At 69.4% G+C, this 112271-nt stretch carries 112 protein-coding genes (2 of these 112 running past the window's edge); 54 read left to right on the top strand and 58 right to left on the bottom strand.

Translation table 11 applies throughout. The annotated features are described in order from the left end of the window. Nucleotides 1–276, top strand: the final stretch of a protein-coding gene (locus HDA45_RS39680; RefSeq protein WP_184904331.1) for an AAA family ATPase. It extends 1629 nt beyond the left edge of the window; 276 of the gene's 1905 nt are visible here — the last part of the coding sequence; the start codon falls outside the window, past its left edge; its stop codon occupies nt 274–276. Next, complete coding sequence (locus tag HDA45_RS39675) at nt 276–4415, top strand: hypothetical protein (RefSeq protein ID WP_184904329.1); 4140 nt, start codon at nt 276–278, stop codon at nt 4413–4415. Before HDA45_RS39680 ends, HDA45_RS39675 begins: the two co-directional genes overlap by 1 nt. On the opposite strand, the gene HDA45_RS39670 is transcribed toward HDA45_RS39675, so the two are convergent. Together HDA45_RS39670 and HDA45_RS39665 are read right to left on the bottom strand one after the other, a co-directional pair. Then, the gene (locus HDA45_RS39670) at nt 4404–5420 is read right to left on the bottom strand and encodes a MerR family transcriptional regulator (protein WP_184904326.1); all 1017 of its coding nucleotides are present in this window, start codon (nt 5418–5420) and stop codon (nt 4404–4406) included. The two genes, HDA45_RS39675 and HDA45_RS39670, sit on opposite strands and share 12 nt — an antisense overlap. Then, nucleotides 5421–6092, bottom strand: coding sequence for a HEAT repeat domain-containing protein (locus HDA45_RS39665; protein WP_184904324.1), 672 nt, complete (start codon nt 6090–6092; stop codon nt 5421–5423). 120 nt (nt 6093–6212) lie between these two features. Between HDA45_RS39665 and HDA45_RS39660 the strand changes: the two genes are divergently transcribed. Next, nucleotides 6213–7427 carry a tetratricopeptide repeat protein gene (locus HDA45_RS39660; RefSeq protein WP_184904321.1) on the top strand — a complete coding sequence of 405 codons (1215 nt, stop codon included), beginning with the start codon at nt 6213–6215 and terminating at the stop codon, nt 7425–7427. A gap of 4 nt (nt 7428–7431) precedes the next feature. On the opposite strand, the gene HDA45_RS39655 is transcribed toward HDA45_RS39660, so the two are convergent. The 6 genes from HDA45_RS39655 to HDA45_RS39630 all read right to left on the bottom strand — a co-directional run bounded on the left by HDA45_RS39655 (nt 7432) and on the right by HDA45_RS39630 (nt 13769). Next, a complete protein-coding gene (locus tag HDA45_RS39655; protein WP_184904319.1) occupies nt 7432–8031 on the bottom strand; it encodes a TetR/AcrR family transcriptional regulator in 600 nt (199 codons plus the stop codon). A 28-nt stretch (nt 8032–8059) separates the two neighbouring features. Then, nucleotides 8060–9130 carry a hypothetical protein gene (locus tag HDA45_RS39650; RefSeq protein WP_184904317.1) on the bottom strand — a complete coding sequence of 357 codons (1071 nt, stop codon included), beginning with the start codon at nt 9128–9130 and terminating at the stop codon, nt 8060–8062. After that, complete coding sequence (locus HDA45_RS39645; RefSeq protein ID WP_184904315.1) at nt 9127–10584, bottom strand: FAD-dependent oxidoreductase; 1458 nt, start codon at nt 10582–10584, stop codon at nt 9127–9129. Before HDA45_RS39645 ends, HDA45_RS39650 begins: the two co-directional genes overlap by 4 nt. Nucleotides 10585–10669: 85 nt before the next feature. Beyond that, a complete protein-coding gene (locus HDA45_RS39640) occupies nt 10670–11785 on the bottom strand; it encodes a serine hydrolase domain-containing protein (protein ID WP_184904313.1) in 1116 nt (371 codons plus the stop codon). Between the two features lie 11 nt (nt 11786–11796). After that, the gene (gene menC / locus HDA45_RS39635) at nt 11797–12906 is read right to left on the bottom strand and encodes an o-succinylbenzoate synthase (protein ID WP_184904311.1); all 1110 of its coding nucleotides are present in this window, start codon (nt 12904–12906) and stop codon (nt 11797–11799) included. Continuing rightward, nucleotides 12903–13769, bottom strand: a complete 867-nt coding sequence (locus HDA45_RS39630; protein WP_184904309.1) for a hypothetical protein — start codon at nt 13767–13769, stop codon at nt 12903–12905. Before HDA45_RS39630 ends, menC begins: the two co-directional genes overlap by 4 nt. Before the next feature lie 93 nt (nt 13770–13862). Between HDA45_RS39630 and HDA45_RS39625 the strand changes: the two genes are divergently transcribed. Further along, a complete protein-coding gene (locus tag HDA45_RS39625) occupies nt 13863–15473 on the top strand; it encodes a PucR family transcriptional regulator (RefSeq protein WP_184904307.1) in 1611 nt (536 codons plus the stop codon). Nucleotides 15474–15476: 3 nt separating this feature from the next. Here the strand turns inward: HDA45_RS39625 and HDA45_RS39620 are convergent, their stop codons facing one another. The 8 genes from HDA45_RS39620 to HDA45_RS39585 form a co-directional block, all read right to left on the bottom strand. Continuing rightward, nucleotides 15477–17060: an N-acyl-D-amino-acid deacylase family protein gene (locus HDA45_RS39620; RefSeq protein ID WP_184904305.1), complete on the bottom strand. Its 1584-nt coding sequence runs from the start codon at nt 17058–17060 to the stop codon at nt 15477–15479. Between the two features lie 313 nt (nt 17061–17373). Further along, on the bottom strand, nt 17374–18192 hold the full coding sequence (locus HDA45_RS39615; protein ID WP_184906514.1) for an ATP-binding cassette domain-containing protein: 819 nt from the start codon (nt 18190–18192) through the stop codon (nt 17374–17376). Then, the gene (locus HDA45_RS39610) at nt 18189–19157 is read right to left on the bottom strand and encodes an ABC transporter ATP-binding protein (RefSeq protein ID WP_184904303.1); all 969 of its coding nucleotides are present in this window, start codon (nt 19155–19157) and stop codon (nt 18189–18191) included. Before HDA45_RS39610 ends, HDA45_RS39615 begins: the two co-directional genes overlap by 4 nt. Further along, complete coding sequence (locus tag HDA45_RS39605; RefSeq protein WP_184904300.1) at nt 19154–20089, bottom strand: ABC transporter permease; 936 nt, start codon at nt 20087–20089, stop codon at nt 19154–19156. Before HDA45_RS39605 ends, HDA45_RS39610 begins: the two co-directional genes overlap by 4 nt. Further along, nucleotides 20086–21051: an ABC transporter permease subunit gene (locus tag HDA45_RS39600; protein ID WP_184904298.1), complete on the bottom strand. Its 966-nt coding sequence runs from the start codon at nt 21049–21051 to the stop codon at nt 20086–20088. The genes HDA45_RS39605 and HDA45_RS39600 overlap by 4 nt, the downstream gene beginning before the upstream one ends. Before the next feature lie 3 nt (nt 21052–21054). Next, nucleotides 21055–22695 (bottom strand): ABC transporter substrate-binding protein, encoded by a 1641-nt coding sequence (locus tag HDA45_RS39595; RefSeq protein ID WP_184904296.1) that lies wholly within the window; start codon nt 22693–22695, stop codon nt 21055–21057. Between the two features lie 9 nt (nt 22696–22704). Further along, complete coding sequence (locus tag HDA45_RS39590) at nt 22705–24030, bottom strand: serine hydrolase domain-containing protein (RefSeq protein WP_184904294.1); 1326 nt, start codon at nt 24028–24030, stop codon at nt 22705–22707. A 205-nt stretch (nt 24031–24235) separates the two neighbouring features. Beyond that, nucleotides 24236–24436, bottom strand: a complete 201-nt coding sequence (locus HDA45_RS39585; RefSeq protein WP_184904292.1) for a hypothetical protein — start codon at nt 24434–24436, stop codon at nt 24236–24238. A 232-nt stretch (nt 24437–24668) separates the two neighbouring features. On the opposite strand from HDA45_RS39585, the gene HDA45_RS39580 reads away from it, so the two are divergent. The 3 genes from HDA45_RS39580 (at nt 24669) to HDA45_RS39570 (ending at nt 26412) form a co-directional block, all read left to right on the top strand. Beyond that, complete coding sequence (locus HDA45_RS39580) at nt 24669–25082, top strand: MYXO-CTERM sorting domain-containing protein (RefSeq protein ID WP_184904290.1); 414 nt, start codon at nt 24669–24671, stop codon at nt 25080–25082. A 98-nt stretch (nt 25083–25180) separates the two neighbouring features. Further along, on the top strand, nt 25181–25858 hold the full coding sequence (locus HDA45_RS39575; RefSeq protein WP_184904288.1) for a DsbA family protein: 678 nt from the start codon (nt 25181–25183) through the stop codon (nt 25856–25858). Beyond that, nucleotides 25855–26412: a vitamin K epoxide reductase family protein gene (locus HDA45_RS39570; protein ID WP_184904286.1), complete on the top strand. Its 558-nt coding sequence runs from the start codon at nt 25855–25857 to the stop codon at nt 26410–26412. The genes HDA45_RS39575 and HDA45_RS39570 overlap by 4 nt, the downstream gene beginning before the upstream one ends. 45 nt (nt 26413–26457) lie before the next feature. Here the strand turns inward: HDA45_RS39570 and HDA45_RS39565 are convergent, their stop codons facing one another. The 3 genes from HDA45_RS39565 to HDA45_RS39555 are packed head-to-tail and all read right to left on the bottom strand — an operon-like array spanning nt 26458 to nt 29135. After that, entirely contained in the window at nt 26458–27684 is a 1227-nt protein-coding gene (locus HDA45_RS39565; protein ID WP_343072317.1) for an MDR family MFS transporter, read from the bottom strand. Further along, entirely contained in the window at nt 27681–28769 is a 1089-nt protein-coding gene (locus tag HDA45_RS39560) for a PLP-dependent cysteine synthase family protein (protein WP_184904282.1), read from the bottom strand. Before HDA45_RS39560 ends, HDA45_RS39565 begins: the two co-directional genes overlap by 4 nt. A gap of 54 nt (nt 28770–28823) precedes the next feature. Next, entirely contained in the window at nt 28824–29135 is a 312-nt protein-coding gene (locus HDA45_RS39555; RefSeq protein ID WP_343072262.1) for a hypothetical protein, read from the bottom strand. Nucleotides 29136–29311: 176 nt separating this feature from the next. Between HDA45_RS39555 and HDA45_RS39550 the strand changes: the two genes are divergently transcribed. From HDA45_RS39550 to HDA45_RS39535, 4 genes are all read left to right on the top strand, one after another. Further along, complete coding sequence (locus HDA45_RS39550) at nt 29312–30364, top strand: NlpC/P60 family protein (RefSeq protein WP_184904280.1); 1053 nt, start codon at nt 29312–29314, stop codon at nt 30362–30364. 37 nt (nt 30365–30401) lie between these two features. Continuing rightward, the gene (locus HDA45_RS39545; protein ID WP_184904278.1) at nt 30402–30761 is read left to right on the top strand and encodes a BlaI/MecI/CopY family transcriptional regulator; all 360 of its coding nucleotides are present in this window, start codon (nt 30402–30404) and stop codon (nt 30759–30761) included. Next, nucleotides 30758–31675, top strand: a complete 918-nt coding sequence (locus tag HDA45_RS39540) for a M56 family metallopeptidase (RefSeq protein ID WP_184904276.1) — start codon at nt 30758–30760, stop codon at nt 31673–31675. The genes HDA45_RS39545 and HDA45_RS39540 overlap by 4 nt, the downstream gene beginning before the upstream one ends. Before the next feature lie 343 nt (nt 31676–32018). Then, nucleotides 32019–33113 carry an alpha-lytic protease prodomain-containing protein gene (locus HDA45_RS39535; RefSeq protein WP_184904274.1) on the top strand — a complete coding sequence of 365 codons (1095 nt, stop codon included), beginning with the start codon at nt 32019–32021 and terminating at the stop codon, nt 33111–33113. On the opposite strand, the gene HDA45_RS39530 is transcribed toward HDA45_RS39535, so the two are convergent. The 5 genes from HDA45_RS39530 to HDA45_RS39510 all read right to left on the bottom strand — a co-directional run bounded on the left by HDA45_RS39530 (nt 33086) and on the right by HDA45_RS39510 (nt 36358). Next, entirely contained in the window at nt 33086–33496 is a 411-nt protein-coding gene (locus HDA45_RS39530; protein ID WP_221471361.1) for a hypothetical protein, read from the bottom strand. The genes HDA45_RS39535 and HDA45_RS39530 overlap by 28 nt on opposite strands. 170 nt (nt 33497–33666) lie before the next feature. Continuing rightward, nucleotides 33667–34803 (bottom strand): VanZ family protein, encoded by a 1137-nt coding sequence (locus HDA45_RS39525; protein WP_343072261.1) that lies wholly within the window; start codon nt 34801–34803, stop codon nt 33667–33669. Further along, entirely contained in the window at nt 34796–35101 is a 306-nt protein-coding gene (locus HDA45_RS39520) for a hypothetical protein (protein WP_184904270.1), read from the bottom strand. The genes HDA45_RS39525 and HDA45_RS39520 overlap by 8 nt, the downstream gene beginning before the upstream one ends. 85 nt (nt 35102–35186) lie before the next feature. After that, nucleotides 35187–35351 carry a hypothetical protein gene (locus tag HDA45_RS39515; RefSeq protein ID WP_184904268.1) on the bottom strand — a complete coding sequence of 55 codons (165 nt, stop codon included), beginning with the start codon at nt 35349–35351 and terminating at the stop codon, nt 35187–35189. Nucleotides 35352–35431: 80 nt separating this feature from the next. Beyond that, nucleotides 35432–36358: an SIS domain-containing protein gene (locus HDA45_RS39510; protein ID WP_184904266.1), complete on the bottom strand. Its 927-nt coding sequence runs from the start codon at nt 36356–36358 to the stop codon at nt 35432–35434. A gap of 135 nt (nt 36359–36493) precedes the next feature. On the opposite strand from HDA45_RS39510, the gene HDA45_RS39505 reads away from it, so the two are divergent. Genes HDA45_RS39505 through HDA45_RS39495 form a run of 3 tightly spaced genes read left to right on the top strand, consistent with a single transcriptional unit; the run spans nt 36494 to nt 39533 of the window. Beyond that, entirely contained in the window at nt 36494–37885 is a 1392-nt protein-coding gene (locus HDA45_RS39505) for an MFS transporter (protein ID WP_184904264.1), read from the top strand. Next, on the top strand, nt 37882–38322 hold the full coding sequence (locus HDA45_RS39500) for a GAF domain-containing protein (RefSeq protein ID WP_184904262.1): 441 nt from the start codon (nt 37882–37884) through the stop codon (nt 38320–38322). Before HDA45_RS39505 ends, HDA45_RS39500 begins: the two co-directional genes overlap by 4 nt. Then, nucleotides 38319–39533, top strand: coding sequence for a metal-dependent hydrolase family protein (locus HDA45_RS39495; protein ID WP_184904260.1), 1215 nt, complete (start codon nt 38319–38321; stop codon nt 39531–39533). The genes HDA45_RS39500 and HDA45_RS39495 overlap by 4 nt, the downstream gene beginning before the upstream one ends. An 87-nt stretch (nt 39534–39620) precedes the next feature. On the opposite strand, the gene HDA45_RS39490 is transcribed toward HDA45_RS39495, so the two are convergent. From HDA45_RS39490 to HDA45_RS39465, 6 genes are all read right to left on the bottom strand, one after another. Continuing rightward, nucleotides 39621–40622 (bottom strand): proline racemase family protein, encoded by a 1002-nt coding sequence (locus HDA45_RS39490; protein ID WP_184904258.1) that lies wholly within the window; start codon nt 40620–40622, stop codon nt 39621–39623. Then, nucleotides 40623–41534: a dihydrodipicolinate synthase family protein gene (locus HDA45_RS39485; RefSeq protein ID WP_184904256.1), complete on the bottom strand. Its 912-nt coding sequence runs from the start codon at nt 41532–41534 to the stop codon at nt 40623–40625. After that, nucleotides 41531–42880, bottom strand: a complete 1350-nt coding sequence (locus tag HDA45_RS39480) for an FAD-dependent oxidoreductase (protein WP_184904254.1) — start codon at nt 42878–42880, stop codon at nt 41531–41533. The genes HDA45_RS39485 and HDA45_RS39480 overlap by 4 nt, the downstream gene beginning before the upstream one ends. Next, complete coding sequence (locus tag HDA45_RS39475; RefSeq protein WP_184904252.1) at nt 42877–43143, bottom strand: 2Fe-2S iron-sulfur cluster-binding protein; 267 nt, start codon at nt 43141–43143, stop codon at nt 42877–42879. The genes HDA45_RS39480 and HDA45_RS39475 overlap by 4 nt, the downstream gene beginning before the upstream one ends. Beyond that, nucleotides 43140–44312 (bottom strand): NAD(P)/FAD-dependent oxidoreductase, encoded by a 1173-nt coding sequence (locus tag HDA45_RS39470; RefSeq protein ID WP_184904250.1) that lies wholly within the window; start codon nt 44310–44312, stop codon nt 43140–43142. The genes HDA45_RS39475 and HDA45_RS39470 overlap by 4 nt, the downstream gene beginning before the upstream one ends. A 78-nt stretch (nt 44313–44390) precedes the next feature. Continuing rightward, nucleotides 44391–44990 carry a helix-turn-helix domain-containing protein gene (locus HDA45_RS39465; RefSeq protein ID WP_184904248.1) on the bottom strand — a complete coding sequence of 200 codons (600 nt, stop codon included), beginning with the start codon at nt 44988–44990 and terminating at the stop codon, nt 44391–44393. A 243-nt stretch (nt 44991–45233) separates the two neighbouring features. Between HDA45_RS39465 and HDA45_RS39460 the strand changes: the two genes are divergently transcribed. After that, a complete protein-coding gene (locus tag HDA45_RS39460) occupies nt 45234–46373 on the top strand; it encodes a metalloprotease (protein WP_184904246.1) in 1140 nt (379 codons plus the stop codon). Nucleotides 46374–46447: 74 nt separating this feature from the next. Here the strand turns inward: HDA45_RS39460 and HDA45_RS39455 are convergent, their stop codons facing one another. Beyond that, nucleotides 46448–47863, bottom strand: coding sequence for an aminopeptidase P family protein (locus tag HDA45_RS39455; protein WP_184904243.1), 1416 nt, complete (start codon nt 47861–47863; stop codon nt 46448–46450). Between the two features lie 102 nt (nt 47864–47965). Between HDA45_RS39455 and HDA45_RS39450 the strand changes: the two genes are divergently transcribed. Together HDA45_RS39450 and HDA45_RS39445 are read left to right on the top strand one after the other, a co-directional pair. Continuing rightward, complete coding sequence (locus tag HDA45_RS39450; protein ID WP_184904241.1) at nt 47966–48952, top strand: LysR family transcriptional regulator; 987 nt, start codon at nt 47966–47968, stop codon at nt 48950–48952. 115 nt (nt 48953–49067) lie between these two features. Beyond that, nucleotides 49068–49280 (top strand): hypothetical protein, encoded by a 213-nt coding sequence (locus tag HDA45_RS39445; RefSeq protein ID WP_184904239.1) that lies wholly within the window; start codon nt 49068–49070, stop codon nt 49278–49280. Here HDA45_RS39445 and HDA45_RS39440 read toward each other — a convergent pair. After that, nucleotides 49277–49834: a carboxymuconolactone decarboxylase family protein gene (locus tag HDA45_RS39440; RefSeq protein ID WP_184904237.1), complete on the bottom strand. Its 558-nt coding sequence runs from the start codon at nt 49832–49834 to the stop codon at nt 49277–49279. The two genes, HDA45_RS39445 and HDA45_RS39440, sit on opposite strands and share 4 nt — an antisense overlap. A gap of 68 nt (nt 49835–49902) precedes the next feature. Between HDA45_RS39440 and HDA45_RS39435 the strand changes: the two genes are divergently transcribed. Beyond that, a complete protein-coding gene (locus HDA45_RS39435; protein WP_184904235.1) occupies nt 49903–50241 on the top strand; it encodes a winged helix-turn-helix transcriptional regulator in 339 nt (112 codons plus the stop codon). Nucleotides 50242–50472: 231 nt separating this feature from the next. Beyond that, nucleotides 50473–50931, top strand: coding sequence for an STAS domain-containing protein (locus HDA45_RS39430; protein ID WP_184904233.1), 459 nt, complete (start codon nt 50473–50475; stop codon nt 50929–50931). Between the two features lie 13 nt (nt 50932–50944). Here the strand turns inward: HDA45_RS39430 and HDA45_RS39425 are convergent, their stop codons facing one another. After that, a complete protein-coding gene (locus HDA45_RS39425) occupies nt 50945–51289 on the bottom strand; it encodes an STAS domain-containing protein (RefSeq protein WP_343072260.1) in 345 nt (114 codons plus the stop codon). A 157-nt stretch (nt 51290–51446) separates the two neighbouring features. On the opposite strand from HDA45_RS39425, the gene HDA45_RS39420 reads away from it, so the two are divergent. Beyond that, nucleotides 51447–51860: an ATP-binding protein gene (locus HDA45_RS39420; protein ID WP_184904229.1), complete on the top strand. Its 414-nt coding sequence runs from the start codon at nt 51447–51449 to the stop codon at nt 51858–51860. A 5-nt stretch (nt 51861–51865) separates the two neighbouring features. On the opposite strand, the gene HDA45_RS39415 is transcribed toward HDA45_RS39420, so the two are convergent. The 5 genes from HDA45_RS39415 to HDA45_RS39395 all read right to left on the bottom strand — a co-directional run bounded on the left by HDA45_RS39415 (nt 51866) and on the right by HDA45_RS39395 (nt 55767). Next, nucleotides 51866–52417, bottom strand: a complete 552-nt coding sequence (locus tag HDA45_RS39415) for a DUF4232 domain-containing protein (protein ID WP_184904227.1) — start codon at nt 52415–52417, stop codon at nt 51866–51868. A 25-nt stretch (nt 52418–52442) separates the two neighbouring features. Then, complete coding sequence (locus HDA45_RS39410; protein ID WP_184904225.1) at nt 52443–52958, bottom strand: DUF4232 domain-containing protein; 516 nt, start codon at nt 52956–52958, stop codon at nt 52443–52445. 292 nt (nt 52959–53250) lie between these two features. Next, the gene (locus HDA45_RS39405) at nt 53251–53826 is read right to left on the bottom strand and encodes a dihydrofolate reductase family protein (RefSeq protein ID WP_184904222.1); all 576 of its coding nucleotides are present in this window, start codon (nt 53824–53826) and stop codon (nt 53251–53253) included. Between the two features lie 84 nt (nt 53827–53910). Continuing rightward, on the bottom strand, nt 53911–54582 hold the full coding sequence (locus tag HDA45_RS39400; protein WP_184904220.1) for a response regulator: 672 nt from the start codon (nt 54580–54582) through the stop codon (nt 53911–53913). Next, nucleotides 54583–55767, bottom strand: a complete 1185-nt coding sequence (locus HDA45_RS39395) for a histidine kinase (protein WP_184904218.1) — start codon at nt 55765–55767, stop codon at nt 54583–54585. It lies immediately after the preceding gene. 180 nt (nt 55768–55947) lie between these two features. On the opposite strand from HDA45_RS39395, the gene HDA45_RS39390 reads away from it, so the two are divergent. Both HDA45_RS39390 and HDA45_RS39385 read left to right on the top strand, forming a co-directional pair. Then, nucleotides 55948–56181, top strand: a complete 234-nt coding sequence (locus HDA45_RS39390; protein WP_184904216.1) for a hypothetical protein — start codon at nt 55948–55950, stop codon at nt 56179–56181. Nucleotides 56182–56270: 89 nt separating this feature from the next. Further along, nucleotides 56271–58583: a LuxR C-terminal-related transcriptional regulator gene (locus tag HDA45_RS39385; RefSeq protein WP_184904214.1), complete on the top strand. Its 2313-nt coding sequence runs from the start codon at nt 56271–56273 to the stop codon at nt 58581–58583. A gap of 3 nt (nt 58584–58586) precedes the next feature. Here HDA45_RS39385 and HDA45_RS39380 read toward each other — a convergent pair whose 3' ends face one another. The 5 genes from HDA45_RS39380 to HDA45_RS39360 all read right to left on the bottom strand — a co-directional run bounded on the left by HDA45_RS39380 (nt 58587) and on the right by HDA45_RS39360 (nt 64071). Beyond that, entirely contained in the window at nt 58587–59720 is a 1134-nt protein-coding gene (locus tag HDA45_RS39380) for a helix-turn-helix domain-containing protein (RefSeq protein ID WP_184904212.1), read from the bottom strand. A 106-nt stretch (nt 59721–59826) separates the two neighbouring features. Beyond that, entirely contained in the window at nt 59827–60066 is a 240-nt protein-coding gene (locus HDA45_RS39375; RefSeq protein ID WP_246480942.1) for a helix-turn-helix domain-containing protein, read from the bottom strand. A 177-nt stretch (nt 60067–60243) separates the two neighbouring features. Then, a complete protein-coding gene (locus HDA45_RS39370; RefSeq protein ID WP_184904208.1) occupies nt 60244–60996 on the bottom strand; it encodes an NPP1 family protein in 753 nt (250 codons plus the stop codon). A gap of 51 nt (nt 60997–61047) precedes the next feature. Next, nucleotides 61048–62727, bottom strand: coding sequence for a dihydroxy-acid dehydratase (gene ilvD / locus HDA45_RS39365; protein WP_184904205.1), 1680 nt, complete (start codon nt 62725–62727; stop codon nt 61048–61050). A 63-nt stretch (nt 62728–62790) separates the two neighbouring features. Further along, nucleotides 62791–64071: a CNNM domain-containing protein gene (locus HDA45_RS39360; protein WP_184904204.1), complete on the bottom strand. Its 1281-nt coding sequence runs from the start codon at nt 64069–64071 to the stop codon at nt 62791–62793. Between the two features lie 129 nt (nt 64072–64200). On the opposite strand from HDA45_RS39360, the gene HDA45_RS39355 reads away from it, so the two are divergent. From HDA45_RS39355 to HDA45_RS39310, 10 genes are all read left to right on the top strand, one after another. Then, a complete protein-coding gene (locus HDA45_RS39355; RefSeq protein ID WP_184904203.1) occupies nt 64201–65535 on the top strand; it encodes a cytochrome P450 in 1335 nt (444 codons plus the stop codon). Between the two features lie 177 nt (nt 65536–65712). Next, the gene (locus tag HDA45_RS39350; protein WP_184904202.1) at nt 65713–66687 is read left to right on the top strand and encodes an LLM class flavin-dependent oxidoreductase; all 975 of its coding nucleotides are present in this window, start codon (nt 65713–65715) and stop codon (nt 66685–66687) included. A 91-nt stretch (nt 66688–66778) separates the two neighbouring features. Further along, nucleotides 66779–67261 carry a hypothetical protein gene (locus HDA45_RS39345; protein ID WP_184904201.1) on the top strand — a complete coding sequence of 161 codons (483 nt, stop codon included), beginning with the start codon at nt 66779–66781 and terminating at the stop codon, nt 67259–67261. Nucleotides 67262–67323: 62 nt separating this feature from the next. After that, complete coding sequence (locus HDA45_RS39340; RefSeq protein WP_184904200.1) at nt 67324–68322, top strand: AraC-like ligand-binding domain-containing protein; 999 nt, start codon at nt 67324–67326, stop codon at nt 68320–68322. Between the two features lie 40 nt (nt 68323–68362). Then, nucleotides 68363–69130: a MoaF C-terminal domain-containing protein gene (locus HDA45_RS39335; RefSeq protein WP_184904199.1), complete on the top strand. Its 768-nt coding sequence runs from the start codon at nt 68363–68365 to the stop codon at nt 69128–69130. Nucleotides 69131–69139: 9 nt separating this feature from the next. Continuing rightward, entirely contained in the window at nt 69140–69532 is a 393-nt protein-coding gene (locus tag HDA45_RS39330; RefSeq protein WP_184904198.1) for a nuclear transport factor 2 family protein, read from the top strand. Beyond that, entirely contained in the window at nt 69529–70707 is a 1179-nt protein-coding gene (locus tag HDA45_RS39325) for an ABC transporter substrate-binding protein (protein WP_184904196.1), read from the top strand. Before HDA45_RS39330 ends, HDA45_RS39325 begins: the two co-directional genes overlap by 4 nt. A gap of 12 nt (nt 70708–70719) precedes the next feature. Then, nucleotides 70720–71580, top strand: coding sequence for a branched-chain amino acid ABC transporter permease (locus tag HDA45_RS39320; RefSeq protein WP_184904193.1), 861 nt, complete (start codon nt 70720–70722; stop codon nt 71578–71580). Next, the gene (locus tag HDA45_RS39315; RefSeq protein WP_184904191.1) at nt 71567–73270 is read left to right on the top strand and encodes a branched-chain amino acid ABC transporter ATP-binding protein/permease; all 1704 of its coding nucleotides are present in this window, start codon (nt 71567–71569) and stop codon (nt 73268–73270) included. Before HDA45_RS39320 ends, HDA45_RS39315 begins: the two co-directional genes overlap by 14 nt. Then, nucleotides 73267–73962, top strand: coding sequence for an ATP-binding cassette domain-containing protein (locus tag HDA45_RS39310; RefSeq protein ID WP_184904189.1), 696 nt, complete (start codon nt 73267–73269; stop codon nt 73960–73962). Before HDA45_RS39315 ends, HDA45_RS39310 begins: the two co-directional genes overlap by 4 nt. A 178-nt stretch (nt 73963–74140) precedes the next feature. Here the strand turns inward: HDA45_RS39310 and HDA45_RS39305 are convergent, their stop codons facing one another. Then, on the bottom strand, nt 74141–74938 hold the full coding sequence (locus tag HDA45_RS39305; protein WP_184904188.1) for an SDR family oxidoreductase: 798 nt from the start codon (nt 74936–74938) through the stop codon (nt 74141–74143). A 15-nt stretch (nt 74939–74953) separates the two neighbouring features. Further along, a complete protein-coding gene (locus HDA45_RS39300; RefSeq protein ID WP_184904187.1) occupies nt 74954–75673 on the bottom strand; it encodes an SDR family NAD(P)-dependent oxidoreductase in 720 nt (239 codons plus the stop codon). 114 nt (nt 75674–75787) lie between these two features. Between HDA45_RS39300 and HDA45_RS39295 the strand changes: the two genes are divergently transcribed. From HDA45_RS39295 to HDA45_RS39280, 4 genes are read left to right on the top strand one after another with little or no spacing between them, the layout of a single operon-like run. Beyond that, nucleotides 75788–77653, top strand: a complete 1866-nt coding sequence (locus tag HDA45_RS39295) for a primary-amine oxidase (protein ID WP_184904186.1) — start codon at nt 75788–75790, stop codon at nt 77651–77653. A gap of 10 nt (nt 77654–77663) precedes the next feature. Beyond that, nucleotides 77664–78455, top strand: coding sequence for a molybdenum cofactor biosynthesis F family protein (locus HDA45_RS39290; RefSeq protein WP_184904185.1), 792 nt, complete (start codon nt 77664–77666; stop codon nt 78453–78455). 3 nt (nt 78456–78458) lie between these two features. Further along, nucleotides 78459–80093 carry an amidohydrolase gene (locus HDA45_RS39285; RefSeq protein ID WP_184904184.1) on the top strand — a complete coding sequence of 545 codons (1635 nt, stop codon included), beginning with the start codon at nt 78459–78461 and terminating at the stop codon, nt 80091–80093. A 41-nt stretch (nt 80094–80134) separates the two neighbouring features. After that, complete coding sequence (locus HDA45_RS39280; protein ID WP_184904183.1) at nt 80135–80722, top strand: TetR/AcrR family transcriptional regulator; 588 nt, start codon at nt 80135–80137, stop codon at nt 80720–80722. Between the two features lie 194 nt (nt 80723–80916). Here the strand turns inward: HDA45_RS39280 and HDA45_RS39275 are convergent, their stop codons facing one another. Next, nucleotides 80917–81852 carry an alpha/beta hydrolase fold domain-containing protein gene (locus HDA45_RS39275; RefSeq protein ID WP_184904182.1) on the bottom strand — a complete coding sequence of 312 codons (936 nt, stop codon included), beginning with the start codon at nt 81850–81852 and terminating at the stop codon, nt 80917–80919. Beyond that, the gene (locus HDA45_RS39270) at nt 81849–82835 is read right to left on the bottom strand and encodes a methyltransferase (RefSeq protein ID WP_184904181.1); all 987 of its coding nucleotides are present in this window, start codon (nt 82833–82835) and stop codon (nt 81849–81851) included. Before HDA45_RS39270 ends, HDA45_RS39275 begins: the two co-directional genes overlap by 4 nt. Before the next feature lie 234 nt (nt 82836–83069). Here HDA45_RS39270 and HDA45_RS39265 point away from each other — a divergent pair, with 234 nt between their 5' ends. The 5 genes from HDA45_RS39265 to HDA45_RS39245 are packed head-to-tail and all read left to right on the top strand — an operon-like array spanning nt 83070 to nt 88975. Next, the gene (locus HDA45_RS39265) at nt 83070–84812 is read left to right on the top strand and encodes a dipeptide ABC transporter ATP-binding protein (protein WP_184904179.1); all 1743 of its coding nucleotides are present in this window, start codon (nt 83070–83072) and stop codon (nt 84810–84812) included. Further along, nucleotides 84809–86389: an ABC transporter substrate-binding protein gene (locus HDA45_RS39260; RefSeq protein WP_184904176.1), complete on the top strand. Its 1581-nt coding sequence runs from the start codon at nt 84809–84811 to the stop codon at nt 86387–86389. The genes HDA45_RS39265 and HDA45_RS39260 overlap by 4 nt, the downstream gene beginning before the upstream one ends. After that, on the top strand, nt 86386–87330 hold the full coding sequence (locus HDA45_RS39255) for an ABC transporter permease (protein WP_020636398.1): 945 nt from the start codon (nt 86386–86388) through the stop codon (nt 87328–87330). Before HDA45_RS39260 ends, HDA45_RS39255 begins: the two co-directional genes overlap by 4 nt. Beyond that, the gene (locus HDA45_RS39250) at nt 87327–88247 is read left to right on the top strand and encodes an ABC transporter permease subunit (protein ID WP_184904174.1); all 921 of its coding nucleotides are present in this window, start codon (nt 87327–87329) and stop codon (nt 88245–88247) included. The genes HDA45_RS39255 and HDA45_RS39250 overlap by 4 nt, the downstream gene beginning before the upstream one ends. A 29-nt stretch (nt 88248–88276) precedes the next feature. Beyond that, a complete protein-coding gene (locus HDA45_RS39245; RefSeq protein WP_184906510.1) occupies nt 88277–88975 on the top strand; it encodes an alpha/beta fold hydrolase in 699 nt (232 codons plus the stop codon). A gap of 307 nt (nt 88976–89282) precedes the next feature. Here HDA45_RS39245 and HDA45_RS39240 read toward each other — a convergent pair whose 3' ends face one another. Next, entirely contained in the window at nt 89283–90224 is a 942-nt protein-coding gene (locus HDA45_RS39240; protein ID WP_184904172.1) for an aldo/keto reductase, read from the bottom strand. 69 nt (nt 90225–90293) lie between these two features. Here HDA45_RS39240 and HDA45_RS39235 point away from each other — a divergent pair, with 69 nt between their 5' ends. Next, nucleotides 90294–91010, top strand: a complete 717-nt coding sequence (locus HDA45_RS39235) for an SDR family oxidoreductase (RefSeq protein ID WP_184906508.1) — start codon at nt 90294–90296, stop codon at nt 91008–91010. Here the strand turns inward: HDA45_RS39235 and HDA45_RS39230 are convergent. Beyond that, nucleotides 90927–92255 carry an amidohydrolase gene (locus tag HDA45_RS39230; protein WP_343072259.1) on the bottom strand — a complete coding sequence of 443 codons (1329 nt, stop codon included), beginning with the start codon at nt 92253–92255 and terminating at the stop codon, nt 90927–90929. The genes HDA45_RS39235 and HDA45_RS39230 overlap by 84 nt on opposite strands. Before the next feature lie 101 nt (nt 92256–92356). On the opposite strand from HDA45_RS39230, the gene HDA45_RS39225 reads away from it, so the two are divergent. The 3 genes from HDA45_RS39225 to HDA45_RS39215 are packed head-to-tail and all read left to right on the top strand — an operon-like array spanning nt 92357 to nt 95348. Next, nucleotides 92357–93460: a zinc-binding dehydrogenase gene (locus tag HDA45_RS39225; RefSeq protein WP_184904168.1), complete on the top strand. Its 1104-nt coding sequence runs from the start codon at nt 92357–92359 to the stop codon at nt 93458–93460. Nucleotides 93461–93468: 8 nt separating this feature from the next. Continuing rightward, nucleotides 93469–94428 (top strand): aldo/keto reductase, encoded by a 960-nt coding sequence (locus HDA45_RS39220; protein ID WP_184904166.1) that lies wholly within the window; start codon nt 93469–93471, stop codon nt 94426–94428. Continuing rightward, on the top strand, nt 94425–95348 hold the full coding sequence (locus HDA45_RS39215) for an alpha/beta hydrolase fold domain-containing protein (RefSeq protein WP_184904164.1): 924 nt from the start codon (nt 94425–94427) through the stop codon (nt 95346–95348). Before HDA45_RS39220 ends, HDA45_RS39215 begins: the two co-directional genes overlap by 4 nt. Here HDA45_RS39215 and HDA45_RS39210 read toward each other — a convergent pair. Beyond that, the gene (locus tag HDA45_RS39210) at nt 95332–96777 is read right to left on the bottom strand and encodes a GMC family oxidoreductase (RefSeq protein ID WP_184904162.1); all 1446 of its coding nucleotides are present in this window, start codon (nt 96775–96777) and stop codon (nt 95332–95334) included. The genes HDA45_RS39215 and HDA45_RS39210 overlap by 17 nt on opposite strands. Before the next feature lie 137 nt (nt 96778–96914). Between HDA45_RS39210 and HDA45_RS39205 the strand changes: the two genes are divergently transcribed. After that, nucleotides 96915–98348 (top strand): aldehyde dehydrogenase family protein, encoded by a 1434-nt coding sequence (locus HDA45_RS39205; RefSeq protein ID WP_184904160.1) that lies wholly within the window; start codon nt 96915–96917, stop codon nt 98346–98348. Then, a complete protein-coding gene (locus HDA45_RS39200) occupies nt 98345–99016 on the top strand; it encodes an FCD domain-containing protein (RefSeq protein ID WP_184904158.1) in 672 nt (223 codons plus the stop codon). Before HDA45_RS39205 ends, HDA45_RS39200 begins: the two co-directional genes overlap by 4 nt. Here HDA45_RS39200 and HDA45_RS39195 read toward each other — a convergent pair. Next, on the bottom strand, nt 99013–99912 hold the full coding sequence (locus tag HDA45_RS39195) for a helix-turn-helix domain-containing protein (protein ID WP_184904156.1): 900 nt from the start codon (nt 99910–99912) through the stop codon (nt 99013–99015). The genes HDA45_RS39200 and HDA45_RS39195 overlap by 4 nt on opposite strands. Before the next feature lie 132 nt (nt 99913–100044). Here HDA45_RS39195 and HDA45_RS39190 point away from each other — a divergent pair, with 132 nt between their 5' ends. Beyond that, nucleotides 100045–101430, top strand: a complete 1386-nt coding sequence (locus HDA45_RS39190; protein ID WP_184904154.1) for an alpha/beta fold hydrolase — start codon at nt 100045–100047, stop codon at nt 101428–101430. Between the two features lie 9 nt (nt 101431–101439). On the opposite strand, the gene HDA45_RS39185 is transcribed toward HDA45_RS39190, so the two are convergent. Both HDA45_RS39185 and HDA45_RS39180 read right to left on the bottom strand, forming a co-directional pair. Next, on the bottom strand, nt 101440–102336 hold the full coding sequence (locus tag HDA45_RS39185; RefSeq protein ID WP_184904152.1) for an SDR family NAD(P)-dependent oxidoreductase: 897 nt from the start codon (nt 102334–102336) through the stop codon (nt 101440–101442). Between the two features lie 31 nt (nt 102337–102367). Then, the gene (locus HDA45_RS39180; protein WP_184904150.1) at nt 102368–103093 is read right to left on the bottom strand and encodes an SDR family oxidoreductase; all 726 of its coding nucleotides are present in this window, start codon (nt 103091–103093) and stop codon (nt 102368–102370) included. A 92-nt stretch (nt 103094–103185) separates the two neighbouring features. Here HDA45_RS39180 and HDA45_RS39175 point away from each other — a divergent pair, with 92 nt between their 5' ends. Continuing rightward, on the top strand, nt 103186–103860 hold the full coding sequence (locus HDA45_RS39175) for a TetR/AcrR family transcriptional regulator (protein ID WP_184904148.1): 675 nt from the start codon (nt 103186–103188) through the stop codon (nt 103858–103860). 1 nt (nt 103861) lies between these two features. On the opposite strand, the gene HDA45_RS39170 is transcribed toward HDA45_RS39175, so the two are convergent. Then, nucleotides 103862–104719, bottom strand: a complete 858-nt coding sequence (locus tag HDA45_RS39170; protein WP_184904146.1) for a fructosamine kinase family protein — start codon at nt 104717–104719, stop codon at nt 103862–103864. A 98-nt stretch (nt 104720–104817) separates the two neighbouring features. Between HDA45_RS39170 and HDA45_RS39165 the strand changes: the two genes are divergently transcribed. Further along, nucleotides 104818–105507, top strand: coding sequence for a hypothetical protein (locus tag HDA45_RS39165; protein ID WP_184904144.1), 690 nt, complete (start codon nt 104818–104820; stop codon nt 105505–105507). Here HDA45_RS39165 and HDA45_RS39160 read toward each other — a convergent pair. Further along, nucleotides 105478–106299, bottom strand: a complete 822-nt coding sequence (locus tag HDA45_RS39160; protein ID WP_184904142.1) for a helix-turn-helix domain-containing protein — start codon at nt 106297–106299, stop codon at nt 105478–105480. The two genes, HDA45_RS39165 and HDA45_RS39160, sit on opposite strands and share 30 nt — an antisense overlap. A 57-nt stretch (nt 106300–106356) precedes the next feature. Between HDA45_RS39160 and HDA45_RS39155 the strand changes: the two genes are divergently transcribed. Further along, a complete protein-coding gene (locus HDA45_RS39155) occupies nt 106357–107220 on the top strand; it encodes an alpha/beta fold hydrolase (RefSeq protein ID WP_184904140.1) in 864 nt (287 codons plus the stop codon). On the opposite strand, the gene HDA45_RS39150 is transcribed toward HDA45_RS39155, so the two are convergent. Continuing rightward, complete coding sequence (locus HDA45_RS39150; protein ID WP_184904138.1) at nt 107217–107594, bottom strand: hypothetical protein; 378 nt, start codon at nt 107592–107594, stop codon at nt 107217–107219. The genes HDA45_RS39155 and HDA45_RS39150 overlap by 4 nt on opposite strands. Before the next feature lie 163 nt (nt 107595–107757). Here HDA45_RS39150 and HDA45_RS39145 point away from each other — a divergent pair, with 163 nt between their 5' ends. Both HDA45_RS39145 and HDA45_RS39140 read left to right on the top strand, forming a co-directional pair. Continuing rightward, nucleotides 107758–108513, top strand: coding sequence for a thioesterase II family protein (locus HDA45_RS39145; protein ID WP_184904136.1), 756 nt, complete (start codon nt 107758–107760; stop codon nt 108511–108513). A 100-nt stretch (nt 108514–108613) separates the two neighbouring features. Next, the gene (locus HDA45_RS39140) at nt 108614–109630 is read left to right on the top strand and encodes an alpha/beta fold hydrolase (RefSeq protein WP_184904134.1); all 1017 of its coding nucleotides are present in this window, start codon (nt 108614–108616) and stop codon (nt 109628–109630) included. Here HDA45_RS39140 and xylA read toward each other — a convergent pair. After that, nucleotides 109627–110796: a xylose isomerase gene (gene xylA / locus HDA45_RS39135; RefSeq protein WP_184904132.1), complete on the bottom strand. Its 1170-nt coding sequence runs from the start codon at nt 110794–110796 to the stop codon at nt 109627–109629. The genes HDA45_RS39140 and xylA overlap by 4 nt on opposite strands. A gap of 93 nt (nt 110797–110889) precedes the next feature. Here xylA and HDA45_RS39130 point away from each other — a divergent pair, with 93 nt between their 5' ends. Further along, nucleotides 110890–112065, top strand: a complete 1176-nt coding sequence (locus tag HDA45_RS39130; RefSeq protein ID WP_184904130.1) for an ROK family transcriptional regulator — start codon at nt 110890–110892, stop codon at nt 112063–112065. On the opposite strand, the gene HDA45_RS39125 is transcribed toward HDA45_RS39130, so the two are convergent. Next, nucleotides 112022–112271: the 3' portion of a hypothetical protein gene (locus tag HDA45_RS39125; protein WP_184904128.1), read on the bottom strand. 212 nt of this gene lie beyond the right edge of the window; 250 of the gene's 462 nt are visible here — the last part of the coding sequence; the start codon falls outside the window, past its right edge — the gene reads right to left on this strand; it ends in the stop codon at nt 112022–112024. The genes HDA45_RS39130 and HDA45_RS39125 overlap by 44 nt on opposite strands.

Genomic DNA, 112271 nt, shown 5'->3' with positions numbered 1-112271 from the left:
CCGGTTTCGGTGGGGGTGCTGGCCACGGTCGTGCGGAAGGTGGAGCCGGACGCCGATGCCATCGCCGTGCAGCAGGTCCTCCAGGAGTGGGGGCAGTTCCTGCACCGGGACGAGACGCCCGGCGGGCTGAGGTACAGCCTCTACCACTCCAGCTTCCAGGACTTCCTGCACCGCAACGACACCGTCACCAGCGCGAGGCTGGTGCTTCCCGATGTCGACGAGGTCATCGCCGACGTGTTGTGGGATCACGAGTACGGCAACGGAAAGACGGAGTGATGCGGGAAGACCCGGCGATCCTCGCGGAACTGTCCACAATGGCTCAGGGCCTGGCCCGGCGCCTGGACAAGGCGGGCCGGATCGACCGCCTGCTCGGTCTCTTCGGTGACGACCGGCGGGCGGCCCGGCGCTTCGATCGGGAGACGGGCGCGTGGGACGGCTACCAGGATGACCTCGAGGTGGCCTGGGACGCACTCGATCGCAGGCTGGCGGCGCCCGAGGAGGATGCCGCCGATCTGGTTCCGGACCTGCTCCGGATCGCGCTCGTGCGCGCGACCCTCTCCTCGGCCGACGAGGTGCCGCCCGCGCTGGTGGCCGCGGCCGTCCGCACCGGCTGCTGGACGGTCCGGCGTGCGGCGGCCACGATCGACAGGCACCCCACCTCCGGGCACCGCGGCCAGATGCTGAGCGGACTGCTGCGCGCCATGAGCACCGACGACGACCTGTGGGGCCCCCTGGTGGCCCAGCTCGCCGAACTGGCTTTCCTGCCATCACCGGACCTCCCCGCCGAGGCCCTGCTCTCGGGTCTCGACCTGCTGGAACCGCCCGAGCGTCTCGCCGTGGTGGACCGGATCGCCACGGACGTCGCGGTACTCCCGACCGGAGCGCCGTTCGCCCCGGTCGCCGGGCCGCGGGTACTGGCGGAAACCGCCGTCCTTGCCATCGAGACAGTTCCCGAAGCCGGGCGCCCGGTGTTTCTGGCGAAGGTCGCGGACTCGCTGCTCGACAACTTCACCCCCTCCGCCCCGACGCGGCCCGAGCAAGCTTCCGACCGGCAGAAGTCACTGTGGGAGCTGTCGCTACAGCACGTCGGCGAAACGACCTTCGACCCACGGCCGGCGTTCGCGCAGGCGGCGGAACTGCTGGCGCGGTTGGCCGGATTCCTCCCCGCACTTCCCACGGGACAGCGGCTGGCCGAGCGACTCGCCGCCGTGGTGGCGCGCGTGCCGGACCAGGAACGCCGCGACAGTCTCGTCAGGGCGTTCGAGACCGCCTTTCCCGATGGCGGCCTCGTCTGGCCGGCTGACGAGCCGGAGGACAGCGCGGCCGAAGACGTGGCACTGCCCGACGACGAGCGGCGGCCGGTCGAGACGGACGACGATGAGGGACCACCGGCCTGGTTCGTCGCCGAAATGCGGCGCAGTGTCGGACCTGTGCTGGCAGGCTTCGCCGCCGAGGCGCAGGGGCTGCCCGACGAGGTCCTCTACCGGTTCGTGCGGGAGGCGGCCGCCCCACAGGATCTCGTCACTCAGCTTTTCGCGCTGCCGGCCGCGCCCGTGTCGCGCAAGATCAGGGCGGGTCTGCTGATCGCGGCGCTCGACCACCATTTCCGCAGGGGTACGCTGCGGGCCGCCTGGCACGGGGTCGCGCCCCAGTGTCTCGTCGATGTCGAGTGGAACGCCGTTCTGACCTTCGTCCTGACACTCCCCGCCGAGGAAGAGCGCACCGCACTCCACCTCGCCTACGGTGAACAACGCGAGGCGCGGCATCTGGTCGACGGCTCGAACCACGCCGCCGACGCGGAGCGGATCCCCCGGCTGGCGGCCCTGCGCCTCACCCTTCCGTACCTCACCGAGGAACAGGTCGGGATCGCCTTCACCAACCTGATTTCGTTGACCGACCCGTGGACGCTGCGCCTCGCCCTCGAGATGCTCGCCCCGCGCCTCGACACGGCACAAGTCGCCCAGGGCCTGCGCGAACTCCGGGCGGGAGGCGACGCCCGCGAGCAAGTGTGGTTCCTGCTCGAGTTGGTCCGCGGGCTGGATCCCGCCGACCCTCGCCGACAGCGGATCATGCGATGGAGCCTCGACGCGATCGCCGCGATGCGGACGGGCGCGGACCTCGGTCTCTTCACCGCGACAGAGGATCTGCCGGTGGAGCAGATTCTGGACGCGTTGCGGGCCGTGGACGACAACAACCGCACTGACGCGTTCCTCGCGATCGCCCGGGCGACCTCCGGGCCGCTACCCGCCGAGATCGTGGAGGAATCGCTGCTTCTTCCCGTGCTCAACGCGACCGGACACTACAGCCCGCGCTGCGAAGTGATCGCTTCGATCGCCGACCGCTTTCCGGACGAGACGGTGGAAGCCGCGTTCCATGCGGCCATGGAGTTACCGAGACGGCTCGACATCGGCGACTCCCAGCTCTGGGGATGGAACTGGGGCTACGAGTATCCGCTCGGCTCCGCATTGCGAGAGCTTGCTCCGCGGCTTCGCGGGGAGTCGGCGGAGGCGGCCTTCACCGCCTGCCGCGACTTGCCGTGGATAGCCAGGGAGGACGTGCTGGAACAGTTGGCCGCGCAGGCGGACGGCCCGCTGGCCGCCGCGCTGTTCGACTACTCGATCGCGATCCACGACCAGTACCTGAACCTGCCGGACTCGGCGCCCGCCGGGCACCCCTTGGAAGGCACCGTCGTCACGGAACCGATCAGCCACTTCAAGCTGAACCACGAAGTACACCTCGCCGAGATGATCGCGGCCACCGCCTCGAAGCTCGACCCCTCGCGGCTGCGGCAAGCCGTCGCCCAGGCGCAGGCCCTCCGGGCCGGCGGGCCGAACGCCTGGCTGCCTGCGCGTCTGCTCCCCTTTCTCGACGAAGACCAGCGCGAACCTCTCCTCTCGGGTGCCGTGATCGCCGCGCTGGAGTTCGTCGGCCACGACCCGAGCCGCCTCGACCTGGTGACCGACCTCCTGCCCGGCATGCACGCGGAGATCAGCCGACGGCGAGAGCCCCTGGACCGGTTCCTGGGGCAACGCTTCGACGGTCGCCACGATCTGCTCACCGAGGAGGAGTTCCACGTCCTGTCCGAAAAGGACGGTCAGGAGTACCTCCATCTCACCGGCGCCGACTTGCTCGCCGAAATGCGCACGCTGATCGAGGCAGGAGATGGTGCGGGCGTGCGCGCGATGCTCATCAAGGTGATGCTGAGCCCGCTCTACGCCGAGAACCTGCAGCAAGCCCTCACCGGAATGCTCACCGGAGCCCCGCTCCGGACAAGGATCGACGCGCTCGAGAACATGAAGGAGATTCTCCAGCCCGGCGCGCACGCGAGCGTGGTCAGGATGGCCCTCCAGCAGGTGGTGGACGGCGAACTGGAGCCGATGGATCGCGTCAGGCACCTCGCCGCGCTCCTGCCGCATCTCGACCAGGACACCCGGGACGGCCTGGTCGCCGTCGCCTCCCGCTTGCCGGGCCCACAGATCGAGGACGAACGAGAACGCCGCAGCGCCTTTCTCCTGCTGACGCTGAAGGAATTCGAGAAACCCTTGATGCGAGACCGCAGATTCGACGAATTCCGGCACAGCTCGACGATGCAGCTCATCCGACGCGGGATCTCCGATCACGACAGCAGCCCTCTCCAGCAGCACCGGACCGCAAGAGTCCCGCTGCTCGACGCGCTCGGGCCGACCCTGTCCGAAGCGGGTGTGGCGCTCGCCGTCGAACTCGTACGCGGCATGTCCGACGAGATGGAACGAGCCGGTGGCGTCGCCGCTCTCCTGCCCGTCGCCACGGGGGAATCTCGCGGCATCCTGCGCTCCGTCCTCACTGGACTGACCTCACCTTTCGCTCGCTGGCTGGTGCTGTTCACCAGCATGGAGACCTTGCGAGCGGACGAGGATCCGACACTGACGGAGTTCGCGCGATCGACCGCCGAGGACTTCCTCGAGCCGAAGGAGGTGGCCGTCTTTCTGCTCCTGCTCATCGATTACGCACACGACGAGCGGCGAGAGTGGATCGGCCGGGCTCTGGCGCTGGCCGGGACCCTGCCGGTCGACGACCGGCTCAAGATCATGGCGATCGCGGCACAGCACGGGAAAACCGATCCCGGCCTGGCCCGGATGGTCGCCGACCACGTCTGTGCCTTGCCGACCCCGGCGTCCGTGCACGACGGGTGGACGATGGCGACCCGGATGGGCATCGGCGGGGCCTCCCTCACCGACGCTCAGCTAAGCCAGGTGCGGCTCGCCGAATCCGCCCACCTGAGAGCCGCCGCCCGGCGAGGACGCGCCGAACTGCTGCGAACCCTCGCCGAGACGAGCGGCGCCATCGCCGAACTGACCACTTCCGAGGGTGTCCTCGACATCGCACAGGCGGTACGTGACATCTGCGTCGAATGGCATTGGCCGTCAGCCGTCTGACTCACGGCGTTCGAGCACTCCCGCGAGGGCGGACGCCAGCCGGGCGACGGTGGGATCGTGGTCGTCGGCCAGATGTCGCAGGACGCCCTGGGCAAGGACCGGTGGCATCTCGGCGAGGGCCTGGGTCAGGCGGATCCGCGTCGCGGGATCCGCGGTGGGTGAGGCGAGTTCGCCGGTCAGCGCGCTCATGATCCGGTCCGCGCGGTCGGCGTCGCGCGCCAGGGTTCCGAGGACCTCGGCAGCCTCGACGTCGGTCGTACCCTCGACCACCATGCGGACGAGTGACGGTACGGCCGCGGTCCGGCCGCGCGAACCCAAGGCCAGCGCGGCACGGCCGCGGACCGTCGTGTCCGGGTCGTCGAGCGCCTCCGTCAGCACCGCGGCCGCCTCGTCACCGGGCATCCCGGCGATCGCGTGGACCGCGCGTCGCCGGACGTCGACATCCTCTGAACGCGCGCCGGTCGCCAGGCTCGCCACGCCGTCGCCACCCGCCCTGGCGAGTGCCCACCTCAGGGCTCCGGCGACGTTCGGATCGGCCTCGGCGAGGACCGCCCCGGCCAGCAGCTCGGTGGGCACCGGCACGTCCTCGGCCGGGGCGAGGACGGTCTGCTGCCGTCGCGCGGAGTGAGGCGAGTTGAGCCCGTGCAGGAGCTCGACGATGCGGAGCACGCCCTCCCAGCCGGTCGGCGACGAGGCATCGACGGTACGAAGCCGATCGAGCAACTCCTGCTCCCGCTTCAGCCGCTCCTCGGTCCGCCGGATGAGGTCGCCGACCAGATCGGACGGCTCGAAGGCGGGATCCTCCAGAGCGCGCCCGATCTGGCGCAGCGACAAGCCGAGGGACCGCAGGCTCTCCACATGGAAGATCCGGCGGATGTCCTCCTCGGAGTACTCGCGGTAGCCGCCGAAAGTGCGGCCCGTCGGCCGCACCAGCCCGAGGGAGTCGTAATGCCGGAGCATCCGGCTGCTCACCCCCGAGCGGCGCGCCACCTCACCGATCAGCATTCACGCTCCTCCTGCTCGTTCCGGGCCGAGCGCGAAGATCCGCTTCGCCTCGTCTACGGCCGGGTCGAAAGCGGCGTCCGGGTCACGCAGGAGCCGCTCCGTGGCACGGGCATGCGCGTGCACCTCCGGGTCGGCGCTCGCCAGCCCGGTCCTCAGGGCGGGCTCGATCTCGTCTCCGAGCGCGACGAGCGCCCTGCTGAGACTCAGCCGCACCTTCCGGTCGCCGCGGCCGAGTTGTGCCGCCAGGTCCCCGGCCAGCTCCTTCCGCTCCCCGTCGGGGACGAGGACGACAGCGGCACGCCAAGCGCTTCGCGCGACCTCGTCGTCGGCGTCGTGCAGCAGCGACCGGGTGATCGCGGGCCACGCGGCGCGGTCCCCGATCTTGGACAGCGTGTGCAACGCCTGGCTCCGGGCCTGAGCGACCTCGGATCCGAGCTCCGCCAGGAGCGCCGGCACCGTGGTCTCCCCTGGCAAGCGGGTCAACGCCCAGGTCAGCATGTCTCGCACGAAGAAGTCCGGCTCGATCGCGCACCGCGTCACAAGCGTGTCGACGAACCCGGCGTCCGGGTGCGTCCCGGCCGCCAGGGCCGCCTGGAGCCGCGTCGACGAGCTCTCGGAGCTCAAAGCGTCGAGCAGCCGCCTGTCCGGCGAAGTCCTCTGTGTCGTGTTCATGGGGATCACCTCCTGCCCACAGTGAAGACCTTGTCACACTGTCAAGGTCAAGGCCGGAATCCGAAAGCCGGTCAGCTGCTCGTCCCGGCCATACACTGGATGGCGAGGGGGCAGAACCTGATGACTGCCGATCTTCCGTCGTGGGCCCGGCGCCTTCGCGCCATGCGCGAGGCACACGGCTGGACGCTGACCGACGTCGCCCAGCGAATGCGCGAGCACATCGACGAGCCTTTGCCGGAAATCGGCGATCTCTGTCACCGATGGAAGGCGTGGGAGCGAGGCGAGGACAAGCCCGACACCTTCTTCCAGCCGATGGTCGCGACGACGCTCGGCACCGTGACCGCGGCCCTGTTCCCGCCACACGCCCGCCCAAGCGCGCTCAACCCGACAGGCATGGACGATCTGGAGATCGTCAGCCGGCTTCAGGCCTCCGACGTCAACGAAGCCACGCTCGAAGCCGTCCGGATCACGGTCGACAGGCTGTGTTCCGAGTACGCGCGACGCCCTCCGGCCGAGCTGATCCCCGAAGGTCGACGATGGCTCCGTCTCCTGCTCAAATTGCCGAGACTGACCCTTCGGCAGCAACGAGACGTGCACGAACTGGCGGGCTGGCTCGCTCTGCTGGTCGGATGCCTGGAGTACGACCTCGGCGATCGCACGTCGGCGGAAGCGAGCCGCAGGTCAGCCCTCAGCCTCGGACGAGAATCCGGCAGCGGTGGAATCCTGGGCTGGGCTCACGAGATGCGTGCCTGGTTCTCGTTGACACGAGGCGACTACCGCGACGTCACGCTCGCGGCGAAGGCGGGTCAAGCCGTCGCGGGCAACCACAGCGTTTCGGTCCAGCTCGCCGCGCAAGAAGCGAAAGCGTGGGCCCGCATGGGCCGCCGAAAGGAGATGCGAGCCGCTCTGGAGAAGGGGCGCAAGCTTCTCGATGCGATGCCGTACCCGGACAACATCGACAACCACTTCGTCGTGGACCCGAACAAGTTCGACTTCTACTCGATGGACTGCTACCGCCACGTCGGCGAGAACGACCTCGCGCGTGAGCTGTCGGAAGAAGTCATCAGGGCGAGTACCGGTTTCGACCGAAGCGAACGCTGGCCGATGCGGATCGCCGAAGCTCAGATCACCCTCGGCGTCGTCGCGGCTCGCGAAGGAGACCTCGACGAGGCGATCGGTCTCGGCCGACGCGCACTCGACGGGGAGCGCAAGTCACTCCCCTCCCTCGTGCTCGTCGCGCAGGACCTCTCCGACGTCCTGCGCGAGCGGTTCGGCGGCGAACCGGAGGCCGCGTCCTACCTCGACCGGCTTCGCGTCGTCGCAAGGCGGGTTTGACGGCTCAGCCGTCCAGCGCGGGTCCGATCCAGCGGCGAACGAGGGCGCGCAATTCGTCGTCGGTGTGCGCGGGCTCCGAGGGGTACTGCAGGAACGAGAGGAACAGGCGCATCAACATCTCCGCGAGCCCTTCGAAGTCCTCATCGGACTCGACGCCCGCCGCGGCCCACTCGACCGAGACGTTCCGCAGGATCCGCGCGCCGAGGGAGAAGGACTGCGACGACGTGACAGCCACGGTGAAGACGTCGGCTTCGCCCGCTTTCAGCAGCAGTCCCAGATACGGCTCGTCGGGGACCGCCCGGACGCCGAACACCACGGATTCCACGGCGACCTCGGCGGCGCTGCCGAACGAGGCCAGATGCCGCCCCATCCGCCCGGCGAACTCCTCGACCCGGTCCAGTGCGACCGCGCCGAGGATGTCGGCCAGGCTCGGGAAGTAGCGATAGACGGTCTGCCGGGTGATGCCTGCTTCCGCGGCGACGTCGGAGAGGCTGGTCTTGGCGAGGCCGACGCGGTCGATGCACGCCGTCGCCGCCTCGACGATCCGGCGGCGTGCCTCGCGCTCGGTTCCGGGCGGGTTGCCCTGCCATCCGTGGTGCCCCATGACTCCCATCTTCCCCGAACGGAGAAGCTCAGACGGTGGCAGGTGCCTCGCGCCGCACGCGGTACAGCGTGGCGAGCATCAGTCCGGCGCCGAGGAAGCAGGCGAGCGCGTAGGGTCCGCTGCCGATCGGGGTGCCGTCTTCGGTGAGGCCGCCCTCGGCGGAGAAGTACGCGGGCAGGGCACCGAGCCAGAACATGGCCATGGCACCCAGGTAGACGGCGGGATAGAACCTGGCGAAGGCGGTCAAGGGCTCGCCGGGGCCCCGGTGCCGGACGAAGATCCAAGTACCGGCCAGCCACAGCAGAGCCAGTTCGACGCCGAGCACCCAGGCTTGCGCGGTGGTGTTCCCGCCGAAGACGCTCGACGGGATCCCGGCGATGGCCATGGTCGGCGAGGTGAGCACACCGGCCACCAGGATGCGCGCCGCGAGCGACCATCCGCGCCGCGATCCGGTCAGGCGCACGACGAGATAGGTCATCGCCCCCATCGAGACGGAGGCGAAGAGCAGCATGCTGTTCATGGGCACCGAGTCCAGCGCGGGCTGGTTGACGATCCGGTTGTCACCGTTCCAGGCCCACCATTTCAGCTGGGGCCCGAGGTGATCGAAGACCTCGTAGAACACCTGACAGGCGAAGGCGACAGCCACCGATCCGATCAGCGCGCCGCGGGCGCGGAAGATCCCGAGTGACCGCACGAGTTCGTAGGCGAGCTGACTGATCATCGGATAGAACGCCACGATGTAGAGCGGCAGCCGATCCGCCATGAACTGCACGCTGAACCGGTTGTGGGCGAAGATGAACCCGTACTGCCGCTCGAGACCGAACCACTCCGGGAAGTACAGCGGAGGCTCGATGACGAAGAGGTAGACGAGCGAAGCGCACCACAGCGCCAGGTTGACCGAATCGCCCTCGCGGTGACGCCGGATCGCGTGCACCAGAGCGAAAACCGCGCCGCCGATGACGAGCAGTTCCAGCAGTGGCATCGTCCACTGTGGTGCGTCCCAAGGGGCGCGGAGGGAAAACCAGGGGGAAACGTCGTGACAGTCGAACCCGAGCCCCCGGGTGACGGCTTCCGCGTCCGGCCCGCACACGGTGCTCACCGGGAGACCGCCGGCGAGTAGTCCATGACCGGCGGCTCGGCCCGGGGGTCGAAGTCGAACGGAACCCGGTGCCGCCCGAGCGCGGCGCGGATCCGGTAGCGCAGGAGCCCCACGAGCACCCGCGGGTTCGTCATCATGTCGCGCAGGGATTCGTCGAGGTTGAACACCTTCGCGAAGTGTTCGTCGACCACGTCGTCCTCGCGGGCCGCGCCGACGATGAGCCGGAACGCCGGACCGGACACCGCCGCGAGGAGACGTCGCTTCCACTCCCCCGCTTTCTCGGTACCGACAGCGCAGGCGTACCCCTGATCCCTCGCCATCGCCAGGCTCCACGGGACGGCGAGCAGTTTCCGTTGCGCGGCGAGGAAGCGGGCGGAGAATCGCGTGTCGAGACGGTCCGCGCAGGAGAGGTGCTGTCGCAGCAGCAGTGCCGAGCCCGCGGCGGAACTGATCCCCTGCGCGTAGAACGGGTTGAACGCGCAGATCGAGTCACCGATGAACGCCAGGCGTTCCGGCGGGGTGCGCAGACGGTCGTAGCGGCGCCATTTGTTGCCTGTCGACCGGGTCAGATGTACCTCCGACGTCGGGGTCGACCGGTCCATCGCGGCCGAGAACAGCGGCGTCCGAACGCGGCGGGCCGACTCGACGAACGCCTCGGTGGTGCGGGGCATCTCGAGCCCCCACGAACCCATGCAGGCGATGACGCGGTTCCCCTCGATGGGGAAGAAGTTGACCAGGAACTCGTGCTCGGCGGGATGCTCGCCCCTGTCGGGGGTCGGCATGATCACCAGATGCCGCCACCACCAGGACGCGGGCCTCTCGTCGCGGGACGGCAGGTCGTACCAGCGCGAGGTGTAGGTGACCTTGGCGTCGAGGGTCCGGACCTCGGGCTCAGGCCACCCCGCGGCCGCCAGCCAGGCACCGGCGGAGGAGCCGCGGCCCATCGCGTCCACCACGAAATCGGCGTCGACGTGCTCGTCGCCGTCGCGGGTGGAGAACCCGACCCCGGTGACCTCGCCGGCCCGGGTGGTCAGCCCGCACACCGTCACGCCTTCGCGGATCACGACCCCGGACAGGGCACGGACCTTGTCGCGCAGTACGCGCTCGATGAGGATCCGCGAGCCGTAGATCATCGTCATCGCGCTGCGTTTCCGCGCCGACCAGCCCGCTCCGTCGAGATAGGCGGCGTCCATGGACGGCATGAGATGCAGTCCCCCGGCGGCGATGAGATCGTCCTCGAACCCGGGGAACAGCTCGCCGATCGCGCGGCGGCCCGAGTTCAGCAGGAAGTGCGGGTGTTTGCTCTGCGGAACTCCGCGCCGGTGTTCGGCCTCGGCCGGGAGCTTGTCGCGTTCGAGCACCAGGACCTGGTCGAAGTACGGGGCGAGGGCGCCCGCGGTGCAGAGACCGGCGGCACTGCCACCGAGGACGACGGCGGTTTCACCGAGTCGCATACGGATCAGCTCCCAGCGTCATTCATACAAATTGACAACGCCTGTATGAATGTATGAATGACGCCGGGAGCTGTCAAGGAGGCGATCAGCGGATGTCGCGGATGAGGTCGCCGATGGCGACGTCGACGTCCTGCCACTTGTACTCGTCCGTGTTGATCAGGAAGGTCACGGACCGCTCGCCGTCTTCGGTGACGGCGTTGCGGAACTCGTGACCGCCGGGCATACCGCCACTGTGGCCCCAGGTGACGAGGCCAGGAGTGAGCTCGTAGCGCTCGACGCCCAGGCCGTAGCCCTCACCCGAACCGTCATCGACGGTCTTCTTCATCTCGGCGAGCTGGGCGGGCGCCAGCAGTTTCCCGGTCAGCAACGCGTTCCAGAAGACTGTCGCGTCGGCGCCCGTCGAGATCAGCGCTCCCGACGCGTCGGCGTCGGACGTGTTCCATTCCGTCCTGTCGGCCAGAACCCCGTCCCTGTTCACATAGCTCCGCAGCTCCGGCTTGGGGAGCGTGGTCCGGTCGCCGGGCCAGCTGGTGCCGCACAGGCCCAGGGGTCTGATGATCCGTTGCGTGATCTCGGTGCCGATGTCGCGGCCGGTGACCTTCGTGACGATCAAGCCCGCCAGGTTGTAGTTGGTGTTGGAGTAGGCGAAGCCCGACGGGGCCCGGTCATCGGGCGGGGGCAGGGCCAGCGCCTGCCGGACCGTCCGCATGGGCTCGATGTGATCCCAGCGGTGCGCCTCCTCGTCTTCCCAGAACGGCGCGTCGAGGAAGTCGGGCAGGCCGCTGGTCTGCTGGAGAAGCTGCCGGACCGTGATCTTCCGCCCGTCGTAATCCTTGGTGCGGATGAGTTTCGGGAAGAAGTCCTCGACGGTGTCGTCGAGATCGATCTTGCCTTCACCGACGAGCTGGAGCACGACGGTGGCCGTCCAGGTCTTGGTGTTGCTGCCGATCCGGCTGTGTTCGCCGCCGGTGACCTTGCGTCCCGTCGCCCGGTCGGCGACGCCGACACCGCCGGTCCAGACGCCGCAGCGCGGGCTCTTCACCGTCACGACGACCCCTGGGACACCGACTTTCTTCAACGCTCCCAACGCTGTCTGGATGGGCTTGGGGTCACATCGCGGCGCGGCGGCCGACGCGACGGGCACCGCCACCAAAGAAGCCGTGACCGCCAAGGTCGCGGCGACACTGGTCCAACCTCGCATGATTTCTCCTTTCAGCGGACAGACAACTTCCGCGTCCTGACGGTGTGGCGGCCGAGCACGGCGGGCAGGACGGTCACGCCGCTGCCCGGACCGTCCGGAACGGACAGTGAGCCGCCGTCGAGCCGGAACGCGTCGGTGAGATCCTCGGCGTAGTAACGGCTGGAGGCGGAGATGTCGTTCGGCAGCACGAATCCGGGCAGCGCGGCGAGCGCGAGGTTCTGCGCGCGGCCGACACCGGTCTCCAGCATTCCCCCGCACCAGACGGGGATCCCTTGCGCGACACAGACATCGTGGATCCGCCGGGCCTCGAGGTAGCCCCCGACCCGGCTGGGTTTGATGTTGACGATGCGGCAGGCGCCCAAGGCGATCGCGGTGGCGGCGTCGCGCGCGGAGTGGATCGACTCGTCGAGACAGAGGGGTGTGCGCAGGAGTTTCGCGAGCTCGGCATGACCGCGCAGATCGTCTTCCGCGAGCGGTTGCTCGATCTGGACGAGGCCGAAGTCGTCGAGCCCGCGCAGGTGTTCGGCGTCGGTGAGCGAGTAGGCGGTGTTCGCGTCGACCTGCAGCGCCACCTCGTCGCCGAACTCGCGGCGGACCGCGCGAACGGGTTCGAGGTCCCAGCCCGGTTCGATCTTGAGCTTGATCCGGACGTAACCCTGCTCCAGGTAGCCGGACACCGTTTCCAGCAGATCCGCGATCGTGTCCGTGATCCCGACGGACACCCCCGCGGCGACACGGTCGCGCACCGCGCCCAGGTAGGTCGCCAGTGGCATCGCGTGCGCGCGGCATTCGGCGTCGAGGATCGCCGTTTCGAGCAGCGCCTTGGCCATGGGATTCCCTTTGACCGGGGCCATCGCGCCGGCGAGGCGGGCGGCGGTCAGCCGGTCCAGCGCGGCGACCCTCGGCACGAGGTGATCGGCCAGGACTCGTTCGGCACCTGCGGCGAACTCCGGGCTGTACATCGGTTCGGGGTCGCCGCCGAACTCCGCCCAGCCTTCGGCGGCATCCGTCACCACGTGCAGCAGCATGGTGCGCCGCTCGGTGTCGATTCCGCACGAGGTCCTGAATGGACGGACTAGCGGAAGGCGGACCTCCAGGAGTTCGACGAGTTCGATTTTCACGGCTGCTCCGTCCTGGTCAGGCGGTACCAGCCGGATCTGCTGAACCCGGTCGCGGTGAAACCCGCGTCGAAAGCCGGCAGCAGGACACCGCGGACGGCTTCGCGCCATTCCGCGGCGAGTTCCCGGTCCTGGTGGCGCGTGGTGACGATGTCGGCGGGAACCCGGCACCAGTACCCGTTTTCGTCGCGCGCGCTGAACGGCCTGCCGTCCGGTGCGGACCCTCCGTCGACGTCCGCGACGGCGAAGTCGGGTCCGGTGACGTGGACGGGCCAAGGGCCGGAAAGCGGCCAGACGGCGGTGAGCCGATCGGTCTCGTCGTGCCCGTTGACACCGTCGTCGATCGGGCCGAAGAAGTTCACCCGGTACTCGGTGGCGGCGGCGCCGAGTTTGGCGAGGTTGAAGTGGGCGTTGCGGCTCACCAGCGGGTCGAAGGTCCAGGCCATCGAGGTCGCGCCGTGGTCGAGCGCCCAGACCCGCTGTGCCTGTTTGAGCGCGAAACCCACTCCGCGATCACTCGTGCGGGCGGCCGCGATCACCGAGTAGACGGCTTGCGAAGCCGGTCGGCAGAACAGCAGCACGGAGGCCGCGATGACCTCACCGCCGTCGCTGGAGTAGTGCACGGCGCCGCCCGCGTGGGCGAAGGCGCGCAACGCGTCGACCCCGAGCGGGGGCTGATGTTCGGGGGTCTGCCACACGCCGGCGAGGAATCGCGAGACCGCCTCGACCGCCGCGAAGTCTTCGGCCAGCCGAATCCGGACGCCCGCACGGGTCGCGGCGCGTGCGGCGACTTCGACGGCGCTCGCCCGGACCGCTGTGGGTACTGTCGCCGGGGCGGCCCGCGGCGCCCTGCCTGGAAGGTGCATGCTGACAGCCTCACGTCCACACTGGCCACGCGCCTACGAGTGCCGGTCCAGAGAATTCGTGAATGTTTTGTGCGACCGGCCAAAGAGGTGAGAATGCTCGACACGGAGGAACCGGATCTCGGACAGGTCCTCGACGCACTGGGCGCTTCCCTGGTGCGGCCGTTGACAGCGTTGCCGGAGCGGCCGGTCCCGGTCTCGGGCGTGCTCATCCACGAGCGGCGTGCCCCGCTGCCGCCCGTGAAGGACGCGATCCTGCTGGCCGTCGGCGTCGGCACTGCCGAACCGCGGGCGAAAGACCTCGTCGATTCCGCGGCCGCGGGCGGTTATGCCTGTCTGGTGGTGAAGAGCTTCGGCGAACCGGTCGCCGAATTGACCGAAGCCGCGCGAAAGTCCGGTCTCGTCCTGCTCGCCGCCGACGAAGCCGTGGCCTGGCACCACCTCGACGCGATGATCTCCTCGGCCCTCGCCTCGGCGGCGCGCGTCACGCAAGGCACCGGGAGCCCGGCCGTCGGCGATCTGTTCGCACTGGCCAACGCGATCGCGGGCATGGTCGGCGGGGCGGCCACGATCGAGGATCCGTACCGGCGCATCCTTTCCTACTCGACGCTGCCCGGTCAGGGCATCGACGAGGGCCGTCGCCAAGGCATCCTCGGGCTCCAGGTACCGGACGCTCCGGACCATTACGACGAGCAGTACCAGGCGCTCACCCAGACTCGGCACACCTGCCGGTTCCCAGCCATCCCCGGCGGTCTGCCCCGCCTCGGGGTCGCGGTCCGCGCCGGGGACGAGGTGCTCGGCTCGATCTGGGTCGTCGATGCCGAAAACAGTCTCGACCAGGCGGCCGAACAGGCGCTCTTCGACGCCGCGGACATCGCCGCGCTGCATCTGCTCGCGGCGAGGACCGCGGACGACGCCGTCCGGCGCCGACGCGCGGATCTGGTGCGGCGTCTGCTCGCGGATCCCAGCAGTGTCACCGCCGTGGCCCCGCAACTCGGCCTTGACCCGAACGCCGGAGTGGCGGTGGCCGCGTTCGCGGTCGGTTCCGACGACGCCGACGAGGTTCTCGCGGTCCACGCGGCCACCCGCCTCGCCGATCTGGTGAGCCTGCATTGCGAAGCGCACTACGGGAAACACGGCTGCGCGTTGATCGACGGCACGGTCTACGCGCTGTTGCCGAGCGGGCCCGGGCCGAACGCGCATCGCGAACTCGTCGCGGGCATCGCCCGGCGGGCCCATGGCGCGCTGCGGGTGCTCATCCGGGCGGGTCTCGGTTCGGTGGCCGTCGACCTGCGCTCGATCGCGAGCTCACGTGCCGACGCGGATCTCGTCCTCCGGGCGCTCGCCGAACGGCCGGGCGAACCGGAAACCTGTCAAGTGGCCTCGATCGACGAGGTGTGGGCGGGCGCGACCTTGTCGGCCCTGGCCCGGATTCTCGTCGCGCACGAGGCGCTGCCACGCAGGCTCGGGCCTTCGATCCGCGCCCACGACCTCGAACACGGCACGACCTACGCGTCCACGATCCTCGCCTACCTCGGCTCCAACAGCGACACCGCGGCCGCGTCCAGCCTGCTGTCCGTGCACCCGAACACGATCCGGTACCGGCTTTCCCGCGCCGAAGAGATCTTCGGTTTCGACCTCGCCGATCCGGACGAGCGTCTGGTGCTCTGGCTGCGGTTGCGGCTGGGCGACCAGCTGGGCTGGTGAACGTCACCGACGCCGTCGAAGCGCCCGCCCGGCGAGCGTCCCCGTCGGCTTGCCGTCCTGGAACGCGATACGGCCGTTGACCAGGACGTGGCGCATTCCGTCGGCATAACGGTGCGGCTCGAGGTACGTGGCGTTGTCCTGGACTTCCTCGGGCACGAAGACCGTCAGATCGGCGAACGCGCCGGGACGGACCACACCGCGATCGGTCAGCCTCAGGTTCTCCGCCGGCAGGCTGGTCATGCACCGCACGGCTTCCTCGAGGGTCAGCACCCCCTCGCGTACGTAGCGTCCGGCGACGCGGGCGAAAGCGCCGTAGGTGCGGGGATGGATGGAAGTGTCGGTGAACGGCGGCTCCGCGGCGAGGGCCTCCGAGTCCGTGCACACCGAGACCCACGGGTACTGGAGCGCGCGCCGGACATGCGCCTCGGACGAGGTGAACTCGGCGACCAGGAGCTTCGGATGCGCGGCGACGATGTCGAGCAGGGTGTCGAGAGGGTCGCTGTCGCCCCGAGTGCCGCTGACCTCGGCGAGTGTCCGGCCCTTGAGGTCCCCGTCGCCGAGCAGGAGGATCCCGTCCGCGCCGCCCGATCCGAGGTACAGGTTGTCCCAGTCCGTTCCGGGGCTGCCGATGGCTTCTTTGATCGCGGCCCTGGTCTCGCCGTCCGCGATCCGGGCCGCGAGTTCGCCGTGACCACCCACGTGGAACCTCGGCGGGATGAACGCCGAAAGGAACGTGGATCCCGCCTCGTACGGGTAAACGTCCGCCGTCACCTGGATCCCGGCGGCTCTGGCCCGCTCCACGCGTTCGTACACCCTGCTCATCGCGGGCCAGTTCTCGCGGCCGGATGCCTTCAGGTGGTAGATCTCCGCCCGCGCCGAAGACTCCCTCGCGATCCGGATGAGTTCGTCGACGGACTCCAGGAGCCTGTCCGACTCGCCCCTGATGTGGGAGATGTAGAGCGCGTCGTGCTCGGCGAGGACACGCGCGTACGCGATCAGTTCCTCGGTGGAGGCATAGCTTCCCGGCGAATAGATCAGCGCGGATCCCACACCGAGGGCTCCGTCGGAGAGTTCGGCGTCGAGCAGCGCGCAGGCGGCGGCCAGTTCGTCCTCGGTCAGCGGCCTGTCTTCGGAACCCGCGTAGGGCATCCGCAGGTTCTCCGCGCCGACGAAGCTGCCGACGTTCAGGCCCACCCCCGTTTTTTCGAGTTCCGCGAGGAAATCGCGGAGACGTGGCCAACTCGTCCGGACGCCGTAGTGCCGCGGTTCAGCCTCGACGATGTCGGCCATCCTGCCGGTGACCGGCCCCAGCGATCGTCCCTCGCCGAAGATCTCCGTGGTGATCCCCTGATAAAGGTCGGAGAGGCCCCGGGGGTCCAGTTGCAGGGTTTCGTAGCCGTGGCTCAGGACGTTGATGAATCCTGGCGCGACAACGCATCCCTCGGCGTCCAGCACCGGGCAGCCGGAATCGGGAACCTCCCCGACGGCTTCGACGCGGTCGCCGGAGATCGCCACGTCGGCGCGGCGGGCGGGGGCTCCCGTGCCGTCGACGACCGAGCCTCCCCTGAGGACGAGATCTGTGGGCAAGGTGTGTCCTTTCTCGAGTGGTCTCGTGCGTGGTAAGGACGGCTATCGAGGGAAAGACAAACGTGGCTCGGTCGCGCGTGGCCTGAGGCGACGTCGCGAAAGCCACTTTCGGGACATCAGGTGTCCCGAAAGTGGCTTTCGCAACACCCGAGCCCACACCCAGACAAACGACCCGCTGGGGCCGGGAGAGAAAGACACGTTGCGAAAGCCACTTTCGCAACGCTGAAGGTTGCGAAAGTGGCTTTCGCAACCCCACCCCCGTATCGGGCACCGGAGAGTGCCATCCCGCCACCTTGCCCCACCACTCACGAGATCAGGTGCGTTCACGTTGGGGCACGGCGGAAAGCAGCGCCTTGGTGTAGGGATGGCGGGGATCGTGGACCACGTCGTGGGCGGGCCCCTGCTCGACGATCTTGCCGAGGTACATCACGACGATCCGGTCGGCGAAATGCGCGGCCGTGGACAGATCGTGGGTGATCATCAGGATCGCCGTGTCCCGGTCCTTGCGGAGCGTGTCCAGCAGGGTCAGCACCCCGGCGCGGACGGACACGTCCAGCATCGAGACCGGTTCGTCGGCGAGCAGCACATCGGGGTCGAGGACGAGCGCGGCGGCGATGGCGACCCGCTGCCGCTGACCACCGGAAAGCTCGTGCGGGTAGCGATCGAGGAAGGCGGTGGCCGGGGACAGTCCACTGCGTTCGAGGGTTTCCTCGATCAAGGTGACCCGAGCGGCCTTCGAGTCGCCGATGCCGTGGATCAGCATCGGTTCCTCCAGGATGTCCCGGACCCGGCACAACGGATCCAGCGATTCGTACGGATCCTGGTAGATCATCTGGACCCGGCGCCGGATGGGCCGCCTACCGCGCTCGGAGAGCCGGCTGATCTCCTCGCCGTCGAGCCGGACCGATCCGGCCGTCGGCCGGACGAGCCCGCAGATCGCCGAGGCGGTGGTGGACTTCCCGCAGCCGGACGCGCCGACCACGGCGACCATCTCGCCTCGGCCGAGGTGGAAACTGACGCCGTCCACCGCGTGCACGACACTCCGGGGACGTCTGCCCAGCGCCTGGAACAGGCCGCGCCGCACCGGGTAGTGGATCGCGAGGTCCTCGACCTCGAGCAGGGACTGGGTCATCGTGACTCCACCGGTTCTTCGTTGCGGAAACAGGCGGCGCGATGGCCGGGCCCGGCGGTGCGCAGCGCCGGATGCTCGCCTCCGCAGCGGTCCATCGGCACGTCGCACCGGGGCCGGAAGGCGCAGCCGGTGATCTCGGCGTCCAGCCTCGGCGGAGCGCCGGGGATGGTGACGACCGGCTCCCGTCCGTACAGATCGGGCGTGGCCGCGAACAACAGCCGGGTGTACGGATGCCGGGACGCCGACGTGAGCTCGTCCGCGGGCCCGTCCTCCACCATCTTCCCGGCGTACATCACCGCGGCCCGGTGGCAGAACCGCGTCACCACCGGCAGATCGTGGGTGACCAGCACCAGCGCCATGCCGAGTTCCTCGGTCAGCCGGGTCAGCAGTTCGAGGATCTGCGCCTGCACCAGCACGTCCAGCGCCGTCGTCGGCTCGTCGGCGAGCAGGATCTTCGGCTCGCACGCCAGCGCCATCGCGATGGAGAGCCGCTGCCGCATGCCGCCGGAGAACTCGTGCGGATAGCGGTTCGCGGCCTCGGCGGGGATGCCGACGAGTTCGAGCAGTTCCCGGACCCGTTCGCGGGCCTGTTTCCCGCGGGCGACGCCGTGGTAGGCCACCGGTTCGGCGATCTGCCAGCCCGCCGTCTTGACCGGGTTGAGCGCGTTCATCGCGCCCTGGAACACCATCGCGATGTCCCGCCAGCGGTGACCGCGGACCGAATCCTCGCCCTCGGCAAGGATGTCGGTGCCGTCGATCCGGACCTGACCGGACACCGAGGCGGTCGCCGGGAGCAGTCCCATCAACGCCAGGATGGTGGTGGTCTTCCCGCAGCCGGACTCACCGACGAGGCCGAACCGCTCACTTGGCTCCAGCGCGAAACTCACGCCGTCGACGGGGTGGACCTGCCCGCCGTGCGGCAGGTCGAACCACACGTGCAGATCGCTGACTTCCAACACGCTCATCGGGCGTCCGCCCCCTTCACGGTGAGGGCGCGCACACGCCACCGGCGCCCCGAAAGATGCGAGATCTTCAGCCTCGGGTTCAGAGCGTCTTCGATCGCGCGGCCGAGCAGGAAGCAACCGATGCTCACCGCGGCGATGACGAAACCGTCGGGCACGATCGCCCACCAGGCACCGGAACTGATCGCGGTGCGCGCGAACGCGTGTTCCAGGATCGTCCCCCAGGTCGTGACGCTGGGATCCTGCAGGCCGAGGAAGGCCAGCGCGGTCTCCAGGTAGATCGCCGCCGAGACGGTCAGCACGGTGTTGGCGATCAGCAGCGGTCCGACGTGGGGAAGGATGTGCCGCACGATCACGCGGCCGTTGCTCGCGCCCAGCCCTCTCGCGCGTTTGACGTAGGCACGTTCGCGCAACGACAGCACCTCGGCGCGGACGATCCTGGCGGTGGAGGTCCACTGCAGCAGGCCGATCACCAGGATGACGTGGAACAGGCTCGGTCCCCACACCGCGGCGATCACCATGGCCAGCACCAGATCCGGCAGGACGAGCAGGACGTCGGTGATCCGCATCAGGACGGTGTCGGGCCAGCCGCCGAAGTAACCCGCCACGATGGCGACCGTGCCGCCGATCGCCATCGACACCAGGGTGGCGGTGAACGCGACCACGAGCGAGGTCTGCCCACCGTGCATGAGCAGGGACACCATGTCGACGCCGCCGTCGTCGCAGCCGAGCCAGTGCCGTCCGGACGGGGGTTCGAAGACGGCACAACTGCTTTCGACAGCGCTGTACGGCGAAAGGTACGGCGCGAGGATCGAGACCACCACGAAGACCGCGATGAGCGCCAGCCCGACGGCGGCGGACTTGTGATCGCGCAGCACCTTCCGGAGGACCCCGGCTCCGCGCGGGCCGCCGGTGTCACCGATGCGGACGCTCATGCGTTCACCCTTCGGTCGAGACGGAAACAGACCAGATCGGCGGCGAAGTTCAGCAGGATCACCGAAACGGTCAGGATCAGGAAGGCGCCCTGGATCATCGGGTAGTCCCGCTGGCCGATCGCGGTGAACGTGGCCATGCCGAGACCCGGCCAGCTGAAGATCACCTCGACCAGCACCGCGCCGCCCACCACGTAACCGAGGTCGAGCGCGACCATGGTGACGATCGGTGGCAGGGCGTTGCGGACGGCGTGCCGCCAGACGACCCGGCGGGCCGGGATCCCCTTGGCCCGCGCGGTGAGCACGTAGTCCTCGCCGAGGGTCTCCAGCACCGAGGACCGGACGACCAGCGTGTAACCGCCGTACGCGGTCAGGATCATGGTCGCCGCGGGCAGCACCAGATGGCTGCCCACGTCCGCCGCGTGCTGCCAGAACGGCGGGCTGTCGAACAGGAACAGGTCCGACATCCCGCCCGCCGGCAGGACCCCGGCGAAAAGGATCAGCAGGACGAGGCCGAGCCACTGCGCGGGAAACGAGTAGACCAGGGTCGCCACGCCGGTGTTGAGGTGATCGAGCGGGGAGGATCGGTGCCAGGCCGACAGGACGCCGGAGAGGATCCCGATGATGATCGCTCCCACTGTGCCGACTCCGGCCAGCAGCACCGTGTTCTTCAGGTCGTCCAGCAACAGGTGGCTCACGGATTCCTGATAGGTGAAGGAAACCCCGAGATCACCGTGCAGCAGGTTCTTCAGGTAGATCAGGTATTGCTCCCCTTTGGACTTGTCCAGGCCGAACCGCTCCATCAGGGCCTGCCTCAGTTCCGGCGTGGAATGGGGCACCTTGGCCAGATTGCTCACCGCGTCGCCGGGCAGCACCCGGAACAGGAAGAAATTGCCGGTGATCGCGAGGAAGATCGTCACCAGGGAGAAGACGCCCCTGCGCAGTACGTACTCCAGAACGCGCACGGCTCAGCCCGCCCTTCGCACGGAAAGGAGAGGGATCTTCGACTCCGAGGAGAACGAGTTTCCGCCCACCTGGGGAAGATCGGTCCACTCACGGGAATGCGCTTCGATCGAGTCCGGATAGGAGAGCACCAGCAGGACCCGGTCACGGGCGGCGAGCCGCTGCATCTCGTCGACGATCCGGTGCCGCTCGGCGGGCGTCATCGCGGTCCCCTGCCGCGCGTACAGATCGTCCCATTCCTCGCTGCAGTACCCGGTGTCGTTGAGGATCCCCCAGCTCTGGCAGGTCAGGTAGTTGAGGGTGTCGTCGGGGTCGCCCGTCCCGCCGCTCCAGCCCCACATCGTCATCGCGAAGTCCTGGGACTCGTTGGCCATGACGGCTTCGTTGGCGGCCGCGTTGTCCAGCAGCTTCGCGGTGAGCCGGACACCGATCTTCGCGAAATCGGACCGGACGATCTGGAACGACCGCAGGCCCGCACCGCCGTAGGTGTCCTCCGGCAGGATGACCGGGTAATCCATCGGATGGCCGTTCGCGATCCGGATCCCGTCCGGGCCCTTTCGGTGACCGGCCTGGTCGAGCAGCCGGTTCGCGGCGCCGAGATCGAACGGGGTCGGCTCAAGTGAACGGTCGGCCCAGTTCGCGGTGCCCGGCGGGATGATCGACGCGCCGGGGCGTCCGTGTCCGAGCAACGAGGTCTCGACGATCGCCGCGCGGTTGATCGCGTGGTCGAAGGCCTGGCGCACCAACGGGTCGGCCAGTTCGCGGTGCTCGGGCCGCTGCTTCGGATTCGCGTTGACGGTGATGCTGTCGAATCTCAGTCCCGGCGAGGAGATGACCTCGAATCCCGCCGCTTTCAGGTTGGCGACCGAAGTGGACGGTACCGTCCGGACCGCGTCGATCTGACGGCTCTTCAGTGCCGTGATCATCGCGTCGTCGGAGCTGAAGAACTGGATCCCGAAGCCCGCGATATGCGGCTTCGGACCGTAGTAGGCCGGATTGCGTTTGAACAGGGCGACCTGCTTGGGCACGTGCCGGACCAGGGTGAACGGACCACCGGAGACGACCGGGGCGTTGTTCGGGAAGGTGGTCAGCGCTTCCCCGTCACCGTCCGCGTACTCGCGCCAGACGTGTTCGGGCAGGATCGGCACACTCATGAGCCGGCTGAGCACGTTCGCGACGGGACGGGAATACCGCAGCACCAAGGTGTTCGGGTCAGGCGTGCTCGCTTCGTCCAAATCGGACACATAGTTGGCGAGGCCCGCCGTCGGACCGTCCTTGAACTCGGCGATCGTGTTCAGGGTCCACGCGGCGTCGGTGGCCGTGAGCGGCGCGCCGTCCGACCAGGTGGCGCCGGGGCGGGTGTGGAAGGTCCACGTCCGCCCGTCCTCCGAGGTCGTCCAGTCGCTCGCGAATTCGGCGACGAACTCGCGGTTCGGGTCCAGCTGGACCAGCGTCGGGTAGATCTGCTCGTACACGGCGAACGCCGTCGTCACCACGGAGACGAAGGGGTTCATCGAGTCGATGGCCTGATCGGAGCCGAGACGGTAGATGCCGCCGTCGGCGGTTTCACTCCCCGCCCGGCCGCAGGCGCTCAGGCCGCCGCAGGCCAAGAGCGCCGCGGCGAGTGCGGCTAACGCTTTTCTCATCGCTTCCACCTACGGCGTGAACGTGCGGTACAAGGGACATCCGGAGTAGTCGGCGCGGATCGCGACCCCGTCGACGACGACGTCGAAACGCAGCCGCTCGGGCGACCGCTCGTCCGCTCCGACCCGGAAACCACCGTCCGGCAACGGAACCAGCCGCTCCGGCGCCCCGCCGCAGACGGAGACCCAAAGCTCGTCTTCGAAAGCGTGCACGTGGAGATTCGACAGCCAGGGGTTGTGGCAGCGGTAGTGCCCGACCACGGCCGCCCACCGCTCCGGCGGACTCTGCGCGGGTGGCGGCGCCGGTTTCTTCGGCGGCGGCGCGAACTCGGGCCGGAGGGCGCCGTCACGCTCGGCCCGCGCCTCGGCGGCCAGGTACACCGCCAATTCCTGCCAGGGACCGACGCCGTTGGCCAGGACGACGGCGCCGATCCCCGCGTCCAGATCGCAGGCGATCGCCGCGTAGTAGCCGATCATGCCGCCGGTGTGCCAGGCATGCGGACGACCGTCGAGGTCGCCGACCTGCATGCCGAGCCCGTACGCGCTGCCAGGGAACTCCTCGTCCGGGATGGCGGCCGTGAGCATCTCCCCCGGCTCCCTGCCGATCAGCAACCGCAGCCAGGCCGTCATGTCCCGCGCCGTCGCCGCGACGCAGCCGTCCGCGGTGGCGGTCTCGATCCAAGTGGCGGGGACGACGCCGTCTTCCGGGATCGGGTGGCGGTCGTCGTAGCGCGGCTCGTGGCCCACCGCCAGGCGCGGCCGGAGGTCGTGGGTGATCGCCGGCGCGGAGGCGTGCATCCCGAGTGAGGCGAGCAGATCGCCCACGATCTCGTGGTACGGCCGCCGATGGACGGCTTCCAATACGAGGCCGAGCGCCTTGTACCCGGCGTTCGAGTAGTGGAACCAGGTTCCCGGGGGCGTCGTCGCCTCCGTGTCCCGCAGCGCCCACACCTCGAACGTGGCGTCCGCGGAGACGTCCGAACCGGCGATGATCCCCGCCGTATGGGTCATCAGATGCCGGAGCGTGATCGGTCCATGACTCGACCGCACGGAAAACCACGGCAGATAGGCGGTGACCGGGGAGTCCAGGTCGACGAGTCCGGCATCACGGGCGCGCACCAGCAGCTCGCAGGTGAAACCCTTGGTGATCGACCCGATCTGGAAGAGCGTGTCCTCGGTGACCGGCGAGCCGCCGGCCTTGTCGGCCTCGCCGAACACTCCGGAGGAGAGGACTTCCTCGCGATCGGTGACCGCCACGGAGAGACCCGTGGCGAACGATCGATCGCACAGGATCTTTCGGCAGACTTCGTCCGACACGAAGGATGGGGCTGCGTTCATGCTGACTGAGACCTCCGGGACCTCGGCGTCCCGACCACGGTGGGTCGATGGGCGCCAGTATGTGTCCCGGCCGGAACGGAGCACTTTGGACGAGCCACCAGAGATTCAGGTGTGGCCTTGTGGCTCCGGCCATAGCAGTGGCGGAGGGGCGTCCGCACCGTCCACTAGGGACGAAGGTCGTGGGTGGCGACGCCCCTTCTCCTGCCTAGTCGGACGGAGGCTGGTAGTTCGGGTTCTCCCACACGAAACTGATCTTGTTGCCCTCCGGATCCACGGCGTCCGACAACTTGACGAAGTCGTAGTCCTGGACGGAGCCGCATTCCACGCCCAGGGCGGCGAGTTCGTCGACGTCTTCGACACCGATGACCACGGAGCCCTGGCCCGCGGCCTCCGGGGCGTGGGCCACCTGGATCCACGCGTTTCTTGATTTTCTCCGATGCTATCGTTCACGACGGCACCGACGGTCGATTCCGGCACGGAACGCGATATCCGAATTGTTGCGCCCATCGAAGTGCGAAATCGACCGGTGCCGACAATTCACCTTCCGCCGCTATCGTCGCGAGCGGCAAGGAAGCCCTCACGATCCGTCACTGGCCGCCTCGCCGTGGCTTTACAAGGTCACCTCTATCCTGCTGTCCGTGCCCGGCGGAAGAACAGCGACGACGGCCGCGCGGCTTCTCGCCGTGCTGGCCGTACTCACCGCTGTCGCCTTGCTGCAGAGTGCGCTGTGCAGTGACGGCGCCGCCGCAGCGGGTTCACCTTGCGCTCCCCTGTTCGCCGCCGAAGCGGCCCACACCACGAACCCGGCCGACGAGTGCGAACCGGGCACCTCCCGGCTGAGCGCCGACCACGCGGCCTGGCTGGTCCCGGCCGAACCCCCGCACAACCACCTCGACGACGTCACGGGGGTCGGCGCGGCGCTGCTGGCCGCTCTCGTCTTGCTCGTCCGGCGCCGTCGGCCGGCCACGGCGGGCGTGCCGCCGGGTGCACGGACGTTCGCACGTCCGGCGACAACGCCACTTCTCGTCCAGCTCTGCGTTTCCCGCACCTGATCGGCAGCCCCGGTCGTGACCGGTTCGCCCTCTCGCCGAGGGCGAACCGGTCATGCCATGCCGTCTCCAGCTGCCCGGATCCGAGCTAAGGACTCAGAATGACCAAGAATGCCAAGGTTTCCCTGACGGTCGTGGCCGTCGTCGTCGCGGTGGTGGCCGCGTTGCTCGTCTTCACCAAACTCGGCGAGGACACGCCGGCCGCGCAGCCGGGCGGCGACGGTGCTCCCCCGGCGGTGCCCGCGTCGATCCTGGTCCGGCCGGACAGTCATCGCCTGTCCGATCCGGCCGGTGCGAAGGTGACCGTCGTGGAGTTCCTCGACCTGGAGTGCGAAGCGTGCGGCGCCGCGTTTCCCGGTGTCGAGCGCTTGCGAGCCGAGTACGGCGAAAAGGTCACGTTCGTGATGCGGTACTTCCCGATCCCCAGCCACCAGAACGCCGAACTCGCCGCGCGGGCCGTGGAAGCGGCGGGTAAGCAGGGCAAGCTCGAACCGATGTACCGCCTGATGTTCGAGAGGCAGTCGCAGTGGGGCGATCAGCAGGTCTCCCACCGCGAGACCTTCCTCGGCTTCGCCCGCGAACTCGGCCTGGACCTGCCCGCTTTCGAGACCGCGCTGGACGATCCGGTCACGCTTGGCCGCGTCCTCGCCGACCGCACCGACGGCACGAACATCGGCGTCGAGGGCACGCCGACGTTCTTCGTCAACGGCGTCAAGTTCTCGGGATCACCGTCCTATCAGGCCCTGAAGGCCGTCCTCGACCGGGAGCTGGCGAAATGACGCCTTTCGCCACCCGCGTGACGCCGTGGGTGCTGCTGATCGGCGGCGCGATCGGGCTGCTGGCGTCGCTGACCCTCACCATCGAGAAGATCAAGCTGCTCAAGGACTTCTCCTACATTCCCACCTGCAGCATCAATCCGGTCCTCAGCTGCGGGTCGATCATGAAGACACCGCAGGCGGACCTGCTCGGCTTCCCCAATCCGTTGCTGGGGATCGTCGGGTTCAGCGTGGTCGTCACGACCGGTGTCGCGGTGCTGGGCGGAGCGCGGCTCCCTCGCTGGTACTGGCTGGGCCTGCAAGGGGGCTCACTGCTCGGTGTCCTGTTCGTGCACTGGCTGATGTACCAGAGCCTGTACGTCATCGGCGCGCTGTGCCCGTACTGCATGGTCGTCTGGGCGGTCACCATCGCCGTCTTCTGGTACACGACCCTGCACAACCTCCACAAAGGACGCGCGGTCGTCCGCTACCACAGTGTGGTCCTCGTGGTCTGGTACGCGGCCATCGCCGCCGCGGTCTCGCAGGCCTTTTGGGACTACTGGAAGACCCTCGTCTGAGGCGGTCGCGAAGGCCACCGACCGCCGGTGGCCTTCGCGACCGCGCTACACCGAGACCAGACGCCTGCTCCTGTCGAGACCACGTAGTCCCCACGCGCAGAAGACACCGAGCACGGCCAAGGCGAGCCACGGGATCTCCGGCCAGCCCGCCCGGCGCGCGAGGTCGAAAACCGTACCGGTGAAGAGATTCCCGAGCAGGATGCCCACACCGACGATCGTGTTGTAGAAGCCGTAATGCGTGGCGACCAACCGGTCACCCGACAGCCGGACGACGGTGTCCATCTCGAACGGGAAGACGACGACAGTGCCGATGGCCAGCAACGCGGCGGAGACGAGCAGTCCCGCCCCGGCCGCCGCCGGACCCGCCCGGGCGACCGTCAGCGGCGCGACGAAGGCCGCGGCCATGAACACCATCCCCAAGGCCAGGCAGGTGCCCGGCGACCATCGCGCCTTGAACCAGGCAGTGATCTTGAGCTGACCGGCGATCGCGAGGCCACCCGAGATCACGAACAGCCCGGCGATGAGCGCGGTGGCCGACGTCTCCGAGCCCGTGATCCGGCGCGCCTCCATCGGGAGGGCCAGATAGGTCTGGAAGGAGAGCACATACGAACCGATCATGACCAGCGCGAAGAGCAGGAAGGCACGATTCGCCGCGACGACCCGCCACTCCGACCAGATCGACGACCGTGCGCTCTCGCTTTCGTGCGCGGGCAGCGCACGCACCTGCACCACGGTCAGGACGCCGAACACCGCGGCGGCGACCAGACAGGTCAGCCGGAAATCGACGGCCGTCAACGCCAGTCCGACCACCGGGCCCGCGAGGATCCCGCCCTGGTAGAAGACGTTGAACACCGAGAAGGCCTCCAACCGCCGCTCCCCCGCGTCCGCCGCCAGATAGGCGCGGACCGCCGGGTTGAACAGGGCTCCGGCGAAACCGGTGGCCGCGGAGGCGACGATCAGCGACGGCAGCGAGGACGTCACGCTCAACAACGCGAAACCCGCCGTCCGCAGCACACATCCGGCGACGATGAGCGGTTTGTAGCCGAACCGGTCGGCGAGCGTGCCCCCGACCAGGAACATGCCCTGCTGCGAGAAGTTCCGGATGCCCAGCACGAGGCCGACCGCCCAGCCCGCCAGCCCCAGCCGCCCCGCGAGATAACCCGCGAGATACGGCATCAGCATGTAGAAGCCGACGTTGATGGTGAACTGGTTGACCATCAGCACCTTGCTCGGCCGGTCGAAGGACCGGAACCGCCCGAGGAATCCGGTCACAGCGCGGGATCCACGATCGTGCGGCATCGGGTCCAGCGTTCGACCACCCGCTCGCCGGGATGGCCGACGACGTCGGGCTCCCGGGGTGGGACGACGTCGAGCAGGCCGTGTCCGGCGCAGTACTCGTCGTTGTAGACGGTGTCGAAATAGCGTTGCGGGCCGTCCGGGAAGATCGCGGCGATCCGCACGTCCGGATCGTGTGTGCGGGCCAGCCAGGCCGCGACGAGGGCGACCGCGCCGACGCTCCAGCCGCCCGTCGCGTACTGGGCGGCGGCGAGACGGCGGCAGGTCCAGACGGCTTCGGCGGGCGCGACCCAGTGGATCTCGTCGAAGGCGTCGTAGTCGACGTTGCGCGGATGGATGCTCGACCCGAGCCCGCGCATCAGCCGTGAGGTGGCGGGTTGGCCGAAGATCGTCGACCCGACGGTGTCCACGCCGACCAGGCGCAGATGCGGGAAGTACCGCCGCAGGGCGCGGAAGGTCCCGGCCGAATGCCCGCCGGTGCCGACCGAGCACACCAGGACGTCGATCCGGCCCAGCTGCGCGGCCAGTTCGTCGGCCAACGTCGCGTACGCGGCCACGTTGTCCGGGTTGTGGTACTGGTCGGGGCACCAGGCGCCGGGCCGCTCCTCGAGCACCCGCTGGACCCGATCCCGGCGCGCCTGTTGCCAGCCGCCCTCGGGATGGGGCTCGGTGACGAGGTCGACCCGGGTGCCGTGCGCGGTGAGCATGCGCCGCACGATCGGCTCCATCCCCGGATCCGTGACCAGGGTGACCGGATGCCCGTGGACGATCCCGGCCAGCGCCAGCCCGAGCCCGAGTGTCCCGCTGGTCGACTCGACGATCATCGCGCCGTCCGCCAGCTCCCCTCGGGCCTTGGCCTCTCCCACCATGTGCAACGCGGGGCGGTCTTTCATGCCGCCGGGATTGAAGCCCTCCAGTTTGGCCCAGAAACCCTTGCCGGAACCGGTGAGCCGTTCGTCGATCCAGAGCACGGGCGTGTTGCCGACGGCCAGCGCCGGGGACACGCAGCGCGCGGCGGTACTGAGGAGACGGGAAGGCGCTTGAGGAAGGACAGCGTTCATCGAGGATTCGTCTTTCTGTGCTGTGCGGACCGGACCGGGACGACGCGGAAACGGTCACGTCCGGGAGACGCACAGCTCGGTGAGGATCCGGGGCCCACTTCGGTCGAACGCGGGTGAACGCGGACTTCCCTCGGTGAAATCGGGGAAAACGCGACTGACGGAAAGCGGTGGCACGGAGTCCGGAATGGACGGCGAGCCCTCGCTTCGCACGGCGACCGCGGAGAGCGGGCGGGAGTGCACGTGTCCTTCACTCGGCGGACACGGCGAATCGTGCGAGGCCGCCGCGAGGACGGCCGTTTCACCGTGCCCGTCGAGGCAGCCGTAAGCCTGCGTTCCCGCCACGACCAGCAGCAGCAAGGCCACCACGAGTCGACGAAGAGTAGCCGGAGAGACACTCACGGTTCCCACCGTAGCAAAGATCGACTCGAACTCCCATGGTCATTAGTACTAACTCACTTAGTAGGACTTCACCGGGCGCTCACACCCGCCCCCGTACTACTAAGCGCGATAGTTGAACCTGTGCGACAGGAGATTCGGCACCCGTGACACCACACCGGCGTTCGCCGCGGCACCCCCTCGCCGCCACCGCCGCCCTCATGGTCCTCGGCTTCGGCGCGCTCCCCGCGAGCGCGCAACCGGCACCACCGACGGACAGCCAGGACCCGATGCGGCGCTATCAGGAACTCGGCGCGCAGGCGGCCAAGGCCGACGAGGACCTGCTGGAATCACAAGACCGGCTGAAGACCCGCGAAACCGAACGCGACCAGGCCACCGCCGCCCTCGGCCGCGCCGACGGTGATCTCGCGCGGGCACAGTCGGCCATCGACCGCTTCCGTCCGCAGGTCGAGGCGATCGCGCGGTCCGCGATGAGTGGCGAGCGACTCGGCAACGCCGTCCTCCTGCTCGACAGCGGCAGCAGGCAGGAGTTCCTCGACCGCTCCTCCGCGCTGTCGGTACTGGCCGGAGAAAAGGCCCGGGCGTTGAACGGCCTGCGCGACGCGCTCGGGACGGCGCAGGCGGCCCGCACCACCGCGGCGGACGCGCGGGAAACGGCCCAGCTCGCGGCGAACGACGCGACCACGGCGCTGGACCAGGTCCGCACTCGCAAGAAGGATCTCGACGTCCAGATCGGCAAAGTCCGCGAGGCTCTCGGCGAACTGCCGGCCTCGGACAAGGCGAAACTCGGGAAGGTCCAGGACAAGGGTTCCTATCTCGGCCCGCCCGGCGCCGCGAACGACGCGCTGCAGGCGGCCCTGTCCAAACGGGGCTCGGAATACGAATGGGGTGCCACCGGGCCGCGGGAATTCGACTGCTCCGGGCTGACCTCGTGGGCATACCGGCAAGCGGGCATCTCGCTCCCGCGTACCAGCCGTCAGCAGTACACCGCCGGAAAGGCCGTCCCGCTGGACGGGCTCCTCCCCGGCGACCTCGTCTTCTACGACGACGGCACCGGCGATCCCGGCGCGATCCACCACGTCGGCATGTACGTCGGCGGCGGCAAGATGGTCGACGCGCCGACGGAGGGACAGCTGGTCGACGTCCGGTCGGTCAAGGGCGACGGGCATCTGATGGGCGCGCGGCGCATCGTCGGCTGACCGTGGCGCACGCAGTATCCTTCCGTGCGGAGGTGTCATGCAACGGCTGGGCGAGCTCGAAGCGTCGGTGATGGACGTGCTCTGGAATTCGGCGGAACCCTTGCGAGTCCGCCAGGTGCTCGAGGCGATCAACCGGGATCGCGACCTCGCCTACACCACGGTGATGACGGTGCTGGACAACCTGCATCGCAAGGAATGGGTCGTACGTGAAATGGAGAATCGCGCGTACCGCTATCGCCCCGCGACCACCCGCGAGGAGGCCACCGCGCAAAGCCTGCGCGAACTCCTCGATTCCTCGGAGGACCGGGAATCGGTGCTGTTGCATTTCGCGCGTTCGGTCACCGAAGAGGAGTCGGACATCCTGCGGCGGGCACTGCGCCGGAAGCCGCGGCGATGATCCTGGCGGCGGTGCTCCTGTTCGGTGTCGTGGTGATCGGCTGGTTTTCGCCCCGGTTGCTCGGCAGGCTGACCGCCGGCGGGATCAGTCCCGGAACGGCGCTCGCGTGGTGGTTGCTGACCGCGCTCGGCGTGCTCGCCGGCACCCTCGGCGCGGTCCTGCTCCTCGTCTTGCCCGACCACGGTCCCGCCGCGGCGATCACCCGGATCCTCCACGACTGCTGGGCGGCCGTCGGCCACAGCGGCCTTCCCGCACTCGATCCCGTCGCCGGCACTTTCGCGGGTGCGACGGTCGTGATCGTCACCGTGCGGCTGGCCGTGTCCTCGGCCCGGCGCCGGAAACGCAGCACCCTGCTGCACCGACGGCATCGGGACGTCCTCCGGCTGGCGGGTACCGGCGACGAGCGGCCGATCGCGACGTTGTGGCTGCCCGACGAGCGGCCGATCGCCTACAGCCTCGGCGGCCGCGACGGCCTGATCGTCGCGAGCCGCGGCCTGGCGGGCCGGCTCACCTCCCGGGAACTCAACGCCGTGCTGGCCCACGAACACGCTCATCTGCGCGGCAGGCATCACCTTCTCGCCGGATGCGCCGAAACACTGGGCCGTACGCTGCGGTTCGTCCCGCTCATGCGCGAACTCCCCGGCGCGGTCCGGCTGCTCGTCGAAGCCGCCGCGGACAGGGCCGCGGCGGCCGGGCACGGACCGGAGACCGTGCGCTCGGCCCTGCTGTCGATCCACGCCTCCGGAGGCGGCGACACCGCGCTCCGGCTGCGCTGGCTGGCACGGCATCCCGACGGCCCGTCGCGCTTTCCGGACCGGATGCGCGCCGTCGCGGGCGGAACCCTGGCGCTGTTCGCCCCGCCCGTGCTCACCGTCGGCCTGATGTTCACGGCGGGTCTCCTTTCCTGCTGGTGAGCGAAAGAGACGCGTTCGTCACCGATGCGGACGAACGGGTCCAGCTCCGGACACAATCAGGTGATACACCGTTCTCGACGCTCTTGCCCCCTTTCCCGAACGGGGCAAGAGCGTCGCTGATTGTCGTGCGCGAGTGGACAATCCGGGGACGGTAAATCGGGCAAGCTCCACTCACAAGAGTGAGTAGCGTCGGAGAAAACCCATTCCATTGAGCCGGTAAGGGGAATCACCAGCGCTACTCAAATGGCGGCATTCGGCCGCTACCCCGCTGTCGTAACGTCGATCGAGGAGCGCTTCTCAGTACACACCCCGCAACGAATTCCGCAATCCCATGGAGGTTTTCGTGATCCGACGTCCACATCGCGTCATGACCGCCCTGCTCGGCGCCGCGGCGGCCGTCACCGCCTTCGCGACCCCGGCTTCGGCGGCGACATCCGTGCTGAACGAAGCGGCGGGTCCGGCCACGTTGGCCGCCGCGCAGCAGAAACTCGGCACTTCGCTCGGCGCCGCGTTCGCCGGCTCCTGGTTGGACACGACGACCGGCGACCTGGTCGTCGGCACCACCGACGCGAGCCACTCGGCCAGGATCCGTTCGGCGGGCGCGATCCCGAAGGTGCTGAAGCACAGTTCCGCCGATCTGAAGAAGATCCAGGCCACATTGGACAACAGAACCGCCGGTCTCCCCGGTTCGGTCGCGGGCTGGTACGTCGACGCGCCCGCGAACGAGGTCGTGGTCAGCGTGGTGGGCGGTGATGCCGCAGGCCTGGCCTGGGTGGCGGCGGCCGGGGTCCCGGTCCGGGTGGACCAGGTGAAGAGCGCGCCGCGACCGCTGTGGGACGTGATCGGCGGGCAGGGGCTCTACTTCAGCGGCGGCGCCTGCTCGGTCGGGTTCAACGCCTATGACGACGACGATCGTTACGTGATCACCGCGGGTCACTGCACCGAACTCGGCGGCACCGTGAGTGGCGTCGACGGCACGATCGGCAAGGTCGCGAAGTCGTCCTTCCCCGTCAACGACTACGGCACCGTCAAGGTGACCCACTCCGACGTCGACTCCCCGCCCCGGGTCGACCGCTACGAGGACGGTTCGGACGTGCGGATCGAGGGTGCCGACGTCGTCGGCGTCGGCGGCCGGATCTGCCGGTCCGGGATCACCACCCACTGGCAGTGCGGGCGGGTCGAGGCACTGGACCAGACGGTGAACTACGGCAACGGCAACGTCGTGAAGGGCCTCACCCAGACCGACGCCTGCGCCGAGCCGGGCGACTCCGGCGGCTCGTTCGTCAGCCGTCCGTCGTCGGGTTCCGGCACGAAACTGGTGCAGGCACAGGGCATGACCTCGGGCGGCTCCGGTGACTGCGCTTCGGGTGGCACCACCTTCTTCCAGCCCGTCAAGGAGGTGCTCAACCGCTACGACCTGACGCTCGAAAAGGACTGATCGCCGACGAGGGGCGGCCGCGGTGACGGCCGCCCCTTGATCAGCCCGGCGAGCTCGTGCGCCTCACGGACCAGCGCCTCGATCTCGGTCCACCGGCGGCGGACCCGCTCGTGATCGACCACCAGCGTGCCGGAAACCATGCCCAGGAACAGATTCGCGTCCGCCCCGACTTCGGCGAGCCGCAGGAAGAGATGGCGATCCGCCGCTGTCCCCGCTCCGTGCGCCGCCGCCCATTCACGGGCCCGCAGCCCGGCGTCGTGGCAGATGTCGACGAGGAAGGAACGGATCTCCTCCGACCGGTCCCCCGGGCTCGCGCGCGGTTTCCCCATCAGCGGGAAAATGTTCCAAGCCACCGAGAGCAGGCAGTCGGCCACGTCATCCATCGACTCCACGTCCACCGCGGGGAGTGTTCCGGTCCGCGCCCGTCACCCGGCGGAATGACTCGCGTGAACGGCGGGAACGACCCGATCGGGTCGCCCAGCGCGTCGGCTTTCGCGACACCCGAGTGGCGGTGCGGCGGGTGGTCGTGAGTGGTGAGAACCGCCCCTACAACTCACGACCCACCACGTGAGTCCTGACCGGGATCGTCCTGCACGCCGACCTTCACCAAGGACTCGGCGGGGATCTCGCGTACGTCGACGACCTCCAGCCCGGCGATGAGACCGGACAGTCCTTTGTGGCCTTGAGGCCGGATCGCGAGGATGCCGCTCACGAAGAACAGCAGATTCGCCAGCGGCTCGAATCCGCTGTTGACCGCGGAGGCCAGGGTGAGCAGCGTGAAGTAGCCGCCGGAACCGGCGAGGAATCGCACGACCATCCGCCACAGGGCGGGTTTCCCGCCGTCCGGCCCGGCAGGGCGCAGCAACACGATCCGCTGGCCGAAGCTGGCGCCGTTACCCGCGACGGGGATGACGAACAGCAGGAGCACCGCGGGCAGCAGGGTGCTGGTCAGCGCCCCGACCACGGTGTTCGGTTCGCCCGCCAGCAGGGTCGTCACGATCCCGATGGTGGTGCCGAGCAGGACCACCGAGACGAAGTCGACGGCCATCCCGAGCAGACGGCGGCGCGCGGTGACCGGCCGCGGCGTTCCCGGCGGCGCGGACGGCTCGTTCCCCGGCAGCAGCCGCAGCAAGGGGGCGAGCCCGAAACCGACGGCGGCGCCGAGCGTGTTGGTCAGCAGGTCGTCGACGTCGGCGAGCCGGTACGGGCAGTCGAACAGGAACCAGACCCCGGTGAGCTGGGTGCCTTCGATGAACAGCGAGACCGCGAACCCGATGGCGACGGTGGCGGCGAAACCTCGCCGGAAGAGATGCCGCACGAACATCCCCAGCGGCACGAACAAGGCGACGTTGAAGACCGCCTGCTGGACCGCGGGATTGCGCAGAAAGGCCCTCAGGCCCGCCCCGGTCTGTTCGCGGTGGATGTCGGCGACTAACTGGAACGGGCGCAACTGCAGGTGGCTCGTCGCGTGCTCGGCGCACCATGCCGCCGTCGTCTGCGGGACGGGGAGCAACGTGTACGTCCACAGTGACATGGCGTAGACCAGGAACCCGAACACCAGCAGGACCCGCCAGAGCCCGAGTTCGCCGCGGCGCCGGTAGCTCGCCGCGATGTACGGGACGGCGAGGAGGCCCGCGAGTACGAAACCCGCGAACACCGCGATGATCGCGGAGACGGTCGGATCAGTCACTCGCGGAAGCTAGCAACGCCCGCTCCGGCGCACCCGTTACGCCACCTGGCCGGGTGATGGACTCGGCCGGAGCCAGGGCTCTCTGGTGCGCGAGCGCCGCGATGGCGAAGGTCAGGTGGACGACGACCCAGTTGCGGTCTTCATGGTGGATCCGCTGCAGAAGGTCAAGGGTGGCGTCGCCAGGACTGCGGCCTTGACGGCAGGCGTCGATGAAGGACTGGGTCAGCTCGTCGATGTTCCGGCGGAACTCCGCGAAGGCGTCGGCGGGTTGGGCGTTGGTGCAGCAGTCCACGGTCACGTCACTCAGCGTTCCATAACGCGACGCAAAGTCACGACTTGGCGGTTCCGGAATCACTCACGTGAGGTAGTCCCTGTGCTCTGCGTCACGCCGAAGCGAGGTTGGCGGGCATCCGGCGTTCCCGTTCGGCCGTCTTGGCGCGGCGGGTGACCGGGAAGCGCTGGTCGAGTTCGACCAGCAGCGGGGTCACCGCCATCAGCGTCAGCAGTGCGAACCCGGCGTAGGCGCCCAAAGTCGCGATGATCGTCATTTCTGCCTCCTCGATCCCCGTGCCGCCCGTTCCGGCGGCCTGGAACCAGGATCGCTTCCCGAGGGGGTGCGGCGGATCGGTCATCCGGTGGAGGCGCCTCGACCGGTCGGCCTTTTCGGCACTGACCGTTCGGCCGACCCCGGGCGGCGATGCAGCAGATCGAACCTCGACCACATGGCCTCGGCCGCCTCGATGGATTCGCCGGTACGGACGGGATCGACGGCGGCGAGTTGCGCGACGATCGCCTGCACCAGGCTCATCCCGGCGGTCAGCGACGGGAAAAAGGTCACGCCCTCGGCCGGCACCATCAGCACCTGCTCGACGGCGCCCGCCAACGCGGGGCTCGCCGCGTCGGTGATCGCGAACGCGCGTGCTCCCCTTGCCTTCGCCTCGTTCGCGGCGAGCACCGTACTTTCGTACAGGCGCCAGAAACTGATCGCGATGAGCACGTCTTCGGACGAGAGTTTCGCCGTGGCGTTGGCGAGTTCGGCATCCCCGGCGGTGATCGCGTGGACGTCGTATCCGGCGAGCCGGGCGTTGTGCGCGAACGCGATCCCGACCGCGGCATAACTTCCGTCGGCGATGACGAGCGTGCGGCGCGCGGCGGCGACGGCCTCGGCGACGTTGCGGATCTCGTCCTCGGCGACCCGCCGGTTGAGCAGGCCGAGACCGTCGAGGTCGCGGCGCAGCGACGCCGAACCGGGCGAGTCGACGTCGCGATGCTCCTCGGCCACCTGCGGCGCACTCAGCGACGACATGTACCGCGCCCGCAGCTCCTGTTGCAGCGCGGGCCAGCCGGCGAAACCCAGCGCCTGCGCGGTGCGGGTGACGGTGGCGACGTTGACCCCGGCGAGCTGGGCGAGCTCGGCCGTCGACCCGAACGACGCCCGTCGGGGCTGCGAGACCAGCACCTCGAGGACGGCGGCCGACTTCGGCCGCAGGCCGCGTTCCGGCGTCCGATCCCGGAGCCACGCCTCGAAACCGTCGTCGGTTCCCGTCTCTGTCACGCACACCCTCCCTCGACCGCGCCACGGTAACGCATCGTGCCCGTCGAACCACTTGCAACAACCATTGCAGTTTTGCCGAAACGCAGTATACGTTGTCCGCACTCCTCGTCGCCCGAACCACGGAAGGCGTTCCCCATGACGCTTCTGGCACGACTGGACCGGCTCCCGCTGAGCCGTCCCCATTACGTACTCCTGTTCATCGGCGGGCTCGGTTACACCTTCGACGGCATGGACTCCGCCGTGGTCGCCTTCCTCCTGCCGAGCGCGAAAGCGGCTTGGGGCCTCGACAACGGGCAGCTCGGCTTGATCGGTTCGGCGACGCCGTTCGGCTTCCTCTTCGGCGCGATCGCCGCCGGCCTGCTGGGCGACCGCATCGGCCGCAAGAAGGTCATGATGTACGCGCTGGCCTTCTACGCGGTGTTCTCGGTACTGGCCGCCTTCTCCCCCAACTACGAGATCTTCCTGGGCGCCCGGGTGCTGGCCGGGGCAGGCGCGGGCGCCGAAAGCGCGATCATCGCACCCTTCCTGTCGGAATTCGTCCCCGCCAAACGGCGCGGCTGGTTCGTCGGCGCGCTCGCCGGGTTCTTCTCGTTCGGGTTCGTCATGGCCGCGCTGATCGGCCGGTTCATCGTCCCGACGGTGCCGGAAGGCTGGCGGGTCGCGCAGCTGATCACCGCGCTGCCGATCGTCATGCTGCTGTGGTGGCGGCGTTCCCTGCCGGAATCGCCCAGGTTCCTGGTCGCGAACGGACGGCACGCCGAGGCGGAGAAGATCGTCGCGAAACTGGAGCGAGACGTCGAAAAGGCGACGGGTCGAGCACTTCCGGCCGTGGCCGAGACCGAGGCCCAGCCCGCGACGGAGACACCGAAGGTCAACCTCCTGAGCGCGCTGAAGTTCCTGTGGAGCCCGGCGATGGCCCGCCGCACCGCGGTGATCTGGACCGTGTGGTTCGTGATCACGTTCTCCTACTACGGTTTCTTCTCCTGGATCCCGACGCTGCTCGTCGAGCGGGGGATCACCGTGACCAAGAGCTTCGAGTTCTCGATCATCATCTACCTGGCGCAGATCCCCGGGTACTTCTCCGCGGCCTGGCTGTCGGAACGGCTCGACCGCAAGCACACCATCGCGTTGTACCTCGCGGGCTCGGCGGTGAGCGCGTTCTGGCTGAGCCAGATGGACGCGCCGTGGTCGATCACGCTCGCCGGGGCGGTGCTGTCGTTCTTCCTCAACGGCACCTACGCCGGCGTGTACTCCTACACCCCCGAAGTGTTCCCGACCTGGATCCGCGCCAGCGGGACCGGCCTGTCCAGCGCGTTCGGCCGGGTCGGCAGCATCCTGGCGCCGACGATCATCGGCCTTTCCGCCGCGAGTCTCGGCTTCGCCGGGGTCTTCGGCCTGACCACCGCCGTCCTGGCGGCCGGGGTGGTGTGTGTGGTCGTGTTCGGCCTGTCCACCGCAGGCCGGTCCCTGGAAGAACTCACCGAACACGGCGCGCCCGTGAAAACCGCCAAGGAGATGACGAAGTGACCGTCTCGCTGTCCACTGTGGAGGACAAGACCCGAGCCACGATCGGCGTACGGCTGTTCACCGTGCTGGCGTGGGTGCCCGAACGGCGGGCGTTGCGCCGCGTGCACAGCAGCCACCCGCACGCCTACCCGGTCGGCGGCGAAAAGACCGTCGAGGTGGCCGCGGGCTGGCTGGAGCGGTGCATCACCGGACAGGAACCCTATTTCGGGCCGGACGGCGCGGCGGTGCGGGAGATCTTCGCCGACCACGAACTCATCGACACGCTCGGCTGCGGCGCGGTGATCAACGTCCCGGTGGTGGACGACGGCCGTACCCTCGGCGTTCTCAACATCCTCGACGCCGAAGGCAGTTACGACGACGATTCCGTCGCCGCCGCGCGATCTCTGGCACCGTTGGCGGTGCCCGCCCTGCGCGAGATCCTGGAGGAGACCCGATGACCGGATCGCTGCTGCTGCGCAACGCCCGCCTGCTCGACCCTGTCAAGGGCGAGTACACCGAAGGCGATCTCCGATGCTCCGACGGCCGGATCGTCGAGATCGGCACGAGTCTCGCCTCCGGCGACACCCGGACCGAGGACCTGCGCGGCGCGTTCGTGCTGCCCGGTCTCGTCGACGCGCACGTCCACGTCACCGCGTCGACAGCCGATCTGGGGTCGCTGCCCTCGTCGTCACCGTCTTATGTGACCGCGCACAGCGCCCGCACCATGAGCCGGATGCTGGACCGGGGCTTCACGACGGTCCGGGACGCCTCCGGTGCCGACTACGGCCTCGCCGACGCGCAGGCCGAGGGCCTGTTCCGCGGCCCGCGCCTGCTGTTCTGCGGACGCGCGCTGAGCCAGACCGGCGGCCACGGCGACAGCCGGACCCGCGGCGCCAACGCCAGCGAAGACCACCCGTGCTGCGCGGGTCTCGGCCGGGTCGCCGACGGTGTCGACGCGGTCCGCGCCGCGGCTCGCGACGAACTGCGCAAGGGGGCGCACCACATCAAGGTGATGGCCTCCGGCGGCGTCGCCTCCCCCACCGACAGGGTCGACTCGACGCAGTACTCCGCCGAGGAACTGCGCGCGATCGTCGAGGAGGCGGAAGCGGCTAACCGCTATGTCGCCGCGCACGCGTACACCGCCCGTGCGGTGAACCGCGCGCTGGAGCTCGGCGTGCGGTCGATCGAGCACGGCAACCTCATCGACGACCTCAGTGTCGAGCTGTTCCTCCGGCACGACGCGTACCTCGTGCCGACTTTGGTCACGTACTGGGCGTTGAAGGAGGAAGGTCGCGAGCACGGTCTGCCGGAATCCAGCTGGCGCAAGGTCGACGACGTCCTCGGCGCGGGAATGGCCGCCCTCGAAAAGGCTTCCCGGAGCGGGGTGAAACTGGTGTATGGCAGCGATCTCCTCGGTGGGATGCACCGGCACCAGAACCACGAGTTCCGGCTGCGCGGCGAGGTCCAGCCCGCACTGGACGTGATCCGCTCCGCGACTTCGACGGCGGCGGACCTGCTGAACCTGACCGGCGAGATCGGCACACTGGCCCCGGGCGCGCACGCGGATCTGCTCGTCGTCGACCGGGATCCGCTCGAGGACATCGGCGTCCTGGCGGAGCCGAAGGACTTCCGGCACGTCATCCAGGGCGGGACGGTGGTCTCCGCCTGATGGAGCTGAAGGGCGCTTTCCCCGCATGCGATGCAGGGAAAGCGCCCTTCACCGCATGCGATGCGGGGAAGGGCCCCTTCAGCCAGCTCAGAGGACGAAGCCCGCGGGGAAGGGATCGTCCGGGTCGAGCAGATAGGTCGCGTTGCCGGTGATCCAAGCCCGCCCGGAGAACTCCGGCACCACGGCGGGGACACCTCCGACGGTGGTCTCGGCCACCAGTTCCCCGGTGAACGTGGTCCCGATGAACGAGCTGTTCTCGAACGGCGTGTGCAGCGGCAACTCGCCGCGGGCGTGCAGCTGGGCCATCCGGGCCGACGTGCCGGTGCCGCACGGCGACCGGTCGAACCAGCCGGGGTGGATCGCCATCGCGTTCCGCGACGCGCGGGCGTCCGATCCCGGCGCGAGGAACTGGACGTGCTTGCAGCCGCCGATCAGCGGGTCGGCCGGATGCTTCGGCGGACGCTGGTCATCGATCGCCGCCATGATGTCCAGTCCCGCCGCGAGGATCCGGTCCTTTTCCGTCCGCTCGAACGGGATGTCCACTTGGGACAGTTCCAGGATGGCGTAGAAGTTGCCGCCGTAAGCCAGGTCGTAGCGCACCTCGCCGAGCCCCGGGACCTCGACCGACGCGTCCCGCTCGGCGAGGAACGACGCGACGTTGCGCAGCTTGACCCGTTCCGCCCTGCCGTCCCGGACGTCGACCTCGGCGTGCACCAGCCCGGCCGGGGTGTCCAGGCGCACCACGGTCTTCGGTTCGGTCACCTCGACCATCCCGGTCTCCACCAGCACGGTCGCCACACCGATCGTGCCGTGCCCGCACATCGGCAGGCAGCCCGACACCTCGATGTAGACCACGCCCCAGTCTGCGTCCGGACGGGCCGGTGGCTGCAGGATCGCGCCGCTCATCGCGGAGTGGCCGCGCGGCTCGTTCATCAGGAACTGTCGCAGGTGGTCCAGGTGGTCCATGAAGTACCGGCGGCGTTCGGCCATCGTGTCGCCCGGGATGACGCCGACCCCGCCGGTCACCACCCGGGTCGGCATGCCCTCGGTATGCGAGTCGACGGCGGTGATCGACCGGATCGACCGCACCTACCCCACCCCCAGCGAGGCGAGCGCGCGGCGCATGTCGGCGGTGACCTGCTCGCGGTGCTCGTCGGTCAGCGGTCCGCGCGGCGGACGGCACGGTCCGCCGTAGCGGCCGACGAGATCCATACCGAGTTTGATCGCCTGCACGAACTCCGTGCGCGAGTCCCAGCGGAACGCGGCCACCAGCGGTTCGTACAGCGCCCTGGCCTCCTCGAGTTTGCCCGCCCTCGCCAGGTCGAACAGGCGCACCGACTCGGCAGGGAACACGTTGGGGAAGCCGGCGAACCAGCCTGTCGCGCCCATCAGCAGGCTTTCCAGCACGACGTCGTCGGCGCCGCTGATCACGTCGAGGCCCGGCGCCTGCTCCCGGATCTCCAGCACCCGCCGGACGTCACCGGAGAACTCCTTGACCGCCACCACGTTGTCGATCGCCGCGATCTCGGCCAGCAGCGCCGGGGTGAGGTCGACCTTGGTGTCGATGGGGTTGTTGTAGACCATCACCGGCAGGCCGACCGACGCCACCGCCTCGAAATGCGCGAGCACCTCGCCGTGGTTCGCGCGGTACATCGTGGGCGGCAGGCACAACAGGCCGTGCGCACCGTCTTCGGCGGCGAGTTCGGCCCAGTGCCTGGCCTGATGCGACCCGGGGCCGTGGACGCCGACGACGACGATGCCGTCCTCCCCCACGGTTTCGATCGCGGTGCGGGCGACGCGACGCCGTTCGTCGTCGGTGAGCGACGAGTACTCGCCGAGGGATCCATTCGGGCCGACGCCCCGGCAGCCGTTGTCGATCAGCCACCGGCAGTGGGCGGCGTAGGCGTCGTAGTCCACGGCCAGCCCGGCGGGCGCCGTCGCGTCCACCCGGTACGGGAGGGCGGTCGCGACGACGACGCCACCGAGGTCGGGGGTGCTCATCCAGGTTCTCCTTCGGTTCGGGCGGCGAGTTCGCCGAGCCGGATCGGCTGGGCGATCGGGCGGTGGTGCCGTTCGGTACCACCGCAGAGTTCGGACACGGCGGGACCGCACATCCGGCCCTGACACGGGCCGAGGCCCGCCCGGGTGCCGAGTTTCAGCGCGTGCGGGCCGGGACGGGCCGGGTCCGTGGTCGCGCGGACGAGTTCGCCGTAGGTCGTTTCCTCGCAACGGCAGACGATCGTGTCCTCGCGCAGCCAGCTTCGCCAGGCCGTGCCGATCGGATGAGCCGAGGCGAGACGCCCGGCGAACGTGAGGGCGCGGTCGCGTGCGCGGATCAACGCCGGAGCGGGCTTCTCCCCCGCCGCGGCCCGGCCCGCCACAGCGCCTTCGGCCGCCGAGGTGACCGCGCCGCCGATACCGGTGATCTCGCCCGCGGCGAAGACACCGTCCACTGTGGTCCGTTGCTCGCCGTCCACCTTCACGAAACCACCGTCCAGGACACAGCCCGCGGCGACGGCCAGTTCGGGCTGCGGGACGAAACCGTGCCCGACGCAGACCGCGTCGACCTCGTACGTCCGCTCGGTGCCGGGGATGATCGACCAGTCCGCGCGGACCCCGGCGGTCACGACCTCGCGGACGCTGTCCGCACCCCGTGCCTCGATCACGGCCCGGCCGAACCGGTACGGGACACGATGACGGGCCAGTGTCGCGGCGTAGCGGCCCAGTTCGCCCGCCTTGCCCGCCTGAGCCGCCAGCCGCCACGGCCGCGCCGACCATCCTTTTCGGACGGTCGTGAACGGGTTCGCCTCCAGCACGGCGACCACCTCGGCCCCGACGTCCAGCAGCGATTCCGCCACCGGCAGCAGGAACGGTCCGGCTCCGGCGACGAGGACCCGCCCGCCGATCGCGACCCGCTCCCCTTTCGCCAGCGCCTGCGCCGCGCCCGCGGTGTACACGCCGGGCAGTTCCCAGCCGGGAAACGGCAGGGTGCGGTCGTGCGCGCCGGTCGCCAGGATCAGCGCGTCGGGAACCAGGGTGAGCCGTCGCCGTCCGCTGCCGTCCGGCTGCCCCCGCAGCACGTGCAGGCGATTCTCCACCCGGTCGAACGCCCAGACGGCCGCGCCGGGCCACCACCGGCACCTCGGATGCGCGAGAAGACGGCGGCGCCGGTCGAAGTCCGATCGGCCATGCCGTGCCGCGTCGGCCCCCGGCGGCCTGCGGTGGTACTGGCCGCCGGGCGACTCCGCCTGGTCCAGCACCGTGACGCGGGCACCGGCCCGCAAGGCGTGCTCGACGGCCGCGAGCCCGGCGGGCCCGGCGCCGACGATCACCACATGCCGGCTCACGTGTTCTCCTCCCGTGACTGGGTGCGGATCTCGTCGCCGTCGGCGGCCGGACGGCGGCACGCGCGGACGTCGGGCACGTCGTTGACCGTGAGCAGGCAATCGAAGCACGCGCCGATGCCGCAGAAAACGCCGCGCGGTGCACCGGAACGCGTGGTGCGCCAGGAGATCCGGCCCGCGGCGAGCAGTACTCCCGCCACGCTTTGGCCCGCGATCCCGGTCAGGGCTTCGCCGTCGACGGTGATCCGGATCGGCCGGTCGCTCACGCGGCCACCTCGGCCAGTACCGCCGGACGGGCAGGCGTGAACTCGTCGACCGGCATCGCGGGCTCCGTCCCGGTGAGCAGTTCGCGCAGCAGCAGCGCGGTTCCGACGCTCAGCCCGATGCCGGCGCCTTCGTGTCCGGTGGTGTGCCAAAGGTTCCCCAGCCGCGGATCCTCGCCGAGGACCGGGAGGTGATCGTCCACGTAGGGCCGGAAACCGCCGTACGCCCGCATCACCGCGACGTCGGCGAGCGACGGGAACAGCCGCAAGGCCTTGACCGCGATGGCGCTCAGCACGTCCGGCCGGATGGCGTCGTCGAACTCCACCCGGCGGCGTGACGAGCCGATCAGCACGGAGCCACCCCAGGTCGACTCGACGACGGCGGAGGTCTGCAGTTCCCCCGAATCGGCGCCGACCGCGCCGACGTAATCGGCGTCGTAGACCTTGTGCCGGATCACACCGGGCATCGGGGTGGTCACCAGCACCTCACCCCGGCGAGGGCGGATCGCGATCGGTGCGCCGAGAAGCGCCGACACCTGACCGGCCCACGGACCGGCGGCGTTCACGACGATGTCGGCCTCGATGACCTCACCAGGCACGCGGACGCCGGTGATCCGTCCACTTCGGACGGACGCGCCGAGGACCTCGGTGTCGGACCGCAGCCGCGCGCCGTGGCGCAGCGCCGAGCCCAGCAGCGCCAGCGCCGCTCCCGCGGGCTGGACCTGAGCGTCCTCCGGGTAGTGGAACGCGGCGGTCACCTCGCGGGTGAGCGCGGGTTCGGCGTCGGCGAGTTCCTGGGGAGACAACGGTTCCGCGCGGACACCGGTTTGCGTACCGGCGAACGAGGTGAGGGCGCGGGCGCCGTCCTCCGTGGTGGCGACCACGATGCCGCCCTTGGGGTCGTACTCGATCGCCGAGGCGGCCCGCGCGTCCTCGTCGGCGATCTCGGCGACCACTCGCGGCCACAGGCGTGCCGAAAGCTTCGCGAGTTCGAGTTCGGCGCCCGGTCCTTTGTCGGAGACGAGGACGTTGCCCTCACCGTGCGAAGTGGTGCCCCCGGCGGGGCGGCCGCGATCCACGACCACGACGTCGAAGCCCGAAAGGCTCAGCTCGCGGGCGCACGCGGCGCCGACGATACCGGCACCGAGGACGACCGCACGCGTTCGGTTCATCGACCCTCCAGCGTTCGGTAAAGCGAACGATCGGAGCGTAGGTTCCCCGCGGGAAGGGTGTCAATACCGCGGGAGCCGTCAGCCCCTCAGCACGGGATGAGGCCTGCCGTCGAGCCGCTCGTCGGCGCGATACTGCAGCAGCAGGACCGAATGCACCGGCCCGTCGGACGCGGTGTAGCAATGCGGCTCGCGGGCGTCGAAGGCCACGTAATCACCGGGTCCGACATCGACGGTCTTGCCCGCCACCTCGACCCTCAGCGAGCCGCTCTGCACGACGGTGTGCTCGACCCCGACGTGCCCCTGCGAACGCTGTGGCGCGTCACCGCGCACCACCTGGTCGTACACCTCGAAGACGCCGTCACCGGTCTCGATGCGGCGCAGCGGCCGAAGATCCACTCCCTCGCCGCGCAGCACCTCGACGTCCGCGCCGCGCACGACGGTGAGCGCGCCGCCCGCGCGATGGTCGAGCAGATCGGAGATCGCCACCTCCAGCACCCTCGAGAGGCTGAACACGGTCTCGATGGTCGGATTGCCGCCGCCGGACTCCAGCTGCGAAAGCGTCGCCTTGCCGATCCCCGACCTGCGGGAAAGCTCCGACAGCGAGATCCCCCTCGCCGCCCTGGCCGCGCGCAGGTTGACCGCCAGCATGTCCCGGATCGAGGGCGTCTCGTCCTCCACCACCGCTCCCGTCGTTCGTCAAACCGTACGACCGGAGGGCGAATCGTTCGCTTTGCCGATCGAGTTCGCGGACATCATGACACGCCTCCCGACGGGGTGGGCATAGCCGCGGCCGATGGGGCGACGCGATGGTGGGCGCCGCCGGCCGCGATGAAACTCCTTCACCAACCGGTGTGTCACCGTCGACACAGGGTCACGGGCCACACCGCCATATCTCCGTATCCCTCGAGCGAGGAGATTCCCGTGCAGCTGATCCGTAGATCCTCATCGGCCGGAAGACGGCTTCGCGCGTTCGGCGCGGTGCTCGTCACCACCCTCGGGCTGACCGCGGCCGTGGCCACCGCACCGGCGACAGCGGCCGCGAACGCCTGTCTCACCGGCACACTCGCCTTCGACCATCTCGACGCGGAAGCCGGGACGAGCAAACCCGTGCGCACGCAGGTCGCGCGAAACGCGAACTGGGAACTGTGGGGCCGCACCGGCTCCGGCTCGGCGACCAGGCTCTCCAGCGGTATCACCGGCGCGTCCGACGGCCGGTTCACCGCCTGCCACAACGCTTCCCTCGCCGAGGCGTACGTCCGGTTCCGGTCGAGCAGCACCTCGATGTGGCGGGTGGTCAAGGCCGCGAACAACACCACCGACTACGCGTTCGACTCGGCACGCCGCACGAACGTGGCCGGTACCCAAGACCTCGGCACGGTGAAAGTGCCTTCCGCGCTGCAGCGGGCCTGGAAGGTGGTCGACACGCTCAACGTCCTCTACTGGAAACGCGCCAACCCCAGCTCGTCCTGCTGGACCAGCCGCCAGTCCGACGGCCGCTGCGACCAGATCACGTTCGTCTGGGATCCGAAGGTCGCCGACGGCGGCTATTGGGACTACCCGAACACGAACTACGTCTTCCTCGGCGCCACGATGCCGGACTCGAAGCACCTTGTGCTCCACGAAGCCGGGCACTGGCTGCAATGGCAGCTCTACGGGCGCGGCTTCCCCGTGGTCGAGGACTGCAATCCGCATTACATCGAGAAGCACAGTTCGGAATCGTGCGCGTGGACCGAAGGCTTCGCCGACGCCGTCGCGGCCTACGCCCTCGGCGATTACCGCTACGTCTACGACAACGGCAACTCCTACAGCTTCCAGAACGACGCTTCGACGCCGGGCTGGGACCGTGGCGACACCGTGCAGGGCCGGGTCGGCTCGTCCCTGCTGGACCTGTGGGCGGCGAACGGGCCGGACGGCGGGAACTGGAACCGCACGATCGCGCTGATGACCCGCGACTTCAGCCAGGACTTCCGCGAGTACTTCACCGAGGACAGGCCCGCCGCGGGGCTGTCCACGACCGGTACGGCGCAGCGGATCCTCGCCGGGCACACCATTTCGTACTGAGATGAGGGGCGCTTTCCCCGCATGTCATGCGGGGAAAGCGCCCTTCACCGTGTGGGACGCGGGGAAAGCGTCCTTCACCCCCTGGCCGCCCGGACCCAGGTGGTGATCTCGTCGGCGGTCGACGGGAAACCGCCGGAGAGCAGGTCGTGCCCCGATCCGGTGACCACGACGTTGTCCTCGATGCGGACGCCGAGACCGCGCAGTTCCGGCGGCACCGTGCGGTCGCCCGCGTGGAAGTACAGACCGGGCTCCACCGCCAGCGCCATCCCCTCGGCCAGGGTGCCCTCGCGATAGCCGGAGGGATGGGCGGCGGCGCAGTCGTGGACGTCGAGTCCGAGGAAGTGGCCGGTACCGCAGACGATGTAGCGCCGATGCTGTTGCCCGTCCGGCGACAGCGCTTCGTCCACCGACACCGGGAGGAGACCCCAATCGTGCAACCCCGACGCGAGCACCCCCAGCGCCGTCGTCTGGAAGGCGGCGAACTCCCGGCCGGGGCGCACCTCCGCCAGCGCCGCGAGCTGTGCCTTGTACACCAGGTCGTAGACGTCGCGCTGCGCCGTCGTGAACTCCCCGCCGACCGGGAAGGTGCGGGTGATGTCGGCCGTGTACAGGGATTCCAGCTCGACCCCGGCGTCGAGGAGCAACAGGCTGTCCTCGGTCACCGCGCCGTCGCACCGCGTCCAGTGCAGGATCGGCGCGTGCGGCCCGGCGGCGACGATGGACGTGTAGCCGGGGCCGGTGCCTTCGGTGCGGGCGCGCCGGTCGAAGGTGCCCTGCAACCAGCGTTCCCCGCCACCGCGGACAGCCTCGGGCAACGCGGACAGCACGTCGGCGAACCCGAGGGCGGTGGCGTCGACGGCGTCGCGCAACTGGCCGATCTCCCAGTCGTCCTTGATACGGCGCAGGTCTCCGAGGACGGTCCGGAGCCGTTCGCTGTGGCCGAAGCCGAAGGCGTCGAGCGCCGGATCGACCCCGGCACCGACCAGGACGCCCGGATTCCGCCCGCGCAAGCCGTGCGGGAGGTCCTCCAGCGGGCGGCAGTCGATCCCGAGCGCGTCCCCGTACGCGGCGGGCCCGGCGGCGGTGCCGACCCACAGCGGACTGGTGTCGGCGTCGCCCACGAAGTCGGGCTCGTGCGCCTCGGCGGGGCGCGGGACGTACAGCGTGGCGTGGTGGCTGTCCCCGGCCGGGGACAGCACCAGGATCGCGCCTTCACGCTGGCAGCCGGTGAGCCAGACGAAGTCGCTGTCGGCGCGGAAGCCGTGGAAGGTGTCGTTGGAGCGCACCACCGACCGGCCCGCCGCGAGCGCGATCCGCTGACCGGGCAATTCCGCGGACAGCCTGCCACGGTGAGCGGCGGCGGCCTCGGCGGTGCCGGGCGGCACCGCGACCACGTCGTCGGCGGGCTCCCAGCCGTCACTGATCCAGTTGCGGAACCCCTTGGCGGCCAGCAGCGTGCGCAGATCCGGCCGGGTTCGGTCGCCGGTCATCGGCTCCCCCTTCAGGTAGTCGGACTTCTAGGACAGTGCCTAGCCGCACCCTCACACCGCGAACGGGCGTGCCGTAATGACCGGCGGCGATAGACTCCGCCTATGGCCCTGGAGATCCGGCACCTGCGGGCGATCTGCGCCATCGCCGAAGCCGGCAGCCTCTCGCAGGCGGCCGCCGCGCTGGGCATGTCCCAGCCGTCGCTGACCTCGCTGCTCCAACGGCTCGAACGGCAGATCGGCGCGCCGCTGTTCGTCCGCAGTCACACCGGCGTGACCCCGACCCCCGTCGGCGAGCAGACGCTCCGCCGCGCGCTCACCCTCCTGGTGGAATTCGACCGGTTCGAAAGCGATCTCCTCGGCGCGCTGGGTGACGGTCCCGTGCGGCTCGGATCGTCCCAAATGGACTGTCTGCCCACCTTCGTCGAGCGGCTGGACGACGCGCTGCCGGGGCTGGACGTGACCGTTCACGTGGAGCCGTCCAGTGCGGTGCTGGCGCAGGCGCTGGCGCGCGCCACCCTCGACATCGCCGTCATCGCCATGTCCGACGACCAGGAAGTGCCACTGGCCAAACATCTGGGGCATCGGGTGCTGTTCTCGTGGCTGCCGATCTTCGTCGGCCTCCCCGCCCGGCACCGGCTCGCCGACGGCTTCGAGGTCGACCTCGCCGACCTCGCGGACGAGGCGTGGATCGGGCCACCGGGCCCCGAAGACGGCTCGCTGACGTCGCTGCGCGCGGCGACGCACCGCGCCGGGTTCACGCCGCGGATCCGCTTCGAATGCCCCAACGGCGGCGGACGGCATCTGATCGCCGCCGGGCAGGCGGTGCAACTCGTGGAACCGACCGCGCCCGAACTGCCGGGGATGGTCGTCCGGCCGCTGAAGGACGACCCGATGCGGATGCGCCTCGTGCTCGCCTGGCGCAAGGAGCGCCTGACGTGGGACCAGGCGGAAAACGTGTACCGCGCGGTGATGACGTCGTACACGCGGCACGCGATGGCGTCGACGCCGTTCCGGACGTGGTGGGAACGGCGGCGGAGTTCGCAGTCCTGGGACGGGTTGGTGGACTTCTTCCGGGTGGCCGGTACCTGAGCGGTGCTGCGGCGAACACGGCCCACCGTCAGGAAACGACCGCTTTCGAACACCTTGTAACCACATCCCGCCTCGCCGCGATTGACCCGGTACTCGAGGGGAACGGAGACGGGAGATGATGACGCAACGGCTGTGGCTGGGACTGGCGGTCGTCTACACGTGCACCGCCCTGGTCCAGCTCTACCTCCTCGCCAGCACCGGCGCCGTCTGGGCCGGGACACTCACCGCGCTCGGCTTCGTGGCCGCACTTTTGTGCACTCTCGCCTCGTGGCGGGCCTCGAAACGAGAACGGGACGACACCAGGGAAGTCGACTCACACCAGCCCTAGCGATCGGGATACGGGGCGGCCCATGGCTCCTCCTCGAGACCGACGCCGTTGGCCACGTAGGCGATCGTCCGGTACCAGCCCGCGAGCACGAGGAATTCCAGGAGCTGATCAGCGGGAAAGTGCTCGGCGAGCTTGGTCCACGTGTCGTCGCAAACCGTTGCCGTGTCATGGAGTTCGTCGACGGCGGCGATCAACGCGCGCTGACGTCCAGACCACGCCGGATGCCCGGGATCGCCGGACACGGTCGCTTCGACCTGTTCCGGCGTCAGCCCGACCACGGATGCGAAAACCGCCGCGTGGACACCCCATTCGTAGCGGCATCCGCAGCGCGCGGTTACCCGTGCGATGACGATTTCCCGGTCCAGCGCGGGTAATTCCCCGTGCGCGAGCAAACCGGCGCCCAGGACCCGCATTCGCGAAGCCAGCTCCGAGTGGTGCTGCAGCAACCTGAAAAGCGCCAGTGGTTCCCGCGCCACGCCGGGCGGCATCCATTTGCGAAGGGCTTCTTCGACCGCCGCCTGATAAGGCGGGGTGAGCGGTGCGATCCGCGCCATGACCACCTCGAGTGCTTCGACTTTCGAACCACTATGCTGCTTCGAAAGTCGAAGCACAAGGGGGTTTCATGCCCGACGACCCGATCCCGCGCCCCGGACGGCCGGTCCGCGGCTCCGAAACCGGCCGCCCGCTCATGGCCGCGCTCGACCTGCTGGGACGCCGGTGGACCCTGCGGGTGATCTGGGAACTGCGCTCGGAGCGCCTCGGATTCCGCGAACTCCAGCGCCGCTGCGAGCGGATGTCGTCGAGCGTGCTCACCACACGGCTAGGCGAGCTCGCCGAAGCCCGCATCGTCGAAACCGACGACGACGGTTACGCGCTGACACCACTGGGTGAACAGCTTCTCGAAGCGTTGCACCCCTTGGAGAAATGGGGTCTCGCCTGGGAAAAGGCCTTGCGCGAGTGACCATGCGCGAGCGTGAATCATGATTGTTCACCCGGCGCCGTCTTGCCAGGAGTGGGGAGCAGCGTACGGTGAGAGGTACGTGAGGTTGAGTCCACCAGCCCGCGCGAACGACCCGCACGTCCGCGGCCCAGCTCTTTCACAGGGCGACGCGGCGGCGAGTTGACTTGCGCAGCCGTTGTGCAGGCTTACCCGTTGTCCGTCTCGTCCCCGGCTATCCGGGAGACCAGCATCATGACCGATCGAATCCCGTCCACGCGGGGCAGCCGTGACGGCCCCGCCCTGCGCACCGTCGTCCACACGACCGTTCCGCAACCCCGACCGCCGGAAGAACATCTGTTGCAGGTCCGTTGGACCCGATGGAGTGAAGACCTGCTCGTCGTTTCCGCCACCGGCGAGATCGATCTCGCCACCGCCGGCCGGCTCGAGCACGCGCTGTGCGGCGACCTTCCCGCCGCCACCGTGCTGGACCTCACCGAGGTCGCCTTCCTCGGCGTCGCAGGGCTGCGCGTCATCGAAACCGCCGCCGCCCGCGCCCGCGCCGAACACCGGACGACCGGGATCGTCGCGAGCACCCGACCGGTGCTGCGGTTGCTGCACTTGTTCGGCGTCGACGCCCACATCCCCGTTTTCCAGCACCTCGCCACGGCGATCCGCGAAGTACCGAAGGCCCTGCCCACGCCGAGCTCCTGAGCCGCGAGGGCCGTCAGGATCCGGCGAGCGGCAGCAGGGTGGAGAGGCCCGTCTTCAGCGCGAGCCGCCGGATCGTCGGCGACGGCAGGAAACTCAGGTCGACGCCCTGAGTGGTGCACCGGTCGTTGATCCGGACCAGGGTCGCCAAACCGGTGGAATCGCAGAACTCCACGTCCACGAGATCGACGACGAGGCGGCCCGGCACGGGTTCCAGGGCCTCCTCGAACGTCTCCTTGAGGTCTTCGGACGTCGTCAGGTCGATCTCCCCCGCCACCGCTATGACGACCTCGGCGCCATCGGGCCTGGCGATGGACACCGAGAACGGAACCTCCCGGTTGTCACCGTCTCCGCTCGTCACCGTCACACTCCCTCACGATCGCACCCCGAGAGTCCCGAAGATATCGGATCCCGGCCCCTGCCCGCGCGGCACTCGCGCCCCGATCCCGGCGGTGCCTTAATCTGGTCGATGATCCGGCGGTCGTGGACCGCGGCGGACGACGAGGAGAAGCTCCGTGATGCCGATCGACGAGCCGGTGCACCAGAGCACCGACGAGCTGGTCCTCCAGGTCGCCGCCGTTCCCGCCCAGGCCGCCGCGTTGCGGGACGTCCTGGCGAACTGGGCCCTCGCACGAGGCCTTCCCCGCGAACTGGCCGAGGACCTCAAACTCACGGCCTACGAGGCGATGACCAACGTCGTCAAACACGCTTATCCGGACGGCACCGACGACAACTTCATGACGATCACCGCCGCCCGCGCCGACGGTCACATCAAGATCACCGTCGCCGACGAGGGCCGCTGGCGCGATGGGCGCCGCCCGGACGGCGGACGCGGCCTGCCGATCATCCGCGCCTTCGCCCCCGAGGTGTCGGTGACGAGTACGCCCACCGGGACCATCGTCCGGCTCGCGTGGCCCTGCCCCTCGGTCTGACCGCGTCAGCGCACCAGGGGGTCGGCGAGGATTCCGTTGACCCAGCTGCCCGGATGCGTGGCGGCGTCCTGGCGAAGCACCGGCAGGCCCGACGGCCAGTCCGCGCTCAGCGCCTCGGCCTGCCCCGGCGGGGTGGTCACCAGTTTCGCGGGCGTCCAGGAGGTCGAACCCCCGCTGCCGACCGAACCCGGATCCTGCGTGAGCACGGTGACGGTCGCGGTCGCCGTCGAACCCGGCGGCACCTCGTTGACCCGCACGCCGTTGTCCACCCGCGGCAGGTGGTAGACGGGCCCGTTCGGATCGTCCGGGCCGACCAGGTCGACGCCGGGCACCCCGTGCAGACCGCAGGTGTGGGACGAAATGTTCTTGAAAGTCACCGGAACGTCGTACTGCCCCGTCGCCTCTTCGAGTTGTTTCGGTTCCCCCAGGGAGACCGCGAGATCCTCCGTCGCGCACCGCGGCGTGGCGGCTTCCGCCGGTCCGGCCACCGTCAGCGCGAGCGTTCCGGTCAGCACGGCGACACCCACGGAAACCCGTTTGATCTGCTTGCTGGACATGGTCTTCTCCCTCGATCGGCGAAAGTCAGGCGGTGACGGCGGTGGCCTGGACGGTGGCGCCCTTCAGCGGCTCACCAGCGGGCCAATCCGCGACGACGGGAACGCCGCCCGGCCCGGTCGGCAGGTCGAACGTGATCGTGGTCGGGGTGAGCGCGTTCGGCTCCTCGGCCGAGGCCTGCACGATGCGCGACACGGCCGGGTGCCCCTCGCGCAGATTCACCGGCGCGGCGTTCGCCGCCGTGGGGTCCGGGACGACGGTGACGTCGTCGATCAGCTGCCCGTCGGCGACGAACGTCAGCGCCGTGGGCGCGCCCTGGAGCTTGCAGTTCGTGGTCGGCGAAGCCGCGGTGTAGGTGAGGACGTAGGCCTCGTGGCCCGTCGCGTGCGTCGGATCCGGTGTCACGGTCACCTCGACGTCGGAGGCCCCGCAGAGCTTGTCGCTCGGCATCGCCCCGGCGACACCGCCCGCGACCAGGAGCCCGCCCGCGACCAGTCCCCCGATGGTCATCGCCGTGGCGGTCTTCTTCACCTGGACGTTCATGTCATCTCCTCCCGCTCGGTGATCGATTCACATCGATCGATCTCACTGGGAAAGATGCCCACGCACGCCCGGAAGATGCGTGAAGATGATGTTGATCCCCCGAAAGCAACCCCGAGGAGTGACGGGCGTCTTGAGATCGTCGCCGTGCGTGCGCGGCCGGCGCTCGTGTCGCGAAAGCCACTTTCGGGACATCAGACGTCGCGAAAGTGGCTTTCGCGACACACGGAAGGGCCGGCGCGGCCGCACCCCTGACTGTCCACACGGGACACTTCAGGTAGCTGGACCAGCACGATCACCGGACGACGTCGTAGACCAGCTTCTGGACACCGTTGCCGTAGGCCTCGCTCTCGACGAGCTTGAGGCTCTGCTTGTCCTTGTCGGTGTCGCTGAACAGCTTCTTGCCCGCGCCGAGCAGGACCGGGAACAGCAGCAGGTGGTAGCGGTCGATCAGGCCCGCGTCGGCGAGGTTCCGGTTCAGCTCCGCGCTGCCGTGGACGATGATCGGCCCGCCCTCGGTCTCCTTGAGCGCGGCGACGTCGGCCAGCGAACGCAGGATCGTGGTCTCACCCCAGTTGCCGACCAGCTCGTCCTCCCGCAGCGTGGCCGAAACGACGTACTTCGGCATCGCGTTGTAACCGGCGAACTCCACGGTCATGTCCGGCCACACCGGCGAGAACGCCTGGTAACTGGCCCGGCCCATCATCATCGCCGTGGCCTCGCCCTGTTCACGGCCCTTGAGTTCGTAGGCCGCTTCGTCGAACTCGATGTCCTTGAAGGTCCAGCCGGAGTTGCGGTAGCCCGGCTCCCCGCCGGGCCCCTCGACGACGCCGTCGAGCGAGACGAACGCGGTGGCGATCAGGGTGCGCATCTGGTTTCTCCTTGTTCGGTGAACTGCTTTCGATACCGCGTCGACCGGGAACCGGCGGATTCGACATCGCGCCGGAAAAAAGTTTCAGCCCTCGGCGTCGCGGACGAGCAGGGCGATCTGGACGCGGTTCTCGACGCCGAGTTTGGCGAGCATGCTGCTCGTGTGCGCCTTCACCGTCGCGACGGTGATGGCCAGTCTCCGCGCGACGTCGGTGTTGGACAGCCCCTCGGCGATGGCACTCGCGGTCTCGCGTTCGCGGTCGGTCAGCGTGGCCAGCAGCCCGGCCGCCGTCTCGCGGGACGCGCGGCGCGCGTCGGATGAGTGCGGACCGGTGGCCGCGGCGATCAGCCTCGCCGTGGCGGCGGGCGAAAGGGCGGGCTCCCCGGTGGCGACCGTCCGGATCGCCGCCAGTATCCGCGGCGGCGGGGTGTCCTTGAGAAGGAACCCGAGCGCGCCGACGCGCAGCGCGCCCAGCACCATCTCGTCCGAGTCGAACGTGGTGAGCACCAGGACCCGCGGCGACTCCGGGAGCTCGAGGATCTCCTCGGTCGCGCTGATCCCGTCGCGCCCGGGCATCCGGACGTCCATCAGCACGACGTCGGGCCGCTGCTCCCCCACCATGGTCACCGCGGCGTCGCCGTCGGCGGCCTCGCCGACCACGACGAGGTCGGGTTCGCCGTCGACGATGAGCCGCAACGCCATCCGCACCAGATGCTCGTCGTCGACGAGCACGACCCGGACCCGCTCGCTGTCCATTCACTCGCTCCCTTCCCGGACCGGCCACGGTAGCCGCGCGGCGAGGACGAACCCGCCGCCGGGTTCCGGATGGTGGTCCAGTTCGCCGCCCGCCAGCTCGACCCGCTCGGAGAGCCCGAGCAGCCCGTATCCCGAAACGGGCGGGCCCGCGATCCTCCGCGCCGCACCGGAATCCCGGACCGTCGCCCGCAAGCCGTCGCCCGCGGTTCCCTCGACGGTGACCGCCACCCTGGCTCCCGGCGCGTGTTTGCCCGCGTTGGTCAGCCCTTCCTGCACGATCCGGTAGACGGTCCTCGCGGTCGCGTCGGGCGGCTCACCCGCCGTCGTGGTCGTCAAGGTGACGTCCAGCCCCAATGCCCTGGCGTCCGCGACGAGCGCGGGCAGATCGGTGAGCGAGGGCTGCGGCGGCTCCAGCTCGTCCGGGCTCGCCCGCAGCACACCGAGGACGTCCCGCAGTTCTTCCAGCGCCTGATGGGAACCCTCGGCGATACCGCGAGCCAGTTCGGCGATCTGGTCGGCGGGCAGGTCCGGGCGGTGCCCCAGCACCCCGGCCTGCATGGCGACCAGCGAGACCCGGTGCGCGAGGACGTCGTGCATCTCGCGGGCGATCCGGTGCCGCTCCACGATCCGTGCCTCGGCGGCGCGGGCGGCCTGCTCCCGTTCCGCGCTCTCGACCCGTTCCCGCAGGGAGCGCACCTCCTCGCGGCGCGCGCCGATCGCGGCGCCGACGGCGACCACGATGCCCACCATCAAGGTGGGGAGACTGAGCACCAGCCACAGCGGTCCCGTCGGCTCGCGGTGCGGGTAGAAGTCCGCGGTCAGCACCGCGGTCACCACGGACAACACCGCCGCGACCACCGTCTCGGCCGGTCTCCGACGGGTGGACAGCGAACAGAGCGCCAGCAACGACGCGCCACCCGCCAAAACCGAAACCGTCGAGGCGAGGATGACCGCGAGCGCGATCGTGACGGGGAAGCGACGGCGCCACAGCAGCGCGACGAGGCAGGCGAGCGCCACCAGCGGATCACCGGTGATCATCCACTCGATCCTCGGTCCCGCCGCCCCCACCGGCAGTTGCGACGCCGTGACGATCCAGATCAGCACGCCCATCGCGGCCGCGGCCAGCAGGCGCCAGGCCTGCCCCCACGGCCGGAGGGGCGGCTGGGCGCCGGCTTCGGTGATCACGGGCCCATCATGGTCGACCCGCCGAGGGCGGCGCAGCCGGACACGGGACGATCCCGTCCTCGACCTCGGTCTCGGCCGGGATCGACTTTGGTCGAACGCGGCACGCGACGCGGTGCGGATGTGCTCGCCGCCCGCCGGGGAGATGCTGGACGCACAACCGCGAAACAGGGGGTACGAAGCATGAGCAAGGGCGGCTGGCTGGGGCTGCAGATCTTCGGGATGGTGGCCGTCGCCGTCTTCGCGCAGGCCGCCATCCGCGGCCTGTTCGATCATTCGGCGACCCAGTTGTGGGGAGCGTTCGACTGGGTACCCGGTGAATGGGCAGGCAGGCTGATCGTGTTCCTGCTGCTCGCGGCGGCCGGAGTGGTGCTGGCGGGCTGGGCGTACGACCGCGGCAAGCAAGTGTCCCGCTAGGGCGACGCCGGTCCGCTAGGATCCGCAGCCGGGCGACTTCCGTCTACATCGGACGGAGGTCGCGGGTCTGGTCGATCGCGGGAGAGTGCATGGCGGACGGAGTTGGCTCGCTTTCGGGGTGGTCGGGCGATCCCACCGAAGTGACCAGCTACGTGGGCCGCGACGTCGAGACCGGCGAGGCGCGGCGTCTGCTGGAAGCCTCCTCGCTGGTCACGCTGACCGGACCGGGCGGGGTGGGCAAGACCAGGCTGGCGTGGCGGATCGCGGCGGCCCGTCGTGAGGCGACCGCCGACGAGGTCGCGTTCGTGTCGCTGGCCGAACTGCGGGAACCCGCGTTGCTGGTGCCGACGGTGGCGAACGTGCTCGGCTTCGGCGACCGTTCGGCCAAACCGGCCATCGAGGTGGTCGTCGAGGCGCTGCGGGCGAGCCGGTTGCTCCTGGTGCTGGACAACTGTGAGCATCTGGTCGACAGCTGCGCCTGGTTCGCCGACACCATCGTCAGGGAATGTCCCCAGGTGACCGTGCTGGCCACGAGTAGGCAGTCCCTCGGCGTGGCGGGCGAGCGGGTCCTGCCGGTGCCGCCGCTGGCGGTGCCGGAACAGGGCGACTCCTTCGAACGCGTGGTGAACGACGAGTCCGTGCGCTTGTTCGTGGACCGCGCGACCGCGGTCGCGCCGTCGTTCCGGCTCACCGAAGACGACATCGAACCGCTGATCCGGCTGTGCCGCAGGCTCGACGGGCTGCCGCTGGCCATCGAACTGGCCGCCGTCCGCGCGCGGGCGTTGTCCCTGCGCCAGCTGGCCGACAGGCTCGACAGGCAGTTCTCCGTGCTCACGAAGGACCGGCGCGGGCGGCCGGAACGGCACGAGACCATGCGGGCGCTGATCGACTGGAGCCACGACCTGTGCACCGGCCCCGAACGGCTGCTGTGGGCGCGCGCGTCGGTGTTCTCCGGCAGCTTCGACCTCGACGCAGCCGAACAGGTCTGTTCCGGCGGCGAACTGCCCTGCGAAAGCGTCCTCGAAGTCGTCGACGGGCTGCTCGACAAGTCCATCCTGCTGCGCGAGGAGTACCCGGGCGGCGTGCGGTACCGCATGCTGGAGTCGGTACGCGAGTACGGCGCCGACAGGCTGATCGAGACGGGCGGGACGGCGGAGTTCCGCAAACGGCACCGTGACTGGTTCGCCGAACTCGCCGGCCGGTACGCCACCGAGTGGCTGGAGACCGATCAGCTCGGCTGGATCGGCCGGTTGCGGCGCGAGCACGCGAACCTGCGCGTCGCCCTCGACTTCTGCACCGGCGGCCCCGAGGACGCTGTCGTCGGGCTGCGGATGTTGCGCGACGTCAAGGAGTTCTGGATCGTCCGCGGGCTGAACACCGAGGGCCGGATGTGGGTCCGGCGGCTCGACGAGGCCGCGCCGCCGGAGATCCCGGAGCGGGCACACGTGCTGTGGCTGTCCGGTTTCCTGGCCCTGGTGCAGGGAGACATGCCCGCCTATCGGTGCATGGTGGACAGGGCGGCCGCCGAAGCCGAGACGAGCGGTGACGAGCTCGCCGCCGCGTACGTGCTCCACGTCCGCGCCTACGCCGCGCTGATCGGCAACGACATGCCCGAGGCGTCGCGTCTGTTCGGCACGGCGATCGACCTCTTCCGCGCCCACGGCGACGAGGGCGCGGACCTCTGGGCGAGCTACAACCACGGGCTGGCCGTCTGGCTGGACGGCGACATCGACCGCGGCCGGGCGGTGCTGGCCGAATCCGTCGAGCGCTGCGAGCGGCGGGGCGAGGTCTTCTGGCGGGGCTGGGCACTGTGGTCCCGTGCCGCCGCCGAGTACCTCCAAGGCGATCTCTCCGTGGCGAGCCGGTGCTGCGAGCAGGTCCTGCGCCTGCACGAGCGGGTGGACGACCGCGTCGTCGTCGGGTTCACCCTCACCGTCCTGGCGGGCTGCGCGGCCCGCACCGGCCGCCCGAACCGGGCCGCGATCCTGCAGGGCGCCGCGATGAACGTCTGGCGGACGGTGGGCGCTTGGCCGACGCGGTACGAGGCTTTCACCGAACCGCTGCAGGCCGACACCGACGCCGTGACGTCGGCGCTGGGGTGGGAGGTCGCGATCAAGGAGTTCGCCGACGGCGCCGCGATGCCCACCGGCGACGCCATCGCTTACGCCCTCGAGGAGCGGTCCCACGCGCCACGGAAACAGACAGCGCAGGTGCTCACCAAACGCGAGACCGAGATCGCGCACGTGGTCGCCGAGGGGCTGACGAACCAGGAGATCGCCGACCGGCTCGGCATCGCCCGGCGCACGGTGGACACCCACATCGACCACATCCTCACCAAACTCGGCTACTCCAACCGCGTCCAGGTCGCCACGTGGGTGACCCGGTCCGCGGATCCCGCCTGACCCTCACGCCGCCCTGATCGGGGTGACCGGCCGGGCCGGTTCCGGGGCGAGCAGGTCCGCGCGCAAGGCGATCCGCAGGTCCAGCCGCTCCTGGGGATCGTCCAGCCGGGCGCCGAACAGGACACGGAGACGTCGCAGGCGGTTGCGGACCGTCTGCGGGTGGACGCCGAGGTTGTTCGCGATCTCGGGCGCCCCGCCGCGGGCGGCGAGCATGGCTTCGAGGGTTTCGGCGAGTTTGGTGCGCTCGTTCGGCGGCAGATCGGCGATCGGCGCCAGGCTGCGCGTGACGAGCGCGCCGGTGAGCACCTCGTCGGCGAACAGCCAATGCGTGGTCAGGTGGTCCGACCAGCGCACGAGGGGGCCGTCCTCGATCACCTCCCGCCGGACCAGTTCCAGCGTCCGGCGGGCCCACCGCAACGAGGCCGCGGCTTCGGCGGGCGCCACCGCGGGCCCGACGGCCATCCGCGTCCCCGTCAGGACTCCACCGACCTCGATGTCGTCGGGCACCAGGAGATGCGGGTACTCGCCGGTGAGATCGGCCAGTACCTCCGGGCCGAACGAGGCGCGGGCAGCACCGGGCTCGGCGGCGACGGCGACCACCCGGGCGGGCGGCACCCAGCCCGCGGCGGCCGCGAGTGCCGTCCACTTCGCGGGCGGGCGGCCGCTCAAGATCTCCTTCAGCAGATCGCGGCGCAACTCGGCCACCGACGGCGTGTGCGCGGCCCGGTACGCGGTGGTGGAAAGCCTGATCAGGACGTCGGCGCAGCGGAGCAGGGCCTCCACGCCGGTGTCCATCAAGGCCGACCCGGCGCCGGGCTGCCGCGACAGCGAGGCCAGCACGGGCAGGGCGCCCCTGCCCGCCGAGTGGTAGGCCCGGGAGAGGCGGTCCAGCCCCTTGCCGTCGGCGTACTCGGCGACCCCGGCTTCCCGGAAGGCGTCCGCGCCGGCGGCGATACCCAGTGCGGAGTCCATCGCGTCGTACTCCAAGACCAGGGCGACGAACTCCGTGGCGCGCGTGTCGAACAGAGCGGCGTGCTCGGGCAGGGCGTGCCGGATGCCGTCGACGACCGCGCGGGCGATCACGAGCGCGGCGGAACGGGCGGGCGCGGGGCGGACTGGAGCGTGGGACGCGGTCATCGTCGACCTCCGGGGCAGCGGGAATCGTCGGGTCGCCGAGTCTGCTACCGCGCGGTAGCGGGGCACATCGGGTGAATTACGTACTCGCGTCCATTCGGCCTACTGATCACCCGTTCGTGGCGACCACCCAGGTCGCGATCTGCGTCCGGTTACCGGCGCCGAGTTTGGTCATGAGGTGCCGCACGTGCGTCTCGACGGTGCGGGCGGAGATCACCAGTTCCGCCGCGATGTCCCGGTTGGAGAGCCCCTCACCGACCAGGACGGCGATCTCGCGCTCGCGTTTGGTCAGGCACTCCCCGTCCAGTTCGTCCGGATGCGCGGTCCGCTCGCCGAGCGCGTACGCCATCGCCTTCTCCTCGGGGAAGACCTCGCGGCGATGATCGCGACGGTGACGCTGACGGCGAGCAACAGTGCCCGCATCGGTTTCCGCACGGTGGGTTGCGGATGAAGGGGACTTTGCCCGCATGCGACGCGACGAAGGGGCCCTTCACCGCGTCGCATGCGGTGAAGGCCCCTTCAGCCCTCAGGCGTTCGGATCGAACGGGATCCCGGAGGGTTTCGCCTTGGCGAGTTCGCCGTTGAACGACGAGTCCCGGATCCCGAGCTGGGCGCTGCCGAAGTCGTGTCCCGTCAGTTTGTCGCGCAGGCCCGGCGGATAACCGTCCCAGCCGACCAGCGGCGGGTACTGCCACTGCTTCTTGTGGTTCTCCGGCTCCTCACCGAACCCCGCGTGCCGGAAGCAGTGCGTGCTGATCCCGTCCTTGTGGTAGATCACCTTGGGGTGCTTGCCCGTCTCGTCCCACGGGACCTGGTCGCGCTGTTTGGTCGTGTACTTGCCGTGGGCCGAAGTGGACACGTACCTGCCCCACTCGCCTTGCACCCACACGACGACGTGCTCCCAGTCGTGCCGGTGACCGGCACTCCCGGGCCCCAGCGCGGCCTGGTCCTTCTCGAAGTAAAGCGCGTACAGATAAGCGCACCAGCCGTTGTTGCACTTCACCCGCGAGTACGCGTTGGTGTTGTCCAGATCGGACAGGTCGCGGCACTGGCCGTTGACGTCGCCGCCCAGCGCGAGTCCCGGCGCGAGTGTGCCGTCACGGCCGATCGCCGGGGTCGGATAGCAACCGTCGCCGTCGTAGTCGAAGGCGGGTTCGTAGGTCCGGTCGGGCCAGGGCGCCGACCAGTCCAGCGCCTGGGGCGGCGCCGCGAAAGCTGTTCCTGTCACGAAGAGAAGGGCCGCGAGAGTGCCCATGAGGACTGTCGTGAACCGTCGCATGCCGGTTATTAATTCACGACTTGATTCAACACGGAACCCTCCTTGGTCGGCTCACTCGCAAACGGCCCCGTGCGCGGCGCTCTGGACGACCTTGGCGTACTTCCCGAGTACTCCGCGCGTGTACGCGGGAGGTTTGGGAGTCCAGCCCTCCCGGCGTGCCTCGATGTCGTCGATCGCGACTTCGAGCGTCCGGTTCGCGACGTCGAGCGTGATCGGGTCCCCGTCGCGCACGAACGCGATCGGACCCGCGTCGACCGCTTCCGGCGCGATGTGGCCGACGCACAGGCCGGTCGTGCCGCCGCTGAAGCGGCCGTCGGTGATGAGCAGGACGTCCTTCCCGAGCCCGGCGCCCTTGATCGCGCCGGTGATGGCGAGCATCTCGCGCATGCCCGGACCGCCCTTGGGGCCTTCATACCGGATGACGACGACGTCCCCGGCGACGATCCGGCCTTCGGCGAGCGCGTCGAGGGCGGCCCGTTCGCCGTCGAACACCCGCGCCGTGCCGGTGAACGTCGACTCGTCGAAGCCCGCCGACTTCACGACGGCGCCTTCCGGCGCCAGCGATCCCTTGAGGATGGTCAGCCCGCCGGTCTTGTGGATCGGGCGGTCGAGCGGGCGGATGATCTCGCCGTCGACGCCGTCGGGCGCGATGCCCTCCAGGTTCTCGGCCATGGTCTTGCCGGTCACGGTGAGCACGTCACCGTGCATGAGCCCGGCGTCGAGCAGCGCCTTCATCACCACGGGGATGCCGCCGACCTTGTCGACGTCGTTCATCACGTACTTCCCGAACGGCTTGAGATCGCCGAGATGCGGGACCTTGTCGCCGATACGGTTGAAATCGTCGATGCGCAGGTCGACCTCCGCCTCGCGCGCGATCGCGAGCAGGTGCAGCACGGCGTTGGTCGAACCGCCCAGCGCCATCACGACCGCGATGGCGTTCTCGAACGCTTCCATGGTCATGATCTGCCGCGCGGTGATGCCCTGGCGGAGCATGCCGACGACGGCCTCCCCCGACCGGTGGGCGAAACCGTCACGGCGCCTGTCGACGGCGGGCGGCGCGGCCGATCCGGGCAGCGACATGCCGAGCGCCTCGGCCACCGACGCCATCGTGTTGGCGGTGTACATGCCGCCGCAGGCACCCTCGCCGGGGCAGATCGCACGCTCGATCTTGTCCACTTCGGCGCGGGTGATCTTGCCCGCGAGGCAGGCGCCCACGGCCTCGAAGGCGTCGATGATCGTGACGTCCTGGCCATCGACCTGACCGGGCATGATCGAGCCCGCGTAAAGGAAGACGGAGGCGAGATCGAGCCGGGCCGCGGCCATCAGCATGCCCGGCAACGACTTGTCACAGCCGGCCAGCAGCACGGAGCCGTCCAGCCGCTCGGCCATCATCACCGTCTCGACGGAGTCGGCGATCACCTCCCGCGAGACCAGCGAGAAGTGCATGCCCTCGTGGCCCATGGAAATACCGTCGGACACCGAGATCGTGCCGAACTCGAGCGGGTAGCCCCCGCCCGCGTGCACACCGTTCTTGACCGCCTTGGCCAGCCTGTCCAGCGACAGATTGCACGGGGTGATCTCGTTCCACGACGACGCCACCCCGATCTGCGGTTTGGCGAAGTCTTCGTCGCCCATCCCGACCGCGCGGAGCATCCCGCGGGCCGCCGCGCGCTCCAGACCGTCGGTCACGTCGCGCGAACGAGGCTTCAAATCCGGCTGGTCTTCCGGCATCGGGACACCTTTCTCCGTGGTGGGACACCGGGCACGCTGCCAACAGGAGGCGCCCGGCGCAACTCACCGCTCCGCATTCGCCCCACGGTGCAGCGCCACGCGCGTGATCGCGTGATGTTCGACGCCGAGCACCTCGGCCGTCCAGCCGGAGACCACCACCCGGTCACCCGGTTTCTCCGGGATCCGGCCGAGGATCACCAGGATCAGCCCGGCGATCGTCGCGTACTCCCCCGGCGGAGCGTCCGGCAGTTCGACCCCGACGTCGACGAGGTCGTGCACCGGGAACGTGCCCGGCAGCACGAGGGAGCCGTCCTGGCCGTTGCGTACGGCCAGGACGTCGCGATCGGTCTCGTCGTAGATCTCGCCGACGATCTCCTCCAGCAGGTCCTCGAGCGTGACCATGCCCGCGACGGCGCCGTGCTCGTCGACGACCAGCGCCATCTGCTCCCGCTCGGCCTTGAAGCTGCGCAGCGCGTCCGAGACCCGCAGCGAATCGGGGAACACCACCGCCGGACGGACCACTTCGGCGAGATCGTCGCGGTCTTCGAGCAGGTCGCGCAGGCTCACCACCCCGACGACGTCGTCCAGATGTCCGCCTCGGGCGACAGGCGCGCGGGAGTGCCCGGACTCGGCCAGCTGACGCCGCGCCGACTCGAGGTCCAGCTCGGCCGCGAGGGTCAGCACCGCGCGACGGGGAACGAGCACCTCCCGCAGCCGTCGTTCGTGGATCTCCAAGGCGCCGTTGATGATCATGCGCTGCTCGGCGTTCAGGCCTCGTTGCGCCGAGACCAGTTCCCGGAGCTCCTCGGGCGACATCTGGTCCGGATCGGCTTCCGCCCGTCCGCCCAGCGCGCGCACGACGAAGTTCGTCGACGCGCTCAGTGCCCACACCACGGGCCTCGAGATCGTCGACAACAGGTTCAGCGGACGCGCCACCAGCAGCGCCCATCGCAGCGCGTTCTGCATGGCCAGCCGCTTCGGCGCCAGCTCTCCGAGCACCAGGGTCAGGAAAGTGAGGATCATGGTCACGAGCGCGACGGCCACGGCTCCGGCGGCGTTGCCGAGGAAGCTCAGCAGCGGCACCACCGGTTCGGCGAGCGATACCGCCGCTGTCGCCGAGGCGAGGAACCCGGCGAGCGTGATGCCGATCTGGATCGTCGCCAGGAAGCGATTCGGGTCGCGTGCCAGCCGCGCCAGCGTCCGGGCGGCCGCGCGGCCGTCCCGCTCCAAGGCCCGCAACTGCCCCTCGCGCAACGAGATCAGCGCCATCTCGCTGCCCGCGAACACCGCGTTGAGCACCACCAGCACCGCGACCAGTGCGATGTCGAACCCGTAGCCGCCCACAAGCACTCCCCGGCCCGCTGGAAGTGCAGAACATTACCGAGCGGAGCGCGGATTCGCAGATGTCGCGAGCGCTAGCTACTGACAGGTAGTTCCGATACCTTCGAAGGAACCCGCACGGACGGAGTCCTGATGTTCGCACTCAAGACCACTCCCGCACGGACGTTCCTGCGCCGGGCGGGGGAAATCGCCAAACCGGTCACCCGCTGGAGCATCGGCCACGCGATCCCCCGGGTGGCCCTGCGGGCCGCGGCACGCCGGGGCGATCTCCAGGGCAGGCTGTCCGTCGAGGCGAGCGGTGGCGCGGACCTGACCGGGTTGTTCGACGAGATCCGCTCGCACGGCGCCATCGCCAGCACCCGGGTCGGGCACGTGACCACGCGGCATTCGGCCTGCAAGGAAATCCTCACCAGCGACGCGTTCAAATCCGTGCGGTTCGTCCCGGACAACCCGTTGCTCAACCGGCTCGTCGCCTGGTCGGCATCCGGCTTGATCCATCCGATCGAACCGCCGTCGCTGCTCGCCAGCGAACCGCCCGACCACACCCGCTACCGGAAACTCGTCACGCGCGTCTTCACCGCCCGCGCGGTCGAACAACTGCGGCACCGTACGCAGGCCATCGCCGACGAACTGCTCGACGGCCTCGACCCGGCGAACCCCGTCGACCTCGTCGAGCAGTACTGCGGGCTCCTGCCGGTCACCGTCATCAGCCAGATCCTCGGTGTCCCGCCGGAAGAACGGGACAAGGTGCTCGCGCTGGGCGGCGCCGCGGCCCCGAGCCTCGACCTCGGGCTGCCGTGGCGGACCTTCCGGACCGTCGAAGCGACGCTCGCCGAGTTCGACTCGTGGCTCACCCTGCATCTGGAGAAACTGCGGACGAATCCCGGCGACAACCTGCTCAGCAAGCTGATCGCCGCCCGCGAGGACGGTGTCGGCCTGACTGAGCGGGAACTCAAGGCCACCGCGGGATTGGTGCTGGCGGCCGGGTTCGAGACCACCGTCAACCTCCTCGGCAACGGCATCGCCCTGCTCACCCGGAATCCGGATCAGCTCGAAAAGCTGCGCGGGAACCCCGAGTTGTGGAGCAACGCGACCGACGAGATCCTCCGCTACGACCCGCCCGTCCTGCTCACCGGCAGGCTGTGCGCACGCGACACGGAGATCGGCGGCAAGCCCATCGACCGCGGGGCGATCGTCAGCACCGTGCTCGCGGGCGCGAACCGGGATCCGGAGATCTTCGAAGACCCCTCCTCGTTCGACGTCACGCGGGCGAACGCGCGGGATCACGTGTCCTTCGGCGCCGGGCGGCACTACTGCCTCGGCGCTTCGCTGGCGAGGATGGAAGGGGAGATCGGGCTGCGGTCGATCTTCGAACGATTCCCCGACCTGCGGCTCCTGGGCAGAGCGAAGCGACGGCAGACCCGGATCCTGCGCGGTTTCGAAACGCTTCCCGCCGCACTCGCCTGATTGCCTCGTGAGTGGTGATCGCAGCCATTGGCTTCGGGTGTCGCGAAAGCCACTTTCAGGACGTCTGATGTCCCGAAAGTGGCTTTCACGACATCAGGGCCCGAGACTGGAGCTATCTCGCGGCGGCCGCACAACCCGCCACCCCCAGGCAGGTCAGGCGAAGACAGGAAGGACCGAATGGCTCCCACGCCCCCGGCTCTCTCGGTCCTGGACACCTCGCCCATCGTCCAGGGCTCGACACCGCGCCAGGCCCTGCTCAACACCGTCGACCTCGCGCGCCTCGCCGAAGACCTCGGCTATCACCGCTACTGGGTCCCCGAGCATCACGGCATGCGCGGCGTCGCCAGTTCCGCACCGGCCGTCTTGATCGCCCATCTCGCGAACGCCACGCGACGCCTGCGGGTCGGCGCGGGCGGAGTGCTCCTGCCGAATCACGCGCCACTCGTGGTCGCCGAACAGTTCGGGACCCTCGCCGCCCTGCATCCGGGGCGGATCGATCTCGGCATCGGACGCGCACCGGGCGGATCGAAAGCGGCCTCCGCCGCCCTCAGTCCACAAAGGACGAAGGACTTCGGCGCACAGCTCGACGAACTCCGGGGATACCTGGACCCACCCGAGGACGCCGAGGTCAAAGCGATTCCCGTACTCGGCGGCAACGTGCCGGCGCTGTGGTTGCTCGGCCGCTCCCCCGCAAGCGCGGCGCTCGCCGCCGAACGCGGCATCAAATACGCCTTCGCGCATCACCTGGCACCGGACGCACCGGTCGAGGCCGATTTGGTCAGCGTCTCCGTCATCGCCGCCGAGGACGACGAACGCGCCGAGTGGCTCGCCGGATCGACCCGGCTGAAGGTGCTCAGCCGGATCCGCGGCAACCGCATTCAGCTGCCCAGCCCCGAGGAAGCGGCGGCCTTCCCTTACACCGCCGATGATCGCGCGGAAATCGCGAAGCGTTCCGGCGCCGTGCTCACCGGAAGCCCGGCCACCCTGACCGGAAAGCTGCAACAGATCCTCGACGAAACCGGCACCGCCGAAATCATGGTGACCACACCGCTCTTCCACCACACCGACCGCCGCCGCTCCTACGAACTCCTCGCCTCGCTCGCCGGCGGGCTCACGGCGCGTACGAAAAGGTCGGCCAGTTCCCGCGCGTAAACCGAGACGTCGGTTTCGGGCCTCGTCAGCAACGCCCAAGCGGGCATTTTTACCGGACCGGCCGAGGAAACCGGTCAGTAACGTCACGCCCGTGACGACGGATCGCGAAGGCAAGGAAGCCCCCGAATTACCCGTCTTCACCATGTTCGGGTGCCTGATGGGCTTCTTCATGACCGTGATGGTCCTGATCGGCCCCGGGCTGCTCTGGATCAGCACCCATTTCGATCCCGGCGATGACGACCGCCTGGTCGTCATCGCCATGGGCACCGTGTTCACGCTCGGCGGGTTCGGCACCGTCGGGTCACACCTCTGGCAGAACGCCAGGGCTCGTGAAGCCCATCGCGGACTCGACCGGAAGGGTGTCCGCGCGACCGCGGAAGTCGTTTCCAGCAAGCGGATCTGGGTCGGCGAGGTGAGCACTCCGGCGGACGACGTCGACCTCGTCGTCACCGGTCCCGGGGTGACCCCGTTCAGCGCACGAGTGCTCACCGAGGACGTCGGCCGCTACGAAACGGGCACGGTGGTACCCGTCGACGTGGACCCGAGGACCCTCCTGTTCCGCCTCGCCGACTGACCTCGCCGCGATCATTGCCCGGCAGCATCGTATCGCTTATCGTATATGAAATTCACCCCCCGATGCTGCGAGGTGACCTCGTGACCACCGCCACCGCCGACCCGACCACCACCATGGTCGCGCGAGATTTCACGGATTTCCGCACGGTGGTGTCGCACTCCTTCGTGCCGCTGCACGTGACGAGCGAGCACCGTGACCACTTCCGCGGCCGCATCCGCTCGTGCGGCGCCGACGACGTGCAACTGACCGAAGTGACCGCGTCGGCGCACGTCGTCGAACGGACGCCCGAACTCATCGCCAGGGCGGACAGGCACTACTACAAGCTGAGCCTGATCCTGTCCGGGACCGGGCTGCTGGTGCAGGACAACCGCGAAGCCATGCTGCGCCCCGGTGACGTGGCGTTGTACGACACGCACCGCCCGTATTCCCTGGCGTTCGAAGAGGATTTCCGCACGCTCGTCGTGATGTTCCCGCAGCGCCTCATCGATCTCCCCCGTGACCTGGTCGGCCAGCTGACCGCGGTCCCGATGTCGGGCAAACGAGGGATGGGCAACGTGGTGGTGCCCTTCCTCGCGCAACTCGGCAGCAACCTCGACCAGCTCGGCGGTCCGGCGGGCGTCCGGCTCGCGCATACGGCGGTCGATCTGCTCGCCACGCTGTTCGCGAGTGAACTCGACCTCGCCCGCACGACGGCCGGGCCGCATCACGAACTGATGCGCCGCGTGCTCGCCTACATCGACACCAACCTCTCCTCCACCGACCTCGGACCGGCGCAGATCGCCGCCGAGCACTACATATCCACCCGGCATCTGCACGGCCTCTTCCACGAACAGGGCACGACCGTCTCCGGCTGGATCCGCACCCGGCGCCTGGAACACTGCCGCCGTGAATTGCTGGACCCCGTACACGCTTCGAGGCCCGTCGCCGCCATCGCGGCGAAGTGGGGTTTCGTCGACGCGCCGCATTTCAGCCGGGTGTTCAAGACGGAATTCGGCCGCTCGCCGAGCGAACTGCGCCGTGGCTTGACCGTGAGCGATCGGTTGTTGCCGCCCAGCGCGTGACAGCTGGCCCTCCCCCGGCGGTCGCCTCGACGATGACCGCATGCCCGAAGCACCCGAGGAACAGTGGCGCACGTATGACGAGTTCGCCGCCGGAATAGCCACCTACCGCCTGCCGAACGCGGACCTGTCGGGACGCGAGCTCACCGTCACCCTCGACGACGGAGCGACGCTCGCGCTGCGGTTCGAGGACGCTGAAACCGTCACCTGCAACGGCATCAAGGATCCGTACGACGCGGTCGCCGTCCGGGAAGACGTTTTCTTCGTTAATCTCCCCCATGCCAGCGTGGAAGGTGAAGCGCTCACCGTCGTCTTCTCCACGACGACACATCGCGCGCTCGCCGTGCGTTCGGTGATCGGCACCGAGGACGTCGAGGGTCTTCCCCGTGTCTCCCAGACGTTCTGGTCCGGCACCACCGACGCTGGCGCGCCGACCGGCGAGCAGCCGGGGCCGTCGCGCGATCTGATCGGCAAGCGCAACGTCTACCGCTACAGCCCGGAACACCTCTACGAGCACGTATACGTGTCCTCGCAACGCTATGCCTGGCAATGCCTCGAAGGCGTGCAGCGCGGCCACGGCGACATGGACCTTTCGACGGTGTGGAAGTTCCAGGACGGGCTCTACCTGTTCTGCTTCCGCGAATTCCGCATCGCCGTGGCCAGCGTCTGGCTGCACGACCTCGGCTACGCGCTGAAGACCACCGGCGTCTTCCTCGGCATCACCGGCGACGGCCGGTCCGAACACTCCCGCGCGGGCGGGCACATCTACCCACTCGGCGCCGTCTCTTATCCGGACGCGCAACCGGTCTAAGGAGCTCAAGTGTCCAATTCAGACATCATCGCCGCGCATTACGCCGCGAGCGACCGGGGCGATCTGGCGGGCATGCTGGCCCCGCTCGGTCCCGAGACCACCTGGACGGAGGCCGCCGGATTCCCCTACGCCGGCACCTACACCGGCCCGGACGAGGTCAAGGAAAAGGTCTTCGGCGCGATCGCGAACGACTGGGACGGCTACGGTTTCGCACTCGATGAGCTCGCCGACGCGGGTGACACGGTGATCGGCATCGGCACCTACCAGGGCAAGCACCGCGAGACCGGCCGCTCGTTCACCGCCCGCGTCGCGCACGTGTGGAAGTTCGACGACGGCAAGGTCACCTCGTTCGAGCAGATCGTCGACTCCGTGCCCGTCGTGAACGCCGCGGAGAACCGGTGAAACCCGCGCGGCGCATCGTCGCCCTCTCCGCGGCCGTCCTGCTCGCCACCGCGGGCTGCGCCGGAGCCGAAAGCGGTTCGAGCGGCCCCATCGTGGTCGGTTCGGTCAACGCGCTGAGCGGCGCGGCCACCTTCCCCGAAGCGTCGCAGGCGGCGAAGGCGGTCTTCGACGCCGCCAACGCCAGCGGCGGCGTGAACGGCAGGCAGATCCAGTACAAGGCCCTCGACGACAAGGGTGACCCGGCGGCGGCCGCCGCCGCGGCCCGCGAGGTCGTCGGCCGCGACGAGGCGGTGGCGCTGGTCGGCTCGTCCAGCCTCATCGAGTGCGAGATCAACAACAAGTACTACGAGCAGCAAAAGATCCTGTCCATCCAGGGCATCGGCGTGGACCCGGCGTGCTTCACCAGCCCCAACATCGCCCCGGCCAACGTCGGTCCGTACCACGACATGACGCTGACCCTGCTCTACGGCTCGGAAACGCTGAAACTCAACGACATCTGCGCGCTGCTGGAGATCGCGGGCAACACGCTGCCCTCGTATCAGGCGGCCATCGACGAGTGGTCGGCCATCACCGGCAAGAAGCTCAAGTACCTCGACGCGACCGTGCCCTACGGCGGTTCCGACTACACCTCCTACATCGTCAAGGCCCGCAACGCCGGTTGCAAGGCGATCACGGTGAACCCGGTCGAGCCGGACTCGATCGGGCAGCTCAAGGCCGCCGCCGCACAGGGCTGGAACGACGTCACGTGGCTGCTGCTCACCAGCGTCTACAGCGAGAACTACGCCAAGGCCATCACCAACGCCGGTGCCGGGGTGTACGTCCCCGCCGAGTTCTACCCGTTCACCGACTCGACCAGCCCGCAGAACAAGGACTGGCGTGAGCTGATGACGAAGAACAACATCCCGCTGACCTCGTTCAGCCAGGGCGGTTACCTGGCGGCGAAGTACTTCCTCGAGGTCGCGAAGGGGATCAGTGGTGACGTCACCCGCGAGTCGGTGACCAAGGCGCTGCGCGAGATGAAGCCGATCACCGATCCGATGGTCGGCACGCCGTACGTCTTCGGCCCCGGCCAAACCCATCACGACAACACCGCGGGCTGGCCGATCAAACTCGCCTCCGGCACCAACAAATGGGAACTCGTGGCGAACGACTGGCTGCGGATTCCCAAGAAGTAACAGGAGGAAACGATGCTGCAGGGAGCGCTGGCAGGCCTGGCCGCCGGCGGACTGTACGCGGTGTTGGCGGTGTGCCTGACGCTGATGTCGCGGTTGGTGCGGGTGGTGAACTTCGCCCAGTCGGCCACCGGGATGTTCGGCTGCTACGTGGCGGTGTTCCTGTCCGTCGACCTGGGACTGCCGATGTGGCTCGCCACCATCGCGGGGATCCTGCTCGGCGGGCTGCTCAGCGCGCTGCTCGGCTGGATCGTGTCCACGTGGCTCGCCGAGGCGGACACCGGCACCCGCTCGGCGGTCACCGTGGCGGTGCTGCTCCTGCTGATCTCGTTGTCGTTCATCCTGTTCGGCAACAAACCGCAGCCGTTCCACCCGATCCTCGACGGTCCGGCGCTCACCGTCGGCGGCGTGGTGATCAGCCAGGTCACCGTGGTCACCGTCGCGCTGGCCGTACTGGTCGCGGTGGCCAGCCGGATCGTGCTGAGCCGGACCCCGGCGGGGGTCCAGCTCAGGGCGCTGTCCGAACGCCCGACGACGGCGGAACTGCTGGGCATCCCGGCGAAACGGCTCAGCATCGCGGTCTGGGCTGTCACCGGCGTGGTCAGCACGCTGGTCATCTCGATCGTCGCGCCGTCGCAGTCGAACGACGCGACGTCGCTGGCGATGCTGGTGGTCCCCGCGTCGGCGGCGGCCCTGCTCGGCGGGTTCCGCCGGCTGGACCTCGCTGTCGCGGGCGGACTGGGCCTCGGCCTGATCCAGGGTGCGGCCGCGCAGGTCGACGGCCTTTCGGTCGTGCGGTATTTCCTGCCGTTCGCGGTGATCGTCGCTCTGCTGCTCTGGTCGCAGCGCAAGGAGGTGTGGGATGCGGCTCGCTGAACGCGGGATGCCGTTCGTGGTGGCCCTGGTGGCGATCGCGGTGGGCTACGGCCTGAGCGTCGGGCTCGACGGGTATTTCGTCTATCTGGGCATGAGCGCCGTCGTCGCGGGGATCTCGTTGCTCGGGCTCGGCGTGGTCACCGGCAGCGCGGGGATGATCTCGCTGTGCCAGCTGACCTTCGGCGCCGTCGGTGCCTGGACGGTGTCGGCGCTGAACGAGGCGCAGGCGCCCGGCGGGTTCCTCACCTGGCTGCTGCTCGGCGGTGTCGCCGCCGGAGCGGTCGGGGTGCTCGTCGGGCTCCCGGCGTTGCGGCTGCGCGGGATCAACCTCGCCGTCGTCACGCTGGGGCTCGCCGCCGCGGCCGACCTCGCCCTGGTCCAGCTCCAGTTCCCCGGTGTCTCCGGTGGGATCTCGGTCGAACGGCCGGACGCCTTCTCCGACGACCGGTCCTATTTCCAGCTCGCCGTCGTGGTGCTGGTGCTGTGCTGCCTGGCGGTGTACTTCCTGCGCCGCGGGCGCTGGGGCAGCGCCTGGCAGGCGGTGGCGTTCTCCGAGCGCGGGACGGCGGCCGCGGGCACGAGCGTGCGGACGTCGAAACTGACCGCGTTCGCGGTGAGCGCCACCCTCGGCGGGATCAGCGGCGGCCTGCTCACCGGGCAGGTCGGACTGGCCTTCCCGGCCAGTTTCACCGCGATCCAGTCGCTGGCGCTGTACGTGCTGGCGATCATGTCGGGCGCGCATCTGATCGACATGGCCGTGTTCGGCGCGGTGCTGTGGGTCGGCGTGCCGGAACTGCTGAAGCGCTGGGGAATCCCGCAGGACTGGGGATTCGTGGTGTTCGGGGTGCTCGGCGTCCAGGCGCTGGCCAGTGGCGGGAACCTGGGCACCACGGTGCGGCAGGTGTGGTACCGGCGGTCCAAAAAGGAGCCCGCGAAACTCGATCTGGCCGCCGGGGCGAGCACTGTCGAACCGGTGTCCCCGGGGCCGCCGGTGCTCACCGTGCGCGGTCTGAGCGTGAACTTCGGGCACGTGGCCGCCTTGTCCTCGGTGGACATCGCGGTACCGGAACACGGGGTGCTCGGCGTGATCGGACCGAACGGCGCCGGCAAGTCGACGCTGGTCGACGCGATCAGCGGATTCCTGCCGAACGCCGAAGGTTCAGTGGAATTGGGCGGCAGCCCGCTGACCGGGTCGCCGTCGAACCGGGCGCGCGCCGGGCTGCGCCGGACGTTCCAGCAGGACCGTGTCCCGCCGGGGCTGACGGTCGGCGCCTATCTCAAGTTCCTCGCCAGGCGACGGCTCACCGCCGACGAGATCGGCGAGGCCCTGGACTTCTTCGGCTGCCCCGCGGCCCGCACCCCACTGTCGCAAGTGGACGTCGGCGCCCGCAGGCTGGTCGAGGTCGTCGGGCATCTGCTGGCGCGGCCGCGTGTCCTCCTCCTCGACGAGCCCGCCGCCGGTCTCCCGCACGAGGAGCACGTCGCGTTCGGGGAACGGCTTCGGCAGGTCCCCGCGCGGTTCGGGGTGTCGGTGCTGCTCATCGAGCACGACCTCGATCTGGTGCGGTCGGTCTGCGACACGATCACCGTGCTCGATTTCGGCCGCGTGCTGGCGTCGGGCCCCCAGGCCGAAGTGCTCGCCGATCCGGCCGTGCTCAAGGCGTACATGGGTGAAACGGAGCTGCTGTGAACGCATTGCGGATAGCGGGGCTGACGGTCACCCGCGGGGCGGGCCCGGTGATCTCCGGCGTCGACTTGACGCTGGAACCGGGCCGGATCACCGCGCTCGTCGGGCCGAACGGCGCCGGGAAGACCAGCCTGCTCGAGGCCGTCTCCGGCGTCGTGCCCGCCTCCTCCGGAACCGTCCACATCGGACCGGACGAGATCACGAAACAGTCGAGGGTCACCCGCGCGCGGCGGGGTCTGGCGCATATCGAACAGGGTCGCGCGGTGTTCGGCGGCCTGACCGTGCTGGAGAACCTCATGCTCACCGCGCGCACCCGCGCGCGGGCCGACGAGCTGTTCGAACTGTTCCCCGAGCTGGAGAAACGCCGGGACTCCCCGGCGGCACTGCTCAGCGGGGGCGAACAGCAGATGGTGGTGCTGGCGCGCGCGTTCGCCGCGCGGCCGTCGTTCCTGCTCATCGACGAGATGTCGCTGGGACTGGCGCCGGTGGTGTTCACGCGGCTGCTGCCGATGGTGACCCGGTTCGCGGAGGAAGGCGCGGCGATCCTGCTCGTCGAGCAGTTCACGCACCTCGCCCTCGGGGTCGCGAGTGATGCGCTGGTGGTCTCTTCGGGGCGCGTCACCTATGCGGGTTCCGCGCAGGACCTGCTGAACTCGCCCAGCACCCTGCACGCGGCCTACCTCGGCGAGTCCTGAGGCGCGCGATGCCCGCGCCGGCCGTGTCGCGAAAGCCACTTTCGGGACGTCTGATGTCCCGAAAGTGGCTTTCGCGACACGCCTGGCCCTCCGTACCCGGCTAGGTCACCTCGGCATAGCGCGTGAAGGCCCCCTTCCCTCGACTGAGCCGAGGGAAGGGGGCCTTCACGCGCTATCCCTACGAACCCATGCCCGCCCGTTCGAAGGCCAGTGTCGGCAGGTCGACGGCGTGCGCGCCACCGTCGGCCACGATCACCGCGCCGGTGATGTACGAAGACTCCGAAGAGCCCAGGAACCGCACGATCGACGCGATCTCCTCGGGCTCGGCGGGACGGCGCAGCGGGACCTCGGCGGTGACGCGGCGGTAGCCCTCGGCGTGACCGCCGTCGAAGCCCGCGGCCTCGGCGAACTGGTCCATCTCGCCGTCCGCCATCGGGGTGCGCACCCAGCCGGGGCACACGGCGTTCGCGCGGACGCCCTTCGGTCCGTAGTCGCGGGCGATGGAGCGGGTCAGCCCGATCAGGGCGTGTTTGGCGACGGTATAGCCGGCGACGTTCGGCCCGGCGAACAGCCCGGCCAGCGACGACACGATGACCACCTGGCCACCGGTTTCGACCAGCGACGGCAGCGTCGCCCGGCAGAACACGAAGGCGCTGGACAGGTTCGAGCGCAGGGCCAGTTCCCATTCCTCGTCACCGGTGTCGACCACCGAGGACAGGCCGTGCCCGCCGGCGTTGGCCACCACGACGTCCAGCCTGCCGAATTCGCCGACGATCTCCGCCACGGCGTTCTCGGCGGCTTCGCGTTCGCTGGCGTCGCACGTGATGACGTGCGCGCCGGTTTCGGCGGCCACCTTCTCCAGCGGTTCGAGCCGCCGTCCGAGCACCACCACCTGGGCGCCCTCGTCGGCGTACCGGCGGGCGACCGCCGCACCGATACCGGTACCGCCACCCGTGATCGCGACAACCTTCTTCACTTGCGTGAGTCCTTTCTAAGCGGGGAAACCGGAGCGGGCCGAGACGCCGAAGTCGGCGAGCACGGCCTGGCCGTTGACCGTCCGCGAACGCGCGGACGCGAGGTGCAGCACCTGCCAGGCGACTTCCTCAGGAGCCTGCACCGGGAAAGCGGGATCGTCGAGCACTTCGCCGAGATCGCCGCGCGCCATCGGGGTGTCGACCACCGACGGGCACACGCAGTTCACCCGGACTCCGGGAAGATCGACGGCGAGCGCCCTGGTCATCGCGACCACGGCGCCTTTCGAGGCGCAGTAGGGCACCATTCCGGGCGCGCTGGTGAACGCCGAGTCGCTGGCCAGCAGGACGACCGAGCCGTTCGACGCGGTGAGCCACGGCGCGGCGTGTTTGACCAGCAAGAACTGGCCGGTGACGTTGACGGCCATCAGTTCGGCGAAATCCGCCGCCGAGGTTTCGGCGACCGGTGTCCCCACCGGACCGGAGATCCCGGCGCAGCCGACGACGACGTCGATCCCGCCGAACCGGGCGGCCACGGCGTCGATCGCGGCGGCCACCGACCCCTCGTCGGTCACGTCCGCGTGGACCGCCAGCAGACCGTCGGCCAGTGTGGGTACGGGTGCCCGGTCGAGGGCGCCGACCCGCGCGCCTTCGGCCAGGAACGCTTGGACGCAGGCAAGGCCGATACCGGACGCCGCGCCGGTCACCAGCACGGCCTTGCCCGCGAGATCCAGTCGCATGGCGCCATCCTGCGGTCCGGACCTTTCACGGCGGTTGGCCATCAGTGCATCCTTCTTGTCGACAGCCGCATGACGGCCTTTTCACCCGGGGGCGAACCGGTAAGACTGCGAAGCATGACCAGGCCGCATCCACTCGACCCGCTGACCGCCGACGAACTCATCGCAGGCCGCGAGATCCTGGCCGCCGAAGGCCTGCTCACCGCGACCACGCGATTCCCGGCGGTGCTGCCGGTGGAACCGGACAAGGCCGATGTCGCCCCTGACCGGCGGGTTCAGTACACGTTGCTGGACACCGCGACCGGACAGGCCCGCGACGCCGTCGTCTCGCTGACCAAGAGCGCGCTGGTCTCTTCCGAGGACTGCGGCGACGGACAGCCCGCGTACCTGTTCGAGGAGTACGACCTCGCCGCGTCGATCACCAAGGCGTCACCGGAATGGCGGGCCGCGATGGAACGACGCGGACTCGCCGACCGGATCGAGCACGCCTTCTGCGCTCCCCTCGCGCCCGGTTTCTTCGGCAGGCCCGACGAGACCGGCCGGGTCATCCGTTCGCTGACATTCCTGCGCGACGACGAGTCCGACAGCCCGTGGGCGCATCCTGTCGAGGGCCTGATCGTGCACATCAACCTGACCGAACAGCGGGTCCTCCGGGTCGAGGACGAAGGCGACGTGCCCGTCCCGCCGGAGCACGGCCGCTACGACGGCGTCCCGGCCCGCACCACGCTCAAGCCGATCGAGATCACTCAGCCCGAGGGGCCGAGTTTCACCGTCGACGGCAACGAGGTCACCTGGGAAGGCTGGAAACTCCGCGTCGGCTTCAACGCCCGCGAAGGACTGACGCTGCACCAGATCGGTTTTCAGGACCGGTCGGTGCTGCATCGCGCGTCGGTACCGGAGATGGTGGTGCCTTACGGCGACACCGCGCCCGGCCGGTTCTGGATCAGCTACTTCGACGCGGGCGAGTACCTCCTCGGCAAGAACGCCAACGACCTGCGGCTGGGCTGCGACTGCCTCGGCGTCATCCACTACTTCCCCGCGTTCGTCGCCGACGACCACGGCCATCCGGTCGAGATCCCGCGCGCGATCTGCATGCACGAGGAGGACTACGGGATCCTGTGGAAGCACACGGATCTCGACGGCCGCGCCGAGGTCCGCCGCTCGCGGCGGCTGGTGATCTCGTCCATCTCCACCATCGGCAACTACGACTACGGGTTCTTCTGGTACCTCTACCTCGACGGCACCGTGGAACTGGAGGCGAAGGCCACCGGGATCGTGTTCGCCGGCGCCGCGCACTCCGGCACGAAACACCCGCACGCCAACGAGATCGCGCCGGGCCTGTTCGCGCCGGTGCACCAGCACCTGTTCTGCGCGCGGCTGGACGTGGCGATCGACGGCGAACGCAACTCGCTCGTCGAGATCGACGTCGAGCGGGTGCCGATGGGCGAGCAGAATCCGTACGGGAACGCCTTCACCTGGAAGGAAACCCCGCTGCGGACCGAACAGGAAGCCCAGCGGCACGCGGATCCGGCCAAGGCCCGCGTCTGGGAGATCCGCAGCGCGGAGCGGACCAACCGGCTGGGCACGCCCACGGCGTACCAGCTCGTGCCCCGGCCGTCCGCGACCCTGATGGCGCAGCCGGAATCGACCGTCCACCAGCGGGCGACGTTCGCCACCCGTCATCTGTGGGCGACGCCGTACCGCGCGGACGAACGCTATCCGGCGGGTGAACGGCCGAACGCGCATCCGGGCGGGGCGGGCCTGCCCGCCTGGACCGCCGCCGACCGGGACCTCACCGAAACCGATCTCGTGCTGTGGCACGTGTTCGGCCCGACCCACATCCCGCGTCCGGAGGACTGGCCGGTCATGCCGGTCGACTACTCCGGTTTCACCCTGCGCCCCTATGGCTTCTTGGATCGCAATCCGGCCCTCGACCTGCCTTCCGGCGCTGCCGATGATCACTGTTCCGCCCACGAGCACTAGGACTCCTGCGATGCCCGAACTGACCCTGTCCGACACGTCCACCTGGCTGCCGCTCGACGGCCTCGCCCCCGGTTTCGACGCGAACAAGGCTCCCACGGTCGGCGACCTGCACGGCCGCACCTTCGAGCTCACCTGCGAAGACGGCACCACGTTCACCGCGGGCTTCTCCGGCACCCGGATCGAGTGGACCTACCACGGCACGGGCACCGACCGCTGCGAGACGTTCCTGGTCGACGACGATCTGTACTACGTCCAGTTCCATCCGCGGGCCCGGCAGGAAGAGGCCTTCACCCTGCTGCTCGACCTGCGCCGAGGCCGCGCGCTCCTCGTGCTGAGCAAGATCGGCGACACCGCGCCCCGGGTCACGCAGACCTTCCTGGCCGCCACGATCGGCGGCATCGAGCCCAGCGGTGAGTCGCTCGCGCCGACCACGTCGCTGGTCGGGCGCCGGGTGTTGTGGGTGTACAGCACCGAGCACGCCTACGAGCACGTGTATCTCAGCCCGCACTGGTACACGTGGCAGTGCCTGGCCGGACCGGAGCGCGGGCTCGCCGACACCGACGAGAACTCGGTTTACGAACTGCGGCCGGGCATCTACGTCTTCGCCTGGCGGGAGAAGGTGATCCCGTGCGCGTCGGTGACCGTCGCCGACCACCGTGACGCGAAGCGGCTGCGCTCGCACGGTGTCCTTTTCGGACTGGACGCCACCGGCAGCACCCCGACCCACTTCACCTTCGGCGCGCACGGCAAGCTCCTGAGCACCACCGTGCACCCCGAGGCTTACGACCCCGCCGGGAGCTGAGCCTTGACCGCCGACCTCATCCTCACCAACGCCACGGTGTACACAGTGGACGGTGCCCGGCCTTGGGCGTCCTCACTGGCGATCAAGGACGGCCGGGTGCTGTCCCTGGAGGACATCGAACGCGGACCGAGCACCGAGGTCGTCGACCTCGACGGCGCGTTCGTGATGCCCGGCCTGGTCGACGTGCACAACCATCACGCCCTCGCCGGACGCGCGGCCCTCTTCGAACTGAATTTCGGCCTCGACGCGGGCCTCGACGACATCCTCGCGGCGGTCCGCACGCGGGCGGCCGGGCTCGGACCGGACGAGTGGGTGGTCGGCGGCGCCTGGGCGTCCACGCTGGTCAGCACCCTTTCGCAGGCTTCGGCCCGGCTCGCGCTCGACGAGGCCGCGGGCGGGCGCCCGGTCATGCTCTCGGACGACAGCAGGCACAACCGCTGGGTGAGCAGCCGCGCGCTGAAGCTGGCGGGCGTCACCACCTCGACGCCCGATCCGGTGGGCGGGGAGATCGTCCGCGATCCGGCGACCGGCGAGCCCGTCGGAATCCTGCTCGAGGCGGCGGGGGTCGCCGTCGAACGGGCGCTCAGCGAGACGCGGACGCTCACCGCGGATCAGCACGTCGCGGCGTCACGGCACGGGATCGGCACCCTGCATTCGTACGGGGTCACCGCGTTCCAGGACGCCGGCGTCTCCGCGGACATCCTGGGCGCGTTGAAGTCCCTCGACGACGCGGGCGAACTGCACGCGTGGGTCGTGTCTTCACTGCTGATCAACGACCCGATCTTCGGTTTCGACCCGATCGGCGCGCCGCTGCTGGAGGTCGCCGGGCAGTACCGCAGCGAGCACCACCGGCCGGACTTCGTGAAGATCTTCCTCGACGGCGTCCCGCCGACCCGCACCGCCGCCTTCCTGGAGCCGTACCTGCCGGACGCCGCGCACGGCGCCTGTCACCACGGCGCCACCACCATGCCGGGTGACGAACTCGTGGGCTGGCTGCGCACCGCGGCCGCGGCGGGGCTCTCGGCCAAGGTCCACTGCACCGGGGACGCGTCGGTGCGCGCGACGCTGGACGCGGTCGAGAAGGTGCGCGCCGAGGGCTTCGCCGAGGCGCGTTTCCAGGTCGCGCACGGCCAGTTCGTCCACCCCGACGACCTCCCGCGCTTCGCCGCGCTGGGTGTCGCCGCGGACATCTCGCCGTTCTTGTGGGTCCCCGGGGTCATCCCGGCGGCCATCGCCGAGGTCCTGCCCGGCGAGCGCGCGGGGCGGATGCAGCCGAACCGGTCGCTCCTGGACGAGGGCGCGCTGGTCGCGGGCGGTTCGGACTGGCCCGTCAGCGAGTCCCCGAACGCGTGGGAGGGCATCCACGGCCTGGTGACCCGCCAGGACCCGACCGGCACGTTCCCCGGAGCGCTGTGGCCGGAGCAGGCGATCACCCTGGCCGAGGCGATCGAGGTCTTCACCCTCGCCGCCGCCCGCGCGATGGGACTCGGCGAAGTCACGGGCTCACTGGCCCCGGGAAAGTCGGCCGATTTCGTCGTTCTGGACCGCGATCCGTTCCGAACCGATCCGTCCGCGCTCGTCAAGACAAAGGTGACACAAACGTGGTTCGCCGGGCACCGCGTGTATCACCGCGTCTGATCTCCTACACTGGTAGAAGAACCAGTGTGGGAGGTCTGCCGATGCCGAAGATCATCGACCACGACGAACGGCGAAGTCATATCGTCGACGTCACCTGGGATTTGATCACCCAGGGCGGGATCGAGGCCGCCACCATGCGCGAGATCGCGGCCGCGGCCGGCTTCGCCAACGGTGCGCTCAAGCTGTACTTCCCCAGCAAGGAAGACATCATCCAGGCCACCTACGAGCGCGCGCTCGGCATGATGCGCGAGTACGTGGAGCTGGACGAGCTGCGCGGGCTGGTCGCGCTCCGCGAGCTGTGCGTCTCGTCGATGCCGATCGACGAGGACCGCATCGCCGCGGGGCGTGTCCTACTCACCTTCTGGCAGCTCTCGCTGACGAACCCGAAACTGCAGGACAAGTACCTCGAGCACATCCGCTCGTGGCGGGGCCTGCTGCACCGGTACCTCACCGAGGGCCGGGAGGACGGCGACATCGTCACCGAAACCCCCGACGAGCAGCTGGTCGACGAGGTCGTCCTGATCAACGCCGGGGCGAACGTGATGAGCCTGGTCGCCGGGGAATTCTCGACGATCGCTTTGCAGCAACAGCACCTCGAGTCGTTCTTCGCGCGCCTCACCCGCCCCTGACGCTACGCACTACCGCATTTCGTCCTCTAAATGCGGTAGTGCGTAGCGCGAACAACCCGCATCCAGAGGACTGAACGCGGCGGTCGCCGACCTCGCAGGCGCGACTCGCGTGATTCAGGACGGAACTCGCGTGATTAGGGCCGGAACTCGCGAGTTCCGGCCCTAATCGCGAGGAAGGGAACGCATCCAGAGGACTAAACGTGCGAGTCGAACACCCGGGTCAGGAAGCTCGCCACATGCGCGTGCGAGCGCGGCGAAGCGGGAAGATCCGTGTACAGCCCGTAGAAACCGTGGATCTGCCCCGAATAGCGCGTCATCTCCACTCGCGCCCCCGCGTCGGTGAGGCGCCGCGCGAACTCCTCCCCTTCATCCCGCAGGACGTCGTACTCGGCGGTCAGCACCAACGCGGGCGGGAGCCCCGTCAGGTCCGAGGCCCGCAGCGGCAGCAGGTACGGATCGTTCAGCTGCGCCGGATCCGACACGTACTGATCGAAGAAGAACCGCATCGCCCCGGCCGTCATGCCGAACCCCTCGGCGAAGTCCGTGTAGGACCGGAATCCGTCGTCCGGGTGCCCGTAGACCGGGCAGATCAGCACCTGCGCGGCCAGCGGCGGACCGCCGCGATCGCGGGACATCATCGAGACCACCGTGGACAGATTGCCGCCGGCGCTCTCCCCGCCGATCGCGATCCGCCCCGGGTCCACCGCGTCCCCGGCACCGCCCGCGGCGAGCCATTCGACGACGGCGTAGCAGTCGTCCGGGGCCGCCGGGTACGGATGCTCGGGAGCGAGCCGGTAGTCCACCGCCACGACGGCGACCTTCGCCGCGTTGCACACCGCGCGCGACGCGACCTCGTTCTCGTCGATCGAGCCGATCGTCCACCCGCCACCGTGGATCCACACGAACGCCGGGACCGCCCCAGCGGCATCAGGCAGGTAAAGCCGCACCCGGACACCTGAAGGCAGGACATGGTCGGTGACCGAGGCGACCTCTTCGACCGAGTCGGGGCGTCGCCACGAAGCAGCGAAGGCGGCTCGCAGTTCGGCGGCCGTCAAGGGTCCGGCCGGGGCCTCCGGCGGGGCACTGCGGGCGAGCAGCTCCTTGACCGCGGGATCGAGGGTCACGGTCACACCGCTTCCGCGACGAGCACCCGCGGACTGCCCGGCAGCGCCAGCCGGTCGGTGACCCGCCAGCCCGCCCCGGTCAGCCATTCCCGGACCTCGGCCTCCGGATAGACGACCGTCCCGTCGATCACCAGGTACTCCCCCGCGTGCAACGCGTCGATCGGCCGCTGGTTCGCGTCGTCGTCGAGGAAGAAGTCGAGGAGCAGCAACGTCGCCCCCGGGGCCGCGGCCGCGCGGGCGTTACGCAGGATCTCCGCGTTCTGCTTCGCTTCGAAGCGGTGGACGACGTGGTTGACCATCACCAGGTCGAACTCGCCTTCCGGCCGTGCAGTGGGCGTCTCCGCGCCGACGACCGTCGCACGGTCGGCGAGCCCCGCCAAGGCCGCCGCGGTGGTGACCGATTCGGTGAAGCCCGGGTCGAAGACGAACGTCGTGTGCAGTTCTTCGTTGGCCTTCATGGCTTCGACCGCGAACGCGCTCGAGAGCCCGCCGAGGTCGAGAAGCTTTCGATGGGAGCCGAAATCGAACGCGCCGGCCAACATCTTCGCGTGTAGGGCGTTATACGTCATCACTCCGGACATGAACGTGCCCCAGCGCGCGTCGTCCATCTCCAGTTTGCCCGGCTCGCCGCTGTCGGCCGTGTGACCGAACTGCAACCAATGCGGGTAGCTGATCGCGTCCAGGAAAGTCAGGAACGGCGCCAGATCGAGTTCTCCGCCGCCGAGGTATTCCGCCGCGTCGGCGGCCAGTTCGTAGCGTCCGTCCACACGGGACAACAGACCGAGTGATGACATGGCGTCACCGAGGATGCGCGCGATCTTCTCCGGTTTGCCGGTCTTTCCGGCCAGCTCCGCCACCGTCAGCGGCCCGGAGGCGAGCGCGGTGAACAGGCCGATCCGGCTCGCCGCGAAGAGTTGCTTGGCCGCCATGTACCCCACGGCGATGTCCACGATCCGCTCGGGACCGGCAGTCTTGGTCGACCCGCTCACGGGTGCCCTCCTTAGCTCGTTTCCGCCGAGAGTCTACAGACGTAGACAAAAGAATCCAGTGCAAGTTTTCGCCCACTGCCAGGCAAAACCTGCCGGATATCAACTTCCTACATTCGTAGAATATACCCATTGACAGCGCACTCGCCCAGTGTCAACATGCGTAGAACTACCCCCGCCGGAGGCCCGTTCCCCGGCAGTGCGGTCCGCTTCGGGCGGGCACGGGAAAGGGGATTCATGACCCTGCTCGAATTACGAGAACTGACCGTCGGCGTGATCGCCGACGAAACCGAACGCGAACTGGTCCGCGAACTGTCGTTCGACCTCGAACAAGGCCGGACACTCTGCGTGGTCGGCGAATCCGGCAGCGGTAAAACGGTGACGGCCTTGTCGATCATCCGGTTACTGGAGTTCGTCGCGCCGGTGTTCACCCGCGGTGAGATCACCGTCGACGGCGTGGATCTCACCCGCCTCTCCGCCGACGAGATGCGCTCTTACCGCGGCCCGCGGATCGGGATGATCTTCCAGGAGGCCTTGGATTCGCTCAATCCCAGTCAACGAGTCGGCAAGCAGCTGATCGAGGCCTATCGCAAGCCCGGTTCCTTGCCGCGCCAAGCCGCGCGCAAGGGCACGCCGTTGCATCGCGAGGCCGAAGCGAAGGCACGCGGCCTGCTGAAAGAGGTCGGGCTCACCGACACCGATCGAGTGCTTTCCCTGTACCCGCATCAGATGTCGGGTGGGATGCAGCAGCGCGTGATGATCGCGCTGGCCTTGATGGCGGACCCGAGCCTGCTCATCGCCGACGAGCCGACCACGGCCTTGGACGTGACCACGCAGGCGGAGATCCTCACCCTGTTCGACCGCGTCCGCCGCGACCACGGCACCGCGTGCGTCTTCATCACGCACGACATGGGCGTGGCCGCGCAGGTGGCGGACCGGATCGCGGTGATGTACCGCGGCGAACTGGTCGAGCTCGGGTCCAAAGAGGACATTCTGCACGCGCCGAAGCACCCCTACACCAAGGCGCTGCTCGACTGCGTCCCGAAGCTCGGGGTGAGCAGGCGCGACGGCTTCCCCACCATCTCCGAAGCGCTGCTCGAAGCCGCGATGAACGGCGAATCGGCGATCGCCACCGAGACCAGGACGCTGAACCGCGCCAAGGCGGACAACGCGGGCGAAGGCACCGCGCTCGTCATCGACTCGGTGTCCAAAGTGTACGGTCGCCGCGGCCGGTTCTCCCTGAACCGCGAACCCGAGGTGCACGCGGTCAAGAACGTCTCGCTGGAGATCGCGCCCGGCGAGTTCTTCGGCCTGGTCGGGGAATCCGGTTCGGGCAAGACCACGCTCGGCCGCCTGGTCAGCGCGCTGGAGCCACCGACGTCGGGCTCCATCGCCTTCGGTGCGCACCGCTGCACGCCATCCGGGCTCGAAGGCGACGAACGCGCGTTCCGCCGCCACGCCCAGCTCATCTTCCAGGACCCGCAGAGCTCCCTCGATCCCCGGCACACCGCCGCCCGGATCATCGCCGAACCGCTGCGGGAACTCACCGGCCTCCGCGGTGCCGAACTCGACCGCCGGGTGACCGAACTGATCGACGAGGTCGGTCTCCCCTCGGACACCGCGAAGAAACTGCCCTCGCAGCTCTCCGGCGGACAGCGGCAACGCGTCTCGATCGCCCGCGCGATCGCCGCCGAACCCGACCTCATCGTCGCCGACGAGCCCACCTCCGCGCTCGACGTCTCGGTGCAGGGCCAGGTGATGAACCTGCTGCTCGAACTGCGGCGCACGCGTGCGCTCAGCTTCCTGTTCATCACGCACAACCTCAGCCTGGTGCTCTCGGTCGCCGACCGCGTCGGCGTCATGTACCGGGGCGAACTGATCGAAATCGGCGAACCGGACGAGATCCGGCTCCGCGCCGAGCACGACTACACCCGCCGGCTCCTCGCGGCGAACCCCGAAATTGGAGTGCGGAACCCATGAGACGAACCCTGACCTCGGCCGCCCTCGGCTTGGCGACCGTCCTGCTGCTCAGCTCGTGTATGGGAGGGCAGGCCGGCGGTGGCGCCGCGGACGGGCCCCCGAAGCCCGGCGGCAACCTCAACGTGGCCGTGCCCACCGATCCGCAGTCGCTCGACATGGTCGCGAATCCCGGCCAGGTCACCGCGCATATCGGCAACATGATGTACGAGAAGCTGTTCGAGGTGGACCGCGGCTTCACCGCCCGGCCCATGCTGGTCGAGGACTTCACCACCAGCCCGGACAGGCTCACCTACGCCTTCAAGCTGCGCCAGGGCGTCACCTTCCACGACGGCAATCCGCTGACGTCCGAGGACGTCGTCGCGAGCCTCAAGCGCTGGCAGCAGGTCCACCGCACCGGCCAGCTGGTCACCCCGGACATCGACGCGATCACGCCGACCGACCCGGCGACGGTGACCATCAAGCTCAAGCAGCCCCGCTACCCGCTGATCAACGAGCTCGCCGGCGCGGGCACGGAGATCTACGAAGCGAAGAACCTCACCGGTGTCGCGCCGACCGGTTTCGCCCAGGACAAGGCTATCGGGACCGGGCCGTACAAGCTGAAGAGCTGGGACATCGGCCGTGAACTGGTGCTGGAGCGGTACACCGGCTACAAGTCCCGGTCCGAAGAGGACTGGGGCGGGCAGGCGGGCGCCAAGCACGCGTACCTGGACACCGTGACCTACAAGGTCGTCTCCGATCAGGACGCGCTGATCAACGGCCTGCAGACCGGGCAGTGGGACCACATCATGCCCACCAACGACCAGTACGAGACGCTGCGCAACAACCCGGCCGTGGTCGTGCACAACCTCCCCGGCGGCAACGACAACGTCGTGATCCCCAACTTCAACACCGGTTCGAAGTTCGCCGACCCCCGTGCCCGCGAGGCGCTGAACCTGTTGCTGGACAAGCCAGCGATCAACGCGGCCACCGGCGGCAGCAAGGACCTCACCCTCGAGACCGGCGCCTTCGCCTCGCCGGACAACAAGCAGTTCTATTCCACCGCAGGTGAAGAGGTCTACAAGAAGCACGACCCGGAGAAGGCCAAGCAGCTGCTGGCCGAGGTCGGCATCACCGCGGGCGCGACGATCCGCATCGTCACCACGAACTCGTATCCGGAGTTCGGCAAGTGGGCCGTGCTGATCCAGGACAGCCTGTCGAAGATCGGCATCAACACCAAGATCGACACCTTCGACTTCGCCACCATGCTCGGCACGCTGACCAAGGAACCGGGCGGCTGGGACATCACCACGCTGTTCTTCGACTCGGCGCTGACCTCGCCCGCCCAGATGCCCGCGCTCACCCTCGGCACGCTGAACGGTTCGTCCTCGCCCGAACTGGACGGGCTCATGGCGGAGTTCAACGCCTCGACGACGCCGGAGCAGGCGAAAGCGGTGGTCGACAAGCTCCAGGCGTTCACCTGGAAGCAGCTGTCGGTGATCACCTTGAGCCAGTCCAAGCTGTACGCGGCCTACTCCCCCAAGCTCAAGGGCTACGGCGACTTCTACCGCGTCTTCTGGAACACCTGGCTGGCATCATGACCGGTCTGCTGCTGCGCAGGCTGCGCGATCTGGTCATCATCCTGGTGATCGTCGGGACGATGATGTTCTTCGTCATCCGGCTGATCCCCGGCGACCCGGCGCAGGCCATCCTCGGCCCGACCGCGCGACCGTCCGATGTGGACGCCTTGCGGGAGAGCATGGGGCTGAACGGACCACTGTGGGAGCAGTACCTCAGCTGGGCCGGGAACGTGCTGCACGGCGACTTCGGGACGTCGATCACCTATCACGCTCCGGTGCTCGGCGTCGTCGCCGACCACATCCTGCCGACGCTCACCCTGGCCGTTCTGTCCACGGTGATCAGCTTCTTCCTCTCGGTCGCGATCACGTCCTGGCAGGCGGTTTCGCCGCGCAATCCGGTGGCGCGGGCGCTGGACCGGCTCTCCGCGCTCGGTATGGCGATGCCGGACTTCTGGATCTCGCTGATGCTCGTGCTGGTGTTCTCGGTGACGCTGCGCTGGTTCCCTTCCAGCGGTTACGAAAACCTGTTCACCGACCCGGCCACCGCGGTGCCGGCGCTGGTGCTGCCGCTGACCGTGCTGGTCATCGGGCAGACCGCGTTGTTCGTGCTCACCCTGCGCGAAAGCCTGCTCGGTGAGCTGCCGCTGGCGTATCTGCGCACCGCGCGGGTCAAGGGGCTCTCCGAGCGGCAGGTGATGACCAAGCACGTCCTACCGAACGCGCTGATGCCGTTGATCACCCAGCTGGGCAGCAACTTCGCCATGCTGGTCGGCGGGATCGTGATCATCGAATCCATCTTCGTCGTGCCCGGGCTCGGCCATCTGCTGATGGGCGCGGTATCCACCCGCGACTTCCCGCTGATCCAGGGTGTGACGCTGTTCGTCGCGGTGCTGTTCGTACTGGTCAACCTGCTGGTGGACCTGTCGTACGCACTGCTCGACCCGAAGGTGCGTGTCTCGTGAGCGTGGCTCTGGTGGAAAAGACCTCGTCGGTGCGCGAGACGCCTTCGTCCGGTCGCGCGGCCAAACTGTTCCGGCGCAACCGGATGCTGGTCATCACCACCGCGCTGCTGGCGTTGATCGTCCTGACCGTGATCGTGCTGCCGTTCTTCCTGCCGAGCGTCAGCGCGACAGACCCGGTCAACCGGCTGCTGCCGCCGTCGTCCGCGCATCTCCTCGGCACCGACTCGTTCGGCCGTGACGTGCTCGCCCGGCTGGTCTCCGGCGGACGGGCGTCGCTCGGGCTGTCCGCCCTGATCACCCTGTGCGCGGCCTTCACCGGTCTGGTGATCGGGCTGATCAGCGGGTTCTTCCGCGCGGCGGACGCGGTGCTGATGCGGGTGATGGACGCCTGGATGTCGTTCCCGGCGATCATCCTCGCGATGGCTCTGGCGATCTCGCTCGGAGCGAGCATCTGGACCGAACTGATCGCGCTGACGGTGATCTTCACTCCGTTCACCGCCCGCGTGATCCGCAGCCGGGTGCTGGGCATCGCCGGCCGCGCCTACATCGGCGCGGCGCGGGTCTCGGGGATGAGCAAGGGGAAGATCCTCGTCGTCCACGTGTTCCCGAACGTGCTGCCGCTCGCGCTGGTGCAGGTCGTGATCCTCTCGGCGGCGGCGATGCTGGTCGACGGCGCGATGAGCTTCCTCGGCCTCGGCATCGCTCCCCCGACCCCGACCTGGGGCAACATGATCGCCGAAGGCCGGTCGTATCTGGTGCAGGCGCCCTGGCTGGTGATCGCGCCCGGCGTGACGATCATGGTGTGCGTGTTCCTGTTGAACCTCATCGGCTCGTCGCTGCGGATCGCCGTCGACGCCCGTGCGCGGACGCTGAGCGAGATGCAACGCCTGCGCACCCGCCGTCCCTCCGGCAGCTAGAAAGGATTCCGTTGTCTGCCACCACTTCTCTGGCCGTGCGCCGTTTCGGCCCCGAAACCGTTTCGGGACCGCCTGTTCTGCTGGTGCACGGCTTCGCCTCCGACGGGCACACCGACTGGATCACCACGGGGTGGCCCGCCGCGCTCACCGCCGCGGGCCGCGAGGTACTCGTGCCCGACCTGCCCGGTCACGGCTCCAGCCCCGTGCCCCCGGGCTCGCTCGGCGCCGCCGCGATCACCGGCGAACTCTCACGGCTCGTCTCGGGTCTGTCCGAAGTGGACGTCGTCGGCTACTCGCTCGGCGCACGGCTGGCCTGGGAACTGCCGGTCCAGGCGCCGGTCCGGCGGCTGGTGCTGGCGGGGGTGAGCCCGTTCGAGCCGTTCGGCGCTGTCGACGTCGCGGCGGCGCTGGCGTACGCCGACGGCGGGAAAGTACCCGCGGATCCACTGACGGGGATGATCGCGCACATGATCACCGCGCCGGGACGCAATCCGGCCGCGCTCGCCCGGTGCATCGAAGACCTGCGTGCCGAGCCGTTCGCTCCGGTCGCCGGTGCGGTCGCCGTGCCGACGCGGTTCGTGGCGGGTACCGCTGATCCGATCAGTCAGGGCATCGAGACTCTCGTCGACCTGGTGCCGGGGGCTTCGCTGGTGCGGGTGCCCGGGGATCACGGCGGGGCGCTGCGGAGCCCGGAGTTCAAGGCCGCCGTGCTGGAGTTCCTCGCCTGACGCGGCCCGGAGCTGAAGGGAGCTTTCCCCGCATGTCATGGGGGGAAAGCTCCCTTCAGCCCTACCCTCAAGGTAGTGAAGGAGGCCTTCACGGACTTGCGAGGCGCGGGGGTGTCGCGCGGGGGTGTCGCGCGGGGGTGTCGCGCGGGGGTGTCGCGAAAGTGGCTTTCGCGACATCGCTCACTTGCCCGGGCACCCGGGCCGCGCTCCGTTTCCGCCGACGTTGTGAAAGCCACTTTCGCAACGTCGAAGGTTGCGAAAGTGGCTTTCACAACGTGCCACCCGGGCCACGCCGCACCCGGCAGGGTCAGAACGTCCCATCGGCGGCGACCGAGCGGTCCAGCCAGAGATCTTCGAGAGCCGCCCGCACTTCCGCGCCGTGCTCCGAAGCCAGCCGGACGGCGCCCAGGTTGTCCTCCAGCTGCGCCATCCGGCTCACCCCGAACAGCACGTTCGCCACCGGCCCGTACGCGAGACAAAACGCAAGTGACAGCTGCGAAGTACTCACACCGAAGTCGGCGGCCACGGAAGCGACTCGCGAGGCGGCGTCCCGGATGGACTCCCGGATCCCGCCCGGATCAGCGCCGATCTTCCGCTCCGGAGTCTTGCCGAGCAACACGCCACCCTCGAAGATGTCCGACGCCTGCAAGGTCAGCCGGCCGGCCTCGAAATGCTTGCCGTAGAACGGTCCTTCGGCCATGGAACGCCGTGCGACGCTGTATTTCAGCTGGGCGAAAGAAGGCGCCGGGAGTCCTTCGCGGGAAGCGAACTCCAGTGCGAGATCGAGATCCGCGGCGAGCCAGTTGTTCACGCCCCAGACGTCGAAGCGGCCGAGACGGATCTGTTCGGCGACCTCGGTGACGATCCGCGGGATGTCCTGGTCCCCGAAGTAGTCACCGACCACGACGGCTTCCGCGTGGACGACGCCGACGCGGTCGAACGAGGTCGCGAGCTGCTCGGCGAAACCGGTGTTCGGGTAGTCCCAGAGCCACAGCTTTCCGCACAGCTGATACTCGTCGCGCCGGATCCCGGCGGCACGGATCGCCTCACCGAAAAGGACATCCGTGCGTGACCGCTCGGAATGCGGTCCCATGTTGTAGTGGGCCACGTCGAAAAGCGTGACCCCCGCGTCGATCGCGTGCCGGAGCAGGCGCACCGCGTCGTCGAAGTCCATGCGGTCCCACGTGTTCCAGGAGCCGAGGCCCAGCGCCGAAGTGGCGAAGCCCAGCCCGTTCTGCTTCTCGTGCACGAGTTTTCCTTTCGCTGGCAACGGAAACAAGTTTTAGTCTACGATCGTAGAATGAACAAGAGACTCGTAGTGGTGACCGGCGGTGCCAGTGGCATCGGCCGCGGAGTCGCCGAAGCCTTCCAGTCCGCGGGCGACCGCGTGGTCATCGCCGACGTCGACGCGCGCGCCGCCCACGACCTCGCGGGCGAACTCGGTGCCGAGCACGTCGAACTCGACATCTCCGACCCGGGATCGGTGGACGCGGCGCTGGCACTCGTCACCGGCCGATTCGGCCCGGTGGAGGTCCTGGTCAACAACGCGGGCCTCGCCGGGGGCGGCGGTCCGTTGGTGGGACTGGACATCGGTGTCTTCGACCTGTGCATGCGGGTGAATTTCCGTGGCACCTTCCTGATGACCCGTGCGGTCGGGGCGCATATGGTCGAGGCGGGTACTCGCGGCTCCATCGTCAACATCACCTCCATCGGCGCCCGGCAGCCGACGCCCGGGCTCGGTCATTACGAGGCCACCAAAGCCGCCGTCGAGGCGCTCACCCGCTCGGCCGCGCTCGAACTGGCGCCGCACGGCATCCGGGTCAACGCCGTCGCTCCCGGCCCGGTGCTCACGCCGATGACCGCCGGATTCGCCTCGGACACCGCCGCCCGCGCGGCGTGGGAAGCGAGGATTCCGTTGGGAACCATCGCTTCCGTCGCCGACGTGGTGCCGTCAGTCCTGTTCCTCGCCTCCGCCGACGCCGGCCATCTCACCGGGGTGAGCCTCCAGGTCGACGGCGGGCAACTGCTCACCTGAGTACACGACGCGGCCGCCGGACACGGTGAGTTCGACACCGACGTCCGGCAGGTCCGCGAACGCGACCTCGAGCGGATTCGCCGCCAGCACGCAGAAGTCGGCGACCCGGCCGACGGTCAGCGAACCCTTCCACTCCGCGGCCCCGTCCTGCTCGGCGGCCGCCACCGTGTAGCAGCGCAGCAACCGGGTCATCAGCGCGGCGTCCACTTCGGACGCGTCCAGCATCCGGGCGGCCGCGGCGATGTGCACCCGCCAGTCCGGGGTGACCACCGGTGCGTCGCTGCTCAAGGTCAGCGCGACACCGGAGTCCAGCATCTCGGCCAAGGGCCAGGCGCGGGCACCGACCTCCGCGCCGAGAGCGGCCGAAAGCATCCCCCGCATCGCCACCGCGATCGCGGGCTGGGTGGTCAGGCCGACACCCGCGGAAGCCATCCGCGCCAGCTGATCCCGCGTCACCAGGTCCCCGTGCACCAGGTGGTCGCCGCGGCGCAGCGAGCCGAGCGCCACCTCGATGCTGCGATCCCCCGTGGCGTGCACGGCGACCACCATTCCGGCGTCGTGGGCGAGACGGATCATGGCGGCGAGGTTGGCCGCACGACCCGGGTCGTCGTCGCCGTCGACCAGCAACGTGCCGTGGGAACCGTCGGCGTAGCAATGATGTGTCCACGCGGACCGCATCGGCGGGATGCCGTCGGCGAAGATCTTCACACCGGGCACGGTGAGCCACGCCGGATCCGCGGACGGCGACGGCGTCGCCAGCCCGCGTTCGAAGTCTTCCAGCGAACTCGCGCCGTCGAGCAGGCCGAACAACCGCAGCGCGGTCACCCTCGCGCGCAAAAGCCCTTCCCGGGCCAGTGCCGCGTATTCCTCGAGCACCTCGGCGCCGAAGCAGCCCGTCTCGCCGGGGCCCAAACCGGGCTCGGTGTAACTCGTGATGCCGAGCGACGCGCACAGATCACCCGCGCGGAGGATGGCGGCCCGCCGTTCGGCCGCGTCGCGCACCGCTTTCTCTTCTCCCCCGGTGAATCCCGCACCACCGATGAGCGTGTCCGGCCACCGGGCGCCCAGCCAGGTCGCGTGGAGGTGCGCGTCGTTGATTCCGGGCAAAACCGTTCTGCCCGCGAGGTCGATCACCTCGGTCTCCGGGCCGATGTGGTCCAGAGCGACGTCACCGAGGGCGACGATCCGGTCGTCGCGGACCGCCATCGCCCGCACGACGGTGCCCGCCGGGTCGAAAGTGCGCACGGGACCGCCGCGAACCACGAGTGATGCGGGACGAATACGTTGCGACGGCATGGTTTCCTCCAGGATCTGGACTTTTTCTCCTACGACTGTAGACTAAAAAGATGGTCAACAGAACCGAAGCGGCGGTGCTCACCGAACACGGCTCCGCGCTCACCTTGCGGGAACTACCGCTGCCGGAAGAGCCGGAACCGGGCGCCGCGCTGGTCCGGATCACCTGCACCACCCTGTGCGGCACCGACGTGCACATCTGGTCCGGCCAGATGACCTTCCCCGGCATGCTCCCGATGGTGCTGGGCCACGAAATGGTCGGCGAGGTGGTGGCCGTCGGACCGGATACCACCGACACCCTCGGCCGCGAGATCACCGAGGGCGACCGCATCGGCTGGTCCGAATCGACCTGCGGAAAGTGTTACGGCTGCACGATCCTGCGCGAACCGGTCGCCTGCGAGAAGCGCGGATACGGCTTCCTCCAGCGTTCCGACGTCTTCCCGTACGCCACGGGCGGTCTCGTCCGGTACTGCTACGTGACCCCCGGCGCGGCCAAACTCCTCCTCCCGGACGACGTCAAGGACACCTGGGCCTCGATGTCGGGCTGCGCGGGCAAGACCGTGCTGCGGGCGGTCTCACGCTCCGGCGGGATCCGTCCCGGTGCGACGGTCGTGGTCCAGGGCGCCGGCGCGCTGGGTGTGTTCGCCACCGCCGTCGCGCGGATCTCCGGCGCGGGCGACGTCATCACCATCGGTGGCCCCGCCGACCGTTTGGAGACCGCCGAACGCTTCGGGGCGACAGCGACGATCCCGGTCGACGGCACCGCCGAAGAACGCGTCGAGCGGGTCAAGGAACTCACCGGCGGCCGCGGTGCCGACCACGTCTTCGATTTCGCGGGCGGGCCCACCATCGGTGAGGAGGCCGTGGCCTTCGCGGCGCAGCGCGGGACGATCGCGATCGTCGGTTCCACCGGACCCGCCCCCTCCCCCGTGGCGCTGGGCACGGTGATGGGCAAGGAACTCACCGTCGTCGGCTCGCTCAACGGCGACATCGCCGACTACCACCGCTCGGTGGACTTCTTCCGCACGTTCGCCGATCGGCTGCCCTGGGACGACCTGTTCAGCGCGCCTGTCGGCCTTTCCGAAGCGTCCAAGAGCGTCGAGTCGATGTCGCGGCTCGGCGAACTCAAAGCCGTCATCGACCCCCGCCTTCCCTAGGAGACCCCATGCCCGTCATCCCCCAGCGCCGGATCGGCCGCGACGGCCCGCTCACCGGCGTGCTCTCGCTCGGCTCGTGGCACACCTACGACCGGATGGACTTCCGCGAGGCGGTGAACCTGGTCCGCACCGCCGTCGATTCCGGCATCACGCTCTTCGACGTCGGCGTCTACGGTTTCCCCGGCGCCACCCCGGTCTACACCGACGTGCTGTTCTCCGCGATGGTCCGCGCGGCCGGGCTCCGGCGCGAGGACTACCTGCTTTCGGCCAAGCTCTGGCTGGAGGACTACCCCGAGCACAACCTCCGCGACCAGCTGGACAACGCGCTGTTCCGTGCCGGGGTCGAGCACGCGGATCTGGTGGTACTGGGCGATCTCCGGCGCGAAGACACCGATCTGCACCAGCTGGTGCTCGATCTGGACGAACTCCGCCGGGCCGGGCTGATCCGCCAGTGGGGGGTGAACAACTGGTCCGCCGGCACGATCAAGGCGCTCCACGACTTCGCCGCGGCGGAGAACGTACCCGGCCCCGCCATCGCGCAGCTGAAGTACAGCGTCGCCCGGCGGTCCATTCCGGACGGTGAACCCTTCAAGCAGGTCTTCGGCGAACTCGGGGTCACGCTGCAGTCCTCGGACATCTTCGAGGGCGGGATCCTGCTGGGCAAGAACAGCGGTGCGCGTCAGGTCGGCCGCGACCCCGGCGACATCCGCGAGCGTATCGCCACCTCCGCCCCACAACTCGCGAAGATCGCGACGGAACTGGGTGCGACCCCGGCGCAGCTGTGCCTGGCTTTCACCCTCACCCACCCGGCCAACACGACCACGCTCTTCGGCGCGACCAGCACCGCGCAGCTCGAGGACAACCTGGGCGCCGTCGACCTCGTCGAGCGCGTGGGCGCGGACGAACTCCGCGGGCTCGTCGAGCCGCACTGGGCCGACCGGGACGTCGTCGATCCGGAGGGACCGTGACGGCCTTCGATCCCGAACTCGCCGAAGCCCTCGCCGGCCTCCCGTCCGGGCCGCCGTTGAGCGCCGAATCGCTGGCGGGCATGCGGCAGGCCATGGCCGACATGAACCTGAGCTGTGCCGAGGCGATCGGCGAGCGCGATCTCGTCTGGGAGGACCGCGCGGTACCCGGCACCGAGGTGGTAGTCACCGTCGTCAAACCCCGGAACGCCCAAGGCGCGCCGGGGTTCTACAACATCCACGGCGGCGGCATGGTGCTGGACAACCGCTTCGCCGACCTGCCGCGGATGGTCGCGCTGGTCGAGGAGTTCGGCTTCGTCGCGGTGACGGTGGACTACCGGCTCGCTCCCGAGCATCCGCATCCGGCGCCGCTGGAAGACTGCTACGCGGGCCTGACCTGGATGGCCGAGAACGCGGCCGAACTCGGCTTCGATCCCTCACGACTGATCGTCGGCGGCGGCAGCGCGGGCGGTGGGCTCAGCGCTGGGATCGCTTTGCTGGCCAGGGATCGCGGCGGTCCGGAGCTGGCTGGGCAGCTCCTGCTGTGCCCGATGATCGACAGCCGCAACGACTCCGCCTCGACCAGGGAATTCGCGGAACGCGGGGTGTGGGGACGGGAAGCCAACGAGTTCGGCTGGCGATCCCTCCTCAAGGGACAGACCTCGCCGTACGCGGTCCCGTCGACCGCGACCGATCTCACCGGGCTCCCGCCCGCCTTCATCGAGGTCGGCGCGGCCGAGATCTTCCGTGACGAGGACGTCGACTACGCGCGCCGCCTCTGGCGGGCGGGCGTGCCCACCGAACTGCACGTCTGGGCGGGCGCGTACCACGGTTTCGACCGGTTCGCCCCGGACAGCGAGGTGACCCGGGCCGCGCTCGCCGCCCGGGCCTCCTGGCTGCGCCGCACTATCGGCCGAGCATGAACCGTGCGGCCTGCTCGCCGACCAGCACCGCCGGCGCGTTGGTGTTGCCCGTGGTCACCCGCGGCAGCACCGACGCGTCGGCGATCCGGAGCCCGGCGATCCCGTGCACGGCGAGTTCCGGATCGACCACGGACTCCGCGTCGGTCCCCATCCGGCAGGTCCCGACCTGGTGGTGGTAGGTGATGGCGGTCCGGCGGACGTACTCGCGGACGTCGGCTTCCGGCCCCGGATACAGCTCGCGGGCGCCCCAGTCCTCCGCCAGCGCGGCCGCCCTGCCGATCTCCCTGCACTGTTCCACCGACGCGACCAGGCTCTCGAAGTCGGCCGGATCCTCCAGGGCGGCGAGATCGATCAGTGGCATGTCGTCCGGATCCGGCCCCGCAAGCCGCAGACTGCCCCGGCTGCGCGGCGTGACCATGCCCGCCATCAGCGAGAACCCGGTCTCCGGGCCGGTCATCCACGACTCGTACATCGGCACGCTGAAGTGGATCGGCTGGGTGTCGGGCACCGGCAGGCCGGGACGGCTGCGCCAGAACAGGTGGGTCTGCGTGACCGAGCGGCCGGGCGCGGGCGGATCGACCTGACGGCGGTCGGTCGCGAAGATGACCGGCGCGAGCAGATGGTCGTGCAGGTTCTTCCCGACGCCCGGCAGCTCGGCGACGACGTCGATCCCGTGCACCTCCAGTTCGTCGACCGGCCCGACGCCGCTGCGCAGCAGGATGGCCGGTGAGGCCAGCGCGCCGGCGGCGAGCACGACCTCGTCGGCGAAGACCTTGCGCAGTTCGCCGTCGACCTCGGCCAGCACACCGGTCACCTTGTCGCCCTCGAAGAGCAGGCGGTGGACGAGCGCTCCCGTGTGGACGGTCATCCGCTCGACGGCGGGCTGCCCGTAGGCGAGCCAGGTGTTGAGCCGTTTGCCGTCCCGCGTGGTGACCCGCTGCACCGAAACACCGTCGAGCTCGTCGCCGTTGTAGTCCGGGTTGAACGGCAGGCCGGTCTGCACGGCCGCGTCCACAATGGACTGCTGGATCGGGTGCAGCGGTTCGTTCGGCACGACGTCGAGCAGATCCTTCTCGATCCGCTCGAACACCGGGCGCACGTCGTCCCACCGCCAGCCGGGCAGGTCCCAGCCGTCGTAGTCGGCGGGGGCGCCGCGCACCCAGATCATCGCGTTCAGCGCGTGCGACCCGCCGAGCACCTTCCCGCGCGGCAGGTGCAGCCGCCGGTTCGCCGCGTGCGGCTGCGGCACGGTGTAGTAGTCCCAGTCCTCCGGGCCGTGCCACAGCTCCCCCGCCCGCGAGAGGTCGTGGATGGCCGAGTTGGTGTCCGGCCCGCCCGCTTCGAGCAGGGTGACCCACGCCCCGGAGTCGGCCAGTCTCCTGGCGACCACCGAACCGGCCGAACCCGCTCCCACCACGATGACGTCCATGTCCCCACCCTCGCAAGGCGCGGACCCGTCCGGCGGATTCGGTTCGCTGGCCGACAATCGGCGTGCCCTGGCGGGCAAGACCGAAGAGCTCGTGGCGCCCGATACTCGATCACACACCGGTCGAGGAGGAGCTAGCCATGGCCACACGCCTGTTCATCGACGGACAGTGGACCGCCGCCGGAGGCGGATCCCTGCCGACGTACGATCCGGCCACCGGCCAGGTGATCGAGGACGTCGGCACCGCGTCGCCCGCCGACGTCGACGCCGCCGTCGGTGCCGCCCGCAAGGCACTGGACGACCCCGCTTGGGCGGGACTGCTGCCGGTCCAGCGGGCCGCGCTGCTGTTCGAGCTCGCGGCGCTGGTCGACAAGCACCACGAGGAGCTGGCCGCGCTCGAGACGCGCGACCAGGGACAGCCGATCGGGATCTCCCGCCAGGTCAGCGTCACCGGCGCGGCCGAACACCTGCGGTACTTCGCGGGCTGGGTGACCAAGATCCAGGGCACCACCAACCCGGTGTCCTTCCCGGACACGCTGCACTACACCCGCCGCGAGCCGGTCGGCGTGAACGCGCTGATCACGCCGTGGAACTTCCCGCTGATGATCCTGGTGTGGAAGCTCGCGCCCGCGTTGGCCACCGGCAACACCGTGGTGATCAAGCCGAGCGAGGTCACCCCGCTGACCAGCATCCGGCTGGTCGAGCTGGTGGAAGAGGCCGGGTTCCCGCCGGGCGTGGTCAACCTGGTCACCGGCGACGGCGCGGTCGGCGCTCTCCTGAGCGGACACGGCGATGTCGACCACCTGTCCTACACCGGGTCGACAGCGGTCGGGAAGCTGATCACGGCCGCCAGCGCGGAGTCGAACCTCAAGCGGCTCACCCTGGAGCTCGGCGGCAAGGCGCCCAGCATCATCGCCGGGGACGCCGACATCGACGCCGCCGTCGCGGGCAACCTCGCCGGCGCGACGCTGAACAGCGGGCAGGTCTGCGCCGCGTACACGCGTTTCTTCGTGGACCGCAAACGGGAGCAGGAGTTCGTCGCGAAACTGGCCGCCGGGCTGGAGGGCCTCAAGGTCGGCCCGGGTCTGGACGAGTCCAGCCAGCTCGGTCCCCTCGTGTCGGCGAAGCACCGCGAACACGTGGACTTCCTCGTCTCGACCGGCCGCGAGCAGGGCGCGGAACTGGTCACCGGCGGCCAGGCCGTCGACCGCGAGGGCTACTTCTACTCGCCGACGCTGTTCGCCGGCGTCGCCGACGACATGACGATCATGCGCGAAGAGATCTTCGGGCCTGTCCTCGCCGTCACCGCCTACGACGATCAGGACGAACTGCTGGCGCGGGCGAACGACACCGAGTACGGGCTCGCGGCCACCGTGTGGACCCGCGATCTCGGCGTCGCGCAGCGGTTCGCCAACGGCATCCGGGCGGGCGCCGTCTTCGTCAACATGCCGCCGATCCCCGACATGGCCGCGCCGTGGGGCGGGTACAAGGCGTCGGGCTGGGGCCGTGAGATGGGACCGTGGGCCATCGACGCGTACACCGAGATCAAATCAGTCTGGCTGCACTACTCGTGACCACTGGCGACGCGGTGAACTCGACCCCGAAGAGCAAGTCGCAGATCGCCTACCACTGGATCAAGGCGCGGATCGACGACGGCACCTTCTCCCCCGGCTACCGGCTGGTGTTCGGGCAGATCGCGCAGGAACTCGGGGTCAGCACCGTGCCTGTCCGCGAGGCTGTCCGGCGCCTGGAGGCCGAAGGGCTGGTGACCTACGAGCACAACATCGGCGCGCAGGTCGCGATGGTCGACGAGAGCGACTACCAGCACACAATGCAGACGCTCGCGCTGGTCGAGGGCTACGCCGCCGCACTGGCGGCGCCGTCCTTGCCCGGCGAGGTGCTCGACGAGGCCAAAGGGCTCAACGCGCAGCTGACGGCCTGCCTGGACAACTTCGAGCCGTCGCGGTTCACCGCGCTGAACCGCGACTTCCACCGTGTCCTGTTCGGCACCTGCCCCAATCCTCAGGTGCTCGATCTGGTCAACCGCGGCTGGAACCGGCTGGCCGGGCTGCGTACGTCGACGTTCAGCTTCGTCCCCGGCCGCGCGCACGAATCCGTGCAGGAGCACCAGAAGATCCTCGACCTGTTCGACAGGAGCGCGCCTGCCGGGGAGATCGAACTGGCCGTGCGCGAGCACCGGTTGACCACGTTGGAGACGTTCCTGGCCTGGCGGCATCCTTAGGAAGGCACGGCCTCCGGCGGCGGGAACGCGTAGAAGCGCACGGAAAGCTCCTTCTCGCCCGCCGCCGGACGCCGCCGACGCTGGCAGTACCGCGTGATCAGCTCGCGGTACTCCGCGTCGAGTTCACGGAATTCCTCTTCGGTCAGCCGCGTCGAGGTCCGCTGAGCCGTGGACCACGGGCCGAATTCGTCGCGGTGTTCGGCGGCCCAGGACAGCAGTGCGACCTCGTTCGCGTACTTCGCGTCGAGGAACGCGGTGACCCGCTCCCGGTCCGCGCCCTCGTAGTCGTCCGGCTTCGGCTCGCGCAGGTCCTGCGGGATCGAGATCCAGTTCCCTTTCCGGTCACGGCGGACGAAACCATTGTCCTGCAAGGTTTTCAGGCAAGCGGCGACTTCCGCTCGCCCGAGCCCCGTTCCGCGTGCCACGTCTTCGGCCCCGGCGGGAAGCTCGCCCATCACGCGCTGGTACCGCGGGTCTTCACGCATCGCGATGTCGTTCAACGTCACCGAGCGCCGCGGCATCGTCTTGCTCAGCAGCCGTCGTGCGGCGAGGGCCAGCACCACGGCGACCGGGATCTCGACGAAGACGGCGAGGGCGAGGGCGACACTGGTCCATCGCTCGGCCGACGTCCAGCCGAGCATGACGTCGAACCACGCGTCACAGCACAACATCGCGGCCGTGGCCGACAGCAACGGCACGGCCGCCCGTCGGCGGCGCAGCCCGAGCCACGCTCCCGCCGCGAAGCAGAGCAGGAGCGCGATGTCGAATCCGACCCAGGCCGCACGCCACTGTCCGGTGTCGTACCGGTCGGGCAGCGTGTGGGCGAGGTAGACGGTCCAGGGCACGAGGCAGACCGCCGTGCCGGCGAGGAGAGCCAGCAGCATCCGTCGGATCATGATCACGACGGTAGAGGCGGGCGCCCCGGCCGGCATCCGGGCTTTTCCCTGGTCCCGGTTCAGGGTCGCCCGACCGGACCAACTTGGCGGAAACGCCGGTTTTCTTCGTGCCGGCCTGGTCAGAATCGGTCCATGCGATCGAAAACGCTCGTCCTCGCCGCGATCGTCGCGCTTTCGGCCGGTCTCGCCGGCCCGGCCACCGCCTCGGCCACCGGGCCGCGGCTGGAGGGTTCGCGGACCTGCGCGCACGACGCGCGCTTCACGTGCTCGACGCTGACCGTGCCGCTCGACCATCGCGGGCGCACCCCCGGCACGGTGAAACTCCAGGTGGCCACCGCGAACAACGTGACGGCCCCCAAGGGAGTGCTGCTGTTCCTCACCGGTGGCCCGGGCCAGCCCGGGGTCCCGTTCAGCACCAAACTGTTCGACCGGATGCCGGAGGTGTTCGAGAACCACCGGCTGGTGATGATCGATCAGCGCGGCACCGGCGCGAACGCCCTCGACTGCCCGGAATTGCAGGCACAGGTCGGCAGTTCCGACATCGAACCGCCGACCCGAGGGGCTGTCGACGGCTGTACCGCCGCACTCGGCGACAAGGCGCGGTTCTACGGCAGCGACTCGACGATCGCCGACCTCGATCTGCTCCGCCGGGCCCTGGGTGCGCGGAAAATGGTGGTGGACGGGGTTTCCTACGGTTCGTTCACCGCCGCGCGGTACGCCATCGCGCATCCGGGCAACGTCTCGAAGGTGATCCTCGATTCGGTGCTCCCCCATCATGCGACCGTCGAGCAGTCGCTGTACCTCCAAGGGCTGACGGCGACCGCGCGGGTGCTGCGCAGTGCCTGCGCCAAACCACCAGCGTGCGGATTCGACCCGGCCGAAGACCTCGCGTGGCTGGTCCGGAACCGCGACACCGCGGCCGGTGTCGCGCTGTTCGACATGATCGTCACCTACGAATTCGTCGACCCGAGCTATCGGGACCCGTCGGCGATGGGCACCGATCTGATCACCGCGCTGCACACCGCCCGAGCCGGTGACACCGCGAAACTCGATTCGCTGCTGCGGAATCTCGCTTCCGGCGGGGATCCGCTCGCCTCGTTCAGCGCGGGCCTGCACGCCGCGACACTGTGCGCGGACATGCGTTTTCCTTGGGGCGACGCCGGAACGCCGGGCTTCGTCCGCGAGCCGTTGCTGAAACTGGCCGAGAAGCGCCTGGGCACCCGGGACACGTGGCCGTTCAGTCCGGCCGTCGCGACCGGGCTGGGATTCATCCGGACCTGCCTGCCGTGGCCTGCCGAGCCGCCGAACTCGAACCCGGGCGGGAAGCTGCCGGACGTCCCGGTGCTGCTGCTCAACGGTGACCACGACCTCTCCACGCCGATGGAGTGGGCGTACGCGGAGGCGAAGGTGGCCCCACGTGGGAAGGTCGTGATCGTGGAGGGAGCGGCGCATTCGATCCAGAACCGGGAGCAGGGCGACGCCGGACGGAAGGCTGTGGCGGAGTTCCTCGCCGGTTGAGCGGGCGCCTCACGAGACCGTTGGACGGAGCAGGTCCTCGAGCCCGATCCGCTTCAGGAACCGCTCTCGAATCCTGTCCGCGACGGCGGAGACCTCTTCGGAACCGTCGTCCGACGGATCGATGTGCACCCGGAACGGACGCTCACCGGCCGGTGCCTGGACTACGTCGACTATCGCGTCCGCGACGGCGGCGACATCGGCATCGGGTGGCGCGAGGGCGGCGAGCCGAGCACCGACCTGGTCCATCAGGCCCGCGTACCGCTCTTCGTAAGCGGCGACGGTGGCCGAGTCGGCCGGGCGGCCACCGTTGGCGAAGTGGTTGGTCCCGGAGGTGAACGCGCCGGGGACGACGATCGTGGTGCCGATGCCGAATCGGGCCAGTTCCGCCGCGTAGCTGACGGCGAGCGCGTCCATGGCGGCCTTCGCGGCGAAGTACGGCGCCAGATACGGCGGGGTGCCGCCGCGCGTGCTCGAACTGCCGACCCACACCACCAGTCCCCGTCCTCGTGCCCGCAGCCCGGGCAGGGCCGCCCGGTTGACCCGCTGCGCGCCGAGGACGTTCGTGTCGTAGACCTGGGCGAGCTCGTCCGGGGTGAACGCCTCGGCCGGGCCGGTGACCATGTGTCCGGCGTTGTGCACGACGACGTCCAGCCTGCCCTGCTTGTCCAGGATCCCGGCGATCGCCGCGTCCGCGGAGCGCTGGCACGCGACGTCCAGTTCGATCGCGCGGAGGTCGACGTCGTGTTCCTTCGCGTGGTCGTGGGCCGCCGCGACGGCTGGGGCGTTGCGGCCGGTGGTCTGCCGCATGCCCGCGTAGACGGTGTGCCCGGCGCGCGCCAGCGCCCGCGCGGTGAGGGCGCCGAAGCCGCTGGAGGCACCGGTGATGACGATGACCTTGTCGCTCATGACACGAACTTCCCTTCCTGGTGGCGAAAACTCAGACGATGCCGCCGTTGGCGCGGAGGACCTGTCCGTTGACCCAGCGGGCGGGGCCGGCGAGGAAGGAGACGACCTCGGCGATATCGGACGGGGTGCCGAGGCGTTCCAGCGGCGGCTGCCCGGCCATCCGCGCGATGGTCTCCTCGTCCTTGCCGTCGAGGAACAGCGCCGTGGCCGTCGGGCCGGGGGCGACCGCGTTCACGGTGATGTCGCGACCGCGCAGTTCCCGGGCCAGTACCAGGGTGATCGCCTCGACCGCGCCCTTGGTAGCGGCGTAGGCGGCATAGCCGGGAAGGGCGAGGCCGAGCACCGACGTGGAGAAGTTGACGATCGCGCCGCCGTCGCGGACGCGGCGGGCGGCCTGCTGGTCGACCACGAAGGTGCCGCGGATGTTGGTGCGGTGCAGCCGGTCCAGCCTGTCGAGATCCAGTTCGGCCACCGGCGCCAGATACATGGTCCCGGCCGCGTGGACCACGACGTCGACCCCGCCGAACATCTTCTCCGCGGTGTCGAACACGGCCGCGACGGCGTGCTCGTCGGCGACGTCGGCCTGAGCCGCGATCGCCTGGCCGCCCTTGGCCCTGATCACGTCGACGGCGGCCTGGGCCTCGTCCTTGTTGCCGCCGTATACGACGACGACCGCGAATCCGTCGGAGGCCAGCCGCTCGGCGGTCTCCCTGCCGATGCCCCGCGACCCGCCGGTGACGATCGCTACGCGTGTCATGATGTGCTCCCATCAGGTGTTTCCGTCGATAACGAGATCACCGTATCACCGATATCGAACCGGCGCTACCAAGAATGTGTTATCGTCGATACATGACGGTGACGACGAAAGAACGCCTGGTCCGCGCGGCGGCGGAGCTCCTGCTGGACGGCGGGCGCGAGGCGTTGTCGACGCGTGCGGTCAGCGCGGCCGCCGGAGTGCAGGCACCGACGCTCTACCGGACCTTCGGGGACAAGGAGGGCCTTCTTGACGCTGTCGCCAGCTACGGCTTCAAGAGCTATCTGTCGGGGAAGCGCGCCCTCGGCGAGACCGACGACCCGGTGCGCGACCTCCGGCACGGCTGGAATCTGCACGTCGAGTTCGGCCTTTCCCAGCCCGCCTTCTACATGCTCATGTACGGCGAGCCCCGCGTCCGCGAAGCGCGCCAGGAGGCGGACGCGATGCTCCGCCGGATCATCGAACGCATCGCCGAGGCGGGCAGGCTGCGCGTCCCCGTCGAACTGGCCGCGCAACTGGTGCACGCGACAGGGATGGGCGTGATCCTCTCGCTCATCGCGAGCCCGCCGGGCCTGCCGAATCCGGACCTGATCATCGCCGCGCGCGAACACGTCATCGCGGCCGTCACCACCGACACGGCCGAGAGTGCTTCGGACATCCCGAGCCGAGCGATCGCACTCAAAGCCGCGCTGGAGAAGGAACCCGGGGACGCGCTCACCCCGGCCGAGCACGCGATGCTCGCCGAATGGCTCGACCGCATCGCGCGGTGAACTACCGGCCCACCGCCCTCGCGGCCGCGACCGCCTGCCCGGCATAGGACCGTCCGAAGAGGACAGTGTGCACGAGCAGCGGGAACAGTTGGTGCGCCCCGATCCGGTCGGTCCAGCCGTCGGCGAGCGGGGCGACCTCCTGATAGGCGGCGAGCACGCGATCGAGCAGCGGGCAGCCGAACAACTGCAACATGGCCAGATCGGTCTCGCGGTGACCACCGTGCGCGGCGGGGTCGATGAGCGCGGCCTCGACGGCTCCCCACAACACGTTGCCGTTCCACAGATCACCGTGCAGGCGGGCGGGAGGTTCCGCCGGTCCGGTCAGCTCGGGAAGCCGCGCGCAGGCCTGCTCGATGACGGCGGCTTCGGCAGCGTCCAAGGTGCCTTCGTCGATCGCACGGCGCACATACGGCAGGACCCGGTACTCGGCGTACCACTCCGGCCAGTCCTCGCCCGGCGCGTTCTCCATCGGGGCGAGACCGATCCACGCGTCGGCAGGCCCGTCCGGCGGAGCCGCGCCGAAAGCGGGCGCGCCGGCCGCGTGCAACGCCGCCAGCCCCCGTCCCAGCCGCTCCGCCGCGTGATGCGTCGGGCGCCCGCCGCCGACCAGTTCGGTCACCAGCCATTCGTCGTCGTGCCCGCGGATCTCGGGTACCCGTACGGCGTCGGCCTCGCCCAGCCACCGCAGACCCGCCGCCTCCGCGGGTGTCGCGTTCCGGGCGTGGCCCCGTTTGACGACCACGGTGTCGCCGCTGTCCAGCACCACTTCGGTCACCGCGCCCGAGAGACCCCTCTGCTCGGCGACGCCTCGTCCAGTGATCCTCGTGGCCGCCTCGGCAGGCGTCGAAACCTGGGTCATGCCCGCAACCTACCTCCGCCGATCGGGTGAACGCTCGTTGTCTAGAGTGCTCAGCGGGGGAAATCCACGCGCTTTCACTGTTCGAGGGGAGATCGGTCGTGCCCAAACGTCCGAGAGTTCGTCATGCCGTCGTCGCCGCGATGCTCGGCGCGACGCTGATCGGCTGCACACCGCCTGCCAACACCGGCCAGGCCAGGAGCGCCGCCGCCACGACGTCCGGGGAGACGTCCGCCAGCGAGCCGACGACGACCGAGAGGCCGTACCTGACCACCACGCCCACGCTGGAGGTCACCGGCGACGCGGTCAAACCGGGTACGAAACTGAAGTTCGGCGAGCAGGCGATCATCCCGTTCTACAGTGACTACGCGAAGGGCTTCGTCGGGCTGACGGTCACCGTCGAATCGGTCAAGGCGGCCGACGCCGACATCGACGGCCTGCCGCTCAAAGACGAGGACAAGGCCAAACTGCGCGGCAAGAACTTCTTCTTCGTCCGCGAGAAGCTGACGAACGTCGACGGCACGAATCTCGCCAAGGTGACCACGCCCGTCCTGAGCGCGAGGACCAAGAGCGGCGGCTGGCCGGGCTCCCTGCTGGGAATGGGGAACACGGACGTCACCGGATGCGAGGGCGGGAACATCGCACCGCAGGACTTCTCGGTCAAGGGAGCGGTCTTCGAGGCCTGCCGTCTGCACTTCGGGAGCGCGTCGGACCCGATCGCCTCGCTCGCGTACACGTCGCAGCCTTACGAAAGCGCCGATTCACGCGCCGTGACCTGGCGGAACAAATAACCCGGCCGGTTTCCCGACCTCGGTCGGGCTGCACCCGGTCAACGCCCTGAACTCGCGTACGAGATGTGCCTGGTCGCTGTAGCCGCCCAGGTGCGCGACCTCCGCCCACGCGAGGGACGACACCCGGTTCACCAGCGCCATCACGCGGTTGAGCCGGGTGATCCGCCCGACCGTGCTGGGGTTCAGCCCGATCTGTTCGCGGAACCGGGCGTTGAGGTGCTGACGGCTCCAGCCGACCTCCTCCGCGAGTGCGTCGACGCGGACAGGGCCAGCCGCGAGACGGTCCCAGGCGTACCGGACGGGCGCGGAGAGTTCCGGGCCACGAGCGAGCCTCGCCACCAGGTACTCGTCCAGCAACCGGAACCTCTCCGGCCAGTCCGCCGCTTCCGCGAGGCGTTCCGTCAACGGTCCGGCCGCCGTCAGATCGGAAGCCGCGATCACCGCGTTCGTCAGCTCGCGCAACGGGATCCCGAACAATCCGTAGGCGCCGAGCGGGGTCAGGGCGACGGCGATACCTCGCGAAACGCCGGCTTGTTCCGCGAGCAGCGGCCGGTCTCGCAGCCCGAGCACGGGTGATTCCGGCAGCGCGCGTTTCGGCGCTTCGAGGTCGATCACCCAGATGAGCGCGGAGAGCGGGGTGACCCGCCAGGAGTTCGGCCCGGCGTCGGGGAGGTCGTGCGCGACGTAACTCGAGACGTGGGCGGCGAGGCGAGGATCCGGGAGGCGCAGCACCCGCTCGCCGGGCGCGCGGCCGATGTCCCGCCGTGGCACCACGAGACTCCACCCACCCATGCCGCCATCTTACTTTCGTTCAAGACCGGAAACGGGACGCTGCCTAGCGTTCTCGTCATGACCAAAATCGGGGGATTCAGAGATCCGGCGGCCGAACGGCGCTATTTCGCCGCCTATGACCGCGCCATGGCCGAGTGCCCGGAGCCAAGCGCCCTGTTCCACGTCGAGACGCGCCACGGCACCACACGGGTCTACCGCTACGGCGGCGACGATCCGCCGATCGCGCTGCTGCCCGGGCTCTTGGCGACGTCCGCCTGCTACGCGACCTTGATCCCCGCCCTGGCCGAGCGGCACGCCGTCTATGCGATCGACACCCTCGGCGAGGCGGGCCGAAGCGTGCAAACGGCGCCGTTCAAGGACATCCGCGACCGCACGAGTGCGCTCGACGACGTCTTCGAGAGCCTGGGATTGACCGCGGTGCACCTCATCGGCGGTTCGACCGGTGGCTGGCACGCGGTCAACCAGGCGATCCACGCGCCCGGCAGGCTCGCCTCCATCGGGCTGCTGGACGCGACCACCGTCTCGGCGCCGTTCTCCCGGAAGGTGTTGTGGTACGGCGCGCTCGCGGGCGTGCTCGACAGCGAACGCCTGTGGCGGCGGTTCTTGACCTGGTCCGCCGGGGAAGACGTGCTCGACCAGCCCGCCGCCCGGCTGGTGCTCGCCGGTATCCGGTCTTACCGCGCGCGGGTGCCGTTCCAGGTCTGCCCGAGCGAGGAGGCACTGCGATCCATCCGAGTGCCCGCACTCGCCCTGTTCGGCGGGCGAAGCACCGTGCACGATTCCGCCGCTGCCGCCGCACGGCTCGAGAACCTGCTTCCCCAGGCCGACGTCGAAATCCTGCCCGACGCCGGGCATTTCCTCTATCTCCGGCCGGAGGATCGCGAGCTGATCATCGACCGTGTCCTCAAGTGGGTCGTCTAGGCCGCCCGCGCCGCGGTGCCGCCTCGCGCCGCCGCCAGGCTGGCCCGGCACGCTGTGATCAGCCGGGCCGAGGCGGCGCTTTCGCCGTGGCCGCACCGCGGGCAGGACATCGTGACGGCACCGGACAGCTCGTCGACGGAGACGGTCAGCGCGGTCGCGCACGAGCGGCACCAGCGGTGACGGGTGATCGGGTTGACGTGAACCGGTGAGGCGACGCACTGGTGGATCCAGCGGCCGTGCACGTGGCAGGTCAGGCGGTCGTCCGGGGACAAGCGGCCGAGGTCTTCCGCTTCGTCCTCCAGCGCCAGCAGAACCGGCAGGGTGCGGCGCACCGGGTTCAGCCGCGTGGTCGAGGCCAGTGTCGTGGTGGTCATCGCTTTCTCCTTCCGGCTCTTTATCAGGACGTCGAACGGGGAGCGTCAGATACGACACGGTCAGGGGCCCTTCTCGGAAAGCTCTCCCCCTGGCGGGTGAATTGATCTTGGTCGAGCCCAAACCGTTACCCCATTCGGGTTAACCGCGCGTATCTTTCGGATCATGACGGTCCCGCTCATTCCACTGTCCACATCAGACAGTCGCGGCCCCGGCTACCTGCTGCTTCCGCCCGCGGGCGGCACGCTCCAAGCGTTCGGCCCGCTCGCCGGCGCGGCCGCCGCGGAGGTCTGGGGCGTCGAATATCCCGGACACGGGGAACGGCTCGCGGAGGCACCCGCGTCCTCCGTCGAAGAAATCGCCTCGCTCTTGGCCGACGCGACGCCGAGGGACTGGTTTTCCCGCACCGTGACAATCGGTTTCGGAATGGGCGCCTTCGTCGCGCTGGAAACGGCCCAACGACTCGGCGTCGCCCCTGGCGCGTTGATCGTCGTGGACGCGTGCGCCCCGCAACGGCGCTCCCCGGAGAAGAACGCCAAGGCGGGCGCGTCGGCCATGGGGCGGGTGTTCGGCCGCACCGGGCTCACCCCGGTCGCGGGCTATCGCGACTCGCCCGAGAGCTGGGAGTACGCCCTGGACCTCCTGCTCGGCGACCTCCAGCTGCTGAACGCCTACCGTGGGCCCGCCAGGACGCGACTCTCGTGCCCGATCGCGGCGATGCGCGGCACCGACGATCCCGCGTTCGCCTCCGGCGACGACGCCACGGGCGGCTGGCGGGTGTGGACCTCCGGTCCGTTCGTGGGCCGTGTCGTCCCCGGCGGCCATCTCGGCGTGCTCGAATCCGGCAGGGAGGCCGAGTTCTGGGCCCGGATCCACCGCCTGGAGATGGCCTTCCTCGACGTCCAGCCGGAAGTCGCTTAGAGGGGTGACTTACACCGGTGACGTCGTCCGACGGTCGCCGCGCCCCGCACCGCGTCCTTAGTTTCGATCCCGTACCAGGCGTTTCGCGGGAGGGATCAGGATGCTCAGCAGGAGAAGGTTCGCGCAGGCCGTCATCGCCGCGACGGCGGGAGCCACCGTGGCGAGTTGTTCGGCCCAGCCCGCGGCGGCACCGGTGGCCGCGTCCGCGACGACCGGCGGGAACACCTCGTTCGGCCCGCTCAAGCAGGTCGACGCCGGGGAGCTGAGCATCGGGTACGCCGAAGCCGGCCCCGCCGACGGCCCGGTGGTGGTCCTCCTGCACGGCTGGCCCTACGACATCCACAGCTACGTCGACGTCACCCCGCGCCTGGTCGCGGCCGGATACCGGGTGATCGTGCCGTTCCTCCGGGGCTACGGACCGACGCGGTTCCTCTCGAAGGACACCTTCCGCAACGGCCAGCAGTCCGCGATCGCCGCCGACATCATCGCGCTGCTGGACGCCCTCGAGATCCAGAAGGCCGTCTTCGGCGGCTTCGATTGGGGCGCCCGCACGGCCGTGATCATCGCCGCGCTGTGGCCCGAGCGCTGCAAGGCGCTCGTCTCGGTGAGCGGCTACCTGGTCACCAACCGGGAGACGAACAAGCAGCCGCTCGCCCCCGCCGCCGAACTCGGCTGGTGGTACCAGTACTACTTCGCCACCGAGCGCGGCATCCTCGGCTACACGGACAACCGTCACGACTTCAACAAGCTGATCTGGAAGATCGCGTCGCCGAAGTGGACCTTCGACGACGCGACCTACGACCGGTCGGCGGCCTGTTTCGACAATCCGGACCACGTGGCCATCGTGATCCACAACTACCGCTGGCGGCTCAGCCTCGCCGACGGCGACCCGAAACTCGAGGCCCTCGAACAGAAACTCGCGCAGGGCCCGACGGTCTCGGTCCCGACGATCACGATCGGCAGCGACTTCGACGGCCCGAACACCGACGGCAAGGCCTACCGGTCGAAGTTCTCCGGCAAGTACGAGCACCGCGTCCTGAACGGGATCGGCCACAACGTCCCGCAAGAGGCGCCGGAAGAGTTCGCCAAGGCTGTCATCGACGTCGACCGGTTCTAGCGCGCTCCGGTGAGGTGTTCGAGTGCCAGCTGGGACAGGCGGATGAAGCCGTAGCCACGTTCCGCCGCCTTGTCCGGGTCGAAGTCCTCGAAAGCCGATCGATCCGCCAGCAGATCCGCGGCGGTCTCACCCTCGTTGAGCGTCGGTGTCGCCAGCTCCGGGACGAGGGCGGCGTCCAGCGCGGCCCGTACCTCGGGATCGGCACGGAAGGCGCGGGCGCGTTCCGCGAACAGCAGGTAGCTGGCCATGTTGGCCTCGGCGCTGGCCCAGACGCCGTCCATGTTCTCCGTGCGCAGCGGCTTGTAGTCGAAGTGGCGCGGCCCGTCGTAGCCGCCGTGTTCCAGCAGGTCGACGAGGAAGAACGACGACAGGACGTCGCCGTGGCCGAACACGAGGTCCTGGTCGAACCGCGGGCCGCGCTGGCCGTTGAGGTCGATGTGGAACAGCTTGCCCTGCCACAGGGCCTGCCCGATGCCGTGGACGATGTTGAGCCCGGCCATCTGCTCGTGCCCGACCTCCGGGTTCACGCCGACGATCTCGTGGTTTTCCAGTGTGGAGATGAACGCGAGCGCGTGCCCGACGGTCGGCAGCAGGATGTCGCCGCGCGGTTCGTTCGGCTTCGGTTCGAGCGCGAGCCGGAGGCCGTAGCCCTGGTCAATGACGTACTGGGCGAGGAAGTCGATGCCCTCGCGGTAGCGGTCCAGCGCCGCGCGGACGTCCTTCGCGGCATCGGTCTCGCTGCCTTCGCGGCCGCCCCAGAGCACGAAGGTCGACGCGCCCAGTTCGGCGGCGAGGTCGAGATTCCGCAGCACCTTCCGCAGCGCGTAGCGGCGGACGTCGCGGTCGTTGCTCGTCAGGCCGCCGTCCTTGAAGACGGGGTGGCTGAACAGGTTCGTGGTCACCATCGGGACGACGAGGCCGGTTTCGGCGAGCGTGCCCTGGAACCGCTTCAGGTGCCGCGCCCGCTCGGCGTCGTCCGAGCCGAACGGGACGAGGTCGTCGTCGTGGAAGGTGACACCCCAGGCGCCGAGGTCCGAGAGCCGGTGCACGGCCTCGACCGGGTCGAGCGGTCCCCGGCTCGCCGGGCCGAACATGTCGTTCGCCTGCCAGCCCACGGTCCAGAGCCCGAAGCTGAACTTGTCCGCACGCGTCGGTGCCTGAGCCATCACGCCTCCCATTAGTTTGATGCCTGAACTTATCGACGCCGACCGCGGCGGGTCAAGGCTTTCGTTCAGGCATCGAACGAATACACTCGCGCGATGATCGGCACGCGTCCGGCTGGACAGCACACCGTGCGGCAGCACAACGCCGCCCTCGTCCTCGGTGCCATCGCGGACGGCCCCGGCACCTCACGGGCGGGCCTCGCCGCCGCCACCGGGCTCACGAAGGCCACCGTGTCGAGCGTGGTCGACCGCCTGATCGCGGCGGATCTCGTGGCCGAAGGCGAGCCCGAGCGCCGCGTCGGCCCCGGACGGCGCGGCACCGTCGTCTCCCTGTCCCCCACCGGCCCGCACGGCCTCGGCATCGAGATCGGCGTCGACTACCTCGCGTACTGCCTCGTCGATCTGACCGGCACCGTCCGGGCCGAGGAAGTCCGATACGCGGACAACCGGACCCCGCGCGTGTTCCAGCGCGTGTCGGCGTTCCTGCACAAGGCGCGGAAGCGGGCGGACTCGCTGGGGGTCCCCGTCGGCGGTGTGGGCATCGCGGTGCCGGGCCTGGTCGAATCCGGTCTCGTGCGGCTCGCCCCCAACCTCGGCTGGCGCGATGTCGACCTCGCGGACCGGCTCGGCGAGACCTTCACCGTCGCCAACGAAGCCAACTTCGCCGCGCTCGCCGAACTCTGGCACGGCTCGGCGTTGCCCGATTTCGTCCACGTGTCCGGCGAGATCGGGATCGGCGCGGGGATCGTGCTGGACCGCGCCCTGTTCGAGGGTGTCCGCGGCGCGGGCGGCGAGATCGGCCACCTGCCCGTGGCGCCCGACGGCCCGCCTTGTTCCTGCGGCGCGAACGGCTGCCTGGAACGGATGGCCGGACAGGAGGAGATCCTCCGGCAGGCGGGCGCCGGCACGGTGGACGACTTGATCTCCGCACTGGAATCGCAGGACGACGCGGCGATCGGCGCTGTCACCGCCGCCGCGGGCCATCTCGGCGTCGGACTGTCCACTGTGGTCAACCTGATGGACGTCCCCGCCGTGGTACTAGGCGGAATCTACGCGCGACTGGAGCCTTGGCTTCGTGAGCCACTCCTCGCCGAGCTGGAACGCCGCGTACCCAGCACGGCGTGGTCGCCGGTGCGCGTCATCCGCTCGGCGCTCGGCACGGGAGCCGCCGTCCGCGGCGCGGCCGGCTCGGTGATCCGCGGCATCCTCGCGGATCCCGAGCACCATCTCACGACTCACTGGCCATCCGATCAGGACGCTCGGGGCCGGTGACCCCGGGCAGCAACGGCTCGATCGCCTGCGCCCGCTGCTCGATGTCGGGACGCTGGGCCCGCCGCGCGTAGGCGATCAGGGCTTCACGGTCCCCCTGCAGAAGCCAGCCCTGCTCGCTTCCGGTCTCCAACCGCACGAGGTGCTGGACCAGCTCCGCGGACTCGGCGCCGAAGTCCCGCATGCGGCGCGTCAGCAGCTCCGCCGCG

This window comes from Amycolatopsis umgeniensis, assembly GCF_014205155.1.
Classification (GTDB): domain Bacteria; phylum Actinomycetota; class Actinomycetes; order Mycobacteriales; family Pseudonocardiaceae; genus Amycolatopsis; species Amycolatopsis umgeniensis.
This window is presented reverse-complemented; position numbering and strand designations above follow the sequence as displayed.

What these genes read in the sequence shown, in the direction of transcription:
- HDA45_RS39675 (WP_184904329.1), top strand. Translation starts at nt 276, where the DNA reads ATGCGGGAAGACCCGGCGATCCTCGCGGAACTGTCCACAATGGCTCAG.
- HDA45_RS39670 (WP_184904326.1), bottom strand. Translation starts at nt 5,420, where the DNA reads ATGCTGATCGGTGAGGTGGCGCGCCGCTCGGGGGTGAGCAGCCGGATG.
- HDA45_RS39665 (WP_184904324.1), bottom strand. Translation starts at nt 6,092, where the DNA reads ATGAACACGACACAGAGGACTTCGCCGGACAGGCGGCTGCTCGACGCT.
- HDA45_RS39660 (WP_184904321.1), top strand. Translation starts at nt 6,213, where the DNA reads ATGACTGCCGATCTTCCGTCGTGGGCCCGGCGCCTTCGCGCCATGCGC.
- HDA45_RS39655 (WP_184904319.1), bottom strand. Translation starts at nt 8,031, where the DNA reads ATGGGGCACCACGGATGGCAGGGCAACCCGCCCGGAACCGAGCGCGAG.
- HDA45_RS39645 (WP_184904315.1), bottom strand. Translation starts at nt 10,584, where the DNA reads ATGCGACTCGGTGAAACCGCCGTCGTCCTCGGTGGCAGTGCCGCCGGT.
- HDA45_RS39640 (WP_184904313.1), bottom strand. Translation starts at nt 11,785, where the DNA reads ATGCGAGGTTGGACCAGTGTCGCCGCGACCTTGGCGGTCACGGCTTCT.
- HDA45_RS39630 (WP_184904309.1), bottom strand. Translation starts at nt 13,769, where the DNA reads ATGCACCTTCCAGGCAGGGCGCCGCGGGCCGCCCCGGCGACAGTACCC.
- HDA45_RS39625 (WP_184904307.1), top strand. Translation starts at nt 13,863, where the DNA reads ATGCTCGACACGGAGGAACCGGATCTCGGACAGGTCCTCGACGCACTG.
- HDA45_RS39615 (WP_184906514.1), bottom strand. Translation starts at nt 18,192, where the DNA reads ATGACCCAGTCCCTGCTCGAGGTCGAGGACCTCGCGATCCACTACCCG.
- HDA45_RS39610 (WP_184904303.1), bottom strand. Translation starts at nt 19,157, where the DNA reads ATGAGCGTGTTGGAAGTCAGCGATCTGCACGTGTGGTTCGACCTGCCG.
- HDA45_RS39605 (WP_184904300.1), bottom strand. Translation starts at nt 20,089, where the DNA reads ATGAGCGTCCGCATCGGTGACACCGGCGGCCCGCGCGGAGCCGGGGTC.
- HDA45_RS39595 (WP_184904296.1), bottom strand. Translation starts at nt 22,695, where the DNA reads ATGAGAAAAGCGTTAGCCGCACTCGCCGCGGCGCTCTTGGCCTGCGGC.
- HDA45_RS39590 (WP_184904294.1), bottom strand. Translation starts at nt 24,030, where the DNA reads ATGAACGCAGCCCCATCCTTCGTGTCGGACGAAGTCTGCCGAAAGATC.
- HDA45_RS39575 (WP_184904288.1), top strand. Translation starts at nt 25,181, where the DNA reads ATGACCAAGAATGCCAAGGTTTCCCTGACGGTCGTGGCCGTCGTCGTC.
- HDA45_RS39570 (WP_184904286.1), top strand. Translation starts at nt 25,855, where the DNA reads ATGACGCCTTTCGCCACCCGCGTGACGCCGTGGGTGCTGCTGATCGGC.
- HDA45_RS39560 (WP_184904282.1), bottom strand. Translation starts at nt 28,769, where the DNA reads ATGAACGCTGTCCTTCCTCAAGCGCCTTCCCGTCTCCTCAGTACCGCC.
- HDA45_RS39545 (WP_184904278.1), top strand. Translation starts at nt 30,402, where the DNA reads ATGCAACGGCTGGGCGAGCTCGAAGCGTCGGTGATGGACGTGCTCTGG.
- HDA45_RS39540 (WP_184904276.1), top strand. Translation starts at nt 30,758, where the DNA reads ATGATCCTGGCGGCGGTGCTCCTGTTCGGTGTCGTGGTGATCGGCTGG.
- HDA45_RS39530 (WP_221471361.1), bottom strand. Translation starts at nt 33,496, where the DNA reads ATGGATGACGTGGCCGACTGCCTGCTCTCGGTGGCTTGGAACATTTTC.
- HDA45_RS39515 (WP_184904268.1), bottom strand. Translation starts at nt 35,351, where the DNA reads ATGACGATCATCGCGACTTTGGGCGCCTACGCCGGGTTCGCACTGCTG.
- HDA45_RS39505 (WP_184904264.1), top strand. Translation starts at nt 36,494, where the DNA reads ATGACGCTTCTGGCACGACTGGACCGGCTCCCGCTGAGCCGTCCCCAT.
- HDA45_RS39495 (WP_184904260.1), top strand. Translation starts at nt 38,319, where the DNA reads ATGACCGGATCGCTGCTGCTGCGCAACGCCCGCCTGCTCGACCCTGTC.
- HDA45_RS39485 (WP_184904256.1), bottom strand. Translation starts at nt 41,534, where the DNA reads ATGAGCACCCCCGACCTCGGTGGCGTCGTCGTCGCGACCGCCCTCCCG.
- HDA45_RS39470 (WP_184904250.1), bottom strand. Translation starts at nt 44,312, where the DNA reads ATGAACCGAACGCGTGCGGTCGTCCTCGGTGCCGGTATCGTCGGCGCC.
- HDA45_RS39455 (WP_184904243.1), bottom strand. Translation starts at nt 47,863, where the DNA reads ATGACCGGCGACCGAACCCGGCCGGATCTGCGCACGCTGCTGGCCGCC.
- HDA45_RS39450 (WP_184904241.1), top strand. Translation starts at nt 47,966, where the DNA reads ATGGCCCTGGAGATCCGGCACCTGCGGGCGATCTGCGCCATCGCCGAA.
- HDA45_RS39445 (WP_184904239.1), top strand. Translation starts at nt 49,068, where the DNA reads ATGATGACGCAACGGCTGTGGCTGGGACTGGCGGTCGTCTACACGTGC.
- HDA45_RS39440 (WP_184904237.1), bottom strand. Translation starts at nt 49,834, where the DNA reads ATGGCGCGGATCGCACCGCTCACCCCGCCTTATCAGGCGGCGGTCGAA.
- HDA45_RS39435 (WP_184904235.1), top strand. Translation starts at nt 49,903, where the DNA reads ATGCCCGACGACCCGATCCCGCGCCCCGGACGGCCGGTCCGCGGCTCC.
- HDA45_RS39430 (WP_184904233.1), top strand. Translation starts at nt 50,473, where the DNA reads ATGACCGATCGAATCCCGTCCACGCGGGGCAGCCGTGACGGCCCCGCC.
- HDA45_RS39420 (WP_184904229.1), top strand. Translation starts at nt 51,447, where the DNA reads ATGCCGATCGACGAGCCGGTGCACCAGAGCACCGACGAGCTGGTCCTC.
- HDA45_RS39415 (WP_184904227.1), bottom strand. Translation starts at nt 52,417, where the DNA reads ATGTCCAGCAAGCAGATCAAACGGGTTTCCGTGGGTGTCGCCGTGCTG.
- HDA45_RS39410 (WP_184904225.1), bottom strand. Translation starts at nt 52,958, where the DNA reads ATGAACGTCCAGGTGAAGAAGACCGCCACGGCGATGACCATCGGGGGA.
- HDA45_RS39405 (WP_184904222.1), bottom strand. Translation starts at nt 53,826, where the DNA reads ATGCGCACCCTGATCGCCACCGCGTTCGTCTCGCTCGACGGCGTCGTC.
- HDA45_RS39400 (WP_184904220.1), bottom strand. Translation starts at nt 54,582, where the DNA reads ATGGACAGCGAGCGGGTCCGGGTCGTGCTCGTCGACGACGAGCATCTG.
- HDA45_RS39390 (WP_184904216.1), top strand. Translation starts at nt 55,948, where the DNA reads ATGAGCAAGGGCGGCTGGCTGGGGCTGCAGATCTTCGGGATGGTGGCC.
- HDA45_RS39385 (WP_184904214.1), top strand. Translation starts at nt 56,271, where the DNA reads ATGGCGGACGGAGTTGGCTCGCTTTCGGGGTGGTCGGGCGATCCCACC.
- HDA45_RS39380 (WP_184904212.1), bottom strand. Translation starts at nt 59,720, where the DNA reads ATGACCGCGTCCCACGCTCCAGTCCGCCCCGCGCCCGCCCGTTCCGCC.
- HDA45_RS39375 (WP_246480942.1), bottom strand. Translation starts at nt 60,066, where the DNA reads ATGGCGTACGCGCTCGGCGAGCGGACCGCGCATCCGGACGAACTGGAC.
- HDA45_RS39370 (WP_184904208.1), bottom strand. Translation starts at nt 60,996, where the DNA reads ATGCGACGGTTCACGACAGTCCTCATGGGCACTCTCGCGGCCCTTCTC.
- ilvD (WP_184904205.1), bottom strand. Translation starts at nt 62,727, where the DNA reads ATGCCGGAAGACCAGCCGGATTTGAAGCCTCGTTCGCGCGACGTGACC.
- HDA45_RS39355 (WP_184904203.1), top strand. Translation starts at nt 64,201, where the DNA reads ATGTTCGCACTCAAGACCACTCCCGCACGGACGTTCCTGCGCCGGGCG.
- HDA45_RS39350 (WP_184904202.1), top strand. Translation starts at nt 65,713, where the DNA reads ATGGCTCCCACGCCCCCGGCTCTCTCGGTCCTGGACACCTCGCCCATC.
- HDA45_RS39340 (WP_184904200.1), top strand. Translation starts at nt 67,324, where the DNA reads ATGCTGCGAGGTGACCTCGTGACCACCGCCACCGCCGACCCGACCACC.
- HDA45_RS39335 (WP_184904199.1), top strand. Translation starts at nt 68,363, where the DNA reads ATGCCCGAAGCACCCGAGGAACAGTGGCGCACGTATGACGAGTTCGCC.
- HDA45_RS39320 (WP_184904193.1), top strand. Translation starts at nt 70,720, where the DNA reads ATGCTGCAGGGAGCGCTGGCAGGCCTGGCCGCCGGCGGACTGTACGCG.
- HDA45_RS39315 (WP_184904191.1), top strand. Translation starts at nt 71,567, where the DNA reads ATGCGGCTCGCTGAACGCGGGATGCCGTTCGTGGTGGCCCTGGTGGCG.
- HDA45_RS39300 (WP_184904187.1), bottom strand. Translation starts at nt 75,673, where the DNA reads ATGCGACTGGATCTCGCGGGCAAGGCCGTGCTGGTGACCGGCGCGGCG.
- HDA45_RS39295 (WP_184904186.1), top strand. Translation starts at nt 75,788, where the DNA reads ATGACCAGGCCGCATCCACTCGACCCGCTGACCGCCGACGAACTCATC.
- HDA45_RS39290 (WP_184904185.1), top strand. Translation starts at nt 77,664, where the DNA reads ATGCCCGAACTGACCCTGTCCGACACGTCCACCTGGCTGCCGCTCGAC.
- HDA45_RS39280 (WP_184904183.1), top strand. Translation starts at nt 80,135, where the DNA reads ATGCCGAAGATCATCGACCACGACGAACGGCGAAGTCATATCGTCGAC.
- HDA45_RS39265 (WP_184904179.1), top strand. Translation starts at nt 83,070, where the DNA reads ATGACCCTGCTCGAATTACGAGAACTGACCGTCGGCGTGATCGCCGAC.
- HDA45_RS39260 (WP_184904176.1), top strand. Translation starts at nt 84,809, where the DNA reads ATGAGACGAACCCTGACCTCGGCCGCCCTCGGCTTGGCGACCGTCCTG.
- HDA45_RS39255 (WP_020636398.1), top strand. Translation starts at nt 86,386, where the DNA reads ATGACCGGTCTGCTGCTGCGCAGGCTGCGCGATCTGGTCATCATCCTG.
- HDA45_RS39225 (WP_184904168.1), top strand. Translation starts at nt 92,357, where the DNA reads ATGGTCAACAGAACCGAAGCGGCGGTGCTCACCGAACACGGCTCCGCG.
- HDA45_RS39220 (WP_184904166.1), top strand. Translation starts at nt 93,469, where the DNA reads ATGCCCGTCATCCCCCAGCGCCGGATCGGCCGCGACGGCCCGCTCACC.
- HDA45_RS39210 (WP_184904162.1), bottom strand. Translation starts at nt 96,777, where the DNA reads ATGGACGTCATCGTGGTGGGAGCGGGTTCGGCCGGTTCGGTGGTCGCC.
- HDA45_RS39205 (WP_184904160.1), top strand. Translation starts at nt 96,915, where the DNA reads ATGGCCACACGCCTGTTCATCGACGGACAGTGGACCGCCGCCGGAGGC.
- HDA45_RS39195 (WP_184904156.1), bottom strand. Translation starts at nt 99,912, where the DNA reads ATGATCCGACGGATGCTGCTGGCTCTCCTCGCCGGCACGGCGGTCTGC.
- HDA45_RS39190 (WP_184904154.1), top strand. Translation starts at nt 100,045, where the DNA reads ATGCGATCGAAAACGCTCGTCCTCGCCGCGATCGTCGCGCTTTCGGCC.
- HDA45_RS39185 (WP_184904152.1), bottom strand. Translation starts at nt 102,336, where the DNA reads ATGAGCGACAAGGTCATCGTCATCACCGGTGCCTCCAGCGGCTTCGGC.
- HDA45_RS39180 (WP_184904150.1), bottom strand. Translation starts at nt 103,093, where the DNA reads ATGACACGCGTAGCGATCGTCACCGGCGGGTCGCGGGGCATCGGCAGG.
- HDA45_RS39175 (WP_184904148.1), top strand. Translation starts at nt 103,186, where the DNA reads ATGACGGTGACGACGAAAGAACGCCTGGTCCGCGCGGCGGCGGAGCTC.
- HDA45_RS39170 (WP_184904146.1), bottom strand. Translation starts at nt 104,719, where the DNA reads ATGACCCAGGTTTCGACGCCTGCCGAGGCGGCCACGAGGATCACTGGA.
- HDA45_RS39160 (WP_184904142.1), bottom strand. Translation starts at nt 106,299, where the DNA reads ATGGGTGGGTGGAGTCTCGTGGTGCCACGGCGGGACATCGGCCGCGCG.
- HDA45_RS39155 (WP_184904140.1), top strand. Translation starts at nt 106,357, where the DNA reads ATGACCAAAATCGGGGGATTCAGAGATCCGGCGGCCGAACGGCGCTAT.
- HDA45_RS39150 (WP_184904138.1), bottom strand. Translation starts at nt 107,594, where the DNA reads ATGACCACCACGACACTGGCCTCGACCACGCGGCTGAACCCGGTGCGC.
- HDA45_RS39145 (WP_184904136.1), top strand. Translation starts at nt 107,758, where the DNA reads ATGACGGTCCCGCTCATTCCACTGTCCACATCAGACAGTCGCGGCCCC.
- HDA45_RS39140 (WP_184904134.1), top strand. Translation starts at nt 108,614, where the DNA reads ATGCTCAGCAGGAGAAGGTTCGCGCAGGCCGTCATCGCCGCGACGGCG.
- xylA (WP_184904132.1), bottom strand. Translation starts at nt 110,796, where the DNA reads ATGGCTCAGGCACCGACGCGTGCGGACAAGTTCAGCTTCGGGCTCTGG.
- HDA45_RS39130 (WP_184904130.1), top strand. Translation starts at nt 110,890, where the DNA reads ATGATCGGCACGCGTCCGGCTGGACAGCACACCGTGCGGCAGCACAAC.